The following is a 115,343-nucleotide window of genomic DNA, read 5'->3' on the forward strand; positions in this document are numbered from 1 at the left end:
TTTCGGAATTAAATTCTTAAGAGATAAATACAATGGTAGAGAAGCGATGGAACAAACCCAAATTGGCGATGCTAACGAAGCTTACAAAGCCATTGAAACTAATCCACAATTTACCGAATTATTAGCTGCTGTAACACCAAAACACCCAGCTCAATTATACGAAGCAATTTGTTATGTTTTTGTGTTTGCTATTTTGATGTTTTTATACTGGAAAACGGAAGCTAGAAACAAAGCGGGTTATTTATTTGGATTGTTCTTAATTTTACTTTGGTCAATTCGTTTTGTGGTGGAATTTGTTAAGGAAAGTCAAGGTGGTTTTGAACAATATCCTATTTTTAACGCACTTTCAACTGGACAATGGTTGAGTATTCCGTTTATTCTTATTGGATTTTACTTTGTATGGAAAGCGAAAGAAGTTAAAGAAGCTTAATCAATAACATATATAAAAAGGCGGTTAGAGATTCTAACCGCCTTTTTTGTGCTTTTTAATTAATATTTCAACTGTAGTTTATTAAAGTAATTTCCACAATCTAATTCATGACTTACTTTGTGGGCACGGATTGTAAATCCGCGCAATCAACTGTAGAGTAAAAGGCTTTTAAACAATTTTATACCAATCATATTCAAAACTTTTTTGCCATTTTTTTATAAAAATCTCAAAATCATCAGTATACCAAAACATAGGATCAGCACAAAAAGAAGTTAATTCTTCCGTTATACCAGAAAATCTTCTTTCAAATAAAACATCCTTTTCATCTGCCATTGACATTTCATTTTTATAAAGATTTTGTATAAAATCAAAAATATCATCACGTTTAAGTCCTTCGTTTTTTAATTCATTTATTTCTTTAAATAATTTTAATACAAATTCTTTAAACTCATTAAAATCCATTCTAGATATTACTGAATAATTTAAATTGTTTGTTAAATAAACTTCAAGTTCTATTTTAGAATTTAGATTTCTCATTAAAAAAAAGTTTAAGTAAAAATGATAATAAACGACAAAGTCCTGACGTAATCAGGACTTTATTATATAATGTAAACTAATGAATTAGTCTTCTTTTTTGAATTCAGCCATTTTACGACCTTCTTTTTTACCAATTGCATCTGCCATAACAGGTGTTGCAATAAATAATGAAGAATAAGTTCCTACTAAAATACCAACTAAAATAGCAAATACGAATCCTCTAATAGTTTCTCCACCAAAGATAAAGATGGCAATTAAAACCACTAATGTAGTTGCAGATGTATTAATCGTTCTACTTAAAGTTGTATTTAATGCTTTATTTACTAACCCTTTGAAATCTGGAGATGAATTGTAATCTAAATATTCACGAATTCTATCAAATACAATTACTGTATCATTCAATGAGTAACCAATTACTGTTAAAATTGCAGCAATAAATGCTTGGTCAATTTCCATGTTAAATGGTAAGATTGTATAGAAGAATGAGAAAATTCCTAAAACAATGATTACATCATGCGCTACTGCAGCTACAGCTCCAAAACCAAACTGCCATTTACGGAAACTAATCATTAAGTAAACAAACACTACAAATAACGAACCTAAAACAGCCCATAATGAATTTGCTTTAATATCTTTAGAAATGGTTCCGGTTACTTTAGCTGAAGACAAAATACCTATTTGTTTTCCTTCATATAAATTAGCAAACTTCTCATAAGTTAAATCAGCCGGAAGATGTTTCTTTAATCCTTCGTATAATTTTTGATTTACTTCTTTATCAATTCCTTCACCTTCTTCTTCAATTTTATATTTAGTAGTAATTTTTAACTGATTATCATTACCATAAATTTTAGCTTCAGCACTTCCAAAAACAGCTACTAAATCTGAAGTAACTTCTGGAGCAGAAACTGCTTTATCGAAACGCACTTGGTATGTTCTACCTCCTACGAAATCAACACCTTGATTTAATCCTTTAGTTGCTAATGAGAAAATACTCAAAGCAATAAGAATACCAGACACAGCGTAAGCAATTTTCTTTTTACCTAAGAAATCGATATTTAAGTTTTTGAACCAGTTTTTAGTTAAAGAAGTTGAATATGCTAATTTTTCATTTCTACTTAAACTCCAATCTAAGAACATTCTTGTAACAAAAACTGCAGTTATAACTGAAGTAAAAATACCAATTAATAAAGTAGTTGCGAAACCTTGAATTGGTCCAGTTCCAAACACTAATAAGATTATTGCAGTAATTGCAGTAGTAATATTAGCATCTATAATAGATGACATTGCACCTTTCCAAGTAAACGCATAATCAGTAGCTTCTTGAACAGATTTACCATTATTTAATTCTTCTTTAGCTCTTTCAAAAATGATTACGTTAGCATCTACCGCCATACCAATTGTTAACACGATACCTGCAATACCTGGCAATGTTAATACAGCACCAAAACTTGCTAATGTTCCAAAAATGAATAAAATATTTATTAATAATGCTAAGTTAGCATAAAAACCAGTTTTACCATAGTAAACCACCATCCATAATAATACTAATGAAAAACCAATTATGAATGATAAAAATCCATTATCGATAGCTTCTTGTCCTAATGATGGACCTACTACTTCTGATTGAACAATTTCTGCAGCAGCTGGTAATTTACCTGCTCTTAAAATATTAGCTAAATCTTTAGTTTCTTCAATTGAGAAGTTTCCAGAAATTTCTGATCTACCTCCCGTAATAGCACCTTTACTAACACCTGGTGCAGAATAAACAATATTATCTAAAACAATTGCAATAGCATTTCCTTGTTGCGAAACAGCTCCAGTAATTTGTTCCCATTTTCTTGAACCGTTTCCATTCATTTGCATAGAAACTGCTGGATTTCCTAATTGATCAAAAGTATCTGTTGCATCTACAATTACACCACCACTTAAAGGAGCAACATTATCTCTTGTTCCTTTTAAAGCATATAAATCTGTGATATCTGGATTTTTTTCATTTGTTTTTCCCCAAGCAAATCTAATATTAGCTAGATTAGCTGGCAACATTGCTTTAATATCAGCTCTTTTTAAATACCCATTAATTGCTGCAGTATCTTTAGTAGCAAATGTCCCAATGTGTGGAGATCCTTGTTGTCCTGGCGCTAACATTTTTCCTAAGAAAGGACTATTAGCGGCAGCAGTAGTATCTGCTTTGTCAGTTAATAAAGAATCGATACCTGTTGTTTTTACAGGCGCCTCATTAATTGCAACTTCTGTTTTCTTTAATGCATCTTCAACAGACATTAAATATTGACCAACTTCTTCAATTTTATAGGTTTCCCAAAATTCTAATTGAGCAGTACTTTGTAATAATTTTTTAATACGATCAACATCTTTAGCTCCTGGAAGTTCTACTAAAATTCTTCCAGAATTACCTAATAATTGAATGTTAGGTTGTGTTACACCAAATTTATCGATACGCTCTCTTAATACTTTAAAAGCACTTTCTACTGATTCTTGAACTTTTTGTTTGATGATTGGCTCAACTTGTTTGTTGGTCATATCAAACTTGATAACTTCATCTAAGTTTCTGTTTCCAAAAACATCGGCTGCAGCTAATTTTAAACCTGCTGTATTTGCTGCTTCAAAGAAAGCATCAATGTAGTCTTGATTTCCTTGTTGATTTGCTTTTGCATCAGCAAGAGCTTTAATAAAAGCTGGATTTTTAGAATCGTTAGCCAATCCTTTTAAAACATCTTTAACTGAAATTTGAAGGATTACGTTCAATCCTCCTTCTAAGTCAAGACCTTTGTTGATTTGATTATTTGTAACTTCTTTGTAAGTATTACCTAAGTATACTTTTTCTTTCCCTATAGAATCTAAATAACGTAATTCTTTAGCAGTATCTCCATTTGCAAAAGCTTTTGCATCAGAAACAATACTATTCGCTACGAAAGTAAAAGAAAGTTGATATACACATACCAAAGCAAAGATAATTGCGAAAAATTTAATAAGTCCTCTATTCTGCATTATACTAAAATTTATTTATTCTATTTTATAAAAACGGACAAATATATAATTTACAATAGGATTAAGCAATTTTATTTTAGATTAAAATTCTCTTTTTATTGAAGTTTAATCCTAAATTGTTATTATATACTAATAATGAATCACTTGCAAGTTAAAAAAGTATTCTTAATTACAGCTAAATAATAGTAATAAACGATTATTATATAACATAATTTCAACTTTTATAACTTTACAAAAATCTGTAATAACAAAAAAAAACTGCCAATTTCTTGACAGTTTTTGTAATTTATTTTAGTAAAAACTATAGAACTGATTTTAAATCAGCATTCATTGCACGAACAGCATCCGCTGATTTAGCAAACAAAGCTTTTTCTGCATCATTTAACTGAATATCAACTATTTGCTCAACACCATTTTTACCAATAATACATGGAACTCCCATACAAATATCTTCTTGACCATATTCTCCTTCTAAGAAAACTGAACATGGAATCATGCGTTTTTGATTGTTTAGAATGCTATCTACTAAATAAGCTACAGATGCTCCTGGCGCATACCAAGCAGATGTTCCTAACAATCCTGTTAATGTTGCTCCTCCTACCATGGTATCAGCAGCAACTTTATCTAATTCAGCTTGAGATAAAAAGTTAGAAACTGGCGCTCCGTTGTATGATGCTAAACGAGTTAAAGGAATCATTGTAGTATCTCCGTGACCTCCAATTACCATTCCTTGAACATCATTAGCTGGTTTATCTAATGCTTTAGATAAGTAATATTTAAAACGAGAACTATCTAAAGCCCCACCCATTCCTATTACTCTATTTTTAGGCAATCCAGTTGCTTTTAATGTTAAATAGGTCATCGTATCCATTGGATTAGAAACTACTACAATAATTGCATTTGGAGAATGAGTTAACACATTATCTGCAACCGATTTAACTATTCCTGCATTAATTCCAATTAACTCTTCACGAGTCATTCCTGGTTTTCTAGGAATTCCAGAAGTAATAACTACTACATCACTTCCTGCTGTTTTTGAATAATCGCCAGTTGTTCCGCTTAATTGTGTATTAAAAACTGTTGTTGTAGCACATTGCATTACATCCATTGCTTTACCTTCTGCAAAACCTTCTTTAATGTCAACCAATACTACTTCGCTTGCGATTCCTCTGTACGAAATAACATCTGCACATGTTGCACCTACGTTACCCGCACCTACTATTGTTACTTTCATTTTGTTGTGTATATTAAATATTTATTAAAATTAAAATTGATATTGTACACCAATATTTCCGTTTACAAATTTACCAAAAGCAATTGAACTTTGCACATAAAATTTGCTTATTTGATATCTACCTGAAATTTCACCTATTGCATTCCATTTGGTTTCTTCAAGCTGTGGAATAAGTTGGTTGATTGGGTCTAAAAACACTGAAGGTTCAGAACTATCACTATAAACCTTATAATTAAAATCACTTACATTAGTAATTATACTTCCGATAATTTCAAAATCCTTAATTTCTTTTGAAACGGCTAGTTGAAAATGATACGTATTAATTCTACTCCTAAATCTATCCAATCCTAAATTACCAAAAGTTGCCGTTTGGACATCTAAAAAATCAAATCGGATTTCTTCATTTGAATAAACCGTTAGTAATGAAATATTGATTTTATTTTGTTCTAACTTTGAAAAATACTGACTAAAGTTATGCTTTAAACCAAATCCATATACCTGATAATCGCCTTTTTTAAGTTTGGTTCGAGTTGAATATCTTCCTATAAATTCAAACCCATAAGGTAATCCTACGCTAGCTTGCAAATAAGGATAAACCACTACTTCTTGATTAATTCCTTCGGGAGTTTTAAATCGCACTTGTTGACCATCTAAATCTCCTACTAAATAAACTTGATTATCATTTCCTAATGTAGAAGGAACAACTGCGGTTTCAGCATTTTCTATTTCAAAAAACAGAAAATCATCATTACTTATTTGAAATTCTCTATCCTTTTTAGGAACAAAAAAAGTATTTACATGCAAACCTAAATCAACTTTCCATTTTTCTTTTTTCTTTGCCGAATTCATCCAAGACGAAGAAGCTTGATAAACCGCAGCATCTGTTGCCGGAGTAATATACTGACCCGAATAGAAAAGGGCATCTGTTAACAGATACCCTATTTGTTCATTTACAGTCTGAGCCTTACTTTTTTGTGTAAAAAAGAAAGCAGCAAACAATCCTATTATTATACCCGATTTACGCATCAATTTTAGCGTAAGAGGCATTCTTTTCAATAAATTCTCTACGAGGCGGAACCTCATCACCCATTAACATTGAGAAAACTCTATCAGCTTCTGCTAAACTATCAATAGTTACTTGTCTGAATGTTCTGTTTTCTGGATTCAAAGTAGTGTCCCATAATTGCTCTGCATTCATCTCTCCAAGACCTTTATAACGTTGAATTGCAGCACTTCCGCCCATTCTTTCGTTTGCTACATCACGTTGAACATCATTCCACGCATACTCTTTCTTATTTCCTTTTTTAACTAAATATAAAGGCGGAGCTGCAATGTAAACGTGACCTTTTTCGATAAGTTCTTTCATGTATCTAAAAAAGAACGTTAAAATTAAAGTTGAAATGTGAGAACCATCGACATCGGCATCACACATAATTACTACTTTGTGGTAACGTAATTTTTCTAAATTTAATGCTTTAGAATCTTCTGCAGTTCCAATGGTTACACCTAATGCGGTAAAAATATTTCGAATTTCTTCATTTTCAAATACTTTATGTTGCATTGCTTTTTCCACATTTAAAATTTTACCACGTAAAGGTAAAATTGCTTGGAAAAATCTATCACGACCTTGTTTTGCAGTTCCACCTGCCGAATCTCCCTCGACAAGGAAAATTTCACATTTTGCTGGATCTTGCTCAGAACAGTCTGACAATTTACCCGGTAATCCACCGCCACCCATAACGGTTTTGCGTTGTACCATTTCACGTGCTTTTTTAGCAGCGTGACGCGCTTGAGCAGCCAAAATTACTTTTTGAACTATAATTTTAGCATCATTTGGATTTTCTTCCAAATAATTTTCCAACATTTCTGAAACCGCCTGAGAAACTGGAGAAACTACTTCTCTATTTCCTAATTTAGTTTTGGTTTGACCTTCGAATTGTGGTTCTTGAACTTTTACCGAAATAATAGCTGTTAAACCTTCACGGAAGTCATCTCCAGAAATTTCAAATTTTAATTTATCTAACAATCCAGAAGAATCGGCATATTTTTTCAACGTACGAGTTAATCCCATACGGAAACCTTGTAAATGTGTTCCTCCTTCGTGTGTATTAATATTGTTTACATAAGAGAAAATATTCTCTGTATAACTTGTATTGTAAATTAAAGCAACCTCAACCGGAATTTCGCTTTTTTCATGCTCCATGCTAATTACATGAGAAATGATAGGTTCGCGATTTCCATCTAAAAACTTAACAAATTCTTTTAAACCTTCCTTCGAATGGAAAGTTTCAACTGGCTGAGAACCATCTTCCGCTAAGTGTCTTTTATCTGTTAAAGTAATAGTTATACCTTTATTTAAGAAAGAAAGCTCACGTAAACGAGAAGCTAATGTATCATAAGAATACTCTAAAGTTTGGGTAAAAATGGTAGCATCTGGTTTAAAAGTAACCATTGTACCTCTTTTTTCAGTAGTTCCAATTTGTTTAACTGGATACATTGCTTTACCTTTTTCATACTCTTGCTCATACACTTTACCTTCACGATAAACCGTTGCTCTTAAATGGTCAGAAAGCGCATTCACACACGAAACTCCTACACCATGCAAACCTCCAGAAACCTTGTATGAATCTTTATCGAATTTACCTCCAGCACCAATTTTAGTCATTACAACCTCAAGTGCAGAAACACCTTCTTTTTTATGTAAATCAACTGGAATACCACGACCGTTATCTTCTACAGTAACCGAATTATCTTCATTAATTGCAACATAAATAGTATCACAATGTCCTGCTAATGCCTCATCGATTGAGTTATCTACAACTTCATAAACCAAATGGTGTAATCCACGAACTCCAGTATCTCCAATATACATGGAAGGACGCATTCTTACATGCTCCATTCCTTCTAATGCCTGAATACTGTCTGCCGAATAACTACCTTTTTTATTTTCTTCACTCATAATATTTGTGCTAAATAAAGTATTTTTATATCAACAAATATAAGTAATTAGACAAAAAGAAGAAACAAAAACCAGCCCATCTCAACACTAAGTTATTAACATTTGTTAATTTCAAACAAAAGCGGCTTAAATCGAATAAAAATAGCCTTATTTTTAATTTTTGCTGTTTTTTTAATTTATGCTAAATAGAAGAAAATAAAAAAACCTCTTTAAAAAGCAATTAAAGAGGTTTTTAAAAACAACAAAATCAAAACTATATCAAATCAAAATTATATTTTCTCCATTTCTGCTGAAATCGACACATCGGCTTTAACGTGAGCGGCATTTGCTCTTCCGCTTGGATCTTGATTTTCTTGCCATTTTGGAATCCATTTACGAACCGTTTGGGCTGCACTATCTTGTGGAAAATGCTTTTGAAAAATAGTTCTATAATAAAATGCTTCTTTTGTAACTGGCGTATTATATGGAAACACCAATTTTGCTTTTGCAAATTCTTCATCCGTAACTTGACTTGAACAATACTCAATTAAAGTATCAATCCAGTTATAACCTACTCCATCAGAAAACTGTTCCTTCTGACGCCATAAAATCTCTTCGGGCAAAAAGGGTTTTTCTGGTGTATCAAATGCTTTTCGCAAAATATATTTTTCAATTCCGTCATAAGTTTTTGGCATTTTTTCTTCGGGTTGAATTTTAATTGCCAAATCTAAAAACGCTTTATCTAAAAACGGAACTCGAGCTTCTAATCCGTGCGCCATGGTGGATTTATCAGCACGAAGTAAATCTGCCGTAAATAACTTTTGAACGCGTTCGATGGTTTCTTTTTGGAAATCTAATACAGATGGCGCATTTCTAAAATACAAATAACCTCCGAAAATTTCATCGGCTCCTTCACCCGATAACACCATTTTGATTCCTTTATCCGTAATCGCTTTCGACAAGAAATACATGGGCGTACTTGCACGAATTGACGTTACATCGTAAGTTTCTAAATGCCAAATTAATTGATCTAAAATTTCGATACCTTGCTCCACAGTGAAATGAATTTCATGATGCGTTGTTCCAATGAAATCCGCTACTTTTTTAGCCGCTACCAAATCCGGAGCCGAAGCATCTAATCCGATAGAAAATGAATGCAATTCTTGTCCGGTTCCTTCTAACAATCTTGACGTAATTGAAGCAATTAACGATGAATCTAATCCGCCAGAAAGCAACACTCCAAAAGGTACATCGCACATTAAACGTTTTTCAACAGCTTGCGTTAAACCTGTGTTTAAAGCTTGTAAATCTAATTTTTCAACTGCGGTTTCATGCGCTTCCCATTCTGGTTTATAATATTTTACAAAACCTGTTTTTTCAGTATAATAATGTCCCGGAGGAAAAGTTGAAAATGTTTTACATTGGTCGGTAATGGCTTTCATTTCGGAAGCAAAATACAAACGACCTCTTTCATCTAATCCGTAATACAAAGGTTTTACTCCAAGTGGATCTCTTGCTACCATATAATCATCACCATCAATTACAACGAAAGCAAAAATTCCGTCTAACATATCACAGAAATCGTATCCAAATTCTTCATACAAATGCACAATAACTTCTGAATCAGATGTCGTTCTGAACGTATGCTGTTTTAAAGTTGTTTCTCTTAATTTTTTATGATTGTATATTTCGCCATTATGTACCATCCAAGCAGAATCGGTTCCTTGAATAGGTTGTTTTCCAGTGTGCAAATCGACAATTGACAAACGCTCGTGCGCCAAAATGTGTCCTTTCTCAGTTACATGAATATCACTTTCATCTGGACCACGATGGCTCATTCTTTTTGACAATTGTTGCACTAATGCTTCTTCTTTTCCTTTTCCTATAATGGCTAATATTCCGCACATAACTTTTTAGTTTAAGAGTTGATAAGTTTAAGTGTTATTTTAGATTCACTTAATTTGATGAAGCAAAATTGAATATATAAGTTTAAATAATAAACCTTAAAACTAATTTTAATTATAATTTAAAACTTAAAAATGCTTTTTTAATTATATTTTAAATCATAAAGACTGTTTTACGTTTGTTTTGGTTACAAATCATAAAAAAACCACTCGAGTGAGTGGCGTTTGTTTTATTCGATGGATTTAATTTGGAATTGATTGGTATTGATCATAACCTCATTTCCGAGACTTTTTCCCATTAATTGACTTCCTAATGGCGATTGTGGTGAAACGGCAATAATCGTTTTATTTTCGAGTTGGATTTTTGGCAAAGCTGCACTGATATAAAATAACATTTCATTCGTTTGAACCAAACTTCCAAGCGCTATTTTGGTATGAATTGCATCAGCATCTATCTTATCCACAACATTTTTTTGTTCGATGATTTCTGCTAATTTTTGATTGAGTTTTTCTTGCTCCAAATGCATCATTGACAAAGCTGTTTCGTGCTTATCGCCAGCCGAACCTTTTGCATCGTTTTGTGCATCTTGAGCCAAATCGGAAATCATAAAACGCAATTCGTTTATTTTTTCAGATAAAAGGTTTTGATAATGGGATTTTATTTTTTGTTTGAATGTCATAATTTAACCGCTAAGAACGCAAAGAAGGCACTAAGGACGCAAGGATTATTTTTTCTCTATAATTTCAATTTCATTAAATTTCCCACTAATAAAATCTACATTTAAGTCATCTTCTGCAAAACAATAGAATTGTAAAAAGTTCTTATTCTTTTCAAAATCTCGAGAATTTTTCTCAATTTGCTTACAATAAATATATTTTATTCTTCCAACCTTTTCTTTTAAAATAAACAAATGAATATTATATTCATTGTAAAATATAGTGTCCGCATCAAAAAGCTTAATGTTTCTAAAATCCCAATCTGAAATTTTAATCTCAAAATTATATTTTTTTAAATCTTCATCTTTAAATTTTATCTCTATTTTATTATCATTTATTTGTTCCAACTTAAATGATTGTTTAAATTTCCAAGAATCATCTTTAGTGTATGAAATACTATGTTTTTCTTGAATTTTTGAAACAACTTGATGATTTCCATAATTCAACTTCTTTGAACTACAAGAAAATAATAGGAAAACCGAAAAAAATAAGAAAATAATTTTATTCGTCTTTTTCATAAAAACAATTATTAAAGAGATGCTTTAACTTCGTTGAATCTTCGATTTCAGCATGACAAACGTTGTGAAAACCTAATAAAACTAATAACTCAACTTCAAAATTGAATATTCATTATTTTTAACTTGGAACAATGAATGTTGAATATTGAATGTTGAAGTTTTAGAAATCAAATTTGTAATTTGCTCCTAACAACACCTGAATACCTTGTACTGGGAAATTTGCCCAACGGTTGTATTGTTGATTGGCTAAGTTGTTTCCTTTTAAGAAAGCGGTTAATTTTGCGTTGTATTTATAGCCTACGTGCGCGTTTAAATCGAAATAGCTGTCTAATGTTACCACTTGTTGTGAAAAAGTAGCTGGAAAAACTAACACATCATCTTGAATTGAAACTAAATCTTTTCTTTCGCCTACAAAAAATACATTGGCTCCTGCATACCATTTTTCGTTTATATCAAAATCTACTGTTGAACCAATTTTTAATTGAGGCAAGTTCCAAGCCTCTGCTTGAGAATCTGTAGAATAGTTGTTATAAGTTCCGTTGATTCCGAAGGTTACATTTTTAGAAAAATCGGCTTTTAATTCTCCGAAAATACTTAGTGTATTTAAATCGTCATACACCACTCCAAACGAATTTCCGTAAGCATAACCATTCGTGTTTGTACCTGTTCCATCAAAACCATTACTTACAAATAACGCTCTATCGGCTTGGTTTTTATTTGAAGCTCTAACATTAAAAGCAACTGAATTGGCTAACTTTCCTTTCATACCAACATAAAGATCGTATTTATTATCTGTTGGAGCAATAAATAAAGTTGGAGAAACAAATGGATTTTCATCTACAAAATCGGCATATGAATTTTGTTCTAAATTCCCTTCTGCTCCAGCGTATGCCACTAAAATATCACCTACTAATTTATAAGACGCTTTGATGTTTGGATAAACGAAAATTTTACCATCACTCTCTTCGTTGATTTTTGTCGTTGCATAATAAACACCAGCACCTATTTGCACAGATAAATCATCTTGTTGATATAAAATACTTGGTTTTGTTCCGGCAATTATAGTACTATATTTTATTTCTGAATCTACATCGTACATTCTATCAAAACTACCGCCAACGTAATCTACCACAAAATCAGCTTTCACTTTTTGACTCATTACATCGAAGTCGAAATTTGGTTTTATAAAAAATCTATTTTCTCCTGAACTTAAGCCATCAGAAAAACGTTTGAATTGCATGCTCGCATCGTTAAAAATTCCGTCTTTAAAACTCATTTTTCCGCCAAGTGCAATCGTATTGTATGTTTGTTTTGAATCGATTGCAGCAATCGTTGGGTCATCAAAAAAAATAGATTCTGTTGGCAAACCGTACCAATTATAAATTTGGTTTTTTACACCTAAATCAACGTTCCAACTCATATCGCGCTCACGAACTCCATAAGTAACATCTAAACTTGTGTTGTAAAATTTATCATCTAAAACCAAATCTTTAATTCCGCCTTGAGAAGACAAATGACGTAACATTCCACCGACATAATTACTACGACTTAAATTCTGGGTAATAAACAATTCCGCATTAATAGTTGGGTAATTTCCAAAACCTAACGTAGCGTAATTGTTATATAATTTTTCTTTTTCCGTTTTATCTACTCCTGCTGCTTTTCCTTTTGCTGGTGTAAACGTTGAAGCAACAGGGAACGAGAAAATATTATATTGAATAGCTTCTTTTTGCTGATTGTCTTCATCATCTAACAAAGGCGTTTCTTTTACTTTAAAGGCATCAGAAATTGTGGGCGTATATGGTTTTACAATATTTACCACTTCCGAACCAATGTTTTCATCTTTTACTTGGGCAAAAGAAAATTGAATTCCGAATACGACTAAAACTAAGGCGATTATATTTAATTTCTTCATGTTTTCTATTTATTTTCTTTTAAAATCAATTATGTAACGTATTCCAATCTAGCTTTAAAATTTCATCCTTATTAATCAAGATAACCGATTCTTCTCTTCTATCTCTACCTGAATTTATAACAATATAATTTTCTTGCATATCAGTTATAGGGACTCGTAAATAAATATCTTCTTTAAAAAAAGGGTGAACAATTTCAACTTTTTTCCCATCATCTTTCAATTCAGCTATAAAAGTTAATTCATATATATTTCCTAAATAATAAGACTTATTATCAATATTAAAACTTGAGAATAACCATAATAAATCTTTATCATAAACATCTTTCGCTACTTTAGAATTATCTAAATATCCATAAGCACCAATATTTTCTGAACTATTTCCATCTCGAAATTTAACTTGCTTAAACATTTTATCCGGATTCGCTACACTTAATTTTAGAGGATTATCTATTTCAACTATTTTACTTCCTCTTGAATATTTATGTTCTATTACATAATATTTATTATTATTTTTAAAAATTCCATTTACTTTAAATCCTAAAGTAAAATATACAGTTCTTGTTCTTTTGTGATAAAAATATACTGTAGCTCCCCATTCTCCAAAATCATCATTAAAAACAACAAAATCATTGTCTTCAAAAAGTTTAGTAGACCTTAACAATGGAAATTTTAAATCTGTTAAATTCCATTTTTCATTAATCCATTCATAAATTTTATCATTACATAATGCAATTAATTTACCTTCATACAACCAAAAATTCTCGAATTCATACAAACTAAGTTTTCTTTCCAAATCAAAATTTCTCTCAATTGTTTTTAAGTCATGACAAACAAACTTTCCTTTTGAAAATAATGAAATCAAATTATTTTTATAAACTACACTATATGTTATTGGCAAATTCTTCCACTCATGATAATATTCAACGCTTTTATCAAAATAAGGGTTTTTTAAAACTTTATTTTTAGCCTTATTAAATAATGGATTTTCACCAACACAAACAAATAAAGAATCTTGTTCCAATAATAAGGAATCAACCGATTTCTTCTTTTCTTTTTCAATCATTTTCCAAGTTACATTTTTGACGCTATCATTAAAATGTTTAACTAAGAATTTAGAATAAGGAGAATTAATTTCATTAACCTTATTGTTTTCATGATTACAAGAGAATAAGGAGATAGTAACAAAAATAAAAATCAATCCGCTTTTCATTAAAACTTAATTTGTGATTGATGAATTACGTTTTGCTTCTTCTCCTTTAATGAAATCTAATTCTATTTGAGCTTCTTCGATTACATCTGTATATTCAGAAAAGTTTTCAATTACACTTTCTAAAATGTAAGTCGCTTGGAAACTATCTTTTAAACCATAAAAGTTTTTCGCCATAATTACTAAACTCTTTGCTCCGAAATATTTATAACCTGAGTAATCTTTAGCGATTTTTTGTACTACCACATTAGATGGTTCAAACTTACCTTCTTTGTTTTTAAAGTACGCATCGTAATACAAAGCTTCGGCTGCCAATTCTCCTTTTGCAATTTTTTGAAGTTTTGCATACGCCTCTTTCGCTTTTGGTTCGTCATTGGTTTTAATTGCAGAACGAGCAACTATTATTTGAGCATCACTTTTAATTCTATCATCAATTTTGTCGTTTTTCAAAACTTTATCAGCATATACAACGGCATTAGTAAAGTCTTGTTTTTCGTAATACGATTTCATTAAATTAGATTGCGCATAGGTTGTGTTTTGAGGAAATTCTGCTTCTGCTTCTAATCGTTTTAAAACAGGAATTGCACTATCATAATTTTTTCCTTTTAAATACACTTGACACAAACGAGCTAAGGCTTGTTCCGTAAACTCGTTTCTTGATTGAGCTATTACAAACTCATAATGTTTTACTGAATTTGCTTCTAAATTATCAGCAAAATACAATTGAGCCAAATAGAAATTTGCCTTTAAAGCATGTAATCCGTTTGGAAATTTGCTCACATAACTTGAGAAACCTGAAATGGCCTGTTTGCTGTTGTTTTGTAAATATTGTTTTTCGGCAGATTCGTAGGTATCATTATCCAAATCTGCATCTGAAACTTCAATAAATGAAAGTGTTTTTACCCAATCAGCATATTCATCTACTTGACCTTTATCTACATAAATTAAACGAGCTGTTGAAACTGCTTCAATAGATTCTGGCGAATTTGGATATTCAGCCACTACCTTTTTAAACTTCGTTAAAGCTAAATCTTCTTTGTTTCCGTTGTAATAAATTAATCCTTGTTTTAAAATGGCTTTTGCCACATAGGAACTCGATTTGTATCCAGAAATTAATTTATCATAAGTTATAATCCCTTTTTCATTTTGATTTTGATTTACATAAGTATTTCCAAGTTCGTATAAAGCATCATCTGCATATTGAGAAGTAGGATATGTTTTGGCAAATTTTTCTAAATCTTCAATTTTACGTTCTGGTTTACTTACAAATCCGTAACTAATCCCTTTTTGGAAAGCTGCATAATCGGCATCAACACTTTTCATGTCAATAGCTTTGTTGTATGCGTCCATTGCAGGCCAATACTTTGCAGCCATAAAATTACAATCGCCTAAACGTAAATAAGCGTCTGTTAAACGAATTTTATCGTCTTTCACTGATTTAGAAAAAGAATCAAAATACTCAATTGCACTTTCGTATTCTTTTAATTTAAAATAGGAATATGCTAAATTATAATTAGCATTCTTAAATTCAGGTGTATTTGATGCTTCAGCCGAATTTAAAAACTGTTTAAAACTCAATTTAGCCTCTTCAAATTGGTCTAAATTATACTCGGTTTCAGCTTTCCAAAAGGTAGCTCTTGCTGTAAATTTTGCATCTTTATTTTCTGAAATTGATTTTTTGAACAAGGCATAAGCGCCTTTATAATCGCCATCGGTATACAATTCTAAACCTCTGTAAAAGGTTACTTTTTGATACGCTAATTTATTTTCTGGCGATTTATTTTTTTCTAATAAGACTAAAGCTTCTTTATAATTTTTAGATGTGATGTACGAACTAATTAAAAGCGTATTTATTTCTTGCTTATAAGGTGTATTTGGATATTTTGCCACATACGCATTTAACACTTCTGGAACCGATTGATACGGATTTCCGATTTCGTAACTCAATTTCGCATAATTTAAATACGCGTCTTCTTGAATTTTTAAATCGAACTCCATTTCTGAAGCTGTTTTGAAAGCATTTAAAGCTTGTTGTTTTTTATCGGTTTTTAAATAACTCTCCGCTAAATGGTAGTAAGCATTTTGAGCCACACCATCATTTCCGTTTATTATTTTATTGAATTGCGAAATTGCATTTTCGTAATCTTTTTGTTGGTAATACGTATAACCTAATTGGTAAAAATCAGTATTATTCCATTTTCCTTTTTTTCCGTTATATGCCAACAAATAAGGAAGCGCTTTATCGTATTGTTTCAAATTAAAATAACTTTCCCCAATAATTTTAGACAATTCACTTTTTTCTGCAGCATTTGATTTTGGCATTTGTTCTTCACCTAAATCAATTGCTTTTTGGAAATTTCCAAGTTTAAAATTCATGTCGGCTTGAAAGTAACCCATTTTTTCTTTGTACTTCTCTTGGTCAGAAACTTGATCAAAATATTGATTAGCACTTTTGTAATCATCTGTTTCATAAGACATAAAACCTAAATAATATTTCGCCTGACTACCAAAAGTTTTAGAATTCACAACCTGGTTAAAATATTTTGAAGCTTCTTTGGTGTTTTTAGCTGAAAAATAAGCATACCCTTTTTGAAAATTAAATTTTTCTCTATCGGCTTGCGACATATTATTTGTATCTGCTTTATCAAACCATTCTAATGATTTAGGATAATTACCTTCGTCAAAATAATAGTGAGCCACTTCAATATAGGCTTGATTCGTTTTAGTACTTGTTGGATAATTTTCAACAAAACTTTCTACTAAAACATCAGCTCCCATTTGGTTTAAGCGAATAGCACAATTGGCAATATAATATGCACAATCCGATTCAACTTCGATATTATGAGTTGAAGATTTTACTTTATCAAATATAATTTGCGCTGCTTGATATTGTTTTTCTTTAAACAATTCAACACCTCGATTGAATTCTTTTAAATCGTGCGTATAAACAGATGATTGTTGGGCGAAAAGTGTTCCTGAAAAGAAAACTACTAAAAAAGAGAGTTTTAAATACTTTATCATTTGATTCGTTATTTATAAGTTCCAAATATAAGGCTTATTCAAAGTATTAACGAACGAAATTAACATATTATTGCACTACTTTTGAACATAGTTTTTAACTACAACCAATATTTTTACTCGAATTTGGGCTAAAATTTTGAAACCGAACCATAAGTTATTACTTTTACATTTTAAAACTCATACCAACTATGTCACAAGAAGTTCTATCTTTAAAAAATGCGACCATTTATCAAGATAAAAATCCAGTTTTAACCGATGTAAATATTGAAGTTAAGAATGGTGAATTTATTTATTTAATTGGTAGAACAGGCTCTGGAAAAAGTAGTTTCTTAAAAACACTTTATGCTGATTTATCATTAACGGATGGACAAGGAAGTGTTGTAAATTATGACTTAGCCACATTAAAAGAAAAAGACATTCCTTATTTAAGAAGAAAGTTAGGCGTAGTTTTTCAAGATTTTAAATTATTACCAGATCGTAGTGTAAAAGAAAATCTTTTATTTGTTTTAAAAGCTACTGGTTGGGCAGAAAAAGCTGAAATGGATTTAAAAATTGAAGAAGTTTTAGATAAAGTAGGCATGAAAGGATTTGCTAATAAAATGCCACACCAACTTTCTGGTGGAGAACAACAACGTGTAGGGATTGCAAGAGCTTTGCTTAACGATCCTGAATTAATACTAGCCGACGAACCAACTGGAAACCTTGACCCGCAAACTAGTGTAGAAGTTATGGAAGTTTTAAGAAGCATTAATGCAAACGGGAAAACCATTTTAATGGCTACACATGATTACGCATTAGTTTTAAAATATCCTTCAAAAACTTTAAAATTTGAAGGCGGAAAAATGTTTGAAGTAGTTCAAAGAACGGTATAAATGTTATCTATTTTAATTCCTACATATAACTACAATGTTTTTCCGTTAGTTACAGAATTAAAAAATCAGGCAGATACTTTAGAAATAGCATATGAAATTCTGGTTCAGGATGATGCTAGCGATTTATTTCTAAATCAAAATGCAGAAATTAATCTATTACCATATTGTTCTTACACCCTAAATCTTGAAAAATTAGGACGAGGCAATAATATTAATTTACTTAACTCATTAGCAAAATATAATTACGTTCTTATTATGGAAGCGGATGCTTTTCCTGAAAAAAAAACGTACGTAAAAGATTTAATTTTAGCTATAAATCAAGAAACTCAAGTTGTTTTTGGTGGCGTTACCTACGACACTAAAAAACCTGATAGCGATAAATTACTCCGATGGAAATACGGACAAGAACGTGAAAGTATCTCAATAATAGAACGTAAAAAAAAACCATATCATTTTGTTTTTACTTGGAATTTGTTAATCAAAAAACAATTGCTTTCAAAATATCCTTTTCCGAGTAACATAAAAAATTATGGCTATGAAGATGTCGTTTTTATTAAACAATTAAAACAAAACAATATTACAATTGAACATATTGAAAATAAATTGATTCATTTAAATTCTGAAACTAGTCTTACTTTTATAAAGAAAACCGAAAATGCAGTTTCTACTTTAAATCAATTAATTTTGAGCAATAAACTTGAAATGTCTGATACAAAAATTGGAAAAGCGTTTAAAGTGATTCATTTTTTTAAATTACAAAATGTAGTGCGTTACATCTTTAAAAAGTTAGCAAAAAAAATGATTAACAACCTTACTTCTTCCAATCCTAGCATAATTGTGTTAGATTTATATAAATTAGGCTATTTTTGTAATTTAAGACAAAATGAAAATACTTTTAATCAATAATTTTAATAGTGAAAATCGACTTGGAGGAGTTGAACACTATTTGCATGAATTGATTGAGTATCGTAATAAAAACAATTCGAATTTAATTTTTAAATGGTTTGGAAAAGACAAGTCAAAAACCAATTGGATTGAAAAGTTTTATAACAAAACCATTACTCAAGAAATTATTCAAGAAATTGAAAATTTTAAACCCAACGTAATTCATTGCTTTAGTATTGGCGCTCCTGTAACGCCACACTTTATGGAATATGCTAGATTAAAAGGAATTAAAATTGTTTTTTCTTTTCGTGATTATTACTACATCTGTCCAAAAAATCACATGCTAAATGATAAAAATGAAGTAATTTCTGAACATAAAAATGCTTTGGAATGCATTTTACATCATCAACCTAAACGAAATATTGTTTTTGACACTTTGTTATTTTTAAAACAATCGTATCACAAAAAAATCATCAAAAAACATATTGATTATTTTTTAACGCCTTCTGACAATCTAACTCAATTTGTTAAAACACATTTTCAAAAGCAGGGAAAAACATTACCAAATCCTTTACTAATAGAAAAGCATTTAACCTCAAACAATGAAGATAAATACATCTTATTTGTTGGAAGATTGGTTCCGGAAAAAGGTGTTTTGACATTAATAAAAGCTTTTCAAAATATTGCTAAAGAATTTCCGAATGAACACTTATGGATTGTTGGCGATGGAGTTCAACTTAAAGAACTTCAAAACTTTACAATGCAAAACAACTTGAAAAATATTTCTTTCTTAGGAAATAAGAACCGAGAAGAGTTACAAGAAATCTATCTAAATTCTAAATTTTCGGTAGTTCCAAGTGAATATTTAGAATCGTATGGTAATGTAATTTTAGAAGGTTTATCTTTTGGAAAAACAGTAATTACAAGTGATTTAGTTGGGATAAAGAATGAAATTGAGTTAAATCGTGTTGGGCTAACTTATCCTTTTTACAATCAAAAAGCTTTGGAAGAAAACATGCTACAACTTCTTACTAATTCAGAATTAAAAAACGAATTAGTAAATAACATTCCAAGTTATTTAGCAACCAAAACGTTTGAAAAGCATTTTATGGAACTGACAGAAGTTTATGAAAATTTATTTTAAAGAAGTTTTTAAAAACACATCAAAATCTCTAATGTAATCATCTTCTGAAAAAACGTCAGAAGCTACAACCAAACAAACAGCTCCAGAAGAAAAGTTTTTCAATTCTCGCCAAATACCGTTAGTAATTAATAAACCTTCAAATGGTTTGTTTAATGTAATCGTTTTTTCTTCTTTACCATCGTTTAAAACGACATCAAAACTTCCGGCAAGTGCTACTAAAAACTGTTGTAATTTTTTATGCGCATGTCCGCCACGTTCTGCACCTGCTGGAACGTCGTACAAATAATAAACACGTTTAATATCAAAAGGCACCACATCATGCTCTATAACAGACAAGTTGCCTCTTGGATCTTCTATTTTTGGTATTCTTACGATTTTAATTTCCATTATTTAAAATTTGCAACCATTGCTTTACAATTACATTTGACTGAAACTTTGCAACACTAGAAACTGCATTTTTTTTGCAATTTTGATATAAAATTTCGTCTTCCACAAATATATTCATTTTGTGAGTTAATTCGTTAAAATTCTGATTTTCTACTAAAATCCCATTTTGATTATTCACTATCATTTCATTCGGACCGCTTTCACAATCAAAAGAAATAACTGGTGTTCCCAAACTTAATGCCTCTAAAATTGTCATTGGAAAACCTTCGTATTTACTGGATAAAACCAAAAATTTAGCATTTGAAATATAATCAAAAACATCTTCTTTAAAACCAAGTAAATGCACAAAATCATTCATTTGTAAATTAGTAATTTGTTGCTCTAATTTAGACTGCTCTTCACCTGTTCCTAGAATTATTAAATGAATATTTTTATTTGGCAAATTAGATTTAGAATAACTTTCAATTAACGTATCAAATTGTTTTAACGCAACCAATCGACCCACTGCAATACAATAATCAAACGGTAATTTTATAGTATCAAAAGCTTGTTGAATGTCTACAGTATTAGGAATAACAGTAACAGAATTAAATTGATATTCGTCTATAATCTTCTGCTTAATAAAATTAGAAACAGACACTACTTTATCGACATTTTGAAAAATATGCCTTGTTATGTAATTACTTGCTGTAAGATACGTTTGTAATCGACTACTGTGAACCGTATAAATTGTTTTGGTATTTTTATAAATAAAATTCAAAAATAGCCATTCCATTTTAGGATTTATGCGATGACGAAAATCAATAATAAAATCAAACTTTTCTTTTTTAAGATAATTTCTAAGTTTAAAATATTTTAAAAATTTAGAAAACTTTCCAAATACAATTAATTTTCCTCTAAAATCATATTCAATTGCATCTTCTAAAACTATCGTATGCACTTCGACTCCATATTTATGAAGCATTATTGTGGTATTTCCAAAAACACGTTCCAAACCACCTTCAGCCAATTTATAACCTATTACGGCTATTTTTAATTGTTTTTTTGAATGGTTTGTCATTTCGATGCGATTAGTTTCTTAATTTAGCATAAAAATAGATTTAAAAACCCAATATGCAAAATTTTCCGCTAGTTAGTGTTATTTGTTTGTCATACAATCATGAAGCTTATGTAGTGGAAGCTTTGAATTCAGTTCTCAATCAAACCTATCCTAATATTGAATTATTAATTGCAGATGATTGTAGTAGCGACAAATCGGTTAGGGTAATTCAGAATTGGTTAAAACATCATCCAAAAGCGCATTTTATTGCTAACGAAGAAAATATTGGCAACACCAAAACTTTTAATAAATTAGCTAAAATAGCTAAAGGAGACTATATTATTGATTTAGCTGCTGATGATATTTTACTTCCAAACTGTATCGAAAAACAAGTAACAACTTTTCAAAATTCGAGTTTTAAAAAACTTGGAGTTGTCTACGGAAATTTAATAGAAATCGATGAAAACGGAAATTTCATTGAGAATTATTACACCAAAGAAGACCATCCAGAAAGTGGTGATATTTACAAAATGGTTATTGGGAGAACAACTAAAATTTGTTCTGTTTCTTCCATGATGAAAAAATCGGTTTTGGAAAAATTAGACTTTTACGATGAAGATTTAGCTTATGAAGATTTAGACTTATGGATTAGGATTTCAAGAGATTTTGAATTTGAATATATTCCGGAAGTTTTAACTAAAAAAAGAGTGATTTCAAATTCGTTGAGTTCCCATTTTTTATTTAAAAACAATTCCAGAACAAAAAAGCTAAATGCTTCTACATTAAAAATTTTAATTAAAGCCTACCAACTAAATAAATCAAAAGAGGAACACAAAGCTTTGCTAGGCAGAATACGATTTGAAATGTACAAATTTATAAAAGCAAGAAACTTAAAATTACTTTTCAAGCTTTTAGTATTAGAAATTAAGGTTCGTTTTAAAAGCATTTAAATCTTAAAAATTGTTTTTCTGAAATAAAAAATCAATGCTAAGAAGTAAATAAAATAAGTAATGGCGTAACTAATAACTGCTCCAGTTGCACCGTATATCGGAATCCAATACATCGAAGTTAAAAAAAGCACCAAAAAAGATAAACTTTCTGTAAAAATATATCCTTTTAAATCTTTTACAACATAAAATCGGATTCCTAAAATTAGCGACATTCCTTTAAAGAAATCACCCAGTAGTTGCCAAACAAATAACGATCTAACTTCATAAAAATCTGATGTTAATAATAGTTTTATTATTAAATCTTTAGAAAAATAAACCCCTATTAAAACAATTGTAAAAACAGGAAGTACTTCTTTAAAAAACTTTTTTGTTATGCTTAATTTTTCAACATCAGAATTAGTTTTAATTAATTCAGGTAAGAAATAAAAACTCACTAAGGTTGAAATAAACATAAAATAAAATCCTGAAATTCGTTGCATAGCTTCAAACCATCCAGAAGCCTCAATGGAAACTTCTTTTGTGATTAGATTTCGGATAAAAATGTATAAAATCGGAGTTAGTACTGCTGTATATAAAGACATTATTCCAAAAGGAATCAATCCTTTTAAAACGCTAATATCGAAAGTTGGTTTTCTAAAAATTAAATCGAATGAAAACTCTTTTAAAAAAAAGTAACCCGAAAATAAAAATAGAAACAAAGAAGCAATTGAAATAGATACTAATGCACCATAAATTCCTTGAAACCAAATTAAAGTAAATGAAATAAGTAAACTTACTACATAACCATAAATTGAAATAAGAGTAACTTTTTTATAGTAACTAAATCCATTTAAAACCGTAATAAAAAACAAATGCAATACTTGAAACGGGATAAAAAAAGCTATAAAATATAAGATAGAATAATACGAAGTATTTTGATTGAAAATTATTTTCCCAAAGTACGAATTACCTAAAATTAAAGTTACAGAAAGTAATAAAGAAACCCATAAAAGCGTCCAAAAAATAAGCCGAACAAATGTAGTAAGCACTACTCTATCGTTTTGTTTTTTTGCTACATTTTGCAAAACTCCATTCTGGATTCCTAGAGTTCCAATAGATTCCAACAATGTAGTAAAACTCCGTAAATTACCCATTATTGCCATACCAGATGGACCAACAAAATAAGCTATTACTTTTGAAGAAAGAAATCCCGTAACTAATCGTATAAGAATACTAAAACTACTTAACGAAGTAACTTTAAACAATTGGTTTTGAATTATTTTTTTGAATAAACTCAAAATCAATATTTGTTTAAAATTGTTATAATATGATCTACTTCTGAAGTCTTTAAAGCAGAATTCAACGGAATACTCAAAACCTCATCATGAATTTTTTCTGTAATAGGAAAAGACAATGTATTCCAATCTGATAATGCATTTTGTTTATGTGGCGGAATGGGATAATGAATCATGGTTTCAATTCCGTTTTCATATAAATAATTTTTCAATTCAGTACGATTTGAAGTACGAATTACAAACAAATGAAATACATGATTTTTTGATAAATCCCAACTTGGCAAAGTAATTTTATCATTTTTAATTTCAGAAAGATATTGTTTTGCTACACTTCTTCGAAAGTCATTTTCAGCTTCTAAATGCTTTAATTTTATATTTAAAAAAGAGGCTTGTAATTCATCTAAACGAGAGTTAACACCTATGATTTCGTTTTCATATTTAACTTTTGAACCATAATTTCGTAACTGATATAAAACTTCTGCTAGCGCATCATCATTCGTTGTAATTGCTCCAGCATCGCCAAGTGCTCCCAAATTTTTTCCGGGATAAAAGCTATACGCTTTGGGGTGTTGGGTGTTGGGTGATAGGTGATGAGATACTGAAACAAGTTCAGTATGACAATCTGCATTTGACTGAACACTTTCGACTGAACACTGAACACTAAATCTTGCACCATGAGCTTGAGCCGCATCTTCTATAATTAAAAGATTGTGTTTTTTAGCGATTTCGTTAATTGCATCCATTTCGCACAATTGACCATACAAATGAACCGGTAAAATAGCTTTTGTTTTAGAGGTTATTTTGGCTTCAATTTCATTTGGATTGATGTTGTAAGTTTCCAATCTAGGTTCAACTAAAACAGGAACTAAATCGGCTTGCAAAACAGCTAAAATACTTGCTATATAAGTATTTGCAGGAACAATAACCTCATCGCCTTTTTGTAATTTTCCAAGTTGAATATACGCTTTAAAAATAAGAATCAAAGCATCTAAACCATTTCCAACACCTATACAATGTTTTGTTCCGCAAAAGTGTGCAAAATTAGTTTCAAACTGTTTTACTTCGTTTCCTAAAACATACCATCCTTCTTCTAAAAATTGCTTCATTTTGTTCTGAAAAGCAACTTCAAAAGGTTGGTTTATTTTTTTTAAATTTAGGAAATGTATCATATTAAAACGTTTTCTAAAAGTGGGTAATTTTTTGTTTCAACTTCATAAAAATTTTGAACAATTGTTCTTGCTCCAAAAGATTCTTTCCAATACAACAATCCTTCATTAATATTTTTTCCTTGATTTTCATTCGAAATCCCAAAATCGAAGTACTTTTTTTCTTTAAAAACGTTAGAAATCAAATTTTCGTGTAAAAAATCTAAACTTCCCAATTCATTTTTATCTGAATTTCCTGAAATATACTGTGAATGAGCAACTAAATCAGTTTCAAAAATTGTGGTTCCTGCTACAATTTTATCGTTTTGATACACGTTAAATTGCCTAATATTTTTTGGAAATTTGCGATGTAAAACAACTATTTCTTCTAAAGAATGGACCGGTTTTGTTTGGTGTTTTAATTCTAGATTAGGAATTAAAATTTCATTCCAAAACAACTCAAAATTAGTCTCTTCCTTAACAATCAGTTTATTATTTATTCCACGTTTAACTCCGTTATTTCTATCGCGAGAAAAACTAAAATTAGTTTGCAAATCTATAACCGATAAAACATCCTTTTTAATTAAATTAGCTTGTAATAAAAACATAAGGTAACTTAATTCGTCAGAAGGTTTGTTGCAATAAATTGAAGGCATTTCTTTAAATATGATTTTTTGAATCGCATTTTGATCTAAAAACTGCAAAACTAATTTGGTAATGAAAATAAATTCTGACAGTTTACTACTTTCATTAATTACAATTCCTCCATAGGTTAATCCCTGATGCGAATAAAGTACATCATCAATTAAATTGGCTGGTAAAATTGCTTTTAAAGTTTCTTTTTCATCAAAAATCAACAATGAAAAATCGTGAAATCTATCACTATGATATTCCATAAAATCTCTATGAAATAAAAAAGTAGCGTTTTTTGCATTGGCTACAAATTCATTCCACAAGTGATAATTTTCAGAATTATATTTTTGGATGTGATAATTTTTCAAATTTCGATTTTAAAGCGGAAATTTAGTAATTTTTTAGTTGTTAGGGTTTGTATAATGTAATTTTTAAAAAAAATATAGTAAATTAGAACCAAATTTTCAGAAAATCAATATGTTGAAAAAAATATTTTATCTTGTTTTTCTTCTTCAAATCTTCTACCCTACTTTAGTAAAAAGTCAGGACATTTCGTTGTTTACACAAATTAATGGCCGATACGATTTTACTTTTATTGGAAATACGATGAATCCAGACGAAAATACGTTTCAATATCCAACTTTTTTATATACACAATCATCTGCAACATTAAACCTTGATGTAAATGATAGAATTGAAAGAGCTTACTTATATTGGGCAGGAAGCGGCACTGGTGACACTGAAATAAAACTAAACGGAATTGACATTACTCCGGATGCACTTAGCACTGTAATAGGCACTTCAAGCAACCTTACCTACTTTAGTGCTTTTAAAGACATAACAAGCTTTGTTCAAACAACTGGAAATGGCACCTACACGCTGTCTGATTTCGATTTAAATAGCTTGGTAACCACTTATTATAACAATGCCACACAATTTGGAGGTTGGGCTATTTTAGTTGTTTATGAAAACCCTAATTTAACATTAAATCAATTAAATATTTATCAAGGTTTAGAAGCTTTATCACCAAATCTTCCATTAGGTATTTTAGATAACATGACGATTCAGCTAGACAATCTTTATTTAATTAGTAATACAGGAGCAAAAATTGGATTTATAGCTTGGGAAGGTGATCGATTTATTCAAGTTAGCGAACGATTAACCTTTACTGCAAATGGAACAACCAACATATTGAGTAATACATTAAATCCAAGTAATAATGCTTTTAATGGCACAAATACTGAAACCAATTCTACTACTCTTTACAATATGGATTTGGATGTTTATTCAATAGAAAATTATATTGTTCCAGGAACTACTTCAGCAACAGTTTCCTTACAATCTGGTCAAGATTATGTAATGTTGAATACCGTTGTAACAAAGCTAAACAGTCAATTACCTGACGCAACTATTGTTCTTGAAAACCCAACTTCTGTTTGTGATTCGAGAGATGTAAACATCGATTATATTGTTTCAAATTTGAATAGTACAGAAGTTTTACAAGCTAATACTCCTATCACTTTTTATATTGGAACACAAGCAATTGGAACCACTTTTACACAAAACATAATTCCAATTGGAGCTAGCGAAAACGGAAACATTACATTATCAATTCCAACTACAATTCCTTTAAATTTTACATTAACTGCAGTTGTTGATGATACTGGAAACGGAACTGGAATTGCACCCGAATTAATTGAAACTAACAATTCATTTCAAATTGAAATTCAATTAATTATATCACCAACTTTTAATACTCTAGAAAACATAACAACTTGTAATTTAGGACTAACCAGAGGTCTTTTTGATTTTTCAAATTATTCAGAATTAGTTAAAACGAATCCTTCTCATATTGTTTCATTTCATGAAAGTTACGATGATGCTGTTCAAAATACCAACTCAATTTTAAATAGTTCTAATTACGAAGCACTAACAACTCCTAAAGAAATTTTTGTAAGAATCGACAATGGATGTTTCTCTATCACTTCTTTCTTTTTATTTACCGAAAATTGTCCTCCTACAGTTTATAATGCTGTTTCTCCTAACGGAGATTTTTCAAACGATACTTTCTTTGTTGAAGGACTAAGAGATGTTTTTGTAAATTTTGAATTATTAATCTACAACCGTTGGGGAAAACATTTGTGGACGGGTAACAACAATAAACCCGACTGGGATGGTTATGTTGAAGAAGGAGTTGGAAACACGCAAGCTCCAGCAGGAACTTACTATTACATACTTCATTTAAACGACCCTAATTATCCAGAACCATTAACCGGATATCTTTATTTAAACAAATAACAATAATTAAAACAAAAGTTAAAATTTCTTAAATACTATTTCTTAATTATTAAAATCGAAGATAATTTTTATCTTTATCCATTACTAAACTAAAAAACATGAGATACTTATCGTTACTGTTAGTATTCTTTCTTTCCATTTCTGGAAATGCACAAGAATATTTTCCAAAAAATGATGGTGTAAAACAAAGTTTTAAAAACTATTTTGCACTAACAAATGCTACTATTTATGTGTCTGCAACTCAAAAAATTGAGAAAGCAACTCTTCTTATTAAAGAAGATAAAATTATTGAAGTTGGTACAACCGTTTCAATTCCTAAAGGAGCTACAATTATTGATGCAACTGGAAAAACAATTTATCCGTCTTTCATTGAGTTGTATAGCGAATTCGGAATTAGCAAACCATCTCCAAGACCAAACGGAAATTTTACACCACAGTACGACACCAATCGTGAAGGATATTACTGGAACGACCATATTAAACCAGAATACAATGCTTACGAAAATTTAAACTATGATTCTAAAGCAGCTGGAAACTTAAGAGAAGTTGGTTTTGGAACCATTTTAAGTCATCATAATGATGGAGTTATTGCTGGTACTGGACTACTTTGGACATTAAACGACTTTGGCTCAAATGCCGATAGAATGTTAAAAGAAAAAGTTTCACAACATTTCACATTTAGTAGAAGTAAATTTACGAAACAAAGTTACCCATCCTCTATGATGGGAAGCATGGCTTTAATTCGTCAAGTATTTCACGATGCAAAATGGTACGCACAAGGAAATGCAAGTAACAAAGATTTATCGTTAGAAGCATTCAATTCTAATAAATCATTATTACAAATTTTTAATGCTGGAGATAAATTAAATGCATTGAGAGCAGCAAAAATTGGAAATGAGTTTGGAATAAAATATTTAATTAAAGGAAGTGGAAACGAATTTGAACGTATAAACGAAATCAAAAAAACAGGAGCCACTTATATTATTCCATTAAATTTCCCAGACGTATATGATGTATCTGACCCATATTTAGCGCAACAAGTAAGCTTGAGCGATATGAAGTTTTGGAATCAAGCACCTTTCAACTTAAAAATATTAGTAGATAATAATGTTTCTTTTGTACTTTCTACAACTGATTTAAAAGAAACTAAATCATTTTTATCTAATATAAGAAAAGCTGTTTTATATGGCTTACCAAAAGATAAGGCATTATTAGCTTTAACTGAAACACCTGCAAAATTGGTCAATCAATTTGATAAAGTAGGTTCGATTTCAAAAGGCAAATTAGCAAACTTCATCATTGTTTCTGGTGATATTTTTGAAGACAAAAGCAACATCTTAGAAAACTGGGTACAAGGAAATCGAAACATCATTGATAAAATTAACCCTACTGACATTAGAGGTACTTATGATTTAGTTTTCGATAACCATAAATTTGAATTAAAAATCGAAGGCGAAACTTCAAAATTTGAAGCAAAAGCAGTTAAAGACAGTATTAACTTTGGAACAAAAATTCAGTTTAATGATCCTTGGGTAAATTTAGTTATTAAAAATCAAGATACTACAAAAGCTAATTTCGTTAGACTTTCTGGAACTTTTGTTAAAGATATGATGCAAGGAAAAGCCGTTTTAGAAAACGGAAACGAAACAACTTGGACAGCGACTAAAAGAGCAGCAGAAGTTAAAGAAGATAAAAAGAAAGAGGATAAAAAAGACGAACCAAAAGTACCGTCAATGTATGAAGTAACCTATCCTAATATTTCTTTTGGAACAGTTACAAAACCAAAGCAGGAAACTATTTTGTTTAAAAATGTAACCGTTTGGACTGGGGAAAAAGAAGGTGTTTTAAAAGATACAGATGTTTTAATCCAAAACGGTAAAATTGCCAAAATTGGAAAAAACCTTCCTACAACTGGAGCAAAAGTTGTTGATGGAACCGGTAAACACTTAACTGCCGGAATCATAGACGAGCATTCTCATATTGCAATTTCTAATGGAGTTAATGAAGGAGGTCAAAATTCATCTGCAGAAGTTACCATTGAAGACGTAGTAAATTCAGATGATATCAACATTTATAGAAATTTAGCCGGTGGCGTTACCTCGGCTAACTTATTACATGGTTCAGCAAATCCTATTGGTGGTCGTGCTGCTTTTATTAAATTAAAATGGGGTTATTCTCCAGACGAAATGATCGTTCAAGATGCTCCAAAATATATCAAATTTGCTTTAGGAGAAAACGTAAAACAATCCAACTGGGGCGATTTTTCACGTAACCGTTTCCCACAATCTCGTATGGGAGTTGAACAAGTTTATGAAGATTATTTCACAAGAGCTATCGAATACAAAAACGAATGGGATGCCTATAAATCTGGAAAAGGTAAAAACAAAATTATGCCAAGATTTGATATTGAAATGGAGGTTTTAGGCGAAATTTTGGCTAAGAAACGTTTCATCACATGTCACTCTTATGTGCAATCAGAAATTAACATGTTAATGAAATTAGCAGAACGTTATGGATTTAAAATTCAAACTTTTACTCACATTTTAGAAGGTTATAAATTAGCAGATAAAATGACGGCTCATGGAGTAGCCGGATCTACTTTTGCTGACTGGTGGGCGTATAAATACGAAGTAAACGATGCCATTCCTTATAACGCAGCAATTATGCAAAACGAAGGCGTGCAAGTTTCTATCAATTCTGATGATGCCGAAATGTCGCGTCGTTTAAATCAAGAAGCAGCTAAAACAGTTAAATACGGAAACGTTACTGAAGAACAAGCTTGGAACTTTGTAACCTTAAATCCTGCAAAAATTCTTCAAATTGACAACAAAGTAGGAAGTATTAAAGTAGGAAAAGATGCCGATGTTGTATTATGGTCAGAAAGTCCATTATCAATATACACAAGAGCTGAAAAAACATTAGTAGACGGAATCATTTTCTATGACTTAGAAACAGAAACAGCAACTTTAGCAACTATTCAAAAAGAGCGAGCAGAATTAATCAATTTGATGTTAGATGCTAAAAACAAAGGAATGAAAACGCAATTACCTAAGAAAAAAGAAAACGGTCACTACCACTGTGATACTTTAGGAGAATATTGCAAAGAGTCTCACTACAAATACAATTAATGATGAAAAAATATATAGTTCTTTTATTTATTTCTTTGTTTGGGTTTGCCCAACAAACTCCAGCTCCAAAACAAAGTAAATCGATTTTAATCTTAGGTGCAAAAGCGCATTTAGGAAACGGACAAGTAATTGAAAATAGTTTAATTTCAATTATTGATGGAAAAATCGCAAACATTGGCGATGCAACTGTAATGAAACCCGCTAAACATGACATCATGATTGATGCTTCTGGAAAGCATGTTTACCCTGGTTTTATAGCACCAAACTCAACTCTTGGTTTAGTAGAAATAGATGCTGTTAGAGCTTCTGATGACGAAAGTGAAATTGGTGAATTTAATCCGCATGTTAGAAGTATTATTGCTTATAATGCTGAATCTAAATTGGTTGAAACTACGCGTCCAAATGGAGTGTTATTAGCTCAAATTACACCAAGAGGCGGAAGAATTCCAGGAACATCTTCAATCGTTCAATTAGATGCTTGGAATTGGGAAGACGCAACTGTAAAAACTAACGACGGAATTCATTTGAACTGGCCAAGAAGCTACTCAAGAGCAGGCTGGTGGGCAGAACCAGGAGGAATAGAACTTAACAAAAATTACGAACCACAAATAAAAGCTATACAGGAATATTTTGATAATGCTTTTGCTTATTTAGGAAGTAAAAATGCTAAAAAAGACATTCCATTTGAAGCTATGAAAGGTTTACAATCGGGCGAAAAAACGTTGTATATAAATGCAAATGGCGAAAAGGAAATTATTGATGCTGTTTTATTTAAAAAGAAAAACAACATTACTAAAATGGTAATTGTTGGCGGTTATTATGCATTTAAAGTCGCCAATTTATTAAAAGAAAACGAAGTTTCAGTTTTATTAAAACGAGTGCACGACTTGCCTTTATTAGAAGATGAAGATGTAAATTTACCTTATAAAAATGCAAAATTATTAGTTGATGCTGGTGTTTTAGTTGGTTTACAAAATGCTGGCGACATGGAGCGTATGCAAACTAGAAACCTTCCTTTTTATGCTGGAACTTGTGCTGCTTGGGGATTAACTAAAGAACAAGCATTACAATTAATTACAGGAAACTCGGCTAAAATATTAGGAATTGACAAGCAATATGGAACGTTAGAAACTGGTAAAAGCGCTACTTTATTTATTTCTGAAGGCGATGCTTTAGATATGAAAACTAATATTATTTCATTCGCTTTTATCGATGGAAGACAGATTAGTTTAGAAAGTCACCACACCGAATTGTACCAACGCTACAAAGGAAAATTTGAACAACAAAAAAAATAATTTATAGCCACAAAGACTCAAAGCCACAAAGAATTAAACAACTTTGTGGCTTTATAATATCGACACTTTTATGATTAAAGAACATTTGAATACTGTAATATCTATTTTAATAGTTTTAATATTTGGAATCTTATCAATAGAATTTCAAAATATGATTGGAGCGTTTTCATATATTTACATGCCTATTTGTATGTTTATTTTATTGAAAAATCTAAACAATGAAAACTTCAATTTTAAAATTTCAGTAGCATTTGCATTAATATTGCTAAACGAAATTCTTATTAGGATTCTTGGAGAAATTCCAATTTATTCGAGTGGAAACCCATGGGCATCTTTATTTTTTATTTTAATGTTGATTACATCTTTTATAACAATCATCTCAATTATTATTATTAAAAAAAATACAATTATCAACTTTCTTTCTAAAATAATATTCATTTTCGCTTTCTTTCTTATTATTTTAGTAACATATGTATTAGTTTTTTTATTTCCGTAAATTTTAATAACATATCTGATAATTCATAACTAAATAATAACTTTGCACCATAATGCCTTCGCGGCTAAACTTGTGCCTAAAATATGAAACAAATCACTTCAGTTCAAAATCCGTTTATTAAATCGTTAGTTCAATTACAAGAAAAAGCAAAAGTTCGTAAGCAAACGGGCACTTTTTTAATTGAAGGAAAACGCGAAATTGAATTGGCACTAAAAGGAGGTTATGAATTAGAAACCATTCTATTTTTATCTGAAATCATTTCAGAAAAACAATTAAACGATTTAACAAATAAACCGTTAAACATAATTGAAATATCTAAAGAAGTCTACCAAAAACTAGCCTATCGTGATACAACAGAAGGCATTTTAGCGATTGCCAAAACAAAATCGTTAGCATTATCCGATTTAAAACTTTCTAAAAATCCATTAATTTTAGTGGGAGAATCATTAGAAAAACCAGGGAATATTGGTGCCATTCTAAGAACAGCCGATGCTGCTAATATTGATGCCGTAATCATTGCCAATCCAAAAAGTGATTTATACAATCCTAATATCGTTCGCTCGAGCGTAGGTTGTTTATTTACTAGACAAATTGCTGTTGGAACTACAGAAGAAGTTATTGCTTATTTAAAAGCAAATAACATCAGTATTTATTCGGCAACTTTACAAGATTCAACCGAATATCATTCCCAAAACTACACCACTCCTACTGCTTTAGTTGTAGGAACAGAAGCCACTGGTTTATCTGAAAAATGGCGTACTGAGAGCACAAAAAACATCATTATTCCAATGCAAGGAGAAATCGATTCTATGAATGTTTCCGTTGCAGCTGCAATTTTACTATTTGAAGCTAAAAGACAAAGACAATTTCAATAGCAATCTCGAAGCTTCGGGACAATCTTAAGAATCAAATTTATAGTCTATTTTCTTTTCTCTTTTTTCTATTTTCTAAACTTGCACAATTAGAAAAATTACTATACTTTTAGTTGGTTAAAGAAAATGTATGACAGAGATAGAATTAGAAGCAGAAAACAAAGCCATTGCGCAAGAATATAAAGAACTACTTCGCATCAGTTATCAAACCCTTACAGATGAAGATAAAAAAATCATTCGTAAAGCATTTGACGTAGCTGTTGATGCACATAAAGACCAAAGAAGAAAGTCTGGAGAAGCCTACATTTTTCACCCTATTGCGGTAGCAAAAATTGTTGCTCGCGATATTGGACTTGGCGCTACCTCAATTGCTGCTGCATTAATGCATGATGTTGTAGAAGATACCGACATTACAGTTCAGGATATTGAAAAAATGTTCAATCCTAAAATTGCACAATTAGTTGAAGGTCTTACTAAAATTGCAAAAGTTAAAACTGATCAGGAAATCTCCGTACAAGCAGAAAATTTCAGAAAAATGCTTTTAACATTAAATGATGATGTTAGAGTAATTTTGATAAAAATTGCCGATAGATTGCATAATATGCAAACTATGGGAAGTATGGTGGATTACAAACAAGCCAAAATAGCTTCTGAAACCTTGTATATTTATGCACCGCTTGCGCATCGTTTAGGTTTATATAACATAAAAACACAATTAGAAGATTTAGGTTTAAAATATACCGAACCAGAAATTTACAATGACATTGTAAGTAAGATTAAAGAAACAAAAGAAGAACAAGATGAATATATCAAAAGTATTTCTGAAGTTTTAAGTACATCTATGGTAAACGAAGGAATTGAATTTACTATAAAAGGTCGTCCAAAATCAATTTATTCCATTCGTAGAAAAATGAAAGCGCAAAACGTAACTTTTGATGAAGTCTACGATAAATTTGCACTTCGAATAATATACAAATCCAATCCACATGATGAAAAATTCATTGCTTGGAAAATTTACTCCGTTGTTACAGATCACTATCGCCCTTCGCCAAGTAGATTACGCGATTGGATTTCATCTCCAAAATCTACAGGTTATGAAGCTTTACATATAACTGTTATGGGACCAAAAGGTCGCTGGGTAGAAATTCAAGTTCGAAGCGAAAGAATGGATGAAATTGCTGAAAAAGGTTATGCAGCCCATTACAAATACAAAAACGGAGCAACTGAAGAACACGGTTTGGAAATTTGGCTAAATCAATTAAAAGAAGCACTAGAAAATTCGGCAAGCAACGCAGTAGATTTTGTTGAAGATTTTAAACTGAATTTATATGCTAAAGAAATTTATGTTTTTACTCCTAAAGGCGAAATTAAATCATTACCAAAAGGAGCTACTTCACTAGATTTCGCTTTCAGTATTCACTCAGAAATTGGTGTAAAAACTAGAGGAACAAGAGTAAATGGCAAGTTAGTGCCTCTAAATCATGTTTTAAACAGCGGCGATCAAGTAGAAATTATTACATCGGTAAATCAAAAACCAACATCACAATGGTTAGATTATGTTACCACTTCTAGAGCAAAAAATAAAATTAAAAATGTTCTAAACGAAAATACCAAAAAAATTGCTGAAGACGGAAAAGAAATTCTTACCCGTAAATTGCGCCACTTAAAAATTACGCTTAACGAAACTACAACAAATGAATTAGTTAATTTCTTTAAATTACAAACTAGTCTAGATTTATATTATCGTGCAGGAATTGGTGCAATAGAAAATCAACAGCTAAAAGAATATGTAGCACAAAAAAGTAATACGTTAGTCAATTTCTTTAAGAAAACAATAAAACGATCTCCATCGAATCAAACTGAGCAAGTTCAAAAAAATGAAATAAGCAAAAAATTTGACATGTTGGTTTTTGGAACCGAGCAAGACAAATTAGACTATAAATTATCAAGCTGTTGCAATCCAATTCCAGGTGACGAAGTGTTTGGATTTGTTTCTATTAATGAAGGAATTAAAGTACATAGAAAAGATTGTCCAAATGCAATTAGCATGCAATCTAATTATGCTTATAGAATTATTCAAGCAAAATGGATAGATTCTTCTCAAGAAGAATTCAAAGCAATTTTAAAAATCAAAGGAATGGATATATTAGGTTTAACTAATAATTTAACAAAAGTTATTTCAAGCCAAATGAATGTAAACATTCAGAGCATTTCTTTAAATAGTGAAGCAGGAATTTTTAACGGACAAGTTACAGTTGTAGTTCAAAACAATACCATTTTGAAAAAACTAATCGATAATATCAAAAAAGTGGATGGTATTGATAAAGTAACTCGTGTTTATAATAATTAACAAAAGTTAATAACTAATACCCAAGCAATTAAATTTAGTATTTTACACAAAGCAAAAATAACACTATCTTTGCCAATATTTGATTAATAAAATCGATGGAAAACAAAAATCAGGAAATTGTAAAGAACGTTTTTACTAAATATTTAGAAGAAAAAACACATCGCAAAACACCGGAGCGATTTGCTATTCTTCAGGAAATTTACAATACTGCCGAACATTTTGATATTGAATCGTTGTACATCAAAATGAAAAATAAAAATTATAGAGTAAGTAGAGCAACCCTTTACAATACTATAGAACTTTTATTAGAATGTGGTCTTGTACGTCGCCATCAATTTGGACAAAATCAAGCACATTACGAAAAATCATATTTCGACAAACAACACGATCATATTATATTAACCGATACTGGTGAGGTTATAGAATTTTGTGATCCAAGAATTCAGCAAATTAAACAAACCATGGAAGAAATGTTTGGGATTGATATTTCAACCCACTCACTTTACTTTTATGGTACAAAAAAACAACAATAGAATATAAATTAATTAAGTACAGACGTTGCAATGCAATGTCTCAACAACAACAAACAACACAACACAATGACTGTAGATTTACTACTTGGATTACAATGGGGCGATGAAGGAAAAGGAAAAATCGTTGACGTTCTTACCTCAAAATATGATATTATTGCTCGTTTTCAAGGTGGACCAAATGCTGGACACACATTAGAATTTGATGGAATTAAACACGTATTAAGAACCATTCCTTCTGGAATTTTTCATAAAAATGCAATTAACATCATAGGAAACGGAGTTGTAATCGACCCTGTAGTTTTTCAAAAAGAAATTGAAGGTTTAGCAAAGTTCAACATGGACGTAGTTTCTAAATTATTTATTTCTAGAAAAGCCCATTTAATTTTACCAACACATCGCTTATTAGATGCGGCATCTGAAGCTTCAAAAGGAAAAGCAAAAATTGGCTCTACTCTTAAAGGAATTGGACCAACTTACATGGACAAAACAGGTAGAAATGGATTACGTGTTGGTGATTTAGAATTAGAAGATTTTGAGGCTCGTTACCGTTCTTTAGCAGACAAACATGAAGCAATGATAAAATTCTACGATGTAGAATTACAATACAATCTTAAAGAAATGGAAGATGAGTTTTTTGCAGCAGTAAAAGACTTAAAAAAATTAACTTTCATTGATAGCGAAGAATATTTAAACAAAGCCTTAAAAGAAGGAAAATCAATATTAGCAGAAGGAGCACAAGGTTCTTTATTAGATGTTGATTTTGGAACGTATCCTTTTGTAACTTCTTCAAATACAACAGCAGCTGGAGCTTGTACAGGTTTAGGAATTGCCCCTAACAAAGTAAAAGACGTTTTCGGAATTTTCAAAGCATACACCACTCGTGTGGGCAGCGGACCTTTCCCAACAGAAGATTTTGAGGAAGCAGGACAAACTATGGCTAAAGTAGGAAATGAATTTGGTTCAGTTACAGGTCGTGCACGTCGTTGTGGCTGGTTAGATTTAGTAGCTTTAAAATATGCCGTTCAAGTAAATGGCGTTACTCAATTATATATGATGAAAGGCGATGTTCTTTCTGGATTCGAAACTTTACAAGTGTGTACTGGCTACAACTACAAAGGACAAGAAATCAATCATTTACCTTACAATATCGAACCAGAAAACGTTACACCAATTTTAACCGAAATGAAAGGTTGGAAAGCTGATTTAACAGGTATGACAACATATGCTGAATTACCACAAGAGTTAAAAGAATACATTGAATTTATTGAAAAAGAAGTGGAAGTACCAATCAAAGTAATCTCGGTTGGACCAGACAGAAAACAAACAATAACAAAATAATTACTAAAAGCGCTTTCCTCTGAAAGCGCTTTTTTTATTTAAAAACTGATAAAAAAAAAAAGCGCTTTCCTCTGAAAGCGCTTTTTTTATTTAAAAACTGATAAAAAAAACTTAATTATCAATGGCTTTTCGAGTTTTTACTTAAATTTGACTCAAAATAAATCCGACTTGAAAAACACTTTTTTTTATATAGCCTTTTTACTACTTTCAGTTACCTTTTCGGTAGCTCAGGAAAAGAAAAAAATCATCATTGAAAACTCTGATTTTGTAGATATGAATCAGACCGAAATTCCAGGCGCTATTGTGTTTACTGGAAATGTTCGCATCATTCACAATGGAGTAAAAATGTTTTGTAATAAAGCGTATCATTTTAAAGATGAAAACTACATAAAAGCATTTGGAAACGTTCAAATGAATCAAGGCGACACCATTACCATGAACAGCCGTTATGCAGAATACAATGGCGATAAAGAATTAGCTTTTGCTACTGGAGATGTGGTTTTACGTTCGCCAGAATCAATACTTACAACAGATACCGTTTATTTTGATAAGAAAAATCAAGTAGCATCTTACAATACGTACGGAACCATTCGCAATAAAGAAAACACTTTAACAAGTAAATCGGGTCGCTATTATGTAGACCAAAAGAAATACAAGTTTACTACTGCTGTAACCGTTAAAAATCCGGAAAGTACCATCAAAACTAACAATTTAGATTATTACGAGAATTCGGGTCATGCTTATGTTTTTGGTCCTTCAACCATTACAAGTAAAGAAAATGTTATTTATACTGAAAACGGATTTTACGACACTACAAACGACATAGGAAAACTTTCCAAAAACTCCAAAATCACACTAGATAACAAAATTATTGAAGGTGATGATTTGTATTATGATAGAAAGAAGAATTTTTCAAGAGGAATTAATAATGTTAAAATCACAGACACTATAAATAACGTAATCGCTACAGGTCATTACGCAGAATTGTACAGAAATGCCGCTACCAAAAAAGACTCTATGATTTTAACTAAAAGAGCGTTGGTAAAAACTTTAGTTGAAAAAGACACTATGTATATGCATGGTAAAAAAATCATCGTTTCGGGTCCGCAAGACGATCGTGTTATTCGTGCATTTAATAATGTTCGTTTTTATAAAACCGATATGAGTGGAAAATGTGATTCGCTTCATTCCAATAATAAAACACAATTAACCAAATTAATTGGAAAACCAATTCTTTGGAACAACGAAAACCAAATGACTGGAGATGTTATGCATTTAATTGGCAATAACAAAACACAAAAATTAGATTCATTAAAAGTACTCAATAATGCTTTTATTATTCAAAAAGATAGTCTTAGTAAAAATGGTTACAACCAAATAAAAGGACAAAATTTGTACGGAAAATTTGTTGATAGTAAACTAAAAGAAGTTGATGTCGTAAAAAATGCCGAAGTTATTTATTACATGTACAACGATGCCAATGAATTCATCGGAATTAACAAAACATTATGTAGTAAAATCAATTTAGAATTAGAAGAAAACAAAATAAATTCGATTACTTTTTTTACCAAAACCGATAGTAATATATATCCTGAAAAAGAGTTTCCAGAAAATGCTCGAAAATTAAAAGGTTTTCTATGGCGAGGCGACGAAAGAATTTTAAGCAAAGACGATATTTTCCCAGCAGAAGAAATTGCTTTAGACGATAAAATTCAAATTGAAGCAAAAAAGAAAGCAATTGAAGCTGAAATGCCTATGAAAATTCTTCCTGAAACTTTAGATTTCGACGAAAACAAAAAAGAAGAAAAGAAATCGGATAAAAAAATAGAAGTAAAAAAACTAGAAGTAAAAAAAGTAAAAAGTACTAAATAGAAGTAGTTAGCCAAATCAACTAATCACTATTTACTTTTCACTAATGACTAAAAACATGATTGAAGATTTTTTTAAATATCAAGCACAAACTTCACCTTATCCTTTAGCCATGGAAATTTCTCATGCTAAAGGCTCTTATATTTATGATACTGAAGGCAATGCGTATTTAGATATGGTTGCTGGAGTTTCGGCTTGCACATTAGGACATCAACCGCAACGCGTAAATGATGCCATCAAAAAACAACTTGACACCTATTCTCACGTAATGGTATATGGCGAATATGCCCAACATCCAGCAACGGAATTGTGTAAATTATTAGCATCACACCTACCCTATCCACTTACAAAAACCTATTTGGTTAATTCTGGGACTGAAGCCATAGAAGGCGCTTTAAAATTAGCCCGAAGAGTTACTGGAAGAAGCCAATTAATTTCATGTCACAATGCCTATCATGGTAATACAATGGGAAGTTTGAGTGTGATGGGATTTGAAGAACGTAAACAAATTTTTCGCCCTTTAATTCCGGATGTAGATTTTATCACTTTCAATAATGAAGCTGATTTAGAAAAAATTACTACAAAAACAGCAGGTATTTTATTAGAAACGATTCAAGGTGGCGCCGGTTTTATTGAACCTCAAAATGATTTTTTAAAAAAAGTACGCCAACGTTGTGACGAAGTGGGTGCTATTATGATATTAGACGAAATTCAACCTGGATTTGGTCGCACAGGGAAATTATTTGGATTTCAAAACTACGATGTAGTTCCTGATGTAGTTGTCATGGGAAAAGGTATGGGCGGAGGAATGCCGGTTGGTGCTTTTACAGCCTCTGAGCAAATGATGGATTTATTAAGTCACAATCCTAAATTAGGTCATATTACTACTTTTGGCGGACATCCTGTCATTGCGGCAGCAAGTTTAGCTACTTTACAAGAAGTAACAGAAACCAACTTAATGAGTGAAACCTTAGAAAAAGAGCAATTGTTCCGAAGTCTTTTAGTGCATCCGTTAATTAAAGAAATTCGGGGTCGTGGCCTAATGATAGCTGCTATGACAGAAACTCCAGAAATAACAAATGAAGTTATTTTACGTTGTCATAAAAGAGGAGTTATTTTATTTTGGTTACTTTTCGAAGGCTGCGCTATCCGAATTACACCACCATTAACCATTAGTAACGAAGAAATTACAAAAGGTTGTGGCATTATTATTGAGGTGTTAAATGAGATAGAAAAAGAAATGAAGTAAATGATGGATGATTTTATCAGTTTAGGTTTAAGTTGTTATTGATTTTTGATATTGATTTTGCCCTTGTAAATTGTTAATTAAATTGTTTACAACAATTACATAACCAAACCATTCTTACATTATATTTCCTTAATTTTAAATAGGATAAAATCATAAAACTGAGCGCTATGAATTTGAGTCACGAAGAAGAAGAAAACAGCTTGTCCTTATCTAAATTTGAATCGATGCTAAAAACTAATAAAGTTTTTTTCTTTGATTCTGAGGAATTTGAAGATATTATTCTTCATTACATGGATACAGGTCGATTAAATTTGGCTAAAAAAGCGCTAAAATTAGGATTAGAACAACATCCAAAATCTACCGGATTAAAATTAGTCCACGTTGAAATGTTGGTTTACGAAGACAAACTTGATATTGCTGAAAAACTCCTAAACGAGTTATATGCAATTGAACCAACTAACGAAGAAATCTACATTCAAAAAGCCAACATACATTCAAAAAGAGACGAACACGAAAAAGCAATCTCTTTTTTACAAATTGCTTTAAAATATACAGAAGATTATGCCGATGTGTATTCGATGATTGGAATGGAGTATCTTTTTATGGATGATTTAGAATTAGCAAAAGAAAATTTTATCAAGTGTTTAGATGAAGATACTGAAGATTACTCAGCTCTTTATAACGTTGTATATTGCTTTGATTTTCTAGACCAAAATGAGCAAGCCATTGTTTATCTAAATAAATTCATAGATAAAAATCCATATAGCGAAGTAGCTTGGCATCAATTAGGCAGACAATATTATGCTTTAAAAAACTACGAAAAAGCAGTTTGGGCTTTCGAGTATGCTACTTTAATAGACGAAACCTTCTTAGGTGCGTACATGGAAAAAGCAAAATCGTATGAAAAACTAAAAAAATATCAAGATGCAATTGATTGCTACAACATTACATTAGAATTAGATGATCCTTCTTCTTTTGTATTGCTTCGTGTAGCAAAATGTTACGAACGTCTTGGAAATATTGAATTTGCATTAAATTATTATTTAAAAACAGTTCACGAAGATCCATTGTTAGACAAAGGTTGGATTGCTATTACCGATTTTTATATTCGTCAAAAAAACTTTGCAAAAGCATTGTATTACGTTAATAAAGCGATAGGAATTGACGGAGATAATTCGTTATACTGGAAACGTTTTGCTGCAGTAAATACGGCGCTACATTTATACGAAGAAGCCGAATATGGTTATCGTAAAGCATTTGAAAATGGCGATGTTAATTTAGACACGTTTACGTTATGGACAGATGTTTTACAATTTTTAGGTGAATTTAAAACTGCAATTGAAATTTTATTAGAAGCAAGTACTGTTATCCCAAATGAATATGAAATGGAATATCGCTTAGCGGGATTGTATTTCTTAACAGACAATATTAAAAAAGGTACTGTTCATCTAAATAACGCAATGAAATTGGAAAACAAACACTTAGATTTATTCAAAGAATTATTTCCGGTTGTTTGGGAAAGAAAAGAAGTTCAAAAAATAATAAAAAAATTCAACAATTAAATCTATTTGAAAACTATATTCAAAAACCAATTGTCAAGCTGAACTCGTTTCAGCTTCTTTTATGAAATAAATAAAGATTCTGAAATCGAAGATTCAACGAAGTTAAACAATCCCGAAACTTCTAGTCAGAATGACAACTGTAACTTTTGAAAATTTAATATTTAATATCATGAGAAAAATATTCCCCGATTATCTTATTATTATGCTTAAAGGATTAGCTATGGGAGCGGCAGATGTTGTTCCTGGTGTTTCTGGAGGAACAATAGCTTTTATATCTGGAATTTATCAAGAATTAATCGATAGTATTAATAATGTCAATCTTTCTGCAATTAAAACCTTAAAAAAAGAAGGAATAAAAGCAACTTGGAATCAAATAAACGGAAGTTTTTTATTAGCGTTATTAACAGGAATTGGAATAAGCGTTTTAACTTTTTCTAAAGTCATAACGCACTTACTGGAAACCCAACCTATTTTAATTTGGTCGTTTTTCTTTGGATTAATTATTGCCAGTATTACATTAATTTGGAAAGAAATTACAAAATGGAAATTAGTTGATATCTTATTTTTATTAATCGGAATTACGGTTTCGTATTACATTACTATTGCACGGCCAGTGAGTTCTCCTGACAGTTATTGGTATATTTTTCTGTCTGGATTTATTGCCATTATTGCTATGATTTTACCTGGAATATCTGGCGCTTTTATCTTGCTTTTAATGGGTTCTTATGAAACTGTAATTGGTACAATTAATCAATTTAGAGAAGGTTTAACGACAGCCAATTCTGAAATCTTAACACAAGCGTTATTAAAATTAGGCATTTTTGCAATTGGAGCAATCATTGGATTAAAATCCTTTTCTAAAATATTACATTGGATGTTTAGTCATCATAAAAACACAACACTTACTTTATTAATAGGTTTCATGGTAGGTTCATTAAACAAAGTTTGGCCTTGGAAACAAGTTCTAGAAACAAGAATCAACAGTCATGGAGAAGTCGTTCCTTTTTTAGAAAAAAGTATCTCTCCACAAAATTTTGATGGCCAACCACAATTTATGATGGCAATAGTTTTAGCCATTTTAGGATTTTTCGTGATTTTTGGAATGGAGAAAGTGGCTAGTAAATTGGGTGAGAACTAAAATTTATAAAACATAAAAAATTAATTTACAATATAGTAAGCATAACTAAGAAATGTCCAAATCTGTAAAAATAAAAACCAACATTAAACTAATTTTAGCCTCTAGTTTTTTTAGTGTATTTCTTTTTGGATTACTTTCATTTCATATGTTTAATAGATTTATGGAAGAATCAAGAACAAAATTTGATATTCCTACTTTCTTAGTTCTTTCTTTCTTTATTCTTCTTCTTGTTACAACTACTTTATTTGTAACCAATTTTTTTTCAAACATTGAAGTCAATGAAAAAGAAATAATCATAAAAAATGTTTTTTCCAAAAAAGTAATACGAATTGAAAACATAAAAAATATAATTCTTTCAGAAATTAATGATTCATATGAAATATTAGTAGATAGAACAAGAATACAATTAACAAACAACGAAATCATTAACCTGTATTCATTTAGATATCAAGATTTTTTTAAATTAAAAATCATATTAAGCTTCATTAATGAAACTATAAAAAGTGAGAATATAAAAATTGTAAAACTAAATTTAGACTTCATTTTACCTCAAAAAAAGACTTTCAAAATAAGTTCTTATGACAAAACTAAGACATTTAATTTTTCTCATGTTTTATCTCCAACAGGAATAATTTTTTATAGTTTTATTTTAATGATTCTATACTCTTTTTTTCCAATAGAATCCTTGAATATTTATACCACTTTACAAATACCAGTTTTAATCACTCTTTTAATTCTATTATTCTCAAACGACATGAACTATTTTATAATAACAGATAACTATCTAATTGTAAAAAACTCTATCCGTTTTTGGGAGAAAAAATATTTTGAATTAGATCAAGTTGAATCTATTAACATTCATCGTCATTTCAGACAATTTGGAAAATCAGTATTAATCAAAACAAAAAAGTTTGAAAATAGAACTTATTCATCTGATAATTTATTGAATAAAAATTGGAAAGAATTCAAATCTGAATTAAGAATTAGAAATATTGTAGTACTTGATGATAGTATTAAAACTACTAAAAAAATAATTTATTAAAACTGCTTTTCTGCTATTTGTTCATGTTAAGTTAATTTGATTTTTTTATTAAAATTCAAAGTGTATTTTGTAGATGCAATCTTTTATCATAAATTTACAGAATAACTGCATACTATTTTAAAACTTCAATAATGAAAAAGAAAACAAAAAAACAGTTGAAATTTGGCTTAATTGGCCGAAACATTAGCTATTCTTTTTCAAAAAAATATTTCAATGAGAAGTTTGAAATTGGTCATTTTGACAATTGCGAATACAAGAATTACGATATTGAAAGCATCAAAGAGTTTCCAAAAGTAATTACTGAAATTAAAGGTTTACGGGGTTTAAATGTTACCATTCCGTACAAAGAAGAGATTATTCCGTATTTGGATAAATTATCTAAAACAGCTAAGAAAATTGGTGCGGTAAATTGCGTTACGATTTCCAAAAAGAAAAACCTAAAAGGCTACAATACCGATTATCACGGATTCAAAAAATCGATAAAACCTTTATTGAAAGACCATCACAAAAAAGCTTTGATTTTAGGAACTGGTGGCGCTAGTAAAGCAATCGCTTATGCCTTACGAAACTTAAAAATCGAATATGATTTCGTTTCTAGAACAGCAGATGAATTTCAATTCAAATACGAAGAATTAGACGCTGCTATTTTTGAAGAATATACGATTATCATTAACACCACTCCTGTAGGAACACATCCTAATGTGGATGATTGCCTAAATTTAGATTACAGTTTGTTTACCAAAAAACATATTGCTTTTGACTTAATTTATAATCCAGAAGAAACCGCGTTTTTAAGAATGGCTAAAGCAAAAGGCGCCGTGACTAAAAACGGTTACGAAATGTTGGTTTTACAGGCGGAAAAGGCTTGGAAGATTTGGAATGAGTAAGATTTAACCACAAAGAACACAAGGAAGTCACAATGTACACTATTTTAAACACATGATTAATAGTTTTTACACAGAGCTTCACGGAGTTTTTTTGGAAGTGGATTGTATTGAAAGAGTTTCACAGAGACGTTACACATTGATAGTAAAGCTGAATAATCCAGATTTTACAGATAGTCGTAGATTTTTTTTAAAAACTGATTAATAGTAAAATATGTAGAAGGAATTGTCCCCTTGAGGGGACTTTAGGGGTGTTAAGGATTTTTTCTGTTCTTCGTAATTTTCACCAAGATGTCTGCCAAATAGCATTTTAAGTTAGTCTGATAAAAAAAATACAAAACTAAAATAGCTGCAAAAAAACCAATCCCAAGAAAGCCTTTTAACGGCTATCTAACCCCGATAGAAGCGACATCCCGTCTTGGCGGATATAGCGGATAGCGGGAAAATGGATGGCAAGAATGCCTAAAACATTCGTTTCAAAGAAAATAAAGGATAATTAGTCGTTTTTTTTTTGAATTTTCGCAGTGCTTTACTACCTTCACACCATATTATTTTAGTAACCTTAAGCATTTACAAAATGTCAGAAGCACAACATGATAACCTGCAAAACGCAGACGGACAAGAACAAATTGATCAAACAGAGAATGTTACTCTAATTAGTCAATCGGTATTAGATGAGATAGACAACTCTAATGCAGAAGAAAATGAAGACGATTCGATAAAAGAAAAACACGAAATTCCGGTATTGGATTATGATGTTTTATCTATGGAAGAGCTAACTGATGAACTTGAAAAATTAGTTGAAAACGAAAAAGTAATGGCCATTAAAGACCATGTAGAAGGCATAAGAAAAGCTTTTTCGGACAAATACCACCATTTCATAGAAGAGAAAAAAGAAGAATTTTCAGCTCAAAATAATGAAGAAGGATTGGATTCTGAATACCATTTTCCTTTAAAAAATAAATTTGACGGTATTTACAATTCTTACAAATCAAGTAAAGCCAAACATTTTAAACAATTACAAAATAATTTAGAACAAAATTTCGCGACTCGTGAAGGCTTAATCGAAGAGTTGAAAAACTTAATCGATTCTGGCGATTCTAGTATTGGCGATATGTTTAAAAAAGTAAACGATATTCGTGATCGTTGGAAAAATGCTGGTGCAATTCCAAGAGACAAATACAATATCTTGTGGAACAATTATCATTTTCATATTGAGCGTTTTTACGACATTATGCATTTAGATAAAGAAGCGCGTGATTTAGATTTGAAAAATAATTTAGAACAAAAGCAACATATCATTACTAAAGCTAAAGAATTATTAACTGAAGAAGATGTTTTAAAAGCTTTTAGAGAATTGCAACTATTACACCGCATTTGGAAAGAAGAAATTGGTCCAGTAGACAGAGAACATCGTGAAGTAATTTGGAATGAATTTAGCGAAATTACAAAACAAATGCACGATAAACGTGAAGGTTTGTATGCGATTGCCAGAGAAAAAGAAACAGAAACTTTAGCCATCAAAAATGAAATTATTCGTCAAATTGAGGCATTAGGTACTGAAAAAATTGATGCACATAGTGGATGGCAAACTCAAATTAAGAAGATGGAAGCCTTGCGTGAAGCCTTCTTTAAAGCGGGTAAAGTTCCTGCTGAAGTGACAGAGGAAACTTGGGCTAAATTTAAAAATGCGGTTAGAGCTTTTAATGCACACAAAAACGTTTTTTATAAAGATATTAAAAATGAGCAACACGAGAATTTAACTAAAAAATTAGAATTAGTTGAAAAAGCAAAATCGTTGAAAGAGAGTTCTGATTTTGCTGCTACTACTCCAATTATGAAGAAAATTCAGGACGATTGGAAAAAAATTGGACATGTACCTCGTAAATATTCAGATAGCATTTGGAAAGAATTTAAAGAAGCATGTAATGCTTATTTTGATAGAATGCATGAAGCTAAAAATGCCGAAACAGGCGAAGAAGTAGAAGCTTTTGAAAAGAAGAAAGCATTTTTAGAAGAGTTAAAAGATTTTACTTTAAGTGGCGAACACAAAACAGATTTAGAATCGATTAAATCCCATATTGCTACTTGGAAAACTTTTGGGAAAGTTCCTTTTAACAGAAGACACATTGAAGGAAAATTCAATAAAATTTTAGATGCCTTATTTGAAAAACTTAGTCTATCTAAAAAAGATACTGAAATGATGCGTTTTAATAATCGTTTAGAACAAATGAGCGATAACGATGACAAACGTGCTTTAGAACAAGAACAATACTTTATTAGAAAGAAAATTGACGAAGTACAAGGTGAAATTTTCCAACTAGAAAATAACATTCAGTTTATTAGTAGTAGTTCTAAAGGAGAAAATCCTTTTATTAAAGAAGTTCAAAAAAGTATTGAACGCCACAAAGACGACTTAAAATTGTGGAAAGAAAAGCTACAGCAAATTAAAAAGATGTAAGATAGAATCCTGAGTGAAAGCTCGGGATTTTTTTTTGCTTTTTTATAACTTTAACAGAAACTGCAGAAAAACTACAGCAAGCACTATAAGAAATTTGTTATTTTTGTATAATTACTTGATGTAATTTAATAGTTAGCAAACAGTTTAAAACCGAACTATGAAACAAATTCTATTTTTAATTTTCACGTTTTTAATCTTATCAAGTTGTGACAAAATAAAATCGGATATAATAAAATCCGAAAATGTTATAATTAAAAAAAATGAAGACGAAAAAGACGTAAAAAAACAAGATACAATCTTAAACTATTGGGAAATAATACTTGATACAATTACTGAACAAAAAGAATTTAAAAATATTGGTAATAGTAAATTGGAATTAAAAACTTTTAGCCTTAATGACAGCTTAATAGTTAGAAATTTAGGAAAAGTAGAAAATCAAATTTATATAGATTATTCACATACAATGGTTACTGATATTAAACTTTTTACAGATTCAAATTTTGATATTAAAAGAATTGACAAAACTAAATTCAAAAAAATTCTTGATTCCGAATTTTACGCTGACTGTAATCTTTTCTCGACCAAAATTGATAATATTGTTGGAAATGAAATATTCCTAACTTCTGACTTAAATATTCCTGACACAGATAATCAGTGGAGAGTTTGGTATTCTATAAAAATAAAAAACAATAAGTTTGAAAATATAGAAAAACTAAAACTGATTATGTAGGGATGTAAAAACCGTTTGCTAACAGCGGTTTGCATTAATGGCTGGGCTTGCGGAAAATACGCAATGGCACAGTTGTTTAATTTAAAGGTTTGTGTATATTTGTAATGGTTTGGTGCTTTGGCTCGCCATTAATTCAAGCCTCAGAACGTTAAAATTACTTAAAACTCATATTCCCTTTCCACTTTAGCAATTCTTACTTTGTAATTTTTGTACCAAGTAGTTCTGCCTTTTTCTTGCGCTTCTAAATGTTCCATATTAGCTTTCCAGTTTTTTATGGCTTCCAAGCTTTTCCAATAGGAAACGGTAATTCCAATTTCGCTTCGAGCGCTTTCCATATCTATAAATCCAGGTTGGGCTTTGGCTAGTTCCACCATTTTAATTGCCATTTCGGCATAACCTGCTTCCACTTCGGTTCTGGTAGATGTAAAAATTACTGCGTAGTACATGAAAATTACGAATTAAAAATTATGAATTACGAATAGTTCTCGATACGATTTCTACGAAATCACTCGAACTGACTACTGCGACTGAACACTGGGACTGACCACTGAAACTGAACACTGAGACTGACCACTGAATACTACAACTTCTTTGCTTCTTCCCAAAAAACATCCATTTCTGCCAAGGTCATATCCATTAAAGGTTTACCTAATTCGGTGGCTTTACTTTCTAAATATTGGAAACGTTTAATGAATTTTTTGTTCGTGCGTTCTAAAGCGTCTTCTGGGTTTACTTTTAAGAATCTTGCGTAATTTATCATCGAGAACAAAACATCGCCAAATTCGGCTTCTATTTTATCTTGATTTCCAGATTGTACCTCAACTTGGAGTTCGTTTAGTTCTTCTTGTACTTTATCCCAAACTTGATGTGGCTCTTCCCAATCAAATCCAACACCTTTTACCTTATCTTGAATGCGACTTGCTTTCACTAACGCAGGTAAACTTTTTGGTACACCTTCTAATACTGATTTCTTACCTTCTTTTAGTTTTAGTTTTTCCCAATTTCGTTTTACTTCTTCTTCGTCAGCCACCACCACATCGCCATAAATATGCGGATGACGATCGATTAATTTATCACAAATCGAATTACAAACATCAGCAATATCAAAAGCATTGGTTTCACTTCCAATTTTCGCATAAAATACAATGTGTAACAATACATCGCCCAACTCTTTCTTGATTTCCTGCAAATCGTTGTCTAAAATAGCGTCGCCTAATTCGTAGGTTTCTTCAATTGTCAAATGACGTAGACTTTCAAGTGTTTGCTTCTTATCCCACGGACATTTTTCGCGTAAATCGTCCATGATATCTAAAAGTCGATTGAAAGCTTGTAATTGTTGTTGGCGTGTGTTCATTTTGGAGTTGAATTGTTAAATTGTTGAATTGTTGAATTGAGATGCTGAAATCGAAGATTCAACGTAGTTAAACGAGTTCAGCATGACAAAGTAGTTGTAAAAATAAAAAATCCCACGTGGAAAACGCAGGATTTTAAAATATAGTTTTCCACTACTTATTCAGCAGCTGGAGTTTGCGTCGCCAATTCGCTATCGCTCGTGTCTTCTTCTTTTACTTCTTTAGATAACGCCTCTAATGAAACGAAACCTTTGGGTTGCAACAAATTATACCAGTTTAGTATTTTCTTGATGTCAGATGTATATACTCGGTCTTCGTCAAATTCTGGTAAAATTTCTCTAAAATAAGCTTTTAAAGTAGCATCATCTTCTTTATGAGAAATTGCAGGTCCGTCATTTTCTTTCGTAGCAATTGCTTTTAAAACTTCTGCTAAACGCACCTCTTCTGAATACGTATATACTGCAATTTCTGACAACAAACTTACGTTAGCTCTCATTCCTACAGTAATCTTTTTTCCGTCTAATAAAGACTCGGCAACAAAACCAGTACGTGTTTGAATTTTTAATTCATATAAACCTGGTTTCCCAGAAATAGCTAATATTTTTTGAATGCTCATGTTTCTTATTAATTAAGGTTGGCAAATATATTATTTTAAAGTAAAAAGTGAAAAGTAAAAAGTAAAAAGTTTAGTTAAAATAGCTAATTACTGATTACTATGTTATCTTCCCTTTTTGTTTACAAATTTCATTTTATAATCAGGACGTGCTTTGCCATCCATGATGTTTTGTAATTTCTTAGCAACCAATTTCTTTTTTAGAGAAGAAATGTGGTCAGTAAATAAAATACCTTCAATATGATCGTATTCATGTTGAATAACACGTGCAATTAAACCGTCATATACTTCTGTTTTCTTATTGAAATCTTCATCAAAATATTCAATAGTAATAGTATCATGTCTAAAAACATCTTCACGAACATCTGGAATACTTAAACAACCTTCATTAAAGCCCCAAACATCTCCTTCTTCTTTAATAATTTTAGCGTTAATAAATGTTTTTTTGAAATCTTTCATTAAAGCCGCTTCTTCTTTAGAAACATCATCACTATCGCTAAAAGGTTCGGTATCTACAATGAACAAACGAATTGGTAACCCAACTTGTGGAGCCGCCAAACCAACGCCATGCGCATGATACATGGTTTCATACATATTAGCAATTGTTTCTTTAAGATTCGGATATTCTGGAGAAATGTCCTCTCCTACTTTACGTAAAACTGGTTCTCCGTATCCGTATATTGGTAAAATCATCTTGTAAATTTTATTATTTGTAAACTTAAAATCGGAATTGTTACATCAAATTCCGTGCAAAAGTACTATTTTTTATAACGTAAATAATCTTGAAGTATAATTGTTGCGGCAATTTCGTCAACCAACGCTTTATTTTGGCGTTGTTTTTTATTTAAGCCGCTATCAATCATCGTTTGAAACGCCATTTTTGATGTAAATCGTTCATCTACTCTATTCACAGGCATTTCAGGGAAAGCTTCTTGAAATTTCACCACAAAAGCATTAATAATTTCAGCACTTTGCGAAGGTTCTCCATTCATTTGTTTAGGTTCTCCAATAATAACACTTTCTACTTTTTCTTTTGAAAAATAGTCTTTAAGAAAAGTTATAGCAGTTTCAGATGGAATTGTAGTTAATCCAAAAGCAATCATTTGCATTTCATCAGTAACGGCAATTCCTGTTCGTTTGATTCCGTAATCTATCGCTAAAATTCGTGGCATCTTTTTTTTTACAAAAATAAGTGATTTGTTTAATAAAATTGATTTTAAAATATTGGCTTTTGCATTTACTTAAATAAATTATCTTTGCAATACAAAAATCACACTAATGAATAATTTACAAGCAACAATAGAACAAGCATGGGAAAATCGTGCTTTATTACAAGAAGAACCTACTCAAAAAGCCATTAGAGAAGTTATCGAATTATTGGATAGCGGCAAACTTCGTGTAGCTGAACCTGTTGATCCCGAAGTTTCGGGAGGTTGGCAAGTAAACGAATGGGTTAAAAAAGCGGTGGTAATGTATTTTCCAATTCAAAAAATGGAAACTTGGGAATCGGGTATTTTTGAATATCACGATAAAATGTTGTTGAAACGTAATTATGCAGAAAAAGGAATTCGTGTAGTTCCAAATGCGGTGGCAAGATACGGTGCTTATATTTCTTCTGGAGTAATTTTAATGCCGAGTTATGTAAACATTGGTGCTTATGTAGATGAAGGTACTATGGTAGATACATGGGCAACCGTAGGAAGTTGTGCACAAATTGGAAAGCATGTTCACCTTTCTGGTGGTGTTGGAATTGGTGGTGTTTTAGAACCTTTACAAGCCGCTCCAGTTATTATTGAAGATGGTGCCTTCATTGGTTCAAGATGTATTGTAGTTGAAGGTGTTCATGTAGGAAAAGAAGCGGTTTTAGGCGCGAATGTTTGTTTGACTAGTTCAACAAAGATTATCGATGTTACAGGTGATGAACCTATTGAATATAAAGGAGTAGTTCCGGCTCGTTCGGTAGTAATTCCAGGAAGTTATACTAAGAAATTTCCTGCTGGGGATTATCAAGTACCTTGTGCAATCATCATTGGACAAAGAAAACCTTCAACCGACTTAAAAACTTCTCTAAATGATGCACTGAGAGAATATAACGTTGCTGTGTAGTCAAAATTAAAAACATAAACAGAATTCCAATTCGTAACAATATTGTTGTGAATTGGAATTTTTATTTTCTTTTAGAAGTAAAATAAAGGTAAATAAATTGTAAATTTTACATGAATAGTTAAATTTGCTTAAAATTACCTTTCTATGTCAAATTATTTAAACAGTGTAAAACTGTTTTTTAAACGTATTTTTATTGTTATTTTTATCTATCAAATTTGTAGAATATTGTTTTACTTTTTTAATAGAAATTCGTTTGAAAATATTTCAGTAAAAGGCTTTTTAGGAGGAATTCACTTTGATGTATCAGCAATAGCATACATCAATTTAATTTTTGCTTTATTTCATTTTATTCCGGGAGAATTTAAATACAAACCAACATATCAAAAGGTTTTAAAAATTGGATTCTACTTTGTAAATTTAATATTTATACTAACCAACTTTGTAGATTTTGAATATTATAAATTTACTGGAAGAAGAAGTACATTTGGAATGATTACAGCAACTGGGATGGAAAATGAAATTGGCGGTTTGATATTTTCATTCTTAACTGAGTTTTGGTATTTACCACTAATTGCATTTCTATTAGGTTTAGCATTTTGGAAAGCACTTCCTAATATTAAATTAGTAAATGTTACCGTAGGTTCAAAAACAATACTGAAACAAAGTGTTTTATTTGTTTTATTTACAGGAGTTTTAATTGTAACTGGCAGAGGTGGTTTTCAAAAGAAACCAATTAAAATTGTTGACGCAATAAATTATGGTTCTATAAATCAATCTGCATTGGTTTTAAATACACCTTTTTGTATTTTAACGACAATGGGGAAAAAAGAGACATTAGAATCTCCAAAATTTTATAATGAAACAGAATTAAATGCGATTTTTAATCCTATTACAATTATAAAAGAAACCGAGAAATCTTCAAAAAAAAATGTTGTAATACTTATTTTGGAAAGTTTTGGTAGAGAAAATTTGCAACGCGGACAAACGCCTTTTTTAGATAACTTAATAAACAAATCGTTGTTTTTTGAAAATGGTTTTGCTAATGGAAAACTATCTATAGATGCTGTTCCGTCAACCCTTTCGAGTATTCCTAATTTAATGAATACGTCTTTAATTACTTCGAGTTATTCAATTAACGAAGTATACGGATTACCTAAAATTCTGAAAGAAAATGGTTATAAAACAGCTTTTTTTCATGGAGCTTTTAATGGAAGTCAAAATTTTGATCAATATTGCAAAGTAGCAGGTTTTGATGATTATTTTGGTAAAAACGAATATATAGGTCCAGAAGCCTTTGATGGCAAATGGGGTATTTTTGATGAAGAATTTTTACAATTTTTCGCAGGTAAAATGTCTAAATTTAAAGAACCATTTTTTACAACACTTTTTACGATTTCATCTCATAATCCCTACATTATTCCAGAAAAATATAAAGGTAAATTTCCAAAAGGAACTACAAAAATTCAGGAAAGTATTGCATATTCTGATTATGCCTTAGAACAATTTTTTAAAACAGCTTCAAAATACGATTGGTATAAAAATACGTTATTTGTAATAACTGCTGATCATACTTCATCTGAACCAACAGAGAAAAAATTTAAAACAAATGTGGGCAAGTTTAGAGTTCCTATTTTATTTTTTGACCCTTCGAATCCGGAAATGATTGGAAAAAACTATAAAAATCTACAGCAAATAGATATAATGCCCTCTATATTAGATTATTTAAATATTGAAAGTAAAATGGTAACCTACGGAAAATCATATCAATCAGATAAAGATTTTGTAGTGTATTATTTAGATAATATTTACCACTATATTTCAGGCGACTATTATTTAGCTTTTGACGGAACTAAATCTTTGGGATTGTATAATTTCAAAAAAGATGAACTTTTAAAATCAAATCTTTTAAAGACTAATAATTTTAAAGCTGCTGAAATGGAAAAGTTTATAAAAGCTTACATTCAGTCATTTAATGAGAGAATGATAGGAAATAAATTAACGATTCAATAGTTTTTCTTCTCGTTGTAGTTTTAATAATTTTGCGTATTTCATGTGCGAGAAAAATCCTTGAATTAATGCAATTGTAATACCGTCAATACCGTTAAAAATTCCTTTCTTCAAAAAATAACATCTTATAAAGGCAGTTAAACCATTAATTACAGGTTTTATTGCACTTACTCTTTTTCCTTGATCAAAAAGCTGTTGGGCATGCCAAGTAGAATATTGATTTTTTTTAGCTACTATTTGCTCAAAAGACTCCCATCCATAATGTAAAATATGAACAGCCACCTTTTTTTCATTTGTAGTAATAATTTTTTGATGCACTTTAGACGATGATGGATGGGCAGATATTTTATTAAAAAAACGAACTTTATGATCTGGATACCAACCAGAAAAATCGATTAATTCGTCTTTTAAAAAGTTCTTTACACGGAAAGAAAAAGCATCATAATTACCCACTAAATATTTTTCTTTCAAAATAAATTCAGTTGCATCGGTATCCAAAAACTCATCCGCATCTAAATTTAATATCCAATCGTTTGTGCAATAAGGTAATCCATGCGTACGTTGTGGACCATCGCCAAGAAATTTTTGAAAAATTACCTTTGCACCTTTCTCTTCGGCAATTTTAACAGTATTATCAGAACTTAACGAATCTACTACAATGACTTCATTACACACTTTAAAAAGTGCATCAATACATTTACCTATATTCTTTTCTTCGTTAAAAGTGATTACTAAACCGCTAATTGCCATTTTTAATTATTTTTTACAAATGTAATTAATTTATTTATTCTCAATAATCCAAAAATAATAGATAGTTATGTATTTTAGCAACTTCAAAACAAATTATATGAAAATTTTAGTTATTCAGCAAAAACGAATTGGAGATGTATTAACCTCAACTATTTTATCCAATAATTTAAAAACAAAATATCCAAATGCTGAGATTGACTATATGTGTTATGCCAATTGTGTTGATGTTTTAAAAAACAATCCTAACATAACTAATATAATTGTTTTAGAAGAAAAAGTGCGTAAAAACTATCTTTCCCTTTTTCAATTTATTTTCAAAATTAGAAGTACCAAATATGACGCTGTGATTGACGCTTACAGTAAGTTGGAAACCAATTTAATAACATTATTTTCTGGAGCTAAGTATAAAATTTCATATAAAAAAGGCTATTCGGCATTGTTTTATAATTACAATATTGAACGTTTAAAGAACGGAACACAGTCTAAAATTGGTTTGGCAATTATTAATAGATTGCGTTTATTGCAACCTTTAATAGAAGAAGAAATTACCGATTATAAGCCTAAAGTGTTTTTAACAGATTCTGAAATTGAATCAGCAAAAAAACTACTACATTCATTTCCTATAAAAACCGACAAACCAACTTTTATGGTTGGGATTTTAGGAAGCGAATGGTACAAAACGTATCCGTTTGAAAAAATGGCAGAATTATTAGATTACACGGTTCAAACTACTGATGCAAATTTACTTTTCAACTACATTCCGAAACAAAAAGAAGATGCTCAAAAAATCTTTGATTTGTGCCAACCCGAAACACAACAACGCATTTATTTTGATTTGTATGCTAACGATTTGCGTTCGTTTTTAGGTTTACTCTCTCAATGTGATGCTTTAATTGGCAACGAAGGTGGAAGTGTAAATATGGCAAAAGCATTATTTATTCCAACATTTTCATTGTTTTCGCCAAGTGTAGATAAAGAAACTTGGCAAATTTTTGAAGATGAGAAAAATATCTCTATTCATTTAAAAGATTTGAAACCTGAAATTTACAAGGAATTTGACGAGAAATACATTAAAGAACACACTTTCAAGTATTTTGATGAATATCCAATAGCTTTAATTAAAGAAAAATTGAAAGATTTTTTTCAGATTATTCGCTAATATATTTAGACAAACCATTTTCAATAAAAGTTACATTGTGTTTTTTATTGTAGCTTCTAATGGCATTATTCTTTTCCCAAGTCTCAGTTGTTGCATAGCCTCTTTTATGATCTAAATGCAAGCAAATTGCAGAATATCGAATTTGTTTTGAAAGTATTCCTAAATTAAAAAGACGTTCGCCTACTTCTCTATCCAAACCGCCATATTGCATTTCTTCGTTAAAACCATTTACAGCAATTAGATCGTTTTTAAAACAAGACGTATTATGTCCGTTAAAAGTTCGTTTTGTGGGTGTTAACCAATTCATAAAAACAGCAAAAGGTTTAAATTTTGTAAGTTTAGACAATTTAAAACTCTTTGATACTCCATTTTTTATTAACCAAGAAATAGAAAAACAATGTTGGTGTTTAATATTTTCTAATGAAATTATATTGGAAGTTTCCATTGGTAATTTAAAGTAACCACCCGACAAAAAATAGCCTTCTTCTTGGTACTTTAAATGTTGGGCAACAAAATCTTTTCTTGGAATACAATCGCCATCAGTGAAAAGTAAATATTCAGAATTTGTTTTTAAAATAGCTTTATTTAAAATTTTACATTTCTGAAAACCATTATCTTCTTGCCAAATATGTTGAATAGGAAATTGAAATTTATGACTAAAAGATTCTATAATTAACTTTGTGTTTTCAGTAGAACCATCATCAGCAATAACCACTTCAAAATTAGTCTCGGTTTGGTTGCAATAACCTTCGAGTACTTTTTGAAGCCATACTTCCGAATTGTAAGTAGTTATAATAACTGATAATAGCATGTAAAGAAATAAAAAGTGAAAATACTACTTTTTCCAGAACTTTAATTTCTTTTTGATTCTTTTTTTTCTGTGGAATCGAAATTGAAAATCGGCTGTTTGTTTCCACATGGTTTCAAAAACTAAAGTTTCGTTTTCCCCTGAAAGTTTTGCATATTCGTTACTCATCACTTCAATCATATCTTTTTTGTGAGTAATTTTAGAAAGATTTTTCATTCGAGTTTGAAAATCAATAGTTGAATGAAACTTCATCCGATTCAAATCCACTAGAAAAAATGAATATGAGCCATCTTTATTATCTTTTATTAGTGTATTTCCTGGCGAATGATCTAAAAACTCCACTCCTTTTTGATGCATTTGAAAAGAAAATCTTGTAAATTCTCTTATAATTTCTTCTCTATTTTTAAAATCTTCATTTTGCACAATTGCTCTAAACTCAAATACATTTTCTAAATGTTCGCAAACATAATAGCTTTCATTTAATCCAATAAGATCAAAACTTTCAAAAAAAGCAACTGGCTGAGGCGTTCCAATTTGAAATTCCATCAATTTTGAAGCATATTCAAAAGAACGAGATGCTTTAGATTTTCTAAAATAGCGATAAGCAATTTTGTTAATTAAATTAGGCTTTTTAAAAGATTTTACATTCACCACAAATCCATCAATATCAAACAACTTAATTGCATTTCTTTGACCTTCAATAAAAAACTTTCCAGAAGAATTAAAGTGTATAATATTATCAAGTAATAAATCTTTAATTGATTGAAATTTATTATTAATTTTAAAATTATTCATAATTTACTTTGTAAAAAGATAATCCTTAAATTTAGGATTAGTAGCATTTTCTTGAAGATATTTAGGAAGTGTATCTAAGTCATCAAGCATTTTAAATTGCAAATCACGTCCAAACAAATCTTTTCCTGAAGTAATAAAACTTTCAATTTGTTCTTTACTCTTAAAGTTTTCGTTGTTATATTCTGTATGTGAAAAAGCTTCTAATTTTTGAATAATTTTTTTAACTCCGCCTAGATAAGTAAAATGCCAGCCTGCGTTTGGAATAATTTTATATACTTCTCCTCTACGTTTGGTTCTCATTATAATTTTTCTAATTCGATTTGGAGTCTTCTTTAGTAATTTATAAGGTAAAACTGCGGTACAATGCCAAATTCCATCTTTTGCCTCTTCAATAGACATAGAACTACCTCCATCATATATTAACTGGTTATTTAAAAAGTACATATACATGTCCATTTTTAACCCGTAAATTTCATTTATACCTTTATCTAATAAATTTTGTAAAACGGAAGGATTTGGTATTTCATCCACATCAGAAATTAAAACAATATCATCAGGTTTGCAATTTACCAATCCTTTTACAATAGAATTTCGTTGAAAAAATTCTAATTTCCAAGGTGTAAATGGATTAATAATCGGAATAAAAAGCGGGTATTTATCTAGTTTTATATGAATTATTTTTGAAGAAAATTGCGCAAAACGTTCTTTGTTTTCTTCGAAATAATAAGGCTTATGGTTGTTTTGGAATGTCTTGTTTGCTTCAATAATAACAAACTTATCTACCACATTATTTAACTCGTTTAATCTTATTTCTAATAAATCTAGTTCATTAAAAAAAATAAAACAATCATATACCATAATCTTTTTTTTACAAATATAAATATTTATATTAATTTGCACTATATTTATAGATGATGAATAAAAAACCAACTTCTAGTTTAGTTACACCAACATATAATTGGCCAAATGCACTAGAGCTATTACTTTTGAGTGTAAAAAATCAGACCGTATTACCCAATGAAGTAATAATTGCGGATGATGGTTCGAGGCCTGAAACAACTGAATTAATCAAAAAATTTCAAAAAGATTTTCCAGTTCCTTTAATTCATGTTTGGCACGAAGATAATGGCAATCAAAAACCAAAAATAATGAACAAAGCCATAGCATTAGCTAAAAACGAGTACATTATTGAAATTGATGGTGATATTATTATGCATCCTAATTTTATTGAAGATCATTTAAAATATGCACAAAAAGGAACTTATTTATTTGGTTCCAGAGTAAATATCCAGAAAAAAAAATTAGAAACAATATTTAAAGATAAAACTACATATTTTCATTTTTTTTCAAAAGGAATAAAAAAGAGAGGGAGAACTTTACGTATTCCTTTTTTAATGAATTTTGCCAAAAAAATAGCCATTCGTTCTTCTAAATTAAGAGGTTGCAATATGTCTTTTTGGAGAGAAGATTTCATAAAAATAAATGGTTTTAACGAAGGCCTAGTGGGTTGGGGAATAGATGATTCTGAAATGATTCAAAGGCTACACAACATTGGTATTCAAGGAAAAAGACTAAAAAACACGGCTATTGCTTATCATATTTATCATAAAGAGCAAGACAAAAGTCATATTGAAATAAATCATATTATTGAAAAAGAAACAACAGAAAAAAAAATATCCTTTATTGAAAAAGGTGTAAATCAATACTTATAAATGAATACAATTGCAATTATTTTAATAAACTACAACTCCGCTGAATATACAATAAATTGTATAAAAAGCATATGGGATAAAACATCTTCAAATCTTGATTATGAAATTATTGTAGTTGATAATAATTCAAAAATAGAGGATTTGAATTTGGTTGATTCATTTGTACAAAATGAAAAAAGAAACAATCTAAAATTAATTAAAAGTAAAATTAACACAGGCTTTGGTGGTGGTAATATGATAGGAGCGCAAGTTGCAAACGCTAAATATTTTGCTTTTGTAAATAACGATTCTATTTTTAAAAATGATTGTTTATCTCTTTTACATAATGCAATGGAAGCAAATGAAAATTATGGAGTTTGTGGGCCAAAAGCTTACAAAGAAGATGGATCAATTTTACCAACTTTAGACCATTACACATCCTTATCAAAAGAGTTTTTAGGTAGATCTATTCTTGAAAAAATAAATCCAAATAAATATCCAAATCGTAAAAAAGAGTATTTTAATCATCAAAAAGGACAATTTGTATCTGGAAGTTTTATGATGGTAAAATCAATTGATTTTTGGAAAGTTGGCGGTTTTGATACAAATATTTTTTTATATCACGAAGAAACTGATTTATGCAAAAGAATAAACAAATTAAACAAACATTCTTATTTAATTCCTGAAGCCGAATTTATTCATTACCACGGAGCTAGTACTCCAAAGTCTATTGCAATTAAAACGGAATTAAAAATATCTCAGTTATATGTCATTAGAAAACATTATGGATACTTCAAATTTAAAATTTTACTAACTTTTTTTCAAATTAAGTACTTTTTTTCTTCGATTTTTAAACCAAAATATTGGAGTTTATTTTACGTACTTTTAAAGGGAGCGCATCTTTCAGATTCTTTAAAACAAAAGCAGTAATATAAACTTGAATACTACTAAAAATGAAAAGAAATATTTTTACATTATGTTTTCTAGTGTTTTCAATTATTTCTTTTTCTCAAATTAAAGTAAAAGATTTAATTGGAAAATGGTATGCAGAAAATGAATTGACTCAAAGTAAATTTAATGACACGATTATATTTAATCAAAACCCAAAAATAATTGATAATGAACATTGTGAATTTATTAAATGGGAAATTGAAAATAAAAATTTTAAATTAAGTGAAGTCAATTTATGTTTATCCAAAGTTAAAGTTACTTCACATTTTGCAAAAGAAAAGATTAAAATAAATAAAACTGACTTTGGGCAAATAATAGAATATTATCAAGACAAAAAAGAAATTGATAAATTTAGAATTATTCGACTTCAAAATAATGGTTCCAAACAATTTACAGTAATACGTTTCGATAAATTAATTGATCAAAAACTTTATAAATATGTTGATTCATTAATATTTAACGTTTTGAAATACAATCCTGATTCAGATGAAAACTTAACTAATTATGGTGTTAAAATTTCTGACGGCAACCAAAATGTAAAAATACGTATTAAGGATGGTGCAAATAGAAATCTCGAACCATTAATAGTTATTAATGGATACCCTTTAAAAAATAAAGAAATACTAAAAGATATACTTTTAGCAGAAACTTATAGAATTGAAATTCTAACAATAGAAAAATCAACAAGTATCTATGGCTTTAGAGGTTTAAATGGCGTTATTATTTTACAGACTTCGGAGAAGAAATTTAAAGCAGCACGAAGTAAATACGGCTGGTAACCGCGGTTTACTTCAATGACTAATACTAGATTTTGTGCAAAAAATTCGTTACTGAATAGAATATTTTTTTTTTATTTGTATTTGCTTGGTTTTGTTTAATACTATTGAAAGCAAAACACACAACGATAAATTTATTTTTTTTGATGAGTTAATTCATTATTAAGTTAATCAATAAAAACACTTTTGAATTTATCCATTACTCGTTCTGAAGAAAATTCATTTGAATAAGCATCCCAGTTTTTATCTTTATCAACTTTAAAATTTTGAATAATATCATTTAAATCTATTTCGTTAGTATATAAAACAGCTTTATCTCCTAAAATATCAATATGTGACTTTTCTTCTGAATTAGCCCATGTTATAATAGGTTTGTTTGCTATTGAAAACTCTCCTACAGCAATACCAAAACTCTCTCCTTGCTGTCTTGCATGTAAATAGGCATCGCAAGTGTTAATGAATTTAGATTTATAAATTTCGTCTTGAGATTTTGGCAGAAAAATAATGTTTTTATAAGGAGTAAAAATACTTTTAAAAACAAAACTGTTGGTACCCATAAAAACAAAATAAATATCTTTTCTCTTTTTTGAAATTTCAATAATTAATTTTTTAACAAATGGTAAGTCAAAAGTAGTATCGCCTCCGTGTCTTCCAAAAACAATGGCATCTTTAGGAATATTTAATTCGGCTCTCAAATCTAAATCTGTTTTTTCAATTGCAATCATATGAGGTACAAATGGAGCAACTCCGTTAGTCATCTCTTTTGACAACCATTCTGACACATAAGCATAAACATCTCCATGAGGCTCGTAATATTTAAACACAGAATGAATTGCTGTTTTACAATTTTTAGATTCAACACCATCAATTTTACCGGCTTTAATGGCATAAAAAAGATCTGATTTAGTATCGGAAACAATTTTATCTATTTCATTCAAATTAGAATAAGAATGAACTTCAAATTTTTTCTTAAACTTCTCAATTGCAGGTCCAAAATTATTCTTATTGTTTTTTTGATGAATTATAATTGATTCATTATTCAAGTATTCTTGATTAAATAATGCATAATTATAAACTGCATTTGAGGTACCTCTATATGAAAGTTGATTTTCGTGAAAAAGTATTTTCATTTTTAAAATTCAGGGTTACAAAGAAAGAATTGATATTTTTTTCAAAAATACATTTTTTTTAGTTTAACATATATACATTATATTTGATAAATTTTTAAAAATAAAATTTTGTAAGGTAAATTATTCTCTTTTTTATCATATAAAATATAATTCTTTAAAGCTAAAACTACCATCTTGGAAATCAATACAGAAGTTCATAACGCATTCGAAATCATCAAAAACGGAGGCATCATTTTATATCCAACAGATACCGTTTGGGGTATTGGCTGCGATGCCACAAATGAAGATGCAATAAAAAAAATATATGCCTTAAAACAACGTGAAGAATCTAAAAGCATGATTGTTTTACTAAACGGCGAACGAATGATGTACAATGTGTTTAAAGATATTCCTGAAGTAGCTTGGCAAATTTTAGATTTGTCAGAGCGACCAACCACTTTAATTTTAGATAAACCACGCAATGTGGCAAAAAATATAATTGCAGAAGACAATACATTAGCCGTTAGAATGGTTACCGAACCTTTTTGTTTTAAATTAATGGAGAGAATGAAAAAACCTTTAGTTTCTACTTCTGCTAATGTTTCCGGAATGTTTACTCCTAAAACTTTCAAAGAAATTACTCCAGAAATTATAAAAGGTGTTGACTATGTAGTAAATTTGCACCACGATAAAGTTTGCAAAAATCCTTCTACGATTATTAAATTAGGTTTAGATAGTCAGGTAAAAGTGATTCGCAAATAAAAATGTGTCAATATTTCGATTTGTCAATAAGCCAATGAAATTGTTTGATAAATTATTGACACATTGACTAATTGTCAAATTGACTAATTAAGAAAATGAATTACAAACAACATTTAGAACATAAAATTTTCAAAATCATCTCGCAAGCAGCACAAGAACTTAACTTGGAATGCTATGTAATTGGTGGTTTTGTTCGCGATATTTTACTTGAACGAGACCACAAAAAAGACATTGACATTGTTGCAGTTGGTAGTGGAATTGAATTAGCTTTAAAAGTATCTCAACTCATTCCATTTCATCCAAAAGTACAAGTTTTTAAAAACTACGGAACTGCCATGTTGCGCTATGATGACATTGACGTGGAGTTTGTGGGAGCTCGTAAAGAATCATACACACACGATAGTCGAAATCCATTAGTGGAAAACGGAACGCTTAAAGATGATCAGGAACGAAGAGATTTTACGATAAATGCGCTAGCTTTTTCTTTAAATGCTGAAAATTTTGGCAATTTAGTAGATCCTTTTAATGGTGTGGAAGATTTGAAAAACAAAATCATAAAAACGCCTTTAAATCCTGATATCACCTATTCCGACGATCCGTTGCGAATGATGCGTGCGATTCGTTTTGCTACGCAACTAAATTTCGAAATTGAATCGGAATCTTTAAAAGCAATTTCTAAAAATAAAGACCGAATCAATATTATTTCAGGAGAACGAATTGTAGATGAATTGCATAAAATTTTGGCTTCTGAAAAACCTTCTATTGGCTTTTTGCATTTATTTCAAACCGGATTATTAGAAATAATTCTTCCGGAATTAACGGATTTAAACAATGTAGAAGAAGTAGAAGGTCATACGCACAAAAACAATTTTTACCACACGCTAGAAGTAGTTGATAATATTTGCCCAAATACCGATGACGTTTGGTTGCGTTGGTCGGCATTATTACACGATATTGGCAAAGCTCCGACAAAAAGATTCAATAAAAAACAAGGTTGGACGTTTCACGGACATGAATTTTTAGGTGGAAAAATGGTCAAAAAAATATTTGAACGTTTGCACATGCCTTTAAATCATAAAATGAAATTTGTTCAAAAAATGGTCATGATGAGTTCTCGACCAATTGTTTTGGCAGAAGATATTGTTACAGATTCGGCAGTAAGACGTTTGGTTTTTGATGCAGGAGAAGATGTTGAAAATCTAATGACGCTTTGCGAAGCTGACATTACAACTAAAAACCCTAAAAAGTTCAATAAGTATCATAACAATTTTAAAATTGTACGTACTAAAATAGTTGAAGTTGAAGAAAAAGATAGAGTTAGGGTTTTTCAACCGCCAATTTCTGGTGAAGAAATCATGGAATTGTTTGGTTTAAAACCTGGTAGAGAAATTGGCCAACTAAAAGAAGCGGTTAAAGAAGCCATTTTAGAAGGCGAAATTCCAAATGAATATGAAGCTGCAAAAGAGTTTGTTATAAATAAAGCTTCCAAAATTGGATTAAAAAAAGTATAAATTTTATAATTTGTTAAAGTGCTTTTAAAATTGTCTTTAAGTAAATTTGTAGCACTTTTTGAAAATCAAAAAAATGAAAACAAATAAATCGGTTATTTACTGGCTACTTTCTGGTTGTATACTACTTTTTGTTATGGTAACTGTTGGTGGTATTACTCGTTTAACAAACTCGGGTTTATCTATGACCGATTGGCATTTAATAAACGACACTTTTCCGCCTATGAGCGAAGAAAAATGGGTAGATGCCTTTGAAGAATACAAGAAGTTTCCTGAATATCAAAAAATCAATCAATACAATAATTTTCAATTAGATGATTATAAGTTTATCTTTTTTTGGGAATGGTTTCACCGTTTTATTGGTCGAATTATTGGTGTTGTTTTCATTATTCCATTCGTTTATTTTTTAATCAAAAAACAATTAAATGCAACAACCATCAAAAAATGTTTCATTCTTTTAGGAATGGGCGCTTTTCAAGGATTCTTAGGATGGTTCATGGTAGCTAGTGGTTTAAAAGACATGCCAGATGTAAGTCATTTCAGACTGGCAATTCACTTAACGTTTGCTTTTATCACATTTGCTTATACGCTATGGGTAGCTTTGGATTTGATTTATCCAGAAAGAAAATTACCCGTTTTAGAATTGAAAAAAATCGCCCGAATTGCTCTGGTAATTCTTATCATTCAAATTATTTATGGTGGTTTTGTTGCAGGTTTAAATGCCGGATTAATTCACAATCATTGGCCTTTGATGAGTGATGGTCAATTTTTCCATGAAAGTATTCAATTAGAACAATCGAATTTACTATTAGCATTTACTGAAGGAAAAAGCGGCGTGCAATTCATTCACCGAACTTTTGCCTATTTTGTAGTTGGAATGATTATTTTCTTATTTATAAAAAGCAGAAAATTTGTGTTGGACAAAACGCAAGATAACGGAGTTAAAACCTTGTTGGTTTTTGTTTTTATTCAGTTCTTATTAGGTATTTTTACCTTGTTATTCCATGTGCCACTTTGGTTAGGATTAGCTCATCAAATCATGGCATTCTTTTTATTAACTGCCATGACATTTACGTTACATCGATTTTCAAAATAATATTGCCGACTATATTGTCACAGTTCCTTGTTATTAACTTTAAATGTCAAAATTAAATGCTTCAGATAAATTTTTAGACTTATCTGACTACGGAAGGTCGTTTGGAAGATTCTTAGCGCTTCAATTAAAAGAAACACGTTTTACTCCTATTCATGTTACCTTGTTATTTGGTATATCTGGCTTAATTGCAATTTATTGTATTTTAAATCATTATTACATTACTGCTTCGTTTTTTATACTTTTAAAATCAGGTATTGATGCCGCAGATGGCGAGTTAGCTCGATTAAAAAAAACGCCCTCTTATTCTGGACGCTATTTAGATAGTATTTTTGATATTTTTTTAAATTTCTTTTTCCTATTAGCCATCTGGAAAGTAACGAATACATCATTTTGGATGATGCTACTTGCTTTTTTTTGTATTCAACTCCAGGGTACTTTATATAATTATTACTATGTAATTTTAAGAAACAAATCGGTTGGAGGCGACACTACTAGTAAAGTTTTCGAATACAAAACACCTAAAGCTTTACCTGGTGAATCGCAAAAGTCAGTTACTATTTTGTTTAAAATTTACACAGTTGTTTATGGAGGATTTGATAAAATAATTCACTTTTTAGATCAAAATGCTCATAAAGTAAAAACCTTTCCTAATTGGTTCATGACGCTATTATCCCTTTATGGATTAGGGTTTCAGTTATTACTTATTGCTTTTATGCTTACCATGGGTTGGATTGAATTTATTATTCCGATTTTAATTTATTATTCAATTTTAATAATTGCTTTAATTGGTATTAGAAAAAGTTTCATCATTTAATAGATATTTGTTATTAATTCTAATGTTTTGTAACATTTCAGTTGTGTAATCGTTTTAATAATAAAACATATCCTAATATGAAAAGCGTTAAAATTATTATTATTGTTTTATTACACCTTTCGGGAAATATTGGAAATGCATGCAGTATGTACAAAATTACCAAAAATGGTAAAACTTTCGTTGGCTGTAATCATGATGCTTGGCTAACAACACCTCATATTTGGTTTGAAATTGGCTCATTAAATGCACCTTATGGAGCAGCATTTACAGGTGCAAGATACGATGGTAAAAACGGTTATGCCCCACAATCTGGAATGAATGAATATGGATTAGTCTTCTCAAGACTTTCCTCCTATCATCCAGAAATAAAAAATTTAAACAATAAACTTAAAATAACAAATCCTACTTTTTACTTAAAAGACATTCTTCATACTTGTAAAACTGTAGAAGATGTTAAAAAGTATATTGAAAAATATGACCAAAGTTATTTCATAGAAGATGTATTCATTTATATTGAAAAATCTGGGAAATATATCGTAGTGGAACCTTATAAAATTATTGAAGGTAACGATGCTAGTTATGTTTTGTCTAATTTTTGTCCGTCTATAACCTCAAAAGAAGATGCAAAAAGACTTGATCGCTACAAAAATGGTGTTGATTTTCTAAAAAACAATTATGAATCAAATCTAGAATTTTGTAAAAAGGTTTCGGATACCATGCACGTTTGTCGTGATAAAATTGGTGATGGAACGCTCTTAACTTCTATTTGGGATAATACTAATGGAACTGTCAATTTATACTTCTATCATAAATATGACAAAACAATTCAATTTAATATAAAAGAGGAACTTGCTAAAGGAAATCACATTATAAAAGTAGATTCATTATTTCCAAAAAATAAAGAATTTGAAAAATTAGCTTCTTATAAAATACCTCAAAACAACGATTCAATTCGATTTTTTCTTCTTTTTAGTGGTTTGTTTTTTTTAATGAGTTCTTGCTACTTTTTTATCAATTATTTTAAAACAAAAAACATAAATAAATATAATTTTATTAAGCTATTGCTAGTACCATTTGGATTCATACTATTCTTCTATATGTTTGTATTAAATACAAATATTAACATCTTCTATTTCCCTGCTCCTTACAAAGATTCACATCGTTTATTAATAAGCCTTACTTCCTATATTCCGTTTGTTTTACTTATTCTTATATTGCCGTTGCTAGCTATTAATTATAAAATAATTTATGAAAAATATTGGAATAAATTAGCTACTATACTATTAAGTTTAAATAATTTACTTTATTTAATTTTAATAGGCTTTTTTGTGTATTGGCGCTTTTATTTTAATTTTTAATTATCCTATCCACTCTTTAAAATCAGCAACACGTTCTCTAGCTACAATGACTTCATCGGCTTTGTAAGTGGGTAAAATGATTTTTAATCTCGAATTTGAATACACCTGAATTTCTTTAACGGCCTTCAACGGAACAATGAATTTTCGGCTTACGCGATAAAAATCTTTTGGATTGATTTCGGTTTCTACAACTTCTAAAGTGGAATCGATTAAATAATCACGATTATCCAAGGTGTGAATATATGTTCCTTTGTTTTCGCTGTAAAAACATTCTACTTCTTCAATGGAAATCACTTTTAATTGTTGCCCAATTTTTACTGAATATCGCTTTTTATATTCCTTTTCCACCGGATTGACTAACATGCGCTTAATCGCTTCAAAATCTAAACTTGAAATCGTGTTTTTTTGAAATTGATTTTTGAACTTAGAAATTGCAATTGAAAGTTCGTCTTCATCAATTGGTTTCAACAAATAATCAATGCTATTCAATTTGAAAGCTCGCAATGCATATTCATCATAAGCAGTTGTAAAAATCACGGCACTTTTAATATCAATTTGCTCAAATATTTCAAACGACAAACCATCAGACAATTGAATGTCCAAAAAAATCAAATCAGGATGCGGATTGTTTTGAAACCATGAAATAGCTTCTTCAACAGAATGCAACATGGTATTTACTTGCAAACCTAATTTCTCAACCTTGCGTTGCAACAATCGTGCTGCTGGTTTTTCGTCTTCGATTATTAATATATTCATTGTTATTTTTGTTTCAGGTTTCAGGTTTCAGGTTCTTGTGTTGTCTGTCAACTGCGACTGAAAACTGCGACGAATTATTCCCACTTATTCGCCTTCTCTTTCTCCATAAATTCTTTAATCTTACGCTCTTCCCAGTTTTGTCCCATGATAAAATCAGGCAAAAATACCGATAATCCATGTGCTAACAATCCTAATCCCCAAAAGAAAGCGGTGAAAAAATTATGTGCTTGAAAATAACTTTCGCCATCTTTTAAATTTTGAATATTAATAATCACGATCATAATATTGATGACTAAATAAACGACAGCGTGTGTGTAAAATCCTTTGATTTTCTTTACTCTTTTAACCGCCTGATAATATCTTACTTCTTCTGCATTTGATGGAATAAAGTTTTTAAACGCTTCTTTATCCATTCTACTATTGATTCTATCTTGTAAACTCATGATTTCTTATTTTTTTTAAATTTAATTATTCCCATTTGTTGTTTTTCTCTTGATCTTTTTTCAAAATCTCTTGAATTTTTCGTTCTTCCCAAGAACTTCCATAACCAAAAACTCGAAAAGCATGAAAAACCAATCCCATTCCCCAACCTAACATCGGAAACCAAAACCATTGAAATCCTGAAAAGGTTCTAAAATTGATAAACACTAAAACCGGAATTACGATACAATAAGAAATTAAACTTCCGTAAAATTCTTTGATTTCTTTGACTCTTCTTGACGCTCTTTCATAAGCCGTTTGTTCATTATAATTATATGTTGTTTCCATAATACTTATTTGTTTGGTTAAAATTGGTAGAAATACTTTAAACTCTTTCTCGTTTTCTTCTACCAATACTTTTCTTTTGGTTAAAATTCCGTAGCGATTGACAATATTTTGTAACCCTACGCCTTTTCGGTCTGATAAAACTTCTTTCTTTTGAAGATTGTTAGTAATTACCAACTGACCATTTTCAATACTAATTTTAATGTGTAGCGGTTTTGCTTCGCTAACAACATTGTGTTTTATACAGTTTTCTAATAATAATTGCAACGATAACGGAACTACTTTTGTTTCTTCTGTCATTGCGAGGTTCGAAGCAATATCAAAACCTTCTGGAATTTCAAATGTGATGCTATTTTCAAATCGCATTTTTAGCAAATTCATGTACGTTTTAGCAAATTGTAATTCTTCCGCAACCGAAACCAATTCTTTATCTTTTTGCTCCAAAACATAACGATAAATCTTTGAAAGCGATGTCGTGAATTTTTGAGCATTTTCGGGATTTTCTTCAATCAGCGAACTCAATACATTCAAACTATTAAAAAGAAAATGTGGATCGATTTGATTTTTTAAACTTTCAAACTGCGCCGAAGCTGTTCCAGCAATGATTTTTTGTTCTTTTAACTTGTTTTCCTGATACGATTTGTAGAAATAAACTAAGTGAATTACTAACGAAACTATAATTGTAATCACCATTGCCACAACATAATTAGCTGGTATTTCATTTTGGATAAACTCTTGAACCGTTTTGTTTTCAAACCCAACATCTTCCAACATTCGCAAAAGAAATATCGCAAATCCCGAAACAAAAAACGAAGCTAAAAATCCGATTACCAATCGCTTTAAATGAAATCGATTCTTTTCAAAATATTTATCTAATTGGATAAATATTAAAGCATTAGCAAAATAAAGTACCACACTATACAACATCGTAAAAATGAAATTCCATTTTAATGTTACAAGACTTGGTAAACTTCTACTGATTAGTAAATTCACACCTTGAAGTATTGCAAAAATTACAAACCCAATTACTATTGCTTTAACTATTTCTCTTGAATACTTCATTTTAAAAATTTTATTTACAAGCCTTAATTTCCTCTTGTGCTCTATCTAATCCCCAACTTGGATGAAAAACCGATTCAGGCTTAAAAGTAGCAAAAAGTTCGATTGCTTTTTCAATTTGGGCACACATTGGTTGGGTATCTTGACTAAAATAAGCTGCCATTCCTTTCTCAAAAGAGGCTTTTTGAAACACAACTCTTGGGTTTTCAGGAGCAATTTTATACGCTTTATTGTAAATATACATTACATCTCCCGATAATTTTTGCCCGTTTGTCATTGGATCATAAACAATCCAAGCGGTGTGAATCATAGCTTGCATTACTAATACTTCCGGATTTTCTAAAGCCAAATTATTACAAAAATCTTGTGCTTTTTGAGCGGTTTCTAATAAAGCGACTACTTTTGTTTTGTCTTTTTCTACAAAAGCTTGAGTTGTGTTTATTAATGCGATGTAATAATTTGGTAACCAATTTGTTTTTTCAACCGAAGCAATTTGCTCTAACTGGACTAATGCTTCTTTTGAATTTCCTTCCTTCCAAGTTTGTAAGGCTTTTTTCATTCCTTGGTCGAATTGTGTTTGTGCTGTTACTACTGAAACTACAAACATTGCGATGATAGTGATTAATTTTGTACTCATAATTTTTATTGTTTTAATTGTTTTTACACAGAGCTTCACCGAGATTTTTAATTTTGATTGCGTTGAATAAAGATTCTCACAGTTGCTTCGCTTTTTTAATTGATTAATGTTCGTTTTTTGACTTTGATCTTGTTATTGGTTTTAAACTTGATCTTGAATTTGTTTTTGTTCTTGCGCTTGAACTATCTTATTTTGATGAAGCAAAGTTGCAACTGAAAAACCTTGAATAAAATTGAAAATAACCCAACTGTCATTTTTTGAGGATGAATTGTAACTTTCCCGATTTTATTTACTTTTACCAAAATTAGACTTATGCCCTATCAAGATATTTTAGACGGAATTTACAACGAAGTTTCTCAAATTGAAAACACAGGAAAAATAGCAGATTATATTCCTGAATTAGCTAAAATTGACGAAAATAAATACGGAATAGCATTGATTGACAAACATCAAAATGTGTTTTCAAAAGGCGATGCTTTAGAAAGTTTTTCGATTCAAAGTATTTCAAAAGTCATTACCACTTCCCTTATTTTTTCTAAAATTGGAAACGATTTATGGAAACGTGTTGGCTATGAACCTTCTGGAAATGCTTTCAATTCCTTAATTCAATTAGAATATGAAAAAGGTATTCCTAGAAATCCTTTCATAAATGCTGGAGCTCTAGTAATTGCTGATCTGATGTTGGATCATTTTGAAAACCCAAAAGAATATTTCTTAGAATTTGTCAGAGAACTTTCAGAAAATCCAACAATTAATTACAACCAAAAAGTAGTTCAATCTGAATTAGAAAATGGGTATAGAAATGCCGCTTTAGTTAACTTTATAAAATCTTTTGACAATATTAAACACCAACCAGAAGAAGTTTTAGATTTTTATTACCATCAGTGTTCGGTTGAAATGAGTTGTGTAGATTTAGCAAAATGTTTTCAAGTTTTTGCTAATAACGGGATAATTCCAAAAAGCAATTCTAAATTCCTAACTTCCAGTCAATGCAAACGCATGAATGCTTTAATGCAAATGTGTGGTTTTTATGATCAAGCGGGTGAATTTACTTTTAAAGTTGGACTTCCCGGAAAAAGTGGAGTTGGCGGTGGTGTAGTTGCTATTTTTCCAAATCAATATACAGTAGCTGTTTGGAGTCCGAAATTAAACAAAAAAGGAAACTCATTTTATGGCCTAGAAACCCTTGAGCGACTAACAACAATAACAGAAACTTCAATATTTTAAAATCTTATTAACAATTCTAAATTGTTAAAATTTGTTTCTTAAATAATCCTTACTTTTGCTTTTCTTAAAATTTCAAAGATTATGATTTATAAATTCAGAGCTATTCTAGATGCCGAAGAAGATATTTTTAGAGATATTGCGATAGAAAGCGACAATACATTAGAAGATTTACACAATGCTTTAATCAATGCTTTCGGGTTTGATGGAACAGAAGTTGGTGCTTTTTATACGTGTGCAAATGATTGGTCTTGGCATGAAGAAGACGGAATTCCTTTGTTTGACACTGGTGATATTCCGGGCGAAATCAAAACAATGGCTGAATATAAATTAGACGATTTAGTTCATGAACAAAATACTAAATTGGTTTATGTTTATGATTTGTTTTCAATGTGGACATTTTTCTTAGAATTAGCTGCAATAGATAATGACAAACAAATTGGAGAAACTTATCCTGCTTTGTTATTTTCACACGGCGAACTTCCTGCCGAAGCACTTCAAAGTGGATTCAGAGGTGATTTGTCTGACGAAGATATGTTTGGTGAATTTGAAGATGATTTAGATGACGAAGACTTAGACATGTTTGACGGAGACGATAGCTTTGAAGACATGGGATTTGAAGAAAACTGGAATTAAAAAACAGGTTAAAAGTTGATAGGTTAAAAGTTTAAAAGGAAAAAAACTCCTGAAAACTACTTTTAAACCCATAAACTTCTAAACTTTTAAACTAAAATTAAAAAATGATAAACTTATTTAACGCACATATTGAAAACCTATCGATTCATAGAGTAGGAAATAAAAGTAGAAACGAAGCTATTTTTTTATCGGATAATCCGTATGGGTTAAATGACGAAATTATGCCTTTATTAAAAGAATATTTCTTTAAACCTTTTCGTGAAAAAGAAGAAAATTATTTTCAGTTTGCTCATGAAGTTGATTTAGAATATAATGACATGTTCAATTTTGCTACCGAAGTTTTTAATAACCCAAATGAAATTCATAACGTTTCGAAAAAAATTACAAAACATCTTTTTGAGCAATCAAACCATCCACACATTAAAAACGGAGAAGTATATGTAGCTTATTTTACACATGTTTCTATTGATAATAATGTAGTTGATGCTATTGGTGTTTTCAAAAGTGAAGTACAAACCGATTTCTTACAATTTGAAGAAAAAGAAAGTAACTTAGAAATGATTTTACAACAAGGAATCAACTTGAATAAGTTAGATAAAGGTTGTATCATTTTCAATTATAAAAAAGATGAAGGTTACAAAATTTTAACCGTAGATAGCAACCGTTACGATGCGCGTTATTGGTTAGAACATTTCTTATCAGTTGATGCTTTTCAGGATGAAAACTTCATGACTAAGAAATACTTGAAATTCTGTCAAGAGTTTGCTAAAGAAGTAGTTTTACCAGCCGAAGACAAGCAACAAGAAGTATTGTTTATGAATCGTGCAATCAATCACTTTGCAAAAAATGATGAGTTTGAAGAAACGGCTTTCTTAAATGAAGTAATGCAGAATCCTGAATTTATTCCAGAATTCAAAAATTATAAAGTAGATAAAGGTGCCAAATATAGTATCGAAGACGTTTCAAGTTTTCCAATTGCGAATGCTGCCGTGACTGATGTGCGTCGTACGTTAAAAAACACGATTCAATTAGATACCAATATCCAAATCAAATTGGATTTCATCAACCCTGAAAGCGCTGAGAAATTCGTTGAAAAAGGTTGGGACGAAGAAAAACAAATGTATTATTACTTGGTTTACTTTAACAAGGAACAAAAATCCTAAGCTATTTATTAACAAAATATTAAACCTCAATTACAATCTTGTACTTGAGGTTTTTTTTGAAAGAACTTTAACAAAATTTTTGTTTAACTTTTTTGATAATTAATTAAACATTAATTACCTTTGATAAAATTTAAACATCATGGCAAAAAAGAAAGAAATTACCAAGCAAGAAATATTGAGTTTTTACATCGATTATTTTTTAGAACATAATAAACAACCTACATCTGTTTATTTATTTGCCAAGCATTATACTTTTGATGAATCATTATTCTATAAGAATTACGCATCATTTGATCAAATAGAAAAAGACTTCTTTAATTCATTATTCACAAATACTAAAACATTACTTCATAAAAGTGATGAATTTAGTTCTTACGACGCCAGAACACAATTATTAAGTTTTTACTTTACGTATTTTGAAATGTTATCTGCCAATAGAAGTTTTGTTGTAGCACAATTAAAAGAAAGCAGTAACAAACTAAAAAGTTTATCTAAATTATCAGAATTAAGAATTCATTTTAAATCATTTTATAACGAATTAGAAATTGAAAAAATTGATTTAAAACAAGATAAGCTTGTTGAAATTCAAGAAAAAAGTATGAGTGAAATGGCTTGGCTTCAATTCTTATTTACATTAAAATTTTGGCTAGAAGACACTTCATTATCGTTTGAAAAAACTGATATTTTTATTGAAAAATCTGTCAATACAAGTTTTGACTTAATGGATATTGCTCCTTTAAAAAGTTTAATTGACTTTGGAAAATTCATGTGGCAAGAAAAAGCTTCATTTAAAATGTAATCATATGAAATTGCTCTAAAAAAATATTTACTCGAGCAAAATCCTTTAACAAAAAAAGCGATACCCTTTTTTACCGCTAAAAAAAGTCAAACAAAATGAAAACTATAGATAGTATTCCTACGTCAAAAATTCAGAGAGCATCAAAACTGATTCAAACTGGAGCAAAAGTGGGTGTAAATTACATTAAATATTACGGAGATAAAATTACCAAAACAGAAGAAGAAGCAAAAGAAAACTTAAATATTAATAATGCTTCTGACATTTACGATGGTTTAAAACAATTAAAAGGTAGCGCTTTAAAAGTGGCTCAAATGTTAAGCATGGACAAAAGTATTTTGCCTCGCGCATACGTTGAAAAATTTTCTTTAGCTCAATTTTCGGTTCCACCTTTATCTGCGCCATTAGTAAACAAAACCTTTAAAAATTATTTTGGTAAACAACCACAAGACATATTCGATACTTTTAATGCCACTTCAATAAATGCCGCTAGTATTGGTCAAGTACACCAAGCTAGCAAGGATGGGAAAAATCTTGCTGTGAAAATTCAATATCCAGGAGTGGCAGAGAGTATAAGTTCTGATTTAGCAATGGTAAAGCCAATTGCAATTAAAATGTTTAACATTAAAGGAAAAGATTCTGATAAATATTTTAAAGAAGTTGAAGATAAATTAGTTGAGGAAACCAATTATATAAACGAAGTTAAGCAAAGCATTGAAATGGCGGAAGCTTGTGCAACTATTCCGAATTTACTCTTCCCAAAATACTATCCTGAATTTTCTTCAGAGAAAATCATAACAATGGATTGGATGACGGGCGAGCATTTATCTGAATTTACTGCGCACAATACAAACAAAGAAGTTTCCAATTTATTGGGGCAAACGCTTTGGGATTTTTATATGTTTCAAATGCACAACTTAAGAAAAGTTCATGCCGATCCTCATCCTGGAAATTTCTTAATCAACAAAGAAAATCAACTTATTGCTTTAGATTTTGGTTGTATTAAAGAAGTTCCGAATGATTTTTATATACCTTATTTTGAATTAGCGAAGAAAGAAAATTTAGCAAATCCTGAATTTTTCAAATCGAAACTATACGAATTAGAAATTTTAAGAAAAGACGATTCAAAAGAAGAAGTTGAGTTTTTTACTGCGATGTTTCACGAGTTGTTAAGCTTATTCGCAAGACCATTTCATGTGGAAGAATTTGATTTTTCTGATGATGAATTTTTTGGACAAATTGCCGATTTAGGCGAACGTTATTCAAAAAGTACAGAATTGAAAAACATGAATGGAAATAGAGGTTCAAAACATTTCATCTATATCAACAGAACCTTCTTTGGTTTATACAATTTAATGCATGATTTAAAAGCCGAAAAAGTTAAAATAAACAACTTTTTAAATTATTAAATTTTTCCAAATCTACTATTTCAAAACTCTCAACTCGCCATAGTTGAGAGTTTTTTTATTTTTTACTTCGTAACAAAAGTCGCAACTGTTCGTCTTACCTATAAATCAAAAAACGAACAAATTGGAAACCATTTTAAAAATCACCAATCTAAACAAGATTTTCAACAAAAAATTACACGCTGTAAAAAATGTGTCATTTGAGATCAAGAAAGGAAATGTTTATGGCATTCTTGGTCCAAACGGATCTGGAAAATCAACAACATTAGGAATTGTGCTTAATGTTGTTAATAAAACTTCTGGCGATTTTGAGTGGTTTGGAGGAAAGTTAAATACTCATGAAGCTTTAAAAAAAGTGGGAGCTATTATAGAGCGTCCAAATTTTTATCCTTACATGACAGCTAAAGAAAATTTAGAATTGGTTTGTAAAATTAAAGGAACTAACTTTTCTAAAGTAGACGAAAAACTAGAATTAGTTGGACTTTTAGAACGTAAAAACGATAAATTTAGAACCTATTCATTAGGAATGAAACAACGTTTAGCTATTGCTTCTGCCCTACTGAATGATCCCGAAATTTTAATTCTTGATGAACCAACAAACGGTTTAGATCCGCAGGGAATTCGTCAAATTAGAGATATTATTCGAATAATTGCATCTCAAGGCACAACCATTTTATTAGCTTCTCATTTATTAGATGAAGTTGAAAAAGTATGTAGTCATGTGGTTGTTTTACAAAAAGGCGTAATGTTATACCAAGGTTCGGTTCATAACATGATTGCAAACGACAGCTTCTTTGAAGTAAAAGCCGAAAATATGGCACAATTAAAATCTGTTCTTGAAAATCACGAATCTGTTAAAAATACTGTTGAAGAAGAAGGAAAATTATTAGTTTATTTAAACAATGAAATTTCAGCTAAAGAATTAAATTCATATGCATTTGAGCATAAAATTGTTTTAGAACATCTTGTTAAAAGAAAAAACAGTTTAGAAGAACAATTTTTAGAATTAACCAAAAACAAATAAACTAATCATGAAAAGATTACTTTCAATAGAATTTCAAAAAATTTGGAAAAACAAAGCTAGTCGTATTTTAATTATTTCATATTTCATTTTATTAAGTTCTATTGCATTAATTGCTTCTATAGAATTTACATTTTTTGGACGTGAAATAAGAATTGCAGATCAAGGGATTTTTAATTTTCCTTACATATGGCACTTTAACACTTATATCGCTGCTTTATTTAAAATATTCTTAGCTGTAGTCATTGTTTCCATGATGGCTAATGAATATACTTATGGCACATTAAAACAAAACCTTATTGACGGTCTAAGCAAAAAAGAATTTATATTATCAAAATTTTTAGTAGTTGTTAGTTTTGCAATGGCTACTACCTTATTTATTTTTATAATGTCCTTAATTTTAGGGTATTCATTTTCCTCTTACAATGAACTATTCATTGTTTTTTCTGATTTAGAATACTTACTAGCCTTTTTTATAAAACTAATAGGTTTCTTCTCATTCTGTCTGTTTTTAGGAATATTAATTAAAAGAAGTGCTTTTGCTTTAGGATTTTTATTTATTTGGTTTGGTTTTGAGAAAATATCTTATGGAATTTTAAAGTTTGAAATTTTAAATGGAAATAATAAAACTATTGATTTTGCTGACAAACTTTATAAGTTTTTTCCTTTAGAATCAATGAGTAATTTAATTAAAGAACCTTTTACAAGATTAAGTGTTGCAAAAACATTAGAAACTACAATTGGAGGAAAAGAAGTTATTAGAGATTACAGCATACACTTCTCTGAAATAGCAATAGTTTTAGTTTGGACATTTATATTTATTTTAACATCCTATTACATCTTAAAAAAGCGCGATTTGTAGTATCTTTGCCGATGCTATGAATGCTATTAAAAACAAACTTATTTTAGCTCTTTTCGTTTCGATTTTTCAATTTGGAAACGCACAGAATATTTCTGTAGACGAAGGCTATACCCCTGAATATTTAGTAAATGATGTTTTAATAAACAGCACTTGCGCCAATGTATTTAATATAACGGTTTCTGGAGGAAATTTTGCCTCTGGCGAAAAAAGTTACGGATTTTTTGATGGAGTTGGTACTTCATTTCCTTTTCAAAATGGAATTATACTTTCTACAGGAAAAATTAATAATGCGCCAGGACCCAATTCTTATTTATCAGATGATGGTGGAAGCATGGGCTGGAATGGAGATAACGATTTAAATACTGCATTAGGATTAAGCAATTCTTATAACGCAACCATACTTGAGTTCGATTTTATTCCGCTTGGAAACAGAATTAGTTTTGATTATATTTTTTCTTCTGAACAATATTTAACTAATCCTTCTGCAAATCAATGCAACTTTACCGACGGATTTGCTTTTTTATTAAAAGAAGCTAGTAGTACAACTTATCAAAACCTGGCTGTTGTACCTGGTACAAATACTCCTGTAAAAGTAAATACGGTTCGTGGTTCTGGCACAATTTGCCCTCCAGCAAATGCAGCCTACTTTGATGCCTTTAACGATGTTAATCATCCAACAAACTATAACGGACAAACCAAAGTTTTAACAGCCGAATCAGACGTAACACCTGGAGTAACTTATCATATTAAATTAGTTATTGCTGATGAAGGAAATTACCGTTACGATTCTGCCATATTTTTAGGAGGTGGTAGTTTTAATTTTACAATAGATATTGGAGACGACAGATTAATTGCGAATGGCAATCCTTTATGCCAAGGCGAAAATTTAGTAGTTGATGCTTCACAAACTGGCGCAACAGGCTACCAATGGTTTCAAAATTCTATTGCAATTCCAGGCGCTACTAATGCAACTTACAACATTACTTCAGCGGGAGACTATTTGGTTGAAATTAATTACGGACCAACGTGTCAAACAACAGGTAGTATTAAAATTGAATATGCTGAAGATTTAATTATTAACGAAGATACATTTACACTATGCGATGCAGATACAAATCAAGATGGAATAACACTTTTTGATTTAGACGTCATAAAAAATCAACTTTTTACCAATCTGCCAACCAATTATGTAGTTTCGTTTTTTGAAACAACGACAAGTACTTCAGCCTTATCTTCAAACTACACAAATACAATAGCTTACAATCATACCATTTATGCTAGAGTAATTAATATTCAAGGATGTTATACTAATTATCCAATATTTCTAAATGTTACTACTTTTGATGAAATTATTTTAGACGAAGAAATAGGTTTGTGTGAAAATGATGTGTTGATTTTAAATGCTGGACCAGGCTTTTCTTCTTATTTATGGGACACGAACCCGCCTCAAAATTCGCAACAAATTTTAATTGCTTCGGCAGGAACATATCATGTAACACTAACTAATGCAAATAATTGTTCCAAAATAAAAACCTTTACTATTATTGCATCATCAATTGCAATAATTGAAGATATCATTATTAATGATTTTCAGGAAAACAATACAGCAACAATTCAAATATCGAGTTCAAGCGTAGGTGATTATGAATTCTCATTGGACGGAATTAATTATCAAGATTCTAATGTTTTTAGTAATCTTAATGCAGGAGAATACATCGTTTATGTGCAAGACAAAAATGGATGTGGCATTGTATTTGAAAAATTTTACATCTTAGATTATCCTAAATATTTCACACCAAACGGCGACGGATATAACGATACATGGTTCATTGATAATTTAGACAAACGAAATCTCGAAAATAGTATTATTTCTATTTTTGATCGTTATGGTAAATTATTAAAACAAATTAATGGCTCAGGCGAAGGATGGAATGGTACTTTTAATGAAACTAATTTACCAAGTACCGACTATTGGTTTGAAATTAAACTTACCAACGAAAAAACAATTAAAGGTCATTTTTCGTTAAAACGTTAGGCATAATTATTGCAGAATAGCTTACAAAATAATATATTCGCACTATGATGCAAATACAAGAAATCGAAGCTATACAATCAATCTTAGCGACACCTAAAAAAATTACAATTATTCCTCATAGAAATCCTGACGGAGACGCTATGGGCTCTACCTTAGGATTATATCACATCCTTAAGCAATTACATCACGATGTGGTTGTAATGGCACCAAACGAATTTCCTGATTTTTTAGCATGGCTTCCCGAAAGCGAAAAAGTACTAATTTTTGAACGAAGTTTTGATAAATGTAAAAGTATATTAGAAAAATCTGAAGTAATTTTTACGTTAGATTTCAATGCACTTCACAGAACGGGAGACCAAATGGAAAATGCTTTAAAATCATTAACAGCTACAAGTATAATGATAGATCATCATCAAGCTCCAGACGGTTATGCAACCTTTACTTTTTCTGATACAGCTTATGGTTCTACTTGCCAAATGATATATGATTTTATTTATCAATTAGGATTTGAAAAATTAATCAACAAATCAGTCGCAACTTGTTTATATACTGGAATTGTTACTGATTCTGGAAGTTTTCGATTTCCAAAAACCACAGGTGCCACTCATAAATGTGTAGCCGATTTAATTGAAAGAGGCATTGATAATAGTGAAATTCATAACTTACTTTTTGATAATTCTTCCTATAATCGATTGTTACTTCTTGGAAAAGCATTACAAAATTTAAAAGTATTACCAGAATACAAAACAACTTATATTACTTTATCTCAAGATGAATTAAATGAATTTGGATATAAAAAAGGAGATACAGAAGGTATTGTAAATTACGGATTAAGCATCAAAGGTATTGATTTTACAGCTATTTTTATTGAAAATAAAGAAGAAGGTATAATTAAAATTTCATTCCGTTCACAAGGCGATTTTGATGTGAATCAATTTGCTAGAAATTATTTTAATGGTGGAGGACATATTAATGCTGCTGGCGGTAAATCTTTTTTAAATTTAGACGAAACGATAAAACAATTTATTGCTATTTTAGCAAAAGAAAAAAAATAATCATGAGAATTAAAATCATACTTCTTATTGGTGGCGTGTTCTTTTTTATGAGTTGCTCTCAACAGCAACAAGCAAGAAAACCAATATCGCATACTTCAGGAACATTTATAAAAGAATCTATAGAGCGCAATAAAATTTTAATTGCAGACGAAGAAGACTTAATTGAAGAAATCATAAAAAAAGATTCGCTTAAATCTTATATTTCATCAAACAAAGGCTATTGGTACAAATACGAAACCAAAATTGAAGAAAATACGCCATCTCCAAAAAGAGGTGATATTGCTTTTTTTGATTATGAAATTAAAGATTTGAAAAATAAAATCATTTACACCATGACCGAAACCAAACCACAAAGGTATTATGTTGATAAAGAAAATATAATGATGGGATTACGTGATGGCATTAAATTAATGAAAAAAGGAGAAACAGTTACATTCTTATTTCCATCTCACATGGCCTATGGATATCATGGCGACGAGAAAAAAATTGGCACAAACGAACCATTAATTTGCACTGTAAGTTTAAAAGAAATTAAAGTAGATACTCAAGCAAAAAATTAAAACTGAAATGAAAATCATTAACATTTTACTAATTAGTATTGTAACTTTATTTATATCATGTACAAAATCATATGATAATCTAAAGGAAGGCTTATATGCCGAAATGGAAACTACAAAAGGAAATATCATTGTAAAACTAGAATTTGAAAAAGTACCTAATACCGTTGCTAACTTTGTAACTTTAGCAGAAGGAAAAAACCCATTCGTTAGTCAGGAATACAAAGTAAAACCTTTTTATGACGGATTAAAATTTCACCGTGTTATTTCAGATTTTATGATACAAGGAGGTGATCCAATGGGAGATGGTTCTGGAGGACCTGGCTACAAATTTAAAGATGAATTTCATCCTGATTTAAAACATTCAAAAGCAGGAATTATTTCAATGGCTAATGCTGGACCAAGCACAAATGGTAGTCAATTTTTTATTACACACAAAGAAACACCTTGGTTAGACAATATGCATAGTGTATTTGGAGAAGTAGTTGAAGGATTAGACATAATTAACACTATTGAAGCCAATGATGTTATTGAAAAAGTTACAATTCTTAGAATCGGAAATGCTGCTAAAAAGTTTGATGCTGTAAAAATATTTAAAAATTACTATTCAACAGTTGCTAAAGAAATTAAAGAAGCAGAAGAAAAATCTCAAAAAATTATCGAAAATAAAGTAAAAGAAATTACTACTTTAAAAGCTACTGGTACAAAAACCGAATCAGGTTTAATTTACCAAATCATCACAAAAGGAAACGGTAAAAAACCATCAAATGGAACTAAAGTAATCATTCATTATGCAGGTTATTTAGAAAATGGTCAACTTTTTGATACAAGTTATGAAGAAGTAGCTAAACTATATTGTAAGTTTGATCAGAATAGAGCCAACCAGAACGGATATGCTGGTTACCCGGCTACTTTCGGAAATTTACCTTTTATTGCTGGTTTTAATGAAGCAGTAGAATTAATGAGCTACGGAGAAAAAGTAATGCTTTACATTCCTTCAAATTTAGCATATGGACCACAAGGAGCTGGAGATGCTATTCCGCCAAATGCAAATATTATATTTGAAGTAGAACTATTAGAAAACAATCCAACTAAATAATTATAAAATGAAAAACATATTTAAAATAGTCGTAATTGTATTAAGTAGCATATCATTTGCTGTAGCACAAAATAAATCAGAAGAAGGCATTTTTGCTGAATTTAATACAACAAAAGGAAAAATAGTTGTACTACTAGAATACAAAAAAACACCAATAACTGTTGCAAATTTCATTAGTTTAGCTGAAGGAAACAACTCACAGGTTTCAGAAAAATTAAAAGGAAAACCTTATTACAACGGACTTAAATTCCATAGAGTAATTGCAGATTTCATGATTCAAGGTGGTTGTCCAAAAGGAGACGGAACGGGAGATCCAGGTTATAAATTCACAGATGAAATCACGGATTTAACTCACAATGGTGCTGGAATTTTATCAATGGCTAATGCAGGACCTGCTACCAATGGAAGTCAGTTTTTTATCACACACAACCAAACACCACATTTAGATGGAAAACATACTGTTTTTGGTCATGTAGTTTCTGGTCAAGATATTGTGAATACTATTGCTAAAAATGATGTTATTAACTCAATTGTAATCATTAGAAAAGGAAAAGAAGCTAAAAAATTCAAAGCAGAAAAAGTTTTCCAAGATTATTTTGAAAACAAAGCTGAAAACGATAAAATTCAAGCAACTAAAAATGATGCAGCAAGAAAAGCTTTAACAGAAATTGCAGCAGAAAAACAAAAAAAGCAAGCTGAATTAGAAGCTCAAAAACAAAAAGAAGCTAAAGAAAAAGCGATAGCAGAATTTGCAAACGCAGGAACTACAGCAAGTGGCTTAAAATATATTGTATTACAAGAAGGAACAGGAAATAAACCAGTTGCAACTAGTAATGTAAAAGTACATTATACTGGAATGTTTTTAGACGGAAAAGTTTTTGACAGCAGTGTTCAAAGAGGTGAAACTATCGATTTTGGACTAAATCAAGTTATTAAAGGCTGGACAGAAGGGGTTCAATTAATGCCTGAAGGGTCTAAATATAAATTTTACATTCCTTCAAATTTAGCATACGGAGAAAGAGGTGCTGGCGGTGTTATTCCTCCAAATACCGATTTGATATTTGAAATAGAATTGATAAAAATTAATCAATAAGCATAAAAAAACCGCTAATTAGCGGTTTTTTTATGCTTTAAAAGTAATTAAAATTTCCAGTCAAATTCGTCTTTATCACTAAAAACCGCTCCAACTTCAATTTTAACAATTTCATTATAATCTACATGAACAAACAACCAGTTTTCTTCATTAAAATAACTCATCATTCCTTCAACAGTATCTGTTTCAAATGATTTTACTTTATTTTTTTCTAAAATAGGTTGTACATCACTCCAATTCTTTCCAATTATAGTCGTGTTAAACAACTTCACAATTGGATTTGTTGTTGTCATATAACCTAATTTGAATGATTCTTCTTTATAAAAAATTAAACGTAGTTTTCTAGCATTATACATAAACACCACGTTTTCTTCTTCATCTTTATATTGGGTATCAGGTTTGCCTAAAATTTTAGTAACATCTTGCTCTTTCATTCCAAAAAGCAAATTGTCAATTCCATATTTCAATTTAATTTCCATGCTGATTTATGCTAAAAAATCCCGATTTTCATCGGGATTCAAATTAATTATACTTTAAAACGTTTTCTGTCGTTTTCTGTCAAATAAATTTTTCTTAAACGAATAGATTTTGGAGTAACCTCAACATATTCATCTTTTTGAATGTATTCTAATGCTTCTTCTAATGAGAAAATAATTGGTGGAATAATTCTTGCTTTTTCATCATTTCCAGAAGAACGAACGTTAGATTGTTTCTTCGCTTTCGTTACATTGATACACATATCATCGCCACGAGAGTTTTCACCAATAACCTGACCTTCATAAATTTCAGCATTTGGTTCCACGAAGAATTTACCACGATCTTGTAATTTATCAATAGAATAAGGAATAGCTTTTCCATTTTCCATAGAAATTAGCGAACCATTGTTACGTCCTGGAATTGCACCTTTGAAAGGCTCGTATCCAATATAACGGTGCGACATAATTGCCTCACCAGCAGTAGCTGTTAACAATTGATTTCTTAAACCGATAATTCCACGAGATGGAATATTAAATTTAACAATCATACGTTCTCCTTTAGCTTCCATTGATAACATTTCACCTTTACGGATAGTTACAAATTCTACTGCTCTACCTGAAAGATTTTCTGGTAAATCGATAGTTAATTCTTCAATTGGCTCACATTTTTGACCATCAATTTCTTTGATGATTACTTGTGGCTGACCAATTTGTAACTCATACCCTTCTCTTCTCATAGTTTCAATAAGAACAGATAAATGTAATACACCACGACCAAAAACCATGAATTTATCAGCAGAATCAGTTTCACCTAACTTCATAGCTAAGTTTTTCTCTAATTCTTTAGTTAGACGATCTCTAATATGACGAGAAGTAACAAATTTACCTTCTTTACCAAAGAAAGGCGAATCGTTAATTGTAAACAACATACTCATTGTTGGCTCATCAATAGCGATAGTTTGTAACGCTTCTGGATTTTCAAAATCAGCAATAGTATCACCAATTTCAAAACCTTCAATTCCGATAATTGCACAAATATCTCCAGCAATTACTTCATCTACTTTTTTACGTCCAAGACCTTCAAAAGTATGTAATTCTTTAATTCTTGATTTAATAACTTTACCATCTCTTTTAACTAAAGATATTGGCATACCTTCTTTTAAAACTCCTCTTTCTAAACGACCAATCGCGATACGACCTGTGAATGAAGAGAAATCTAAAGATGTAATTAACATTTGAGGCGTTCCTTCAGAAACTTTAGGAGCTGGAACATTTGCCAAAACCATATCTAATAAAGGCTCTATATTATCTGTTTGATTTCTGAAGTCATCAGACATCCAATTGTTTTTAGCCGAACCATAAACTGTTGGGAAATCTAATTGTTCTTCTGTAGCACCTAATTCAAACATTAAGTCGAAAACTTTTTCATGTACTTCTTCTGGAGTACAGTTTTCTTTATCTACTTTATTAATAACCACACATGGTTTTAAACCTAAGTCGATTGCTTTTTGTAAAACAAAACGCGTTTGAGGCATAGGGCCTTCAAATGCATCTACCAAAAGACAAACACCATCAGCCATATTAAGTACACGTTCAACTTCTCCACCAAAATCGGCGTGACCAGGAGTGTCAATAATATTAATTTTTGTTCCTTTGTAAGTTACAGAAACGTTTTTTGAAGTAATTGTAATACCTCTTTCACGCTCTAAATCATTATTATCTAAGATTAAGTCTCCTGTATTCTCGTTTTCACGAAACAATTGACAGTGGTACATGATTTTATCAACCAAAGTAGTTTTACCGTGGTCAACGTGTGCAATAATTGCGATGTTTCTAATAGAAGTCATTTATTTTATTTTTGAAAGTGCAAAGGTAATCTTTATTTTGATAAAAACACTATAGTAATCAACACTTTAGTTGAAAATAATAGTAAGATAACATAAAAAAAAAGCCCTCATAATGAGGGCTTTAGTATATTTAGCTAAAAGTAGACTATAAAGAAGCTACGTGTTTAGTTAATTTTGATTTTAAGTTTGAAGCTTTATTATCATGAATGATATTTTTCTTAGCTAATTTATCAATCATAGAAATTACAGATGATAATTTTGCAGAAGCGTCAGCTTTGTCTGTTGCTAAACGAATAGCTTTAATTGCATTACGAGTTGTTTTGTGTTGGTATCTGTTTAATACTCTTCTTTTCTCGTTACTTCTAATTCTTTTTAAAGCAGATTTATGATTTGCCATTTTGTTCTTTTTTTAATTGTAATAATTGTTATAAACTACTAGTTAAAAAAGAAAAACCTCCCACATTCACCTAGGCGAACACTTTGGTTTTAACTAATAAAATAATAACAGAGACACCAATTATTATTTTACAAAACTTATTTACAACTAATTCTGTAGCCCGTAGGGGAATCGAACCCCTCTTACCAGGATGAAAACCTGGCGTCCTAACCGATAGACGAACGGGCCATTAACCAATTCCTTTTTAATCTCAATACTTGTAGCCCGTAGGGGAATCGAACCCCTCTTACCAGGATGAAAACCTGGCGTCCTAACCGATAGACGAACGGGCCATTACATTAATTTTGTAATGCGAGTGCAAAAATACAACTAATTTTGATTTCTGCAAGACCTTGAATAAAAATTTTTATTTTTTTTTAGTATGCCTTAGCAAAAAGCACTCTACCCTTAGACGGAGCCCCAGTAAAGACACAACTTCCTGCCTCTTCCACCCTATCTAAAGCGATACAACGAATAGTTGCTTTTGTTAGCTCTTTTATTTTTTCTTCTGTTTCTGCAGTTCCGTCCCAATGTGCTGCTAAAAAACCGCCTTTAGTTTCTAATAACTCTTTAAATTCTTCAAAAGAATTCACTTCAGTTATATGAGTATCTCTGTAATCCAATGCTTTAGCAAACATATCATTTTGAATAGTTTCTAATAAATTTTGAATATACGATGCTACTCCTTCTTTAGAAACTACTTCTTTTGACAAATTATCTCTACGAGCAATTTCGTAAGTTCCGTTTTCTAAATCGTTTGGTCCAAGAGCAATTCGCACTGGAACACCTTTTAATTCCCACTCAGCAAATTTGAATCCTGGTTTTTGAGTATCTCTATTATCATACTTAACAGAAATACCTAATTTTCTTAATTCGGCAGCTAAAGCGTTTACTTGTTCAGAAATAGCACCAAACTGTTCATCTGTTTTATAAATAGGAACAATTACCACTTGAATTGGCGCTAAATTTGGAGGTAAAACCAAACCTTTATCGTCTGAATGCGTCATTACTAATGCTCCCATTAAACGTGTTGAAACTCCCCAAGAAGTTCCCCAAACGTATTCTTGTTTCCCTTCTTTATTAGCAAATTTAACATCAAAAGCTTTAGCAAAATTTTGACCTAAAAAATGTGAAGTTCCTGCTTGTAAAGCTTTTCCGTCTTGCATTAAAGCTTCAATACAATAAGTTTCATCAGCCCCTGCAAAACGTTCTGTTTCTGTTTTTAAACCTTTAATTACTGGAATTGCCATGAAATTCTGAGCAAAATCAGCATATACATTCATCATTTTTTCAGATTCTTCAATTGCTGCCTGACGAGTTGCATGAGCTGTATGTCCTTCTTGCCATAAAAATTCGGCAGTACGCAAAAACAAACGTGTTCTCATTTCCCAACGCACCACATTTGCCCATTGATTAATAAGTAAAGGCAAATCTCTATACGATTGCACCCAACCTTTATAAGTTGACCAAATAATAGCCTCACTAGTAGGACGAACAATTAATTCCTCTTCAAGCTTAGCATTAGGATCAACCATTAACTTTCCAGGTTTTTCAGGATCATTTTTTAACCTGTAATGTGTTACAATAGCACACTCTTTAGCAAAACCTTCAGCGTTTTTCTCTTCTGCCTCAAACATACTTTTGGGAACAAACAAGGGGAAATAAGCATTACTATGTCCGGTTTCTTTAAACATTCTATCTAATTCGGCTTGCATTTTTTCCCAAATTGCATAACCATATGGTTTAATTACCATACATCCTCTAACACCTGAATTTTCAGCTAAATCTGCTTTAACTACTAATTCATTATACCATTTAGAGTAATCTTCCGCTCTTGTTGTTAAGTTCTTGCTCATTATTATTATTTTGGCACAAAAATTGTTTATATAAATTTTAACTAATTTGTTCGGCAAAAATAGTTAAATTTGAAGTGTGCAACAATAAAAAATAAGAGTTATGAAAACTTATTACCCGTTTACCAGAAAAAATGCCCTATTTTCTATATTTGGATTATTGGCAATCTTAACTACTTCATGTGGTTCATATCAAAATTCTTCTTATTATGATAATGATGGTGTGTATGGTTCTGACAGGCCAAATACACAAACTGAAAATAAGTATTCAGAACAAAATCTAGAAAAATCTAATCAGTATGCAACTCAATTTAGAAATATGCAGGATGATTATGTTTATTTTACAGATGTTGACAATTATAATTCTACTACACAAGATACAGTTGTAACAGTATATAGAAACGAATCTAACAATAATTACGCTGGATGGGGAAACAACTCATCTCAAGTATCCATCAATTACTACAATAACGATTGGGGTTGGACAAATTGGGGATGGAATAATTGGTATTCTCCTTATTGGGGATATTCTAACGCTGGATGGGGTTGGAATTCTTGGTACGGAGGCGGATGGGGATTAGGTTGGAATTCTTGGTATGGTCCAGGTTGGAATTCTTGGTATGGTCCGGGATGGGGCTGGAATTCTTGGTACGGCGCTGGTTGGGGTTGGAATGGTTATTACGGCAACAACTGGGGATACAATGGTTATCGCGGAAGAGATGTTGTTTACAATGGAGGAAGAAGAGGAGGAACAGGATATTACAATCCGTCTTCTGGAAGAAATGGTAACTACACAAATAGAAGATCAGACACACCTAGACCAAATTTTAATGGAACTAGAAATAACATAAGAACTCAAAACAATGGTACTAGATCTTCTGTAAGACCAAGAGAAAACGCAACATCAACACCTAGAAATACTAATTACTCTACTCCTAGAAATAACACTTCTACACCTAGAAACAATACTTCTACACCTAGAAGCAACTACTCTAGCCCTAGAAGTTCGTCTGGAGGAAGTTTTGGAGGTGGTTCATCTGGAGGCGGAGGTCGTTCTGGAGGTGGATCTAGAGGAGGAAGAGGTTAATTAAAATTAAAAATTACATATGAAAAAGATATTATTTATTGCTATGCTCCATTTTTCATTCTTGTCTTTTGCGCAAGAAATGACAACTAATGACGCACTTAGATATGCAATTGAAAACATAAATGGAACTGCTCGTTTTAGAAGTATGGGTGGCGCTTTTGGTGCTGTAGGAGGCGACTTATCTTCTATTAACATAAACCCTGCAGGTTCCTTATTTTTTAATAATAATTTCGCAAGTGCTTCTATTACTAGTTTTAACAATAACAATAATTCAAATTATTTTGGAACAAGAAACAAAGAATCATACAGCACATTAGATTTAAATCAAATTGGGGCTGTATTGGTCTTTAATGATAAATCTGGAAGTTCTGACTGGAATAAAATTTCGGTAGCTTTAAATTACGAAAACACCAATAATTTTGACAATCGTTTGTTTACATCGGGAGTAAATCCTTATAATTCAATTTCGCAATACTTTGTTAATCAAGCCAACTTTGTTGCAAATACAGAATTTAATGATTATCAGTATGATATGGCATTTGACACCTATATTATAGATCCTCACCCATCTGTACCAAATCAATATGTTTCTAATGTGTCTCCGGGAGGAAATTATTATCAAGATTATTTTGCAACGGCCAATGGATACAACGGAAAACTAACAGCCAATGTTGCTACAAGTTATAAAGACAAATTATTTTTAGGAATAAACCTTAACGCGCATTTTACAGACTATGTGTTAACTACAAGTTTATATGAAAATAACGATAATCCTGATAATCCAAACACACAACCTACAGTAAGAAATATTGTATTCGACAATCAATTAAGTACTTATGGTTCTGGATTTTCATTTAATTTAGGCGCTATTTACAAAGCTACTGAATCATTACGATTAGGCGCATCATACGAATCTCCAACATGGTATAATTTAAACGACGAATTAGTTCAAGATTTATATACTTATGACAATGTAAATGTTGCTTTAGGAGATGAAAATCGTTATTACGGAAGCCCTATTTTTATTTTCCCAACTTACAGATTAAGAACACCAAGTAAAATTACAGGAAGCGCTACTTACATCTTTAACAAAAAGGGATTAATCAGTATAGATGTTGCACAAAAAGATTACAGTAATACCGAATTTAAAAACACAAATCAAAATAATTTTAGAGATTTAAATTCTCAAATGAATACCGAATTAAAAAATGCTTATGAAATTAGAATTGGTGGAGAATACAAAATTAAACAATTTAGCATACGTGGTGGCTATCGTTTTGAAGAAAGCCCATACAAAGTAGATTATGCTATGGGAGATTTAACTGCATATTCTGCTGGATTAGGCTATAATTTTGGAGAAAATAGAATCGATCTTTCTTATTCAAATTCTCACCGAAACTATAATCAAAGTTTAATTTCATCAGGAATGACAGATACATCTAGAACAAGAATTATTCAAAATAACATAACCGTAACCTATTCTATTAACTTTTAAGTTTAGCATATTTACAAATTAAATCCACTTCCGTTAATGAAGTGGATTTTTTTTATTCCTAAACCATTGCTACTAGCCCCGATGGAAGCGATATCCCGCCTTAGCGGATAAAGCGGACAGCGGGACCAAATCTTTAAAAAATTACCAAACGCTGGTGCTTCAACTAATTATTTTATGTAATTTTGCACTTCAAAATTAATAGCATGAGAACCAAATCGTTAAAGAAAAATAAAATCAATGTAATTACGCTTGGATGTTCTAAAAACACTTACGACAGTGAGGTTTTAATGGGACAACTAAAAGCCAATGGAAAAGATGTTGCACATGAAGAAGAAGGCAATATCGTGGTAATTAACACTTGTGGTTTTATTGATAATGCAAAAGAAGAATCGGTAAATACGATATTGGAATATGTAGACAAAAAAGATCAAGGATTAGTAGATAAAGTATTTGTTACTGGCTGCTTATCTGAAAGATACCGTCCTGATTTAGAAAAGGAAATTCCAGATGTAGATCAATATTTCGGAACTACCGAATTGCCTTTATTATTGAAAGCTTTAGGAGCAGATTATAAACATGAATTACTAGGAGAGCGATTAACAACTACTCCAAAAAATTATGCTTATTTAAAAATTGCAGAAGGCTGTGATAGACCTTGTAGTTTTTGTGCCATCCCATTAATGCGAGGAAAACACGTTTCGCAACCTATTGAAAAATTAGTAAAAGAAGCAGAAGGGTTAGCTAAAAAAGGCGTTAAAGAATTAATTTTAATTGCTCAAGATTTAACCTATTACGGATTAGATTTATACAAAAAACGTAACCTTGCCGAATTACTTGAAAACTTAGCAAAAGTAGAAGGAATTGAATGGATTCGTTTACATTATGCTTTTCCAAGTGGTTTTCCAATGGATGTTTTAGATTTAATGAAACGCGAGCCAAAAATTTGCAACTATATTGATATTCCGTTGCAACATATATCAGATAACATTCTGAAATCTATGAAACGTGGAACTACAAAAGAAAAAACAACTAAATTATTACAAGAATTTAGAGAAAGAGTTCCAGGAATGGCAATAAGAACTACTTTAATTGTAGGCTATCCTGGCGAAACACAGGAAGATTTTGAAATTCTTAGAGATTGGGTACAAGAAATGAAGTTTGAGCGTTTAGGCTGTTTTACCTATTCACATGAAGAAAATACGGGGGCTTTTGTATTAGAAGATGATGTGCCTCAAGAAGTTAAACAAGCACGAGCTGCCGAAATTATGGATTTACAATCGCAAATTTCTTGGGATTTAAATCAGGAAAAAATCGGACAAACGTTCAAATGTGTAATTGATAGAAAAGAAGGGCAATATTTTATTGGAAGAACAGAATTTGATAGTCCGGATGTGGATAATGAAGTTTTAGTTGATGCTGCTAAATTCTATTTAAAAACAGGCGATTTTGTAAATTTAAAAATAACAGATGCTACCGAATTTGATTTATACGCTGAACCCGTTTAATTAAACAGAAAATAATTTTCAATTAAATCCTTGCTATTTTATAGCAGGGATTTTTTATTTGAAATGACAAATGTCATATACTCGATTTTTTATTTTTATTAATTTTGAATATAGAAATTTAAAAACCAGCATTATGATAACTAAACATCCTATTTACAACGATTTTCCTGAATACTCTGACAAGATAAAAGAGCTTTATCATAATAATGATGAGTTTCAAGTTTTACTTAATTCGTATAGCGAATTAGATACTAAAATATTCAAAATAGAAACAGACGAAGAATTAGCAATGGATGATGAACTGACTCATTTAAGAAAAGATCGTGTGTTTTTAAAAGATGAAATTTATAATTTTTTAAAAGATAGTTAAAAAATAAACCGCTAAAAAGCGGTTTATTTTTTTTTAATCATTTAATACTCTAACAACTTTTTTAAATCTTTTAGAGTAATAGGCTTCATTAATTGAAGAAATAATTACACCCGAACTTACCGAAGAATGAATAAACTTTATATCATCATCATACACTTCTGTAATCATTCCAACATGGTTAATAGTTCCTCTTCCATTAGTTGTAAAGAAAATCAGATCTCCTTTTTGAGCATTTTTTCTTTTAATTTTTTTACCTATTTCAGATTGTGAAGCTGAATTCCTAGGTAAATTTATCTCTAATTGTTCAAACGTATAGAACATTAAACCTGAACAATCGAAACCACCTTGTGTTTTTCCTCCACCTCTATATCGAGTTCCAATATTTTCAGAAGCAATTGCAATTAATTGATCCGCTTTGCTCAAATTTTCATCAGACATAGGAGCTGCTTCTTCAATACTATCTTCTTCTACTATAATTGTGGCAACTTTTCCTTTTTTTATAATTAATTTATGACCAATTGATAAATTATCCCCAATTCTTGGATTTAGTTCCTTTATTTGTCCCAACTTCATATTATATAAGCGAGCAACACTACTTAATGTTTCACCTTTTAACACTAAGTGCGTTATTTCACCAGAATCATCGGCTTCTTCAATATCATCATCACTTACAACTGTAATGTCTGTATTTTCAATTGTTTTATCATTATTTAAAACAGATCCTTTTTTTAAATATATTTTTTGACCAATTTGAATGTTTGAATCTGTAAAATTATTAAAGGCTATTAGTTCATTTAATTTTAAATTATACTTTTTAGCAATTTTACTTAATGTTTCGCCTTTACTAACAATATGATATTCGCTATTGTTTTGATTAGTATTATCTTGAGATGATTCAGAATTACTACTGTTAGATTTTTTATTCTTTTTTAAATTTATTATATCTCCAATTTGAAGCTTATTAGGATTTACACCTGGATTAAACTTCTTTAATTCTTTAACCGTAATATTGTTGTTTTTAGCAATACTGTAAAAGGAATCTCCAGACTGAATTTCATATATATCAGCATTTTTTTTAGAAGGCTTATCAACGGATTTAGACTTATTTTTCTTATCGTTTGGAATAATTAAAACGGTATTTAACTGCAATATTGCTCCTTTTGATTTAGGATTTAACTCATAAATATCAGACTCTGTAACATTGTATTTTTTAGCAATTGAATAGATTGATTCACCTTGAACTACAGTATGCTTAATTGTCTTCTGTGAAAAAACAGTTACGCTAAATAAAAAAAGGGAAAAAGTAATAAAAGTTACGAACCTCATTTAAAATTAGTTTATATCGATTGAAAATAAATTTAAGTTTGCAAGATAAAAAAACTCCCTGTTTATAAGGGAGTTTTAACAATATTTTAAATCAAATAAATTAATTATGCTTTATCAGCAGCAATTAAATTTAGAGCTGACCCTGCAACAAACCAACTAATTTGACTGTCGTTATACGTATGATTTGCTAAAATTACATCTTTAGATCCATCTGCATGAACAAACTCTAATGTTAGAGGCTTTCCTGGTGCAAATTCAGTTAAATCTAAGAAGTTAATCGTATCGTCTTCTTGAATTTTATCGTAATCTGCTTCATTAGCAAACGTTAAGGCCAACATCCCTTGTTTTTTCAAATTGGTTTCGTGAATACGAGCAAAAGATTTAACTAAAACCGCTTTTACACCTAAAAATCGAGGTTCCATTGCAGCATGTTCTCTTGAAGAACCTTCTCCATAATTATGATCTCCCACTACAATTGATGAAATTCCTTCAGCTTTGTATGCTCTTTGTACAGCTGGAACTGCATCATAAGAACCCGTTAATTGATTTTTAACGGAATTGGCTTTTCCATTGAAAGCATTCTCGGCACCAATTAACATGTTATTTGAAATATTATCTAAATGACCACGGAAACGTAACCACGGACCCGCCATAGAAATGTGATCGGTGGTACATTTTCCGAAAGCTTTGATTAATAATTTTGCTCCTGTATAATTTTTACCATCCCAAGGTTGAAATGGTTCTAATAATTGCAAACGATCAGAAGTAGGCGAAACTACTACTTGAACACCTGAACCATCAGCTGCTGGCGCTTGAAAACCTGCATCTTCTACATCGAAACCTCTTTTAGGCAATTCATCACCAAAAGGAGTTTCTAATTTAACCGCTTCACCTTTATCATTTAATAAAGTATCGGTAATTGGATTAAAATCTAAACGCCCTGAAATTGCTAAAGCCGCTACCATTTCTGGCGAGGTAACAAAAGCATGTGTATTTGGATTACCATCTGCTCTTTTAGAAAAATTACGATTAAATGAATGTACAATGGTATTTTTCTCTTGTTTATCAGCTCCTTCTCTATCCCATTGTCCAATACATGGTCCGCAAGCATTGGTAAATACTTTAGTTCCCATTTTTTCGAAATCAGCTATAATTCCGTCTCTTTCAATAGTAAAGCGAATTTGCTCTGAACCTGGATTGATACCAAATTCAGCTTTTGGAGTAATTCCATGTTTAACTGCTTGTCTAACAATAGAAGCTGCTCTTGACATATCTTCGTAAGAAGAGTTCGTACAAGAACCTATTAATCCCCATTCTACTTTTAATGGCCAACCGTTTGCTTCGGCTTCCGTTTTCATTTTAGAAACCGGAGTTCCTCTATCTGGAGTAAAGGGTCCGTTAATGTGTGGCTCTAATTCCGATAAGTTGATTTCGATTAATTGATCAAAATAGTGTTCTGGATTCGCATAGACTTCTTCATCTGCTGTTAAGTAAGATGCCACTTTATCTGCAGCGTTTACCACATCTTGACGACCTGTTGCCGCTAAATATCTTCTCATAGAATCATCGTAACCAAAAGTGGAAGTTGTGGCTCCAATTTCTGCTCCCATGTTACAAATTGTACCTTTTCCAGTACACGACATTGCTATTGCTCCTTCTCCAAAATATTCTACAATTGCACCTGTTCCTCCTTTTACAGTAAGAATGTCAGCCACTTTTAGAATAACATCTTTGGGAGCCGTCCAACCTGATAATTTTCCTGTTAATTTAACTCCAATTAATTTTGGAAATTTTAATTCCCAAGACATTCCCGACATTACATCTACCGCATCGGCACCACCAACACCAATTGCTAACATGCCTAAACCACCAGCATTTACGGTATGTGAATCGGTTCCAATCATCATTCCACCCGGAAAGGCATAATTTTCTAAAACAATTTGGTGAATAATTCCAGATCCTGGTTTCCAAAATCCAATTCCGTATTTATTTGAAACCGAAGAAAGAAAATCAAAAACTTCTTTTGACTGTTTATTAGCTAACTCTAAATCTTGTTTAGCACCATTTTTAGCTAAAATTAAATGATCACAATGCACGGTTGTAGGAACTGCTACTGTTTTTTTACCTGCATGCATAAATTGCAACAAAGCCATTTGTGCTGTCGCATCTTGACATGCTACTCTATCTGGAGCAAAATCAACATAATCTACTCCTCTTTTATAAACATTAGTAGAAGTTTCATCCCATAAATGAGAATATAATATTTTTTCGGTTAACGTAAGTGGTTTTCCAACAAGTTCGCGAGCTTTATCTACTCTTGCTACCATATTAGCGTACACTTTTTCAATCATTTCTATATCAAAAGCCATATTCGTATTTATTTAAGTTGTTTATTTTGAACCCCGTAATTTACGAAAAAAATGAACAGATAAAAAACAAAAAATGCCTAAGTTATACTTAGGCATTTTTAATATGATATAATAACTTATTTATTATCCTACCAGCAATTTGTGAGATGGAGCAAACTTAGTTAAATTAATTCCTTCTACAGCTAGCTTGTACTCTTCAATCGAAGGTGTTCTACCTAAGATTGTTGATAAAACTACTACTGGAGTAGATGACAATAATGATTCTCCTTTTTTCTCTGCAGTATCTTCAACAACTCTTCCTTGGAATAAACGCGTTGATGTTGCCATAACTGTATCTCCTTTTGAAGCTTTTTCTTGATTCCCCATACAAAGGTTACATCCTGGACGCTCTAAATACAACATATTTTCATATTCTGTACGTGCAGCACCCTTTGGAGCATTGTCATCGAATTCAAAACCTGAATATTTTTGTAATACTTCCCAATCACCTTCCGCTTTTAACTCATCAACAATGTTATAAGTTGGAGGAGCAACCACTAAAGGCGCTTTAAATTCTACTTTACCTTGTTGTTTTTCGATATTTTTCAACATCTGAGCTAAGATTTTCATATCGCCTTTATGCACCATACACGAACCGATGAATCCTAAATCTACTTTTTTATCACCTCCGTAGAAAGAAAGTGGTCTGATGGTATCGTGAGTATAACGTTTAGAAACATCTTTATTGTTTACGTCTGGGTCAGCAATCATTGGCTCAGCAATTTGATCTAAATCTACTTCTACTTCTGCATAATATTTAGCATTAGCATCTGGAGTTAAAGCTGGTTTTTCACCTGATCTGATTTCAGCAATTCTCTTATTTGCTTTATCTATTAATCCTTGAAGCACTTGTGACTTATTATCCATTCCTTTATCAATCATGATTTGGATTCTAGACTTAGCAATCTCTAGAGATTCAATCAAGGTTGCGTCTTCAGAAATACAAATTGAAGCTTTTGCTTTCATTTCAGCTGTCCAATCCGTAAAAGTAAACGCTTGGTCAGCCGTTAATGTTCCTAAATGCACTTCAATAATTTTACCTTGGAATACATTTTCACCACCAAATTTATGCAACATTTGCGCTTGTGTAGCATGAACCACATCACGGAAATCCATATAACTTGCCATTTTCCCTTTGAAAGTAACTTTTACAGATTCTGGAATTGGCATTGAAGCTTCACCTGTAGCTAAAGCAAGAGCTACTGTTCCAGAGTCAGCACCAAACGCTACTCCTTTTGACATTCTTGTATGTGAATCACCACCAATAATGATAGCCCATTCATCTATTGTAATATCATTTAATACTTTGTGAATTACGTCGGTCATTGCATGATATTGACCTTTTGGATCACGAGCTGTAATTAAACCGAAGTCGTTCATGAATTTCATTAACTTCGGAATATTAGCTTGTGCTTTTTTATCCCAAACTGAAGCTGTATGACAACCTGATTGATACGCACCGTCAACAATAGGAGAAATAACAGTTGCTGCCATAGATTCTAATTCTTGAGCCGTCATTAAACCTGTAGTATCTTGAGAACCTACGATATTTACTGTTACACGAACATCAGAACCGGCATGTAATGCTTTTTTAGAGATGGTTCCTACCGAATTTCTATTGAAGATTTTTTCAACTGCTGTTAAACCTTGCCCTTCAACTGAAACCTCTTTTGAAGGCGCATAAACTAAAGGAGCTTCAATTCCTAAAGTCTTAGCTGCGAAAGTTTGAATTTTTTTGCCGAAAACGATAGCATAAGAACCACCTGCTTTGATGAATTCCATTTTTTGAGGTGTAAAAGATCTTGAAATATCAATCAATTCTTTGTCACCATTATATAATTTTTTTGTTTTGGTATTGATGGTAAGTACAGTTCCTGTAGTTACAGAATAAGTTTGTTCTAAAACTGGATCACCATTTTCATCACGAACAACCTCACCATTAGCGTCTGTCTTTTTAACCCAGTTTTTCAAGTCAATACCAATTCCACCTGTTACGTCAACAGTAGTTAGGAAAATTGGAGAAATTCCATTTGTTCCAGCAACAATTGGTGCAAAATTTACGAATGGTACATATGGACTTGCTTGTTTTCCTGTCCAAAGTGCTACGTTATTTACACCCGACATACGAGACGAACCTACACCCATTGTTCCTTTTTCAGCAATTAACATTACCGATTTATCTGGATGTTGCGCTTGTAATGCTTTAATTTCTTCTTGTGCTTGAGGCGTAATCATACATTTTCCGTGTAATTCACGGTCAGAACGCGAATGCGCTTGATTGCCTGGAGATAATAAATCGGTTGAAATGTCACCTTCACCAGCTATAAATGTAACTACTTTAATTTCTTCTGCTACTTCAGGAAGTTTAGTGAAAAATTCTGCCTTAGCATAACTTTCAAGAATTTCCTTTGCAACAGCATTTCCTTTTTCAAAAGCTTCTTTAATACGAGCCATGTCAGCATCATAAAGATATACTTGTGTTTTTAAAACATCAGCTGCTTGTTTTGCAATTGCTGCATCATTTCCTAAAGCTAAATCTAATAAAACCACAATTGAAGGACCACCTTTCATATGAGACAATAACTCAAATGCAAAAGATGGAGTAATTTCAGCTACCGCTTCCTGACCCAGAATAATCTCTTTTAAGAATTTTGCTTTAGCACCCGCTGCAGGAGTTGTTCCTGGCAAAGTGTTATAGATAAAAAATTTAAGCGAATCTTGACGAAATGGGCTATTAGCATCTTTAATTAGTTCGATAATTTCACTTACTAATTCAGCACCATCAATTGGTTTAGGATGAAGACCTTGTTGTTTTCTTTCTTCAATCTCGTTGATATACTCGTTATACAAATTCATATATAGAAATCTTTATATTAATAAAAGTTATTTTGATTAGAAGCGGGTAATAAATCATCTTTCATAAATTCTAAAAAATAAAAAATGCCTAAAGTACACGACAATAGACAAATTAAATATTGGAGTAAATTATTTACTCTTATTGAATATTTATTACAGATTTTTTTAATCATTTCAATGTCGAAAATCATAAAACTATAAAAGATTAATTGATTTAGTTTTTTTACGTGCCGCAAATTTAACTATTTCGATTGAGATTAAAAAATTTTTAATAAAAATCAGTAATCGAAGAAATATTAATTGCAATTACTCTGTTTTAGTAATAATTTTTTAATAAAAATGATTTAAATAAAGAAAAAATAGATAATTCGTAATTTAAAAGCAAAGTTTTATCAATTTATCAAAAAACAATATACTATTTTAAAAAAGTATTAAAAATAAAGATTAAAATTATTTATTATCTCTCCAATTCATGATCGGTTTTTCGTAAAATCGGTACAAAATATAAGACAATAAAAAAGTAATAGTTAGATAAAGTAAAGTAAAAAAGTGACGTTCTGTAATAGACATTTGAGAAGTATCCATAAAAAACTTCAACAATTGCAATATGATGCTGTAATGAAGTAAATAAACAGAATATGAAATTTTGCTTATTAATTCAACAGGATTGCTTAACGGATTTAGAAAAGATTTCCATTCAGAGAAGAAAGGAAGTAAAAACGCAAAAGCTACTGAAGTAATAGGCAAATACAAAACATTCCAAAAAAACGGATTTTGCTCAATTGTCAAATTCAATGGAATAATTCCGAACATTAAAAAGAATAAAATTCCGAAACCAATTAATGCAAATAAACTTTTAAATTTAATCCAAATCCCTGAGTAATTAAAATACGCCCAAGCAGCTAAAACTCCAATTAAAATGGCATCAATTCGATAAATTAAAACTGATTTTAGATTTAAATTCCATTCTGATAAATTCGAAATTGTATGATAAGAATGATAATAAAACTTATTCGTCCAGAAAACCAAAATTAAAGCTAAAATAACGAGTAAAAACAATTTTGACTTGTTTTTTACTTTAGTTAACCCAATGATAAACAACGAAAATGGCAATAGTAAATACGTAAATTCTTCAATAGACAAACTCCAAGATTCTGGAAAAAAATCAGGGGATTTAGATGAAAAATTTTGCAAAAAGAAAAAATAACTTCCAATATTTTCAATCGAAAATCCAAGAAAAAAAGCAATTAAAATATTTAAAAGTAGTACTAAATAATAATTGGGTAATGTTCTAAACCAACGTCTTTTTAAGAAATGAAAAACTGATTTTAAAGTGAAATTTTCGTTGACAAATGTTTTATACAGAATTGAACCAATTAAAAAACCACTTAAAACGAAAAAAAGCTCTACTCCCCAAAAACCAAAAAGTTCAAATAATAAATATATAAAATTATCGCTTTTAGGATAAATCCAAAGTACATGAGAACATACAACCATTAAAATAGCAGCGGCTCTAAGCACATCTAAACCAAAGATTCTATTTTGAGAATTCACCATTAATATTTAAAATAGATTTATAAAAATAATAAAAAAAGCTGTTTAAAACAGCTTTTTAATAATATCTTCTTCTGAAATTCCTTCAGCATCGGCTTTATAATTTTTCACCATACGGTGTCGGAGAATTCCTGTTGCAACCGCTTGAACATCTTCAATATCTGGGGAAAATTTTCCATTAAAAGCAGCGTTAGTTTTAGCCGCTAAAATTAAATTTTGAGAAGCACGAGGACCAGCACCCCAATCGATATACGTTTTTACAAATTCATTTGACAATGGATTATCTGGACGAGTTTTGCTTACTAACGAAACTGCATATTCAATCACATTATCAGCCACAGGAATTTTACGAATTACATTTTGAAAATCGATAATTTCTTGAGCCGAAAATAATGAATTTACAACCGGTTTTAAATCGGATGTTGTTGCTTTTACCACATCTACTTCCTCTTGAAAACTTGGATAATCTAATTTAATAGCAAACATAAAACGGTCTAATTGTGCTTCTGGTAAAGGATACGTTCCTTCTTGCTCAATTGGATTTTGAGTCGCTAATACAAAATAAGGTAAGTCTAATTTATAATGATGTCCGGCAACCGTTACAGCACGTTCTTGCATAGCTTCTAACAAAGCTGCCTGGGTTTTTGGAGGCGTTCTGTTAATTTCATCTGCCAAGATAATGTTAGAGAAAATTGGACCTTTTATAAACTTAAAATGACGATTTTCATCTAAAATCTCACTTCCTAATATATCAGAAGGCATTAAATCGGGTGTAAACTGAATGCGTTTAAAATCTAATCCTAAAGCTTTAGAAATCGTATTTACCATTAGTGTTTTTGCTAAACCTGGCACACCGACTAATAAAGCATGACCGCCAGAAAAAATACTTAATACAATTTGGTGTACTACTTCATCCTGACCCACAATTACTTTTGCAATCTCTTGTTTTAAAGCTTTTTGTCTTTGAACTAATTCCTGAATAGCTGCTACGTCTGACATAATTTATTTTAAGTATTAAAAAACTAAATTAAGAAAAAAAATTATAAAAAACCCTCTGAAAATTCAAAGGGTCATCTGTTTTATTTTTTAAACCAATTGTTGGCAAAATCACAATCTTTATAATCATCAGAAATTTTAATGTAAGTTTCTTTGATTTTTTCTTCTGTCCACTTTGCTATTTCTTTGATTTGCTTATCTCTAAGTGCTAATTCTTTAATTTTAATATAATCTCTAGAAAAATCTGCCTGATGTTCTTCAATTCTATTATTAACAGTAATTATTTTATAAAATTTACCAGCTCCTCTTTCTTCATCTAGGATAGGCAATGAAATTTCATTATCCTTTAAACTTGAAACCTGAGCATATAAGGTTGGATCCATTTTAGTTAACTCAAAACGCGGCTCCATTGTTCTTGGATTTAATAAAACACCTCCATTATTACGTGTTTCTTTTTGATCTGAAGATGATTTTGCAGCATCAGAAAAGCTAATTTCGTTGTTTATAATCTTATTTCGTATTTGTTCAATTTTTTCTTTAGCATCTTTCATTGCCTGAATTGAAACTTTAGGAGAAATTAAAATATGACGCAACTCAACTTCTTGTCCTTTAATTTTTTCTACTTTAATTATGTGATATCCAAATTCTGTTTCAAAAGGCTCTGATATTTCACCTTCAGCCAAACTAAAAGCTACATCTTTAAACTCTTTAACAAAAGCTGTTTTACGATTCATTTTATAAAAACCACCATTAGAACTTGAACCTGGATCTTCTGAAAACAAAACGGCTTTACTAAAGAAACTTGACCCATTAATTACATCCTGACGGATTTCATTTAATTTATCAATCACCCTTTTCTTCTCATCTTCGCCAACAATAGGATTAACTACTATTTGAGCTACTTCCATTTCTGCTCCAAATGTTGGAATCTCATCTGCAGGAATGCCTTTAAAAAAATTACGAACTTCTTCTGGAGTAATTTCAACAGATTCTAAAATCTTTTTCTGCATCTGATCTGTAAGTTTATTCATCTTTACAGCATCAAAAAAATGACTTCTAAGTTCTTCTACATTTTTTTTGTTATAATATTTAACAACCTTATCTATAGAACCTATCTGCTCAACGGCTGCATCTAATTGCTCATTTAAAAATGAATTTACTTCTGCATCAGTTACAATGATACTATCTTGAATTGCATGGTGCGCATATAATCTATCTTCTAATTGCTTTCCAAAAAGTTCACAGCGTGTAATATTTTTAACATCTACTCCTTGTGCTTTTAGTGTAATATAATCTAAATCGATATCAGAATCTAATACCACATAATCACCAACTACTCCAACTACACCATCTACTTTTACTTTTTTTGGTTGCGCAAATACTGCTGTTGATGTAATGAATAGTAAAGCTAAAAGTATTCTCTTATTTATAAATTTCATAATTATTGTCTTTGATTGCGTCATTCGTAATCTCTTTTTCTAAAGTGTTAATTAATTCTAATTTTCTATTATTGATAATAATTTGCTTAATTGTAGGTTTTAAAAATTCTAATGGAGTTGCACTATCTTTAGGCAAAACTTTATTCACTTTTACTAACCAAACAGTAGTTGAATCTGGATACTGGAAATTCATACCACTAGTTATATATTTTTGTTTATTCTCTAAATTGATAAAAGAAATTTTCTCAAATACTTGATTAATATCTACCCAAATTGAATCGTTAAAAGCATAACTTTTAAATTGAATAGCCATTTGTTCTAACTCCTTTTTGTCTTTCGTGGTAAAGGAACTAAACTTTGATTTAATTTTTGCAAATTTTGGATTTTCTTTAACTAAATTAATGTATCGCAACTTCACTAATTCATTAGAATTTTTAAAATACTGCTTATTTTTATTGTAATAATCTACAATTTGATTTTCGGTTACCACAGTATCTATTTGTCTTATTACCAAATTTTCTAAATAAGCTTTTGTATATAAATCTACTTTATATTGCTCCATTAAAATAGTAAATTCATCTAGTTTTTCTTTACTAATATTTTTTTCGGCAGCCTCAAAAAGGATTTTTTGTGTTGCCCATCTTTCTATAAAAGAATTAACAATAGAAATACTATCTTGTTTAGATGTTCCTTTTGGAACTAAATTTAAAATATCTGATTCAAACAGGTAACTTTCTCCTACACGCGCAATTGCTTTTGGCTTCTTTGGCGCTTTAAAATAATCGCACGAAGTAACCATAAGGGAAAGAATAATTATTTGAAACCAATACTTCATTTAGTTTTTTAATTGACTTTTTACTTTAGCAAATACATCCTGATTTACTTGAATACTAAACTCACTTTTTAATTCATCAACCCAATTGTTCTCTAAATATTGTTGATAATCACTTATCGCTTTTCCTTTACATTCAGACAACTCTTTTGCTCCAGCTGGTTTCTCATCTGTAATGTTTACAACAAAAAAGTACTGATCTTTAGATACTATAGAAGTTACCCCTTTAGATAAGTTTTCAAATTGAGATAGAACATCATAATCTTCTTCATACATTCCAGATTTAGACATGATATTTACTTTGCCATCTTTATTTAATTGCTCTCTAATATATTCTAACGATTTACCTTTTTTAAGAAACTTTTGCGCTTTTTCTACTATTTTTTTATCTGTTGAAGACAAAATATCAGCACTATAACGCTTTTTCCATTGGTAATTTTTAATATTATTTGCAAAATAATTATGTAAACCAATAGTATCATTTTTAGCTCTGTTCCAAATTTCTTTTTCCATCAAATCAAACAACAATAAACCATCTCGGTATTCATCCATTACGTTTTTAAATTCAGTAAATTCATTCTCTAAATTTTCATTATAATAGGCAATTAATTGTTCTTCCGTGAATTTTTCAAACAATTCATCAACTAATCTAACAATAGGTTTTGTTTTAATGTTTGACTTTTGTTTGGCAGCAATAAAATCTAAAAATAATTTAGCGTTTATTTTTTTATCTTTATTTATAACTAAAACATCACCATTTAATTCTTTAGATTTCTCTGGAACTACCCAAGTTTGAGAATAAAAATCATCATTTACAGCTGCTTTAATTTTAGCAATTATTTTTGCATCTTTAGTTATAGTGTATTTATCTCTTAATTTTTTAGCTAAAGAATTTGTAATCAATAAAGAGCGCTCGTCTTTTCTGATTTTTTCTTCTAACTCAAATTTCATTTCATCAAATGAACGAACAGGATGTTTTTCAATTAATTTAACAATATGCCAACCAAATTGCGATTGAAATGGTACAGAAATTTGATCTTTTTCTTTCAATTCAAAAGCCACATTTTCAAATTCTTCAGAACTTAATTGACCTGAACCAAAACGTTGTAAAACACCACCTTTTGGAGCTGATGATTTATCTTCAGAGAATTGTTGTGCTAAGCTTTCAAAAGCTTCTCCTTGCTGAATTTTTTTATAAATATCATCAATGGTTGTTTTTGCTTTTTCGTTTTGAGCCGCATCATTTTGTTTTACAATCATAATGTGAGCTACAGTAACTTCGCCTCTATTTACTCGTTTATCTACTACTTTTACAATATGATATCCAAAACGAGTTCTAAATGGTTTTGAAACCTGACCCACTTTTGTATTGTATGCAGCATTTTCAAACGGATATACCATTCTAAAAGCAGAAAAATAACCTAAATCTCCGTTATTCTCTTTTACAGAAGGATCTTCAGAAGTTTGCTGAGCAACAGTAATAAAATCTTCGCCAGCATCTAATCTTCTTTTAATTTCGATAACTTTATTATATGCCTTTAATGTATCCTGAGGCAGCGCTCCTTCATCTACTAATACTAAAATATGTGAAGCTCTAACTTCTTGCTGCATTCTATCATACGCTTCTTTTACTAATTCATTTGTTACTTTAGAATCATTTACATAATTCTTAGACAATTGATTTCTGTATGATTTTAATTCGTTTTGATAATTTAATCCATTTTGCAAACCTATTTTGTTTGCTTTTTCAACTTTCAATTTATATCCTAAAAATAAATCTAGGTATTTATCTAAATCTTTCTGAGAATCATCTTTTACTAAATCTAAGTTTTTATTATATACTCTTACGAATTCATCGTTATAGTATGGATGATTATCAATAGTAAATAAAACTTCTTTTGTTTGAGCCGATAAAAAGCCAGACACGAACAAAAAAGAAAAAATAAGTAGGCGACTAATTTTCATAATTATTTATACATTTTAAGTTGTAATCGACAAAAATAACAATTCGAGACTATTCCACAACATTTATAAGCGAGTATTAACAGAAAATTCTGCAAAAAAAAGTTACTTTTGCACAAAATTTTGAATAATGAGTTTTATAGAAGAAATAGCAAGAAGACGAACTTTTGGAATTATCTCGCATCCCGATGCTGGAAAAACAACTTTAACTGAAAAATTATTGTTGTTTGGAGGTGCTATTCAAGAAGCTGGAGCCGTAAAAAGTAACAAAATTAAAAAAGGAGCCACTTCCGATTTCATGGAAATTGAAAGACAAAGAGGAATTTCGGTAGCAACTTCTGTATTGGCTTTTAACTATCAAAACAAAAAAATAAACATCTTAGATACACCTGGTCACAAAGACTTTGCCGAAGATACATTTAGAACCTTAACAGCTGTTGACAGTGTTATCGTAGTTATCGACGTAGCAAAAGGAGTTGAGGAACAAACTGAAAAATTGGTTGAAGTTTGTAGAATGCGAAACATTCCTATGATTGTTTTCATCAATAAATTAGACCGTGAAGGTAAAGATGCTTTTGACTTAATGGATGAAGTGGAGCAAAAATTAAAACTTCGCGTAACACCATTAAGTTTTCCAATTGGAATGGGATACGATTTTCAAGGAATTTACAATATTTGGGAAAAGAACATCAACCTTTTTGAAGGCGATAGTCGTAAAAATATTGAAGAAACCATTGCTTTTTCTGATATTGCTAGTAAAGAATTAGAAGGAATTATTGGCGAAAAACCAGCAAATCGCTTACGTGAAGAATTAGAATTAATTGAAGAAGTATATCCTGCATTTAGCAGAGAAGAATACCTTTCTGGAGATTTACAACCTGTATTTTTTGGTTCGGCATTAAATAATTTTGGAGTTCGCGAATTGTTAGATTGTTTTGTAGATATTGCACCCACACCAAGAGCTAAAGAATCTGATACTCGTATTGTAAATCCGGAAGAAGAAAAATTAAGCGGATTTGTATTTAAAATTCATGCTAACATGGATCCAAAACACAGAGACCGTTTGGCATTCATTAAAATTGTATCGGGAACTTTTGAAAAAAACAAACCCTATTTGCATGTTCGTTTAGGAAAGAATTTAAAATTCTCGAGTCCGAATGCTTTTTTTGCTGAGAAAAAAGAAATTGTTGACATTTCCTATCCAGGAGACATTGTAGGTTTACACGATACTGGGAACTTTAAAATTGGCGATACATTAACGGAAGGAGAAAAAATGAATTTCCAAGGAATTCCAAGTTTCTCTCCAGAGCATTTTAGATATATAAATAATGCTGACCCATTAAAATCGAAACAACTAGAAAAAGGAGTTGACCAGTTAATGGACGAGGGTGTAGCACAGTTGTTTACCCTAGAAATGAACGGAAGAAAAGTAATTGGAACTGTAGGAGCGCTTCAATACGAAGTTATTCAATACCGTTTAGAGCATGAATACGGTGCGAAATGTACGTATGAAACTTTCCCAGCGTTTAAGGCGTGTTGGGTAAAACCACAAGATCCTAAAAATGTAGAATTTGCAGAATTTAAACGTGTGAAACAAAAATTCTTAGGTCATGATAAATACGGACAATTGGTTTTCTTAGCAGATAGCGATTTCTCAATCCAAATGACACAACAGAAATATCCAACAGTAGAGTTATTCTTTACTTCGGATTATCAGAAGAGATAATAAAGAAAAGCCATTTCGTTTGAAATGGCTTTGTGATTTTACAAATATTTTTGATTTTCAAATACAAAATTAGTGATATGACTAACAAAAACTAAAACTACTATTGTCTTATTAAAGTTAAACTTCTTGCTGGTAAAAAAATTGGAATATCCCTACTATTGGAAAATGTACAATTTTCTGTGGAAATAAAATCTTTATATTCAAAACCTTCATAAAACAATTGATCTGGATTTAAAAGATTTTTTGTAAAAAAGAATTCAACCGTATTATAGCAATTGCTTTCATCATCATTAAACAGAAAAAAGAAATCACTATTATTCCTATATGAAATTAGTTTTATCTTAAAATCTGTTATATTAGTTACATGCAAATCATTGTACAGTATTTGATTATTTGTCAAATCAACAACTTTAAATTTACATTTTAACATGTCTTCATAAAAATTATCTCCATTAGAAAATGAAACCATTTGATACGTGAAAGAAACAAACTCAAAAGTATACTCTTTATTATCTACTATACCCTTCCATGTATCAACCCAAAATGGAAAAACATTATCCAAATCTTTCTTATAAGCACCATTAGGGCAGTCAAAATTTGGAGTTTTTAAAGGCAATGTTTGACAATTTTGTGACTGAACTAAAGAACAAAAAGTTAGAATCAGGATAAGAAGTAAATATTTCATATATTTAATTTTTAAGTCTATAAAATTTATTCCATTTAGAATCATTTCCAAATATAAAGAATTCCATAAAAAAAGACCTGAAAAATTTCAGGTCTTAGTATTTATTCTTGCATTATCTATTTCTTTTTTGCTCTCTTGCTAAAAGTGTATTTTTCAACAACATCGCAATTGTCATTGGTCCTACTCCACCTGGAACGGGCGTAATGTAGGACGCTTTTTTTGATACATTTTCAAAATCTACGTCGCCAACAATTCTATAGCCTTTTTCAGTAGTTTCGTCTTCTACTCTTGTGATTCCTACGTCGATAACCACTACATCATCTTTTACCATTTCTGCTTTAAGGAAATTTGGAACTCCTAATGCTGAAATAATAATATCCGCTTGAGATGTAATTTGGTTGATGTTTTTAGAATGACTGTGTGTTACTGTTACTGTCGAATTTCCAGGAAATCCTTTTCTTCCCATTAAAATCCCCATTGGTCTACCTACAATGTGGCTTCTTCCAATGACTACAGTGTGTTTACCGTCTGTTGGCACATTATATCGCTCTAATAATTCTAAAATCCCGAAAGGAGTTGCCGGAATAAAAGTAGACATATCTAATGCCATTTTTCCAAAGTTTTCTGGATGGAAACCATCTACATCTTTACTTGGATCAATAGCTTCAATTATTTTTTGTGTATCAATTTGTTTTGGTAAAGGCAACTGAACAATGAATCCGTCAATAGCATCATTTTCGTTCAATTCTTTGATTTTTTTCAAAAGCTCCGTTTCTGAAGTCGTGCTTGGCATTTTAATTAAAGTGGATTCAAAACCAACTCGCTCACACGATTTTACTTTGCTTCCAACATACGTTAAACTTGCACCATCGTTTCCTACAATAATTGCCGCTAAATGAGGAACTTTCTCTCCATTGGCTTTCATTTGAGCTACCTCGGCAGCAATTTCATTTTTAATATCTTCCGATACTTTTTTTCCGTCTAATAATTGCATTTGCTTTCTTGTTTCAGGTTTATAGCTTTGGGTTTATAGTTGTGTGTATCCCAAAACGAATAGTTAGTATATTCAAAAAAAATAAGGTTTAAAACTTTCATCATTTAAAATTTTAAACCTTACCTATAATTTACATTTTTGGCATTCCGCCTTTCATTCCAGACATAGCTTTCATTAAATTTTTTCCGCCACCACCTTGCATCATTTTCATCATTTTGCTCATTTGGTCGAATTGTTTCATCAATTGATTCACTTGCTCAATTTTAGTTCCCGAACCTTTGGCAATTCTGGTTTTACGCTTTACATCGATTAAAGATGGTTTGCTTCTTTCAATTGGCGTCATTGATTGAATTATAGCTTCAATATGTTTAAAGGCATCATCTTCAATTTCAACATCTTTTAATGCTTTTCCAGCACCAGGTATCATTCCGACTAAGTCTTTCATGTTACCCATTTTTTTAATCTGCTGAATTTGTGCTAAGAAATCGTCAAAACCAAACTCGTTTTTAGCAATTTTCTTTTGTAATTTTCTTGCTTCTTCTTCGTCGTATTGTTCCTGAGCTCTTTCTACTAAGGAAACAACATCACCCATTCCTAAAATTCTATCCGCCATACGGTTTGGATAGAACACATCGATAGCTTCCATTTTTTCACCTGTACCGATGAATTTAATTGGTTTGTTTACTACCGATTTAATAGAAATGGCAGCTCCACCACGCGTATCACCATCTAACTTTGTTAAGATAACTCCGTCAAAATTTAATCTATCGTTGAATGCTTTTGCTGTATTTACTGCATCTTGCCCTGTCATAGCATCTACTACAAACAAAGTTTCTTCTGGCTGAATTGCTTTATGAACTTCAGCAATTTCATTCATCATTTGCTCGTCTACTGCTAAACGACCAGCTGTATCGACAATTACAACATTGAAACCATTTGCTTTTGCGTGTTTGATAGCGTTTTGAGCAATTTCAACCGGATTTTTATTTTCTGGTTCCGAATAAACTTCGACCCCAATTTGTCCACCAACTACGTGCAACTGATTGATTGCCGCAGGACGATAGATATCACAAGCTACCAATAAAGGTTTTTTGTTCTTTTTAGTTTTTAAGAAATTGGCTAGTTTACCAGAAAAGGTAGTTTTACCCGAACCTTGTAAACCCGACATTAAAATCACGGATGGATTTCCAGATAAATTAATACCTGCAACATCTCCACCCATTAATTCGGTTAACTCGTCTTTAACGATTTTAACCATTAATTGTCCTGGCTGTAAAGTAGTTAATACATTTTCACCTATTGCTTTGTCTTTTACTCTCGTGGTAAAATCTTTAGCAATTTTAAAGTTAACGTCGGCATCTAATAATGCTCTACGTACTTCTTTTAAAGTATCGGCAACATTTACATCAGTAATTTTACCGTGACCTTTTAATAGGTGTAACGCTTTATCTAACTTATCGCTTAAATTATCAAACATAATGGATGTGATTTTAATAAGTCGCAAAGATAACACAAAGTTATAAAGTCGCAAAGTAGTATTAGAGAGTTTGTATAAAAAATTTACTTTTTAAATTGAATATGAGATTAATACTCAATTGTAACAAAACAGCAATTCAATAGACTTATTTTAACCCGTTGGGTAAAATTATTAAAAAGAAATAAAAATTTAAATCATGATTTTAACAACAACCAATTCTGTTGATGGCTTTACAATTGCAGAGTACAAGGGTATTGTGTCAGAAACATCTGTAAATATGCAAAAGATGAAAATGACTTTTAATATGCAAAAATATTATGATGGAATAAGTGAAAATGTTTCAGATGTTAAAGACCAAGCTTTTGAGCAACTTAAAACAAATGCTATGAAATTAAATGCAAATGCAGTAGTGGGAATACATGTTGATATTGAACTAACCAATAGTAATTATGTTGTAGTTACAACAACAGGAACAGCAGTAAGTATAATTAAAAGGTAAATTAATTAAGTTACTATTTAAAAAAAACACGCTTATCAATTTTAGATAAACGTGCTTTTTTTTTATTCTTATTACTAGTTTTAATCTTGAATCTTAAATACTTTTCTCAATATATCTTCCATCAAACACCATTTAGTAAAAGAAGATTGTAATAAATTAGCTCCTACAAAAATGGTAAACCAAAGCCAATTTTGATTAACATACATGGCTAATAAAACACTTATTATGATAAATGTTCCTGCAATTGCTCTAATAATTCTATTGATCATATCTATTTAATTTTAATTGTATTTTTCAACTCCAAGTACCGCTAAGTGTACATGAGAAACTGAATCTTGTTTGTTATTAAACTCTTTAACTTCATCAAACAAAATATCTAAATTTTGTTGTAAAACAAATGCATAAAAAACAACTGATTCTGTTTCATTCATTTCTGAACCAAACCAATTGGTTTCAATCGCTTCTTCTGTACTGTCGCGATATCCTTTTACATCTCGATAAGAATAAGAAAGTACTTTGGCATTTTTTAGCATTTTTTTGACTTCTTTTTCAAATTCTGCTATGGCTGTGATTACTACTAGTTTCATGATTTTTTATTTTTAACCTGACAGATTTTAAAAACCTGTCAGGATGTTTATTAATTATTTTTCTCCCATTTTTTACGTTCCGTGATGTAGTAAATCAACGGCACTACAATTAATGTTAATAAGGTTGAAACAATTGCACCTGCAACTAACGAAATCGCTAATCCTTGGAAAATTGGATCAAACAAGATGATTGATGCTCCAATTACAACCGCTCCAGTGGTTAATAAAATTGGAGTTGTTCTTACTGCTCCTGCTTCAATAATGGCTTGTTTCATAGGTATTCCATCGTTTAAACGGATTTCGATAAAGTCAATCAACAAGACCGAATTCCGAACCATGACTCCGGCTAAGGCAATCATCCCAATAAAAGATGTTGCCGTAAAGAAAGCGCCTAAAATCCAGTGACCTAATACAATTCCAACCAATGAAAGTGGAATGGCAACCATCATAACTAAAGGTGTTTTGAAGTTTTGGAACCAACCTACAATCAACATGTAAATTACAATAATTACAACTAAAAATGCTGCACCTAAATCACGGAATACTTCTAATGTAATTTGCCATTCACCATCCCATTTTACAGTGAAATCACTTTCATCTGATGGAGAATCCATGTACAATTCGTTTACTTTGTAACCTTTTGGCAATTGCATTTTTTCTAACTTCTCATTCATTCCTAAAATGGCATACACCGGACTTTCTAATGCTCCTGCCATATCGGCTAATACATACACTACTCTCTTTTGATCTTTACGATAAATGGTATTTTGTAAGGTATCGGTAGTTACTTTCACTAAATCACTAACTGGAACTACATTACCACGACTGCCTTTAATTTTTAAGTTCTGAATATCTTGGATAGACGTTTTATCTTTATCATCTAATGAAAGTGTAATACCTACAGGATTATTAGAACGTTCATCATACAAATTAGACACTGGCATTTCTCTTAACAAATAAGTCAAATTTCCAACTACTTGTTGCGGAGCGATTCCATTTAACATGGCTTTTTCTCTATCCACTTCTAATTTATATTCTACCTGAGGTGCTTCTACCATCCAATCGGCATCTACAACATCTTTAGTATTTTCTAAAATAGATTTTACTTGTTTCGCAACTTTAATTTGGTCATCATAATTAGGTCCGTAAACCTCAGCAACCAATGTTGATAAAACCGGTGGTCCTGGTGGCACTTCTACAATTTTTACATTTGCACCATATTTTTTAGCAATTTTTTGCACTTCTGGACGCACTATTTTTGCGATATCATGACTCTGTAAATCTCTATCTTCTTTGTGTAGTAAATTTACTTGAATATCCGCCATATTACTTCCACCACGTAAATCATAATGACGTACTAAACCATTAAAAGTAATTGGAGCCGATGCGCCTATATAATTTTGATAATCTACTACTTCTGGAACTGTAGAAAGGTATTGCGCAATTTCTTTTGTAACCGCTGCAGTTCTTTCTAAAGTAGTTCCTTCTGGCATATCGATTACGACTTGGAATTCGTTTTTATTATCAAAAGGCAACATTTTAACAGCAACTGATTTAGTAAAAAACATCAAAACCGAACCAATTAACAAAACTCCTGTAATCAAAAACATCAGATTACGTTTTTTTGAATTATCTAAAAGTGGTTGTTCTACTTTTTTGTAAATTCTATAAATCCATGAGGTTTCTAAACCTTGTTCTTCTTTATGTTCTTGCTCGTCTTTTTCATGTAATAAATGATATCCTAAGTAAGGTGTAACTGTTAAAGCTACAAACAACGACAATATCATTGCAATAGAAGCGCCAATTGGCATTGGACTCATGTAAGGTCCCATCATTCCAGATACGAAAGCCATTGGTAAAATAGCAGCAATTACAGTAAATGTTGCTAAAATGGTTGGGTTTCCTACTTCGTTAATGGCATAAATAGCCGCTTGTTTAAAAGACAGTCGCTTCATTTTGAAATGACGGTGCATGTTTTCGGCAATAATAATACTATCATCTACTACAATACCAACCACAAATACTAAGGCAAAAAGCGTAATTCGATTTAACGTATAGCCTAATAAGTAGTAACTAAATAATGTCAATGCAAATGTTAATGGAACAGAGAAAA

97 protein-coding genes and 2 tRNA genes (1 of these 99 only partly in view) are annotated in these 115,343 nt (G+C 30.6%); 49 read left to right on the forward strand and 50 right to left on the reverse strand.

Annotated elements, in window-relative coordinates:
- A partial coding sequence (locus tag GFJ99_RS10610; RefSeq protein WP_203228787.1) for a prolipoprotein diacylglyceryl transferase family protein occupies positions 1–430 on the forward strand: 430 nt, incomplete at its 5' end.
- Positions 431–598: 168 nt separating this feature from the next.
- On the opposite strand, the gene GFJ99_RS10615 is transcribed toward GFJ99_RS10610, so the two are convergent.
- From GFJ99_RS10615 to GFJ99_RS10665, 11 genes are all read right to left on the reverse strand, one after another.
- Positions 599–967 (reverse strand): hypothetical protein, encoded by a 369-nt coding sequence (locus GFJ99_RS10615; RefSeq protein WP_153208683.1) that lies wholly within the window; start codon positions 965–967, stop codon positions 599–601.
- Positions 968–1,051: 84 nt separating this feature from the next.
- Positions 1,052–3,973 carry a protein translocase subunit SecDF gene (secDF, locus tag GFJ99_RS10620; RefSeq protein WP_153208684.1) on the reverse strand — a complete coding sequence of 974 codons (2,922 nt, stop codon included), beginning with the start codon at positions 3,971–3,973 and terminating at the stop codon, positions 1,052–1,054.
- Between the two features lie 301 nt (positions 3,974–4,274).
- Complete coding sequence (locus tag GFJ99_RS10625) at positions 4,275–5,207, reverse strand: malate dehydrogenase (protein ID WP_153208685.1); 933 nt, start codon at positions 5,205–5,207, stop codon at positions 4,275–4,277.
- A gap of 30 nt (positions 5,208–5,237) precedes the next feature.
- The gene (locus GFJ99_RS10630; RefSeq protein ID WP_238990965.1) at positions 5,238–6,254 is read right to left on the reverse strand and encodes a DUF6588 family protein; all 1,017 of its coding nucleotides are present in this window, start codon (positions 6,252–6,254) and stop codon (positions 5,238–5,240) included.
- Complete coding sequence (gene gyrB, locus GFJ99_RS10635) at positions 6,226–8,166, reverse strand: DNA topoisomerase (ATP-hydrolyzing) subunit B (RefSeq protein WP_153208686.1); 1,941 nt, start codon at positions 8,164–8,166, stop codon at positions 6,226–6,228. The genes GFJ99_RS10630 and gyrB overlap by 29 nt, the downstream gene beginning before the upstream one ends.
- Before the next feature lie 269 nt (positions 8,167–8,435).
- On the reverse strand, positions 8,436–10,052 hold the full coding sequence (asnB, locus tag GFJ99_RS10640; RefSeq protein WP_153208687.1) for an asparagine synthase B: 1,617 nt from the start codon (positions 10,050–10,052) through the stop codon (positions 8,436–8,438).
- Positions 10,053–10,279: 227 nt separating this feature from the next.
- A complete protein-coding gene (locus tag GFJ99_RS10645; RefSeq protein ID WP_153208688.1) occupies positions 10,280–10,729 on the reverse strand; it encodes a hypothetical protein in 450 nt (149 codons plus the stop codon).
- Positions 10,730–10,774: 45 nt separating this feature from the next.
- Positions 10,775–11,284, reverse strand: a complete 510-nt coding sequence (locus tag GFJ99_RS10650; RefSeq protein WP_153208689.1) for a hypothetical protein — start codon at positions 11,282–11,284, stop codon at positions 10,775–10,777.
- Between the two features lie 160 nt (positions 11,285–11,444).
- Positions 11,445–13,199 carry a TonB-dependent receptor gene (locus tag GFJ99_RS10655; RefSeq protein ID WP_153208690.1) on the reverse strand — a complete coding sequence of 585 codons (1,755 nt, stop codon included), beginning with the start codon at positions 13,197–13,199 and terminating at the stop codon, positions 11,445–11,447.
- A gap of 25 nt (positions 13,200–13,224) precedes the next feature.
- Positions 13,225–14,409, reverse strand: a complete 1,185-nt coding sequence (locus tag GFJ99_RS10660) for a hypothetical protein (protein WP_153208691.1) — start codon at positions 14,407–14,409, stop codon at positions 13,225–13,227.
- A 6-nt stretch (positions 14,410–14,415) separates the two neighbouring features.
- Positions 14,416–17,427, reverse strand: a complete 3,012-nt coding sequence (locus GFJ99_RS10665; protein WP_153208692.1) for a tetratricopeptide repeat protein — start codon at positions 17,425–17,427, stop codon at positions 14,416–14,418.
- Positions 17,428–17,615: 188 nt separating this feature from the next.
- Here GFJ99_RS10665 and GFJ99_RS10670 point away from each other — a divergent pair, with 188 nt between their 5' ends.
- Genes GFJ99_RS10670 through GFJ99_RS10680 form a run of 3 tightly spaced genes read left to right on the forward strand, consistent with a single transcriptional unit; the run spans position 17,616 to position 20,328 of the window.
- Complete coding sequence (locus GFJ99_RS10670; protein ID WP_153208693.1) at positions 17,616–18,299, forward strand: cell division ATP-binding protein FtsE; 684 nt, start codon at positions 17,616–17,618, stop codon at positions 18,297–18,299.
- Complete coding sequence (locus GFJ99_RS10675; protein ID WP_153208694.1) at positions 18,300–19,205, forward strand: glycosyltransferase; 906 nt, start codon at positions 18,300–18,302, stop codon at positions 19,203–19,205.
- The gene (locus tag GFJ99_RS10680) at positions 19,183–20,328 is read left to right on the forward strand and encodes a glycosyltransferase family 4 protein (RefSeq protein ID WP_153208695.1); all 1,146 of its coding nucleotides are present in this window, start codon (positions 19,183–19,185) and stop codon (positions 20,326–20,328) included. Before GFJ99_RS10675 ends, GFJ99_RS10680 begins: the two co-directional genes overlap by 23 nt.
- Here GFJ99_RS10680 and GFJ99_RS10685 read toward each other — a convergent pair.
- Together GFJ99_RS10685 and GFJ99_RS10690 are read right to left on the reverse strand one after the other, a co-directional pair.
- Positions 20,320–20,715: an FdtA/QdtA family cupin domain-containing protein gene (locus GFJ99_RS10685; RefSeq protein ID WP_153208696.1), complete on the reverse strand. Its 396-nt coding sequence runs from the start codon at positions 20,713–20,715 to the stop codon at positions 20,320–20,322. The two genes, GFJ99_RS10680 and GFJ99_RS10685, sit on opposite strands and share 9 nt — an antisense overlap.
- Positions 20,705–21,775, reverse strand: a complete 1,071-nt coding sequence (locus GFJ99_RS10690) for a glycosyltransferase (protein ID WP_153208697.1) — start codon at positions 21,773–21,775, stop codon at positions 20,705–20,707. Before GFJ99_RS10690 ends, GFJ99_RS10685 begins: the two co-directional genes overlap by 11 nt.
- 53 nt (positions 21,776–21,828) lie before the next feature.
- Between GFJ99_RS10690 and GFJ99_RS10695 the strand changes: the two genes are divergently transcribed.
- Entirely contained in the window at positions 21,829–22,704 is an 876-nt protein-coding gene (locus tag GFJ99_RS10695; RefSeq protein WP_153208698.1) for a glycosyltransferase, read from the forward strand.
- Here the strand turns inward: GFJ99_RS10695 and GFJ99_RS10700 are convergent.
- Genes GFJ99_RS10700 through GFJ99_RS10710 form a run of 3 tightly spaced genes read right to left on the reverse strand, consistent with a single transcriptional unit; the run spans position 22,701 to position 26,124 of the window.
- Complete coding sequence (locus tag GFJ99_RS10700; RefSeq protein WP_162523954.1) at positions 22,701–23,981, reverse strand: O-antigen translocase; 1,281 nt, start codon at positions 23,979–23,981, stop codon at positions 22,701–22,703. The two genes, GFJ99_RS10695 and GFJ99_RS10700, sit on opposite strands and share 4 nt — an antisense overlap.
- A gap of 2 nt (positions 23,982–23,983) precedes the next feature.
- Entirely contained in the window at positions 23,984–25,147 is a 1,164-nt protein-coding gene (locus GFJ99_RS10705; RefSeq protein WP_153208700.1) for a DegT/DnrJ/EryC1/StrS aminotransferase family protein, read from the reverse strand.
- Complete coding sequence (locus tag GFJ99_RS10710) at positions 25,144–26,124, reverse strand: GNAT family N-acetyltransferase (RefSeq protein WP_153208701.1); 981 nt, start codon at positions 26,122–26,124, stop codon at positions 25,144–25,146. Before GFJ99_RS10710 ends, GFJ99_RS10705 begins: the two co-directional genes overlap by 4 nt.
- 109 nt (positions 26,125–26,233) lie before the next feature.
- Here GFJ99_RS10710 and GFJ99_RS10715 point away from each other — a divergent pair, with 109 nt between their 5' ends.
- From GFJ99_RS10715 to GFJ99_RS10785, 15 genes are all read left to right on the forward strand, one after another.
- Positions 26,234–28,054 (forward strand): gliding motility-associated C-terminal domain-containing protein, encoded by a 1,821-nt coding sequence (locus GFJ99_RS10715; protein ID WP_238990087.1) that lies wholly within the window; start codon positions 26,234–26,236, stop codon positions 28,052–28,054.
- Between the two features lie 98 nt (positions 28,055–28,152).
- A complete protein-coding gene (locus GFJ99_RS10720; RefSeq protein ID WP_153208702.1) occupies positions 28,153–31,182 on the forward strand; it encodes an amidohydrolase family protein in 3,030 nt (1,009 codons plus the stop codon).
- 2 nt (positions 31,183–31,184) lie between these two features.
- Positions 31,185–32,477: an amidohydrolase family protein gene (locus tag GFJ99_RS10725; RefSeq protein ID WP_370454306.1), complete on the forward strand. Its 1,293-nt coding sequence runs from the start codon at positions 31,185–31,187 to the stop codon at positions 32,475–32,477.
- A gap of 579 nt (positions 32,478–33,056) precedes the next feature.
- Entirely contained in the window at positions 33,057–33,848 is a 792-nt protein-coding gene (locus GFJ99_RS10730; RefSeq protein WP_153208704.1) for an RNA methyltransferase, read from the forward strand.
- Positions 33,849–33,975: 127 nt separating this feature from the next.
- Complete coding sequence (locus GFJ99_RS10735) at positions 33,976–36,195, forward strand: bifunctional (p)ppGpp synthetase/guanosine-3',5'-bis(diphosphate) 3'-pyrophosphohydrolase (protein ID WP_153208705.1); 2,220 nt, start codon at positions 33,976–33,978, stop codon at positions 36,193–36,195.
- 95 nt (positions 36,196–36,290) lie between these two features.
- Complete coding sequence (locus GFJ99_RS10740; protein WP_153208706.1) at positions 36,291–36,728, forward strand: Fur family transcriptional regulator; 438 nt, start codon at positions 36,291–36,293, stop codon at positions 36,726–36,728.
- Positions 36,729–36,794: 66 nt separating this feature from the next.
- The gene (locus GFJ99_RS10745) at positions 36,795–38,066 is read left to right on the forward strand and encodes an adenylosuccinate synthase (RefSeq protein ID WP_153208707.1); all 1,272 of its coding nucleotides are present in this window, start codon (positions 36,795–36,797) and stop codon (positions 38,064–38,066) included.
- Between the two features lie 168 nt (positions 38,067–38,234).
- Entirely contained in the window at positions 38,235–39,938 is a 1,704-nt protein-coding gene (locus tag GFJ99_RS10750) for an OstA-like protein (protein ID WP_153208708.1), read from the forward strand.
- Positions 39,939–39,993: 55 nt separating this feature from the next.
- Positions 39,994–41,184, forward strand: coding sequence for an aspartate aminotransferase family protein (locus tag GFJ99_RS10755; RefSeq protein WP_153208709.1), 1,191 nt, complete (start codon positions 39,994–39,996; stop codon positions 41,182–41,184).
- 167 nt (positions 41,185–41,351) lie between these two features.
- Entirely contained in the window at positions 41,352–42,746 is a 1,395-nt protein-coding gene (locus GFJ99_RS10760) for a lipopolysaccharide assembly protein LapB (protein ID WP_153208710.1), read from the forward strand.
- A 169-nt stretch (positions 42,747–42,915) separates the two neighbouring features.
- A complete protein-coding gene (locus GFJ99_RS10765; RefSeq protein ID WP_153208711.1) occupies positions 42,916–43,884 on the forward strand; it encodes a DUF368 domain-containing protein in 969 nt (322 codons plus the stop codon).
- Positions 43,885–44,029: 145 nt separating this feature from the next.
- Positions 44,030–44,926 (forward strand): hypothetical protein, encoded by an 897-nt coding sequence (locus GFJ99_RS10770; protein WP_153208712.1) that lies wholly within the window; start codon positions 44,030–44,032, stop codon positions 44,924–44,926.
- 131 nt (positions 44,927–45,057) lie between these two features.
- Positions 45,058–45,813 carry a shikimate dehydrogenase gene (locus GFJ99_RS10775; RefSeq protein ID WP_153208713.1) on the forward strand — a complete coding sequence of 252 codons (756 nt, stop codon included), beginning with the start codon at positions 45,058–45,060 and terminating at the stop codon, positions 45,811–45,813.
- 574 nt (positions 45,814–46,387) lie between these two features.
- Entirely contained in the window at positions 46,388–48,271 is a 1,884-nt protein-coding gene (locus GFJ99_RS10780) for a DUF349 domain-containing protein (protein ID WP_153208714.1), read from the forward strand.
- A gap of 157 nt (positions 48,272–48,428) precedes the next feature.
- Positions 48,429–49,001 (forward strand): hypothetical protein, encoded by a 573-nt coding sequence (locus GFJ99_RS10785; RefSeq protein ID WP_153208715.1) that lies wholly within the window; start codon positions 48,429–48,431, stop codon positions 48,999–49,001.
- A 158-nt stretch (positions 49,002–49,159) separates the two neighbouring features.
- On the opposite strand, the gene GFJ99_RS10790 is transcribed toward GFJ99_RS10785, so the two are convergent.
- The 5 genes from GFJ99_RS10790 to ruvX form a co-directional block, all read right to left on the reverse strand.
- Positions 49,160–49,447 carry an antibiotic biosynthesis monooxygenase gene (locus GFJ99_RS10790; RefSeq protein WP_153208716.1) on the reverse strand — a complete coding sequence of 96 codons (288 nt, stop codon included), beginning with the start codon at positions 49,445–49,447 and terminating at the stop codon, positions 49,160–49,162.
- A 134-nt stretch (positions 49,448–49,581) separates the two neighbouring features.
- Complete coding sequence (mazG, locus tag GFJ99_RS10795) at positions 49,582–50,355, reverse strand: nucleoside triphosphate pyrophosphohydrolase (RefSeq protein ID WP_153208717.1); 774 nt, start codon at positions 50,353–50,355, stop codon at positions 49,582–49,584.
- A 155-nt stretch (positions 50,356–50,510) separates the two neighbouring features.
- A complete protein-coding gene (locus GFJ99_RS10800) occupies positions 50,511–50,969 on the reverse strand; it encodes a DUF5606 domain-containing protein (protein ID WP_153208718.1) in 459 nt (152 codons plus the stop codon).
- A 102-nt stretch (positions 50,970–51,071) separates the two neighbouring features.
- Positions 51,072–51,659: a peptide deformylase gene (gene def / locus GFJ99_RS10805; protein WP_153208719.1), complete on the reverse strand. Its 588-nt coding sequence runs from the start codon at positions 51,657–51,659 to the stop codon at positions 51,072–51,074.
- A 65-nt stretch (positions 51,660–51,724) separates the two neighbouring features.
- Positions 51,725–52,138, reverse strand: a complete 414-nt coding sequence (ruvX, locus tag GFJ99_RS10810) for a Holliday junction resolvase RuvX (RefSeq protein WP_153208720.1) — start codon at positions 52,136–52,138, stop codon at positions 51,725–51,727.
- A 106-nt stretch (positions 52,139–52,244) separates the two neighbouring features.
- Between ruvX and GFJ99_RS10815 the strand changes: the two genes are divergently transcribed.
- Entirely contained in the window at positions 52,245–53,072 is an 828-nt protein-coding gene (locus GFJ99_RS10815; RefSeq protein WP_153208721.1) for a 2,3,4,5-tetrahydropyridine-2,6-dicarboxylate N-succinyltransferase, read from the forward strand.
- 144 nt (positions 53,073–53,216) lie between these two features.
- On the forward strand, positions 53,217–55,082 hold the full coding sequence (locus GFJ99_RS10820; RefSeq protein ID WP_153208722.1) for an LTA synthase family protein: 1,866 nt from the start codon (positions 53,217–53,219) through the stop codon (positions 55,080–55,082).
- Here GFJ99_RS10820 and GFJ99_RS10825 read toward each other — a convergent pair.
- Positions 55,068–55,829 carry a glycosyltransferase family 2 protein gene (locus GFJ99_RS10825; protein ID WP_153208723.1) on the reverse strand — a complete coding sequence of 254 codons (762 nt, stop codon included), beginning with the start codon at positions 55,827–55,829 and terminating at the stop codon, positions 55,068–55,070. The two genes, GFJ99_RS10820 and GFJ99_RS10825, sit on opposite strands and share 15 nt — an antisense overlap.
- Before the next feature lie 97 nt (positions 55,830–55,926).
- On the opposite strand from GFJ99_RS10825, the gene GFJ99_RS10830 reads away from it, so the two are divergent.
- Positions 55,927–56,988 carry a glycosyltransferase family 9 protein gene (locus GFJ99_RS10830; protein ID WP_153208724.1) on the forward strand — a complete coding sequence of 354 codons (1,062 nt, stop codon included), beginning with the start codon at positions 55,927–55,929 and terminating at the stop codon, positions 56,986–56,988.
- Here GFJ99_RS10830 and GFJ99_RS10835 read toward each other — a convergent pair.
- The 3 genes from GFJ99_RS10835 to GFJ99_RS10845 are packed head-to-tail and all read right to left on the reverse strand — an operon-like array spanning position 56,978 to position 59,449.
- Positions 56,978–57,799 (reverse strand): glycosyltransferase family 2 protein, encoded by an 822-nt coding sequence (locus tag GFJ99_RS10835; protein WP_153208725.1) that lies wholly within the window; start codon positions 57,797–57,799, stop codon positions 56,978–56,980. The two genes, GFJ99_RS10830 and GFJ99_RS10835, sit on opposite strands and share 11 nt — an antisense overlap.
- A gap of 24 nt (positions 57,800–57,823) precedes the next feature.
- Positions 57,824–58,591 carry a lipopolysaccharide kinase InaA family protein gene (locus GFJ99_RS10840; RefSeq protein WP_153208726.1) on the reverse strand — a complete coding sequence of 256 codons (768 nt, stop codon included), beginning with the start codon at positions 58,589–58,591 and terminating at the stop codon, positions 57,824–57,826.
- A gap of 3 nt (positions 58,592–58,594) precedes the next feature.
- Positions 58,595–59,449 carry an N-acetylglucosaminyltransferase gene (locus tag GFJ99_RS10845; protein WP_153208727.1) on the reverse strand — a complete coding sequence of 285 codons (855 nt, stop codon included), beginning with the start codon at positions 59,447–59,449 and terminating at the stop codon, positions 58,595–58,597.
- Between the two features lie 56 nt (positions 59,450–59,505).
- Between GFJ99_RS10845 and GFJ99_RS10850 the strand changes: the two genes are divergently transcribed.
- Genes GFJ99_RS10850 through GFJ99_RS10860 form a run of 3 tightly spaced genes read left to right on the forward strand, consistent with a single transcriptional unit; the run spans position 59,506 to position 62,012 of the window.
- The gene (locus GFJ99_RS10850) at positions 59,506–60,303 is read left to right on the forward strand and encodes a glycosyltransferase family 2 protein (RefSeq protein ID WP_153208804.1); all 798 of its coding nucleotides are present in this window, start codon (positions 59,506–59,508) and stop codon (positions 60,301–60,303) included.
- On the forward strand, positions 60,304–61,212 hold the full coding sequence (locus tag GFJ99_RS10855) for a glycosyltransferase family 2 protein (protein WP_153208728.1): 909 nt from the start codon (positions 60,304–60,306) through the stop codon (positions 61,210–61,212).
- 23 nt (positions 61,213–61,235) lie between these two features.
- The gene (locus GFJ99_RS10860; RefSeq protein WP_008254076.1) at positions 61,236–62,012 is read left to right on the forward strand and encodes a hypothetical protein; all 777 of its coding nucleotides are present in this window, start codon (positions 61,236–61,238) and stop codon (positions 62,010–62,012) included.
- A gap of 164 nt (positions 62,013–62,176) precedes the next feature.
- On the opposite strand, the gene GFJ99_RS10865 is transcribed toward GFJ99_RS10860, so the two are convergent.
- Entirely contained in the window at positions 62,177–63,139 is a 963-nt protein-coding gene (locus GFJ99_RS10865) for a hypothetical protein (RefSeq protein WP_153208729.1), read from the reverse strand.
- A 174-nt stretch (positions 63,140–63,313) separates the two neighbouring features.
- Here GFJ99_RS10865 and GFJ99_RS10870 point away from each other — a divergent pair, with 174 nt between their 5' ends.
- The 5 genes from GFJ99_RS10870 (at position 63,314) to GFJ99_RS10890 (ending at position 68,656) form a co-directional block, all read left to right on the forward strand.
- Positions 63,314–63,880 carry an L-threonylcarbamoyladenylate synthase gene (locus tag GFJ99_RS10870; RefSeq protein ID WP_008254079.1) on the forward strand — a complete coding sequence of 189 codons (567 nt, stop codon included), beginning with the start codon at positions 63,314–63,316 and terminating at the stop codon, positions 63,878–63,880.
- Between the two features lie 95 nt (positions 63,881–63,975).
- Complete coding sequence (locus GFJ99_RS10875) at positions 63,976–65,391, forward strand: CCA tRNA nucleotidyltransferase (RefSeq protein ID WP_153208730.1); 1,416 nt, start codon at positions 63,976–63,978, stop codon at positions 65,389–65,391.
- A gap of 73 nt (positions 65,392–65,464) precedes the next feature.
- The gene (locus GFJ99_RS10880) at positions 65,465–66,484 is read left to right on the forward strand and encodes a COX15/CtaA family protein (protein WP_153208731.1); all 1,020 of its coding nucleotides are present in this window, start codon (positions 65,465–65,467) and stop codon (positions 66,482–66,484) included.
- A 43-nt stretch (positions 66,485–66,527) separates the two neighbouring features.
- On the forward strand, positions 66,528–67,298 hold the full coding sequence (locus GFJ99_RS10885) for a CDP-alcohol phosphatidyltransferase family protein (RefSeq protein WP_153208732.1): 771 nt from the start codon (positions 66,528–66,530) through the stop codon (positions 67,296–67,298).
- 77 nt (positions 67,299–67,375) lie between these two features.
- On the forward strand, positions 67,376–68,656 hold the full coding sequence (locus GFJ99_RS10890) for a hypothetical protein (RefSeq protein ID WP_153208733.1): 1,281 nt from the start codon (positions 67,376–67,378) through the stop codon (positions 68,654–68,656).
- Here GFJ99_RS10890 and GFJ99_RS10895 read toward each other — a convergent pair whose 3' ends face one another.
- From GFJ99_RS10895 to GFJ99_RS10910, 4 genes are all read right to left on the reverse strand, one after another.
- Positions 68,657–69,412 carry a LytTR family DNA-binding domain-containing protein gene (locus GFJ99_RS10895; protein ID WP_153208734.1) on the reverse strand — a complete coding sequence of 252 codons (756 nt, stop codon included), beginning with the start codon at positions 69,410–69,412 and terminating at the stop codon, positions 68,657–68,659.
- A gap of 74 nt (positions 69,413–69,486) precedes the next feature.
- Positions 69,487–69,855, reverse strand: coding sequence for a 2TM domain-containing protein (locus GFJ99_RS10900; protein ID WP_153208736.1), 369 nt, complete (start codon positions 69,853–69,855; stop codon positions 69,487–69,489).
- A gap of 25 nt (positions 69,856–69,880) precedes the next feature.
- The gene (locus GFJ99_RS10905; RefSeq protein ID WP_153208738.1) at positions 69,881–71,239 is read right to left on the reverse strand and encodes a 2TM domain-containing protein; all 1,359 of its coding nucleotides are present in this window, start codon (positions 71,237–71,239) and stop codon (positions 69,881–69,883) included.
- Positions 71,240–71,249: 10 nt separating this feature from the next.
- Complete coding sequence (locus GFJ99_RS10910) at positions 71,250–71,873, reverse strand: hypothetical protein (RefSeq protein ID WP_153208740.1); 624 nt, start codon at positions 71,871–71,873, stop codon at positions 71,250–71,252.
- Between the two features lie 312 nt (positions 71,874–72,185).
- Between GFJ99_RS10910 and GFJ99_RS10915 the strand changes: the two genes are divergently transcribed.
- From GFJ99_RS10915 to GFJ99_RS10970, 12 genes are all read left to right on the forward strand, one after another.
- Positions 72,186–73,100: a glutaminase gene (locus GFJ99_RS10915; protein ID WP_153208742.1), complete on the forward strand. Its 915-nt coding sequence runs from the start codon at positions 72,186–72,188 to the stop codon at positions 73,098–73,100.
- A gap of 81 nt (positions 73,101–73,181) precedes the next feature.
- Entirely contained in the window at positions 73,182–73,733 is a 552-nt protein-coding gene (locus GFJ99_RS10920; RefSeq protein ID WP_008254093.1) for a hypothetical protein, read from the forward strand.
- A 104-nt stretch (positions 73,734–73,837) separates the two neighbouring features.
- Positions 73,838–74,896: a nucleoid-associated protein gene (locus GFJ99_RS10925; RefSeq protein WP_153208744.1), complete on the forward strand. Its 1,059-nt coding sequence runs from the start codon at positions 73,838–73,840 to the stop codon at positions 74,894–74,896.
- Between the two features lie 139 nt (positions 74,897–75,035).
- A complete protein-coding gene (locus GFJ99_RS10930) occupies positions 75,036–75,695 on the forward strand; it encodes a TetR family transcriptional regulator C-terminal domain-containing protein (RefSeq protein ID WP_008254097.1) in 660 nt (219 codons plus the stop codon).
- A 95-nt stretch (positions 75,696–75,790) separates the two neighbouring features.
- Positions 75,791–77,101, forward strand: a complete 1,311-nt coding sequence (locus tag GFJ99_RS10935; RefSeq protein ID WP_153208747.1) for an AarF/ABC1/UbiB kinase family protein — start codon at positions 75,791–75,793, stop codon at positions 77,099–77,101.
- Positions 77,102–77,222: 121 nt separating this feature from the next.
- Positions 77,223–78,122 (forward strand): ABC transporter ATP-binding protein, encoded by a 900-nt coding sequence (locus GFJ99_RS10940; RefSeq protein ID WP_153208749.1) that lies wholly within the window; start codon positions 77,223–77,225, stop codon positions 78,120–78,122.
- Positions 78,123–78,129: 7 nt separating this feature from the next.
- Complete coding sequence (locus GFJ99_RS10945; RefSeq protein ID WP_153208751.1) at positions 78,130–78,981, forward strand: ABC transporter permease; 852 nt, start codon at positions 78,130–78,132, stop codon at positions 78,979–78,981.
- Positions 78,982–78,997: 16 nt separating this feature from the next.
- Complete coding sequence (locus GFJ99_RS10950; protein ID WP_153208753.1) at positions 78,998–81,016, forward strand: T9SS type B sorting domain-containing protein; 2,019 nt, start codon at positions 78,998–79,000, stop codon at positions 81,014–81,016.
- Between the two features lie 44 nt (positions 81,017–81,060).
- The gene (locus GFJ99_RS10955; RefSeq protein WP_153208755.1) at positions 81,061–82,071 is read left to right on the forward strand and encodes a bifunctional oligoribonuclease/PAP phosphatase NrnA; all 1,011 of its coding nucleotides are present in this window, start codon (positions 81,061–81,063) and stop codon (positions 82,069–82,071) included.
- 2 nt (positions 82,072–82,073) lie between these two features.
- Positions 82,074–82,631 (forward strand): gliding motility-associated peptidyl-prolyl isomerase GldI, encoded by a 558-nt coding sequence (gldI, locus tag GFJ99_RS10960; protein WP_153208757.1) that lies wholly within the window; start codon positions 82,074–82,076, stop codon positions 82,629–82,631.
- A gap of 7 nt (positions 82,632–82,638) precedes the next feature.
- The gene (locus GFJ99_RS10965) at positions 82,639–83,727 is read left to right on the forward strand and encodes a peptidylprolyl isomerase (protein WP_153208759.1); all 1,089 of its coding nucleotides are present in this window, start codon (positions 82,639–82,641) and stop codon (positions 83,725–83,727) included.
- A 7-nt stretch (positions 83,728–83,734) separates the two neighbouring features.
- On the forward strand, positions 83,735–84,820 hold the full coding sequence (locus tag GFJ99_RS10970) for a peptidylprolyl isomerase (RefSeq protein ID WP_153208761.1): 1,086 nt from the start codon (positions 83,735–83,737) through the stop codon (positions 84,818–84,820).
- Positions 84,821–84,867: 47 nt separating this feature from the next.
- Here the strand turns inward: GFJ99_RS10970 and GFJ99_RS10975 are convergent, their stop codons facing one another.
- From GFJ99_RS10975 to proS, 6 genes are all read right to left on the reverse strand, one after another.
- On the reverse strand, positions 84,868–85,299 hold the full coding sequence (locus GFJ99_RS10975) for a hypothetical protein (protein WP_008254113.1): 432 nt from the start codon (positions 85,297–85,299) through the stop codon (positions 84,868–84,870).
- Between the two features lie 47 nt (positions 85,300–85,346).
- Positions 85,347–87,143, reverse strand: a complete 1,797-nt coding sequence (typA, locus tag GFJ99_RS10980; protein WP_008254115.1) for a translational GTPase TypA — start codon at positions 87,141–87,143, stop codon at positions 85,347–85,349.
- A gap of 145 nt (positions 87,144–87,288) precedes the next feature.
- A complete protein-coding gene (gene rpsT, locus GFJ99_RS10985; protein WP_008254132.1) occupies positions 87,289–87,540 on the reverse strand; it encodes a 30S ribosomal protein S20 in 252 nt (83 codons plus the stop codon).
- 156 nt (positions 87,541–87,696) lie between these two features.
- A tRNA-Glu gene (locus GFJ99_RS10990) sits at positions 87,697–87,768 on the reverse strand.
- Positions 87,769–87,800: 32 nt separating this feature from the next.
- Positions 87,801–87,872 (reverse strand) — tRNA-Glu (locus GFJ99_RS10995).
- An 84-nt stretch (positions 87,873–87,956) separates the two neighbouring features.
- Entirely contained in the window at positions 87,957–89,435 is a 1,479-nt protein-coding gene (proS, locus tag GFJ99_RS11000) for a proline--tRNA ligase (RefSeq protein WP_153208763.1), read from the reverse strand.
- A gap of 100 nt (positions 89,436–89,535) precedes the next feature.
- Here proS and GFJ99_RS11005 point away from each other — a divergent pair, with 100 nt between their 5' ends.
- The 4 genes from GFJ99_RS11005 to GFJ99_RS11020 all read left to right on the forward strand — a co-directional run bounded on the left by GFJ99_RS11005 (position 89,536) and on the right by GFJ99_RS11020 (position 93,889).
- Positions 89,536–90,519: a hypothetical protein gene (locus GFJ99_RS11005; protein ID WP_153208765.1), complete on the forward strand. Its 984-nt coding sequence runs from the start codon at positions 89,536–89,538 to the stop codon at positions 90,517–90,519.
- Positions 90,520–90,538: 19 nt separating this feature from the next.
- Positions 90,539–92,014, forward strand: a complete 1,476-nt coding sequence (locus GFJ99_RS11010; RefSeq protein ID WP_238990086.1) for an OmpP1/FadL family transporter — start codon at positions 90,539–90,541, stop codon at positions 92,012–92,014.
- Between the two features lie 203 nt (positions 92,015–92,217).
- A complete protein-coding gene (gene rimO / locus GFJ99_RS11015) occupies positions 92,218–93,519 on the forward strand; it encodes a 30S ribosomal protein S12 methylthiotransferase RimO (RefSeq protein ID WP_153208767.1) in 1,302 nt (433 codons plus the stop codon).
- Positions 93,520–93,652: 133 nt separating this feature from the next.
- Positions 93,653–93,889 carry a YdcH family protein gene (locus GFJ99_RS11020; protein WP_040470185.1) on the forward strand — a complete coding sequence of 79 codons (237 nt, stop codon included), beginning with the start codon at positions 93,653–93,655 and terminating at the stop codon, positions 93,887–93,889.
- A 33-nt stretch (positions 93,890–93,922) separates the two neighbouring features.
- Here GFJ99_RS11020 and GFJ99_RS11025 read toward each other — a convergent pair whose 3' ends face one another.
- The 8 genes from GFJ99_RS11025 to GFJ99_RS11060 all read right to left on the reverse strand — a co-directional run bounded on the left by GFJ99_RS11025 (position 93,923) and on the right by GFJ99_RS11060 (position 107,265).
- Entirely contained in the window at positions 93,923–95,215 is a 1,293-nt protein-coding gene (locus GFJ99_RS11025) for a LysM peptidoglycan-binding domain-containing protein (protein ID WP_153208769.1), read from the reverse strand.
- A 104-nt stretch (positions 95,216–95,319) separates the two neighbouring features.
- Complete coding sequence (locus GFJ99_RS11030; protein ID WP_153208772.1) at positions 95,320–97,584, reverse strand: aconitate hydratase; 2,265 nt, start codon at positions 97,582–97,584, stop codon at positions 95,320–95,322.
- Positions 97,585–97,707: 123 nt separating this feature from the next.
- Complete coding sequence (locus GFJ99_RS11035) at positions 97,708–100,479, reverse strand: bifunctional aconitate hydratase 2/2-methylisocitrate dehydratase (RefSeq protein ID WP_153208774.1); 2,772 nt, start codon at positions 100,477–100,479, stop codon at positions 97,708–97,710.
- Between the two features lie 450 nt (positions 100,480–100,929).
- Positions 100,930–102,036: an acyltransferase gene (locus GFJ99_RS11040; RefSeq protein ID WP_153208776.1), complete on the reverse strand. Its 1,107-nt coding sequence runs from the start codon at positions 102,034–102,036 to the stop codon at positions 100,930–100,932.
- A 42-nt stretch (positions 102,037–102,078) separates the two neighbouring features.
- Entirely contained in the window at positions 102,079–103,032 is a 954-nt protein-coding gene (locus GFJ99_RS11045; protein ID WP_153208778.1) for a MoxR family ATPase, read from the reverse strand.
- 80 nt (positions 103,033–103,112) lie between these two features.
- A complete protein-coding gene (locus GFJ99_RS11050) occupies positions 103,113–104,468 on the reverse strand; it encodes a peptidylprolyl isomerase (protein ID WP_153208780.1) in 1,356 nt (451 codons plus the stop codon).
- Complete coding sequence (locus GFJ99_RS11055; RefSeq protein WP_008254155.1) at positions 104,452–105,303, reverse strand: hypothetical protein; 852 nt, start codon at positions 105,301–105,303, stop codon at positions 104,452–104,454. Before GFJ99_RS11055 ends, GFJ99_RS11050 begins: the two co-directional genes overlap by 17 nt.
- Complete coding sequence (locus GFJ99_RS11060; protein ID WP_153208782.1) at positions 105,304–107,265, reverse strand: peptidylprolyl isomerase; 1,962 nt, start codon at positions 107,263–107,265, stop codon at positions 105,304–105,306.
- Positions 107,266–107,392: 127 nt separating this feature from the next.
- On the opposite strand from GFJ99_RS11060, the gene GFJ99_RS11065 reads away from it, so the two are divergent.
- On the forward strand, positions 107,393–108,988 hold the full coding sequence (locus GFJ99_RS11065) for a peptide chain release factor 3 (RefSeq protein WP_153208784.1): 1,596 nt from the start codon (positions 107,393–107,395) through the stop codon (positions 108,986–108,988).
- Positions 108,989–109,088: 100 nt separating this feature from the next.
- Here GFJ99_RS11065 and GFJ99_RS11070 read toward each other — a convergent pair whose 3' ends face one another.
- The 3 genes from GFJ99_RS11070 to ffh form a co-directional block, all read right to left on the reverse strand.
- Positions 109,089–109,673, reverse strand: coding sequence for a hypothetical protein (locus GFJ99_RS11070; protein WP_153208786.1), 585 nt, complete (start codon positions 109,671–109,673; stop codon positions 109,089–109,091).
- A 112-nt stretch (positions 109,674–109,785) separates the two neighbouring features.
- Entirely contained in the window at positions 109,786–110,667 is an 882-nt protein-coding gene (locus GFJ99_RS11075; RefSeq protein WP_008254159.1) for a bifunctional 5,10-methylenetetrahydrofolate dehydrogenase/5,10-methenyltetrahydrofolate cyclohydrolase, read from the reverse strand.
- Between the two features lie 130 nt (positions 110,668–110,797).
- Positions 110,798–112,144, reverse strand: coding sequence for a signal recognition particle protein (gene ffh, locus GFJ99_RS11080; protein WP_153208788.1), 1,347 nt, complete (start codon positions 112,142–112,144; stop codon positions 110,798–110,800).
- Between the two features lie 196 nt (positions 112,145–112,340).
- Here ffh and GFJ99_RS11085 point away from each other — a divergent pair, with 196 nt between their 5' ends.
- On the forward strand, positions 112,341–112,643 hold the full coding sequence (locus GFJ99_RS11085; protein WP_153208790.1) for a heavy metal-binding domain-containing protein: 303 nt from the start codon (positions 112,341–112,343) through the stop codon (positions 112,641–112,643).
- Positions 112,644–112,723: 80 nt separating this feature from the next.
- Here the strand turns inward: GFJ99_RS11085 and GFJ99_RS11090 are convergent, their stop codons facing one another.
- The 3 genes in view from GFJ99_RS11090 to GFJ99_RS11100 are tightly spaced (at most 50 nt apart) and all read right to left on the reverse strand, a layout consistent with a single transcriptional unit that may run on beyond the window.
- Positions 112,724–112,912 (reverse strand): DUF2892 domain-containing protein, encoded by a 189-nt coding sequence (locus GFJ99_RS11090; protein WP_008254174.1) that lies wholly within the window; start codon positions 112,910–112,912, stop codon positions 112,724–112,726.
- A gap of 12 nt (positions 112,913–112,924) precedes the next feature.
- Positions 112,925–113,230 (reverse strand): hypothetical protein, encoded by a 306-nt coding sequence (locus tag GFJ99_RS11095; protein ID WP_153208792.1) that lies wholly within the window; start codon positions 113,228–113,230, stop codon positions 112,925–112,927.
- Between the two features lie 50 nt (positions 113,231–113,280).
- Positions 113,281–115,343 carry the 3' portion of an efflux RND transporter permease subunit gene (locus GFJ99_RS11100; RefSeq protein WP_153208794.1) on the reverse strand. It continues 1,135 nt past the right edge of the window, so the window shows 2,063 of its 3,198 coding nt (coding positions 1,136–3,198); its start codon lies off the right edge, out of view; it ends in the stop codon at positions 113,281–113,283.

Origin of the sequence: Flavobacterium sp. LMO6 (genome assembly GCF_009495795.1) — a bacterium.
Classification (GTDB): domain Bacteria; phylum Bacteroidota; class Bacteroidia; order Flavobacteriales; family Flavobacteriaceae; genus Flavobacterium.

Bases quoted from the DNA above. Each gene is read 5' to 3' on its own strand.
- GFJ99_RS10615 (WP_153208683.1), bottom strand. From the start codon at position 967: ATGAGAAATCTAAATTCTAAAATAGAACTTGAAGTTTATTTAACAAAC.
- secDF (WP_153208684.1), bottom strand. From the start codon at position 3,973: ATGCAGAATAGAGGACTTATTAAATTTTTCGCAATTATCTTTGCTTTG.
- GFJ99_RS10625 (WP_153208685.1), bottom strand. From the start codon at position 5,207: ATGAAAGTAACAATAGTAGGTGCGGGTAACGTAGGTGCAACATGTGCA.
- GFJ99_RS10630 (WP_238990965.1), bottom strand. From the start codon at position 6,254: ATGCCTCTTACGCTAAAATTGATGCGTAAATCGGGTATAATAATAGGA.
- gyrB (WP_153208686.1), bottom strand. From the start codon at position 8,166: ATGAGTGAAGAAAATAAAAAAGGTAGTTATTCGGCAGACAGTATTCAG.
- asnB (WP_153208687.1), bottom strand. From the start codon at position 10,052: ATGTGCGGAATATTAGCCATTATAGGAAAAGGAAAAGAAGAAGCATTA.
- GFJ99_RS10645 (WP_153208688.1), bottom strand. From the start codon at position 10,729: ATGACATTCAAACAAAAAATAAAATCCCATTATCAAAACCTTTTATCT.
- GFJ99_RS10650 (WP_153208689.1), bottom strand. From the start codon at position 11,284: ATGAAAAAGACGAATAAAATTATTTTCTTATTTTTTTCGGTTTTCCTA.
- GFJ99_RS10655 (WP_153208690.1), bottom strand. From the start codon at position 13,199: ATGAAGAAATTAAATATAATCGCCTTAGTTTTAGTCGTATTCGGAATT.
- GFJ99_RS10660 (WP_153208691.1), bottom strand. From the start codon at position 14,409: ATGAAAAGCGGATTGATTTTTATTTTTGTTACTATCTCCTTATTCTCT.
- GFJ99_RS10665 (WP_153208692.1), bottom strand. From the start codon at position 17,427: ATGATAAAGTATTTAAAACTCTCTTTTTTAGTAGTTTTCTTTTCAGGA.
- GFJ99_RS10670 (WP_153208693.1), top strand. From the start codon at position 17,616: ATGTCACAAGAAGTTCTATCTTTAAAAAATGCGACCATTTATCAAGAT.
- GFJ99_RS10675 (WP_153208694.1), top strand. From the start codon at position 18,300: ATGTTATCTATTTTAATTCCTACATATAACTACAATGTTTTTCCGTTA.
- GFJ99_RS10680 (WP_153208695.1), top strand. From the start codon at position 19,183: ATGAAAATACTTTTAATCAATAATTTTAATAGTGAAAATCGACTTGGA.
- GFJ99_RS10685 (WP_153208696.1), bottom strand. From the start codon at position 20,715: ATGGAAATTAAAATCGTAAGAATACCAAAAATAGAAGATCCAAGAGGC.
- GFJ99_RS10690 (WP_153208697.1), bottom strand. From the start codon at position 21,775: ATGACAAACCATTCAAAAAAACAATTAAAAATAGCCGTAATAGGTTAT.
- GFJ99_RS10695 (WP_153208698.1), top strand. From the start codon at position 21,829: ATGCAAAATTTTCCGCTAGTTAGTGTTATTTGTTTGTCATACAATCAT.
- GFJ99_RS10705 (WP_153208700.1), bottom strand. From the start codon at position 25,147: ATGATACATTTCCTAAATTTAAAAAAAATAAACCAACCTTTTGAAGTT.
- GFJ99_RS10715 (WP_238990087.1), top strand. From the start codon at position 26,234: ATGTTGAAAAAAATATTTTATCTTGTTTTTCTTCTTCAAATCTTCTAC.
- GFJ99_RS10720 (WP_153208702.1), top strand. From the start codon at position 28,153: ATGAGATACTTATCGTTACTGTTAGTATTCTTTCTTTCCATTTCTGGA.
- GFJ99_RS10725 (WP_370454306.1), top strand. From the start codon at position 31,185: ATGAAAAAATATATAGTTCTTTTATTTATTTCTTTGTTTGGGTTTGCC.
- GFJ99_RS10730 (WP_153208704.1), top strand. From the start codon at position 33,057: ATGAAACAAATCACTTCAGTTCAAAATCCGTTTATTAAATCGTTAGTT.
- GFJ99_RS10735 (WP_153208705.1), top strand. From the start codon at position 33,976: ATGACAGAGATAGAATTAGAAGCAGAAAACAAAGCCATTGCGCAAGAA.
- GFJ99_RS10740 (WP_153208706.1), top strand. From the start codon at position 36,291: ATGGAAAACAAAAATCAGGAAATTGTAAAGAACGTTTTTACTAAATAT.
- GFJ99_RS10745 (WP_153208707.1), top strand. From the start codon at position 36,795: ATGACTGTAGATTTACTACTTGGATTACAATGGGGCGATGAAGGAAAA.
- GFJ99_RS10755 (WP_153208709.1), top strand. From the start codon at position 39,994: ATGATTGAAGATTTTTTTAAATATCAAGCACAAACTTCACCTTATCCT.
- GFJ99_RS10760 (WP_153208710.1), top strand. From the start codon at position 41,352: ATGAATTTGAGTCACGAAGAAGAAGAAAACAGCTTGTCCTTATCTAAA.
- GFJ99_RS10765 (WP_153208711.1), top strand. From the start codon at position 42,916: ATGAGAAAAATATTCCCCGATTATCTTATTATTATGCTTAAAGGATTA.
- GFJ99_RS10770 (WP_153208712.1), top strand. From the start codon at position 44,030: ATGTTTAATAGATTTATGGAAGAATCAAGAACAAAATTTGATATTCCT.
- GFJ99_RS10775 (WP_153208713.1), top strand. From the start codon at position 45,058: ATGAAAAAGAAAACAAAAAAACAGTTGAAATTTGGCTTAATTGGCCGA.
- GFJ99_RS10780 (WP_153208714.1), top strand. From the start codon at position 46,388: ATGTCAGAAGCACAACATGATAACCTGCAAAACGCAGACGGACAAGAA.
- GFJ99_RS10785 (WP_153208715.1), top strand. From the start codon at position 48,429: ATGAAACAAATTCTATTTTTAATTTTCACGTTTTTAATCTTATCAAGT.
- GFJ99_RS10790 (WP_153208716.1), bottom strand. From the start codon at position 49,447: ATGTACTACGCAGTAATTTTTACATCTACCAGAACCGAAGTGGAAGCA.
- mazG (WP_153208717.1), bottom strand. From the start codon at position 50,355: ATGAACACACGCCAACAACAATTACAAGCTTTCAATCGACTTTTAGAT.
- GFJ99_RS10800 (WP_153208718.1), bottom strand. From the start codon at position 50,969: ATGAGCATTCAAAAAATATTAGCTATTTCTGGGAAACCAGGTTTATAT.
- def (WP_153208719.1), bottom strand. From the start codon at position 51,659: ATGATTTTACCAATATACGGATACGGAGAACCAGTTTTACGTAAAGTA.
- ruvX (WP_153208720.1), bottom strand. From the start codon at position 52,138: ATGCCACGAATTTTAGCGATAGATTACGGAATCAAACGAACAGGAATT.
- GFJ99_RS10815 (WP_153208721.1), top strand. From the start codon at position 52,245: ATGAATAATTTACAAGCAACAATAGAACAAGCATGGGAAAATCGTGCT.
- GFJ99_RS10820 (WP_153208722.1), top strand. From the start codon at position 53,217: ATGTCAAATTATTTAAACAGTGTAAAACTGTTTTTTAAACGTATTTTT.
- GFJ99_RS10825 (WP_153208723.1), bottom strand. From the start codon at position 55,829: ATGGCAATTAGCGGTTTAGTAATCACTTTTAACGAAGAAAAGAATATA.
- GFJ99_RS10830 (WP_153208724.1), top strand. From the start codon at position 55,927: ATGAAAATTTTAGTTATTCAGCAAAAACGAATTGGAGATGTATTAACC.
- GFJ99_RS10835 (WP_153208725.1), bottom strand. From the start codon at position 57,799: ATGCTATTATCAGTTATTATAACTACTTACAATTCGGAAGTATGGCTT.
- GFJ99_RS10840 (WP_153208726.1), bottom strand. From the start codon at position 58,591: ATGAATAATTTTAAAATTAATAATAAATTTCAATCAATTAAAGATTTA.
- GFJ99_RS10845 (WP_153208727.1), bottom strand. From the start codon at position 59,449: ATGGTATATGATTGTTTTATTTTTTTTAATGAACTAGATTTATTAGAA.
- GFJ99_RS10850 (WP_153208804.1), top strand. From the start codon at position 59,506: ATGAATAAAAAACCAACTTCTAGTTTAGTTACACCAACATATAATTGG.
- GFJ99_RS10855 (WP_153208728.1), top strand. From the start codon at position 60,304: ATGAATACAATTGCAATTATTTTAATAAACTACAACTCCGCTGAATAT.
- GFJ99_RS10860 (WP_008254076.1), top strand. From the start codon at position 61,236: ATGAAAAGAAATATTTTTACATTATGTTTTCTAGTGTTTTCAATTATT.
- GFJ99_RS10865 (WP_153208729.1), bottom strand. From the start codon at position 63,139: ATGAAAATACTTTTTCACGAAAATCAACTTTCATATAGAGGTACCTCA.
- GFJ99_RS10875 (WP_153208730.1), top strand. From the start codon at position 63,976: ATGAATTACAAACAACATTTAGAACATAAAATTTTCAAAATCATCTCG.
- GFJ99_RS10880 (WP_153208731.1), top strand. From the start codon at position 65,465: ATGAAAACAAATAAATCGGTTATTTACTGGCTACTTTCTGGTTGTATA.
- GFJ99_RS10885 (WP_153208732.1), top strand. From the start codon at position 66,528: ATGTCAAAATTAAATGCTTCAGATAAATTTTTAGACTTATCTGACTAC.
- GFJ99_RS10890 (WP_153208733.1), top strand. From the start codon at position 67,376: ATGAAAAGCGTTAAAATTATTATTATTGTTTTATTACACCTTTCGGGA.
- GFJ99_RS10895 (WP_153208734.1), bottom strand. From the start codon at position 69,412: ATGAATATATTAATAATCGAAGACGAAAAACCAGCAGCACGATTGTTG.
- GFJ99_RS10900 (WP_153208736.1), bottom strand. From the start codon at position 69,855: ATGAGTTTACAAGATAGAATCAATAGTAGAATGGATAAAGAAGCGTTT.
- GFJ99_RS10905 (WP_153208738.1), bottom strand. From the start codon at position 71,239: ATGAAGTATTCAAGAGAAATAGTTAAAGCAATAGTAATTGGGTTTGTA.
- GFJ99_RS10910 (WP_153208740.1), bottom strand. From the start codon at position 71,873: ATGAGTACAAAATTAATCACTATCATCGCAATGTTTGTAGTTTCAGTA.
- GFJ99_RS10915 (WP_153208742.1), top strand. From the start codon at position 72,186: ATGCCCTATCAAGATATTTTAGACGGAATTTACAACGAAGTTTCTCAA.
- GFJ99_RS10920 (WP_008254093.1), top strand. From the start codon at position 73,182: ATGATTTATAAATTCAGAGCTATTCTAGATGCCGAAGAAGATATTTTT.
- GFJ99_RS10925 (WP_153208744.1), top strand. From the start codon at position 73,838: ATGATAAACTTATTTAACGCACATATTGAAAACCTATCGATTCATAGA.
- GFJ99_RS10930 (WP_008254097.1), top strand. From the start codon at position 75,036: ATGGCAAAAAAGAAAGAAATTACCAAGCAAGAAATATTGAGTTTTTAC.
- GFJ99_RS10935 (WP_153208747.1), top strand. From the start codon at position 75,791: ATGAAAACTATAGATAGTATTCCTACGTCAAAAATTCAGAGAGCATCA.
- GFJ99_RS10945 (WP_153208751.1), top strand. From the start codon at position 78,130: ATGAAAAGATTACTTTCAATAGAATTTCAAAAAATTTGGAAAAACAAA.
- GFJ99_RS10950 (WP_153208753.1), top strand. From the start codon at position 78,998: ATGAATGCTATTAAAAACAAACTTATTTTAGCTCTTTTCGTTTCGATT.
- GFJ99_RS10955 (WP_153208755.1), top strand. From the start codon at position 81,061: ATGATGCAAATACAAGAAATCGAAGCTATACAATCAATCTTAGCGACA.
- gldI (WP_153208757.1), top strand. From the start codon at position 82,074: ATGAGAATTAAAATCATACTTCTTATTGGTGGCGTGTTCTTTTTTATG.
- GFJ99_RS10965 (WP_153208759.1), top strand. From the start codon at position 82,639: ATGAAAATCATTAACATTTTACTAATTAGTATTGTAACTTTATTTATA.
- GFJ99_RS10970 (WP_153208761.1), top strand. From the start codon at position 83,735: ATGAAAAACATATTTAAAATAGTCGTAATTGTATTAAGTAGCATATCA.
- GFJ99_RS10975 (WP_008254113.1), bottom strand. From the start codon at position 85,299: ATGGAAATTAAATTGAAATATGGAATTGACAATTTGCTTTTTGGAATG.
- typA (WP_008254115.1), bottom strand. From the start codon at position 87,143: ATGACTTCTATTAGAAACATCGCAATTATTGCACACGTTGACCACGGT.
- rpsT (WP_008254132.1), bottom strand. From the start codon at position 87,540: ATGGCAAATCATAAATCTGCTTTAAAAAGAATTAGAAGTAACGAGAAA.
- proS (WP_153208763.1), bottom strand. From the start codon at position 89,435: ATGAGCAAGAACTTAACAACAAGAGCGGAAGATTACTCTAAATGGTAT.
- GFJ99_RS11005 (WP_153208765.1), top strand. From the start codon at position 89,536: ATGAAAACTTATTACCCGTTTACCAGAAAAAATGCCCTATTTTCTATA.
- GFJ99_RS11010 (WP_238990086.1), top strand. From the start codon at position 90,539: ATGAAAAAGATATTATTTATTGCTATGCTCCATTTTTCATTCTTGTCT.
- rimO (WP_153208767.1), top strand. From the start codon at position 92,218: ATGAGAACCAAATCGTTAAAGAAAAATAAAATCAATGTAATTACGCTT.
- GFJ99_RS11020 (WP_040470185.1), top strand. From the start codon at position 93,653: ATGATAACTAAACATCCTATTTACAACGATTTTCCTGAATACTCTGAC.
- GFJ99_RS11025 (WP_153208769.1), bottom strand. From the start codon at position 95,215: ATGAGGTTCGTAACTTTTATTACTTTTTCCCTTTTTTTATTTAGCGTA.
- GFJ99_RS11030 (WP_153208772.1), bottom strand. From the start codon at position 97,584: ATGGCTTTTGATATAGAAATGATTGAAAAAGTGTACGCTAATATGGTA.
- GFJ99_RS11035 (WP_153208774.1), bottom strand. From the start codon at position 100,479: ATGAATTTGTATAACGAGTATATCAACGAGATTGAAGAAAGAAAACAA.
- GFJ99_RS11040 (WP_153208776.1), bottom strand. From the start codon at position 102,036: ATGGTGAATTCTCAAAATAGAATCTTTGGTTTAGATGTGCTTAGAGCC.
- GFJ99_RS11045 (WP_153208778.1), bottom strand. From the start codon at position 103,032: ATGTCAGACGTAGCAGCTATTCAGGAATTAGTTCAAAGACAAAAAGCT.
- GFJ99_RS11050 (WP_153208780.1), bottom strand. From the start codon at position 104,468: ATGAAATTTATAAATAAGAGAATACTTTTAGCTTTACTATTCATTACA.
- GFJ99_RS11055 (WP_008254155.1), bottom strand. From the start codon at position 105,303: ATGAAGTATTGGTTTCAAATAATTATTCTTTCCCTTATGGTTACTTCG.
- GFJ99_RS11060 (WP_153208782.1), bottom strand. From the start codon at position 107,265: ATGAAAATTAGTCGCCTACTTATTTTTTCTTTTTTGTTCGTGTCTGGC.
- GFJ99_RS11065 (WP_153208784.1), top strand. From the start codon at position 107,393: ATGAGTTTTATAGAAGAAATAGCAAGAAGACGAACTTTTGGAATTATC.
- GFJ99_RS11070 (WP_153208786.1), bottom strand. From the start codon at position 109,673: ATGAAATATTTACTTCTTATCCTGATTCTAACTTTTTGTTCTTTAGTT.
- GFJ99_RS11075 (WP_008254159.1), bottom strand. From the start codon at position 110,667: ATGCAATTATTAGACGGAAAAAAAGTATCGGAAGATATTAAAAATGAA.
- ffh (WP_153208788.1), bottom strand. From the start codon at position 112,144: ATGTTTGATAATTTAAGCGATAAGTTAGATAAAGCGTTACACCTATTA.
- GFJ99_RS11085 (WP_153208790.1), top strand. From the start codon at position 112,341: ATGATTTTAACAACAACCAATTCTGTTGATGGCTTTACAATTGCAGAG.
- GFJ99_RS11090 (WP_008254174.1), bottom strand. From the start codon at position 112,912: ATGATCAATAGAATTATTAGAGCAATTGCAGGAACATTTATCATAATA.
- GFJ99_RS11095 (WP_153208792.1), bottom strand. From the start codon at position 113,230: ATGAAACTAGTAGTAATCACAGCCATAGCAGAATTTGAAAAAGAAGTC.